The following is a 113,243-nucleotide window of genomic DNA, read 5'->3' on the forward strand; positions in this document are numbered from 1 at the left end:
GGCCTTCGCGGCGCTCGCCGTAGGCATCGGCCGCGGTGACGTCCACCTCGAAGGTGGCGCCGGCCTCTTTGTCCATCATGGCGTTTTCCAGGCCCGGGATGATGTTGCCGTGGCCGATCAGGATCGCCAGCGGATCACGGTCCTTCGAGCTTTCGATCGGCTCCTGGCCCTGTTCGGCGACGGTGTAGTGGAAACGGACGACGCTGTCTTTTTCGATCTTCATGCGCAACTCTGGCTGGTCGCTGCCGATGGCAGACGGGTGGGGCGGGTTGTCGCCCGCCGGATACGCCGCCATCATGACGGCCTTCTAAGGCCGCGCATTATCCGGACAACATGCACATGACGCCAGTTCTGCGCTCGACCCGCCTGTTCGCCCGCCTGGCCATGCTGGCGGTCATCGCCCTGTTGAGCGCCTGTGGCGGCGGCAAGACCCACCGCCCGGCCGCCCCGCCCGCCTCCTCCACCCAGGTCTGGCCGACGGTCGCCCCGAACGATCCCCAGGCTGCCAACGCGGTGCTGATGCGCGCCATCGGCCTGGTCGGCACGCCCTACCGGTATGGCGGCAACACCCCCGAATCGGGGTTCGACTGCAGCGGCCTGGTCGCCTATGTCTACCGCGAAATGCTCGACCTCAAGCTGCCGCGCACCTCGCGCGACCTGGCCGCCGTGCAGGGGCCGAAGATCGAACCCAAGCGTCTGGCCCCGGGTGACCTGGTGTTCTTCGGCAGCCGCGGCACGGTCTCCCACGTGGGCATCTACGTGGGCGAAGGCCGCTTCGTGCATGCCCCGAGCACCGGCGGCACGGTGCGCCTGGACTCGCTTGGCGGGCCCTACTGGAAAGACCATTACACCGGCGCGAAACGTGTCCTGCACTAAGGTGAACAGGGCTAAGGGTCTAATTTGTGACACTCATCACGTACATGTAAACGAAAAATTAACGAAATTTGTACCTAATCACGGCACTTACACGGCATGATCACCCATCGTTTTTATTCAGTGACCGCCGCGTGACGACAGCCGACCTGACTTGCCTAGGCCAGACCGCCGCCCCCCGGCGCAGCACCCGCCCCGTTTTCCTCGCCCTCGCGCTCTGCCTGGCCAGCCTTCCGGCTTGGGCCCAGACCGCACCGGCCACCGCTGTCGATGCCGCCGCTCCGGCCGGCGCCAGCACTCCCGAATCTTCCGCGGTGGCAAAGCCCAAGGCTGATGCCCCCGCCCGCAGCAAGGCCGACGCCGCTGCCAGCGCTACCCTCGCCGCCCTGCTTCCGCACCTCGCGGCCAACGACACCATCCCCTTGATGGACCGCTCGGCGATGTTCGCCGGCGACCTCAGCCGCCTGCTCGCCAACTACGACGCCAGCACCGGCGCCAATGGCGCGGTGGTCGGTGGCGCGGCCGACAACGGCAAGGTGCAGTCGCTGCTGCGCCGCGCGATGACCCTGCTGGGCACGCCGTACCGCTGGGGTGGTACCTCGCCGGACAGCGGTTTCGACTGCAGTGGGCTGGTCGGCTACGTGTTCAAGACCGCCCTGGGCATCGAACTGCCGCGCGTCTCCCGCGAAATGGCCCACGACGGCGATGCCGAGCTGATCAACGACCGTACCGCGCTGGCCGCCGGTGACTTGGTGTTCTTCGGCCGCAAGGGCCGGGTCGACCATGTCGGCATCTATGTCGGCGAAGGCCGCTTCCTGCACGCCCCCAGCACCGGCAAGGACGTTCGCGTCGACAGCCTGATGACCGGCTACTGGAGTGGCAAGTTCATGCAGGCCCGCCGCGTCGACCTCTGACGCCGGCTGCCCGCTTCCAGAAAAACCGCTGCCCTGCAGCGGTTTTTTTTTCTTCGCCTACCAACCGGAAAGGCAGAAGGGCGCTTCTGTCATCGGTTCCGAGGCTGGGCAGGGGTGGGTGGTGGCCTTGGGCAAAGCCAATCGCCAAGCGCACGGGCTTCTCCGACATCTTGGCCGCAAGCCGCAGCAGGTTTGCGAGACCGTCCACCGCATGGATGCGGCGGGGGAGCCTATTGCCTGCCCCTGCTTCTGCCCGCCATGGCCGGTGCCAGCAGCAACTCCCGTTATCCCTCGTATTGCTTCGGCAATTGCAGCAAACCCAGTGCCCGGCCGATGTTCCGGCGGGCCGCGGACCCGGACGTGGGGCGGCACGTCCAGGGCCACCGGACCAGCATCGAAGACCGCCCGTGATCCCAGTCGACAAGGTGACGCATGGCGGCAGTCCCCGAATTTCCATCACGGTGTGTGATCTGGTTTGGACACCCCCACCCGGCCGAGCGCATCGCCCTGGCCGCAGCAGGCTGGCAGGTCCGTGGCGTGGCCACCGACGACTGCATCGCCATCGGCATGCGCGGCAGCGACCAGGTGGTTGGCCTGCTGGACCTGCGCACCGCGCTGCCCGCCAACCTTGCCCGGCTACAGGCGTTGCTGGACGAGCATCGCCACATGACCCTGCTGGCGATCCTGCCGGCCGGATCGCCCTTGCTGCCGCCCGCCCTGCACCCCCTGCTCAGCGCCTGCCTGGAAACCTACACCGCGCCACTGGACCTGACGCAGATGCTGGCGCGGCTGCAACGGCTGGCCGGCGACGCCGGGCAACCGGTCGCGCACGGCCCGCAGCACCTGATCGGTGACAGCGCGGTGCTGCAGGTTGCGCGCGCCGCCCTCCGCAAATTCGCCCCGGTGGATCTCCCGGTCCTGATCACCGGCGAAACCGGCACCGGCAAGGAACTGGCCGCCCAGGCGCTGCACGCGTTGTCGCCGCGCCACGCGCGCCCCTTCCTCGCCGTGAACTGCGGCGCGATCCCGGCTGCACTGGTGCAGTCGGAACTGTTCGGCCATGAACGCGGTGCGTTCACCGGTGCAGCCAATCGTCGCCTGGGCCTGTTCGAGACGGCCAGCGGTGGCACCGTGTTCCTGGATGAAATCGGCGACCTGCCGCTGGATGCGCAGACCAACCTGCTGCGCGTGCTGCAGGAAGGCACCGTCGAACGGGTTGGCAGCAACCGTCCGCTGGCGGTGGATGTGCGCGTGCTCGCCGCCACCCACGTCGACCTGGAACAGGCGGTGGAGCGCGGGCAGTTCCGCCGCGATCTGTTCTACCGTCTGAACGTGCTGCGCCTGCCGCTGCCGCCGCTGCGCGATCGCGGCAGCGACATCCTGCTGCTGGCCAACCATTTCCTGGCCAGCTTCCGCGACCGCCACGCCACCCGTGCGCGCGGCTTCAGCAGCGACGCCATCCGTGCATTGGAGCGCTTCGGCTGGCCGGGCAACGTGCGCGAACTGCTCAACCGGGTGCAGCGCGCGGCGATCGTCAGCGAGGGCGAACTGATCGGCACCGAGGACCTGGAACTGGTCACGCTGCCGCTGGACATGCCGCAGAAGCTGCTGCAGGACGCGCGCCAAGCGGCCGAGCGCGACACCCTGCTGCGCGCCCTGCGCCAGAACGAATACAACATCACCGCCTGCGCACGCCACATGCAGGTCTCGCGGGTCACCGTGTACCGATTGTGCCGCAAGCATCAACTGGCCCTGTCCGAACTGCGCTGACCCGACCCCGGGGTCAGCTGCACTGCGCGGCCGTAGCTGCGCTGCGCGCTCACAGCATGTACGGCACCTTGAAGGCCAGGGTGAAGTCCGGCGCGTCCGGGGTCAGGCCGATGCCGAGCAGGCTGACCAGCGTGGTATTGCGGTTGAGCGCGTAGGTGATGCCCAGGTTGAGCGTACCGGCGTTGGCATCGCTGCCGATCACCTTCATCCACTGGCCATCCTTGAAACGCGTCTGCGCACGCGCGCTCAACTTGTCGCTGAAGGAAATGCTCAAACTGGTGCGTTCGTTGAAGGCAAAGGCCACACCGGCGCCAAAGTAGTACGACCCGCCCAGCTTCACCTCGCCCGGGTTGCGGGTGTCGGGATTGGAATCGAGGTCGTCGAAATCACGCGCGAGCGAATGGATGTAGCCGATGTTGGCGAACAGGATCGCCGGGTCGGCGGTCTTCACTGCAGACAGGCCGACGTTGGCCTGCCATACGCCATTGCCGGTGGGTTGCTGCTCGGGCACCGCGAAGCGGATGAAATCATCGTCGTCGCGCTCGAGCACCTTCCAGTCCAGCCCGTACGGCGCACGCCCGGTCGGCGCGGTCGCCCCTACCGTGAGCACGGTTTCCGGCCAGCGCCCATGTTCGCCGAACAGTTTGTAGTTGGCGCTCAGGCCGATATCGCCGATCCCGTTGCCATCGGTCTCTTCCTGCGCGATCGCGGCGGCCGAACCGCCCGCACCGCCCTTCTGGTACACCGTCTTGCGCGCCAGGTAAGGCACGTCCATGTTCAAGGTCAGGCGCGGGCTGACACCCCAGCGCGCGGCCAGGTTGTAGGTGAGCGTGTCCGACTCGACGTTCTCGATGGCGATGTTGCCCAGGAAGATCGCATCCAGCGCCAGGAACCCATTGAGGCTGATCTGTTTGCGGTCGTAGCGCGAGTAGGTGAGGCTGTTTTCAACCGTGAAGCGTCGGCTGAACAAGGCGGCCTGCTGCTGCTTGACGTCATCCACGCTGCGCCGCGAGGCCTGCTTGGCCTGCTGCGCTTCTTCGGCGCTGCTGGCATAACCGTCGGCACTGGGCGGTGCAGCCGGGGTCCCGGCCGGCATCGGTGGCGGTGGCGTGCCTGCGGCGGCCGCCAGTGGCGCAGCCTTGCCCGACAACCGCGCCTGCATCGCCTGCACCTGCATGTCCAGCTCGCGCAGGCGACGCACTTCCTGGGCGTAGTTGGCCTTGAGTGTCTCCAACTGCGCGATCAGCGCTTTGACGTCGGCCTCATCGGCCGGCGTGGCCGCTGCGGCCTGCGCATGCGCGCCGCCGGCGGCCATCAATGCCAGCGCCGCCAGCGCCAGCGGGGTAGCTCGTATCGAGGTGTGCATTGCCTTGGCCCACGTTGGTGTTGTCACTCCCCCTGCCCGGCCCGGGATTACTGGCCGGGCCCCATGCCGACACCGCGTACCAGCGTCATCGCCTGTGCCACGTTCTGGCTGAGCGGGACGTTGCTGGCCAGGGACTGCCGGACAAGATCGATCTGCATGCGGTTGCTGGCGGCCTGGCCATCGCTGCCGATGGCGATGCTCTGGCCGACGCTGCCATTGCGGATCCACTGCTGCACCGCGCCGACGCCCTCGATCTGCAGTTGCACCTTGGCGCTGTTGCCGTCCAGTTGCGCCACCGCGCTGACGCCGCCCTGCTGCACGCTGGCCAGGTTCTGGCCCTGCGCGGCGGCATCGGGCGCCTGCCCGTCGCGAACGCTGAGGTGGGTGGTATTGCTGGCCACGTTGCCGTCACCGGCCACCTGGATGCTCTGCGCCAAACCCGCCACGTTCTGCAGGCCGCTGGCATCGATGCTGCGGCCGGGCGTGGCCGGCAACGGCGCGTCGGCCTCGGTCACCGTGACCGAGGGGGTGAAGCTGATCCTCGGCGTGTTGCCGTGGCTGAAATCCATGCCCAGGGTCAACGCGCTGCGGGCCGCCTGTCCGCCGCTGTTCCACTGGGTGATCATGGTCACGCCGAACCACGCCACGCTGTTGCCGTTGACCGTATAGCGCCCGCGCATCAGGTTCAGCTCGGGATCGGGAATCTCGCTCAGGCCCTTGCCGGGCCGTCCTTCCTCGGCGTGCACCGGTGCGATCCCGAGCAGGGTCAGCAGCAGTACGCCGTGCGTCCACATTGCAATGTTCATGTCCAGTTGCCTCCTAGAACAGATCGGCATGGGTGAAACCGAAATCGACCAGCTCCGCGTCGGTGATCGGTCCCTGCCGGGCATACAGCGAACGCGCACTCGGCCGTTCACCGGGCAGCAGCAACACCGTGTTGCGATCGAAATCACTGCCGATCACGACAAACACGGCACGCGACGGCCACGCCTCGAGAAATTCACTGACTGGAATGCTGCGATTGCCCAGGATCGGGTCGGCCACGTCCACCAGCTCACCGCGGACCTGCTTGAGGACCACGAAATGGCGGAAGCCACGCACATCCATCAGCACCAGTCCGGGCACGCGCAGCGAGCGCAGACGCTCTTCGTTGACGCGGTAGCCACGTCCACGCATGCCCATCGATTCCACGTAACGCTTGATGTCCAGCAGCGAAAACCCCCGCTGATGGACCAGTTGCGGGTCCGAGACCCCCATCATCCCTTCGATTACCGTGCCTTCGTCGGCATCCAGGTGGTAGGCATAGCGCAGGATGGTCGCCAATGCCGCCGCGCCACAGCTGTAGTCGGTGTGCTGGCGGACCACGTTGCGGAATCGCCGTTCCTGCATGCTCTCCACGCGCTGGGTGAGCACCGCGCCATTGGGCAGCACGCCACTGAAACCGACCTCGCCGGCGCGTACCGCACCCACGGGCATCAGCAGCAGTATCAGCACCCACCCACACAGTGCTCGCATCAACATTGGCCTGGCTCCGGCTGAGGAAGGAGCCCCTGCCCCAAAGGGGGAGAATGGGACAGGGGCCCCCGGGAAGCCCGGCCATTGGCGGATGGCCGGGTTTGTTGCGCTCAACGCGTGTTGCTGGCGAAAACGGTCACCCTTACTCGCCGGTGCCACCGCCACCGCCGCCGGTGGACGGTTGCGCGACGGCCAGGGCCAGGCTGTTGGCCTGCAGGTTGCCGGTACCGGCGGCCACGTTCACCCCGATGTTGCCCGACGCGCTGGAGAACGCACTGCCGGACAATGCCGCGGTGTTGGTCGCATCCACGTTCACCCAACGGGTGGTGGAGACGGTGCCGCTTAGGCTGGCATACAGGTCGGCCACGCCCAGTTCGACGAACCGGCTGGTGCCGCTTTCATCGGTATCGAACGCGATACCGCCCACGCCCTCGCGGTTCGGGTTCATCGTGGCGTTCTGGATCTCGTTGTCCATGTCGATGTGGCCGGTTGCATTGCCACTCGGATGGTCGAGTTCACCATTCCAGGTATCCAGGTAGTAGTTGTCTTTCTGGTAGGCGTTGCCGCTGCCGGTGTAGGTGCCGGCGCCGACCGCCAGGGTAGCGCCGGCGACGCGACCACGCAGGCTCACGTTGACGGTGTCGGTCATCGAACGCAGGTAGCCGGCGTTGGCCACGGTGTTGCCGGTGGAGACCTGGTTGGAGCTGATGCTCGAGGTGGCATAGGCACTGGTGGCCACCGAGGCGGCGAGCGCGTTCTTCTGCTCGTTGTTGTTGCCCGAGGCGACGTTGGCGCCGATGTTGCCGGAGGCACCGCTGAAGGCATTGCCACCCAGGCCCGCGGCATTGGTCACGCCGGAGTTGAGGGTGGTGTTGCCCGCGCCGTACTGGTTGACGAAGACTTCGGCATCGGCCATGCCGAAGCTGAAGGACGCATCGGCCGCCGACAGCGAAGCGGCATTGTCCTGTGCGTTGTTGTCACCGGCGGCCACGTTGAAGCCCAGGTTGCCGGACGCATCGGAACCGACGTCATCGGCGATCGAGGCGCTGTTGGTCACCAGGCTGTTGGCGGCGTTGTTGTTGGTGATCGACTGGCGATTGTCGATGATCGCGATCGCCGCCGAGTCCAGGTCGATCGAGCCGGTGATTTCCGGATCGCCCGAGAAGCTGACGTCCGAACTCAGGCGCATGTCCTTTTCAAGGTTCACATCGACGCCGTGGTTGTTCTTTTCCTTGCGCTCGTCGGCCTGGATGTTGCTGTGCTCGTTCACCGTGACATTGCGGTTGCGGGTGATGTTGCTGTTGACGGTGGTATTGCTGGTGCTGTTGTTGTTGGTGGTGTTGTTGTGGGTCCGGTTCCAGGTACGGGTATCGGTATCCGTATCGGTGTTGGTGCGCGTTTCAGTCACGTTGTGCACGTGGTTGATGTTGGCACTGTGGTTCTGGTTGTCGCGGTCGTTGCCCCAGCCGTTGGCGCCGGCGGAAGCAGACGCGGCGGCGATGGCCAGCGCAAGTACGGTCCGTTTCATGTTGGTGTTCATGGTGCCCTCTCTCTCATCACAGACAATCGGGTGGATGTGACTACTCACGGGGTGGACTGCACCGAGATGCTCAGTTGGTTTGCGGTGGCGTTGCCGGATCCCGCGATCTGATTGAGTTGCAGGACGCCGTCGAAACCCTGCAGTGCGGTGTCTTCCACCGCCACGCTGCGGGTTCCGGCGGGCCTACCGCTGTTGGCGGTTCCCTGCCCCCCTGCTGACGCGAGCGCCCCCGACGCGGCCAAGGCCTCGTCGTTCGACTCGCGTATGCCCTGTTGCGCCAGCGTGGCGGTGACGACGTTGAGCGTCGCATTGCCGGTGCCGCTGGCCTGATTGATCATGGCGACGCCGCTGGCGCCATTCAGTGCGTGTCCGCCGATGCTGGCGCTGGCGTCCATGGCACCGTCGGCGAGCACGCGGTTATCGGCCTGGCGTTGTCGCGCATTGACGGCAATGTGTGCGTTCTGCCCGCTGGCGATGCCCAGCAGGTTGGCCTGCTGGTTGAGGTCGCCGGCGGCCATGTTGACGGTGATGGCACCGTCGGCGCCGGACAGCACGCGACCGTCGATGCGGCTATGGTTGAGGTAGGACAGCATCGCGGCATAGTCATCGGCCTGCTGCGCAGGCAGCGGCAGCGGCGCTACCGCGATGATGGCGATCAGCAGGACACCCGCCACCCGGTTCATTTGCCCGGCCCGCCTGCAGGCTGGCCCAGCGGGAACTGTGCGAGCGCACCGCGTACCTGGTCGGCGATGCCACGCGTGGCGCCGCTCACCGCGCCCATGGGGCCGCCGATGGCACCACTGAGCTGGTTGCCGGACAGGGCGCCGTTGTCGGTGGCCTTGCCGAGGGTGCTGGTCACTGTGGTGCCGGTGACGCGTTCAATGGTGGTGGGCATGTGGCCGTTGCCGGCGCCGGTGTTGGAGCCGAGCGCGGCATAGTCGTCGTCGCTGAGTTCGTCCATGCCGGTGGAAGTGCCCAGGGCCTGGCCAAGTTCGCGCTTGGGCGAGGGATCGGCGATCAGCGCCATGCCCGGCGGGGCGGGGCGATAGGCGACGCGCGCGGAAACATCGCGCAGCAGTACGATTTCGCCCGGCTGCGCCTTCACTCCCTGGCGTGCACCGGATGCATCGGCCGCCATCGGCAATGCCAACGACACGGCCAGCAGGCAGAGGCCGGTGGTGGTGGTGCGGTACTTGGCAACGCTGTCCATGGCGCCCTCCCGGAAACATGGGGGGAGGTAACGCAGCATTCGTGCCAAGTCTGCGGGCCCGGATTTCCGGGCTTTAGCGCGCCACGCGGTGGACGGCCGCAACAAGGTTGTTACAGATTCGTTGGGAAAAACCCCTGCTGAACACGCACCTCACCGGGGCTGCGGGCTTGGCGTTGCTGGGCCCCGCGCGGGTGTATCACCGCTGTTACACCGCTTGATACGGTGTTTACAGTGCGTGGTCAGGTGGGCACGGGTACGCCCAGAGCAGAGCGCGGCGGATCGTCTCTACAGGCCGGCAACCCGGGCGACGGCAGGGAGATCCACGCCGTTGCAGACAGCCCCGCTGATGCGGGCCTATGCCTAACAACGCCGCAGCACGCAATCACTCAGTGCGCCTTTTCCTCACCCTCATCCACCCCCAGATTGGTGGAGGGGTTGTCGTAGACCTCGCGATCCAGCAACCCGGTTTCCTTGGCCACCAGCACCGGCACCAGCATCTGCCCGGTCACGTTCGTCATCGTGCGCATCATGTCCAGGATCCGGTCGATCGCATATAGATAACCGATCGTCTCCAGCGGTAGATTGGCCGCACTCAACACCACCGTGGCCATCACCACCGCCGTGCCGGGCACGCCGGCCGTCCCGAAACTGCCCAGCACCGAGGCGATCAACACCACGATGTACTGCTCCGGCGTCAACGGCACCCCCGTGTACTGCGCAATGAACACCGCGCACAACGCCGGATAGATCGCCCCGCACCCGTCCATCTTGATGCTCGCCCCCAGCGGCACCGCGAACGACGCATAGTCCTTGTTCACGCCCAGGTTGTGCGTGATCGAGCGCATCGCCGCCGGCATCGCCGCAAAGCTCGACGAACTCACGAATGCCACCTGCATGCCCGGCGCCGCGCCCCGGAAGAACTTCAACGGATTCAACCCGTGCACCAACAACAGACTGCCGTAGACGAACACGATGTGCAGCGCACACGCCACATACAGCGCCAGCACGAAATTGCCCAACGGCAGCAGCTTCTCGAAACCGTAACTGCCCACCAGCCCCGCGATCAGCCCGAACGTGCCCAGCGGCGTGATCTCCAGCACGAAGCGCGTCACCTGGATCATGATGTCGCTCAGCTGCCCGGTCAGCTTGCGCGCCTCGGCCACCTTGTCGCCCAGCTTCACCATCGCAAAGCCCAGCAGGCCGGCGAAGAAGATTACCGGCAGGATCGAGCCACGCCCCGGCGCCAGCACCGTCTCGCCCGCCGCATTGAGCTTGGTGCCGATGCCGGTGAGCGCGTAGAACACGTTTGACGGCACTACATCCATCAGCACCTTGATCACGCTCGGCACTTCCCGCGGCGTATAGCCGTGGTCCATGCTCAGGCTCAGGTTGCCCGTGCCCGGCTGCATGATCGTCCCCACCGCCAAGCCCACGCACACCGCCAGCGCGGCGGTGATGATGAACCACAGGAACGTCCGCCCGCCCAACGCGGCCACCGACTTCTGCCCATGCAGCGAGGAGATCGCGTTGATCACCGCGAAGAACACCAGCGGCACCGCGATCATCTTGATCAACGTGACATACAGGTCACCCAGCGGGCCGAACCAGGTTTCCGCGGCCGGACCGAGCAGCCAGCCGGCCAGCGCGCCGAGCACGAAGCCACCGAGTACGCGTTGCCAGAAAGGAATCCGCAACCACGCAGAGACCAGCTTCATGAGCATTCCAGAGAGGATTTGACAGCTCGCCACCTTAGCCCAACCCGGCCCGCGGGACGAGGCGCACACGGAAAATCAGCGTGTCATCGGCGTGCCTTGCGGCATTCTGCATAATGAATGCCCGTTTCACATGTGAGATACGCGCGTCCATGTCCCGTTCCACGTCCCTCATGGCGGCCATCGCCAGCACCCTGCTGCTCGGCGCCTGCGCCAGCACCGGCCCGGTTTCCAGCGCCCCCGGCGCGGTTGCGGTCGACGTTCCCCCCGTGGCCCACCCGGCCGGCGAAACGCCCCAGTGGTGGTACCGCAGCGGCGCCGCCCGCGCCGCCGGCAGTGGCGCCATGGACGGTACCGCCAAGAACGTGATCCTGTTCCTCGGTGACGGCATGAGCCTCACCACCGTCGCCGCCGCGCGGATCTTCGAAGGCCAGCGCAACGGCAACCCCGGCGAAGAGAACCTGTTGTCCTGGGAACGTTTCCCGGCCACCGCATTCAGCAAGACCTACAACACCGACTCGCAGACCCCCGACTCGGCCGGCACCATGACCGCCATCACCACCGGCGTGAAAACCCACATGGGGGCCATCGGGGTCAGCGCCGGCAGCCGCAACGAGTGTGCCGACAGCCTCGACAAGGGCCTGCTGACCTGGCTGCAGCTGGCCGACAGCGCCCACATGGCCACCGGCATCGTCTCCACCGCCCGCCTCACCCACGCCACCCCGGCCGCCACCTACGCGCACTCGCCCGAGCGCAACTGGGAAAACGACACCGACCTGCCCGAAGCAGCCAGGGCGGCCGGCTGCAAGGACATCGCCCAGCAGCTGTTGTCCACCGCCCGTTTCGGGCGCGGCCCGCTGGTCGCCCTGGGCGGCGGCCGTGGTGAATTCACCACCGTCGAAGAACGCGACCCCGAATACGACGACAAGGTCGGCCAGCGCCTGGACGGGCGCAGCCTGGTCAGCGAATGGCAGCAGGCCCACCCGCAGGGCGCCTATGTCTGGAACGCCAAGCAGCTGCAGGCGGCCGCCAACGCCCCGGCCATCCTCGGCCTGTTCGAGCCGGACCACATGCGCTATGAAATCGAGCGCAAGGACGACCCGGCCGGCGAGCCCAGCCTGGCCGAGTTGACCAAGGCGGCCATCACCACCCTGTCCCGGCAGAAGGAAGGTTACGTGCTGATGGTCGAGGGCGCCCGCATCGACCACGCCAACCACAGCGGCAATGCCTACCGCGCCCTGAGCGATACCGTGGCCCTGTCCGATGCCGTGCGTGCCGCGGTGGAGGCAACGTCCGACCAGGACACCCTGATCATCGTCACCGCCGACCATTCGCACACCCTGAACTTCGTCGGCTACCCGGCGCGTGGCAACCCGATCCTGGGCAAGGTCAAGGACAAGGGCGGCGAAGACGGTGCCGGTGCGCTGGACGTGGCCCGCGACGGCCTCGGCCTGCCCTACACCACCCTCAGCTACGCCAACGGCCCCGGCTACACCGGCGTCAGCAACCAGCAGCCGGCCGGCCCCAAGACCTATCCGCACAACCCGAGCAGTTTCGAGGCCGCCAACGGCCGCCCCGACCTGAGCCACGTCGACACCGAGCATCCCGATTACATGCAGGAAGCTTTGGTACCGACCAAGAGCGAAACCCACGGCGGCGAAGACGTCGGCATCTGGGCGAGCGGCCCCGGCAGCAAGGCCATCCGCGGCACCATGGAGCAGAACGCGATCTACCACATGATCGTCCAGGCCACCCCGCGCCTGCGCCAGCGCCTGTGCGAGGCCGGTACCTGCGATGCCAAGGGCGTGCCGGTCGACCTGCCCAAGCCGACCGCGTTCGAGCGCAAGGCCGACACCCCCTGATGGCTGCCACGCTCCCGGGCGTGGGTTACCGGGGCCGCAGTGCGCGGCCCCGGCCGCTGCTGCGGGCCAGCCTGTGCTTCGGCCTGGTGGCTGCCGCCAGTGCACAGGCCGCCGGCCCGGCCTGCCAGCAGCTGACCGAGGAAGACGGCCTGCAGGCACTGCCCGGCTGCACCGTGGTGGATGGCAGGCCGCAACTGGACGCTGCGCTGCTGCGGCGCCTGGACTACGACACGCATGGATTGGCGACGCTGTATGTCGGCGACAGCTTCCACTACGTCACCGGCCAGGGCCGCACCCAGGCGGTGATCACCTGGGACAACGGTCCGGATTATCTCGAAGAAGGCCTGCTGCGCGGCCGCGTCGGCGATCGCGTCGGCTACTTCACGCCCGATCTGGCCGCCGCGTTCCCCGCCACGTTTGATTTTGCCTGGCCGTTCTCCGATGGCATCGCCCAGGTCTGCAATGGCTGCCACCGTGGCACGCCCGACAACCACGGGCACACGCCCATGCAAGGCGGCGAGTGGTTCCATATCGACCGCCGCGGCCAGCGCGTGCCCGATCCGGCAGGCCCATGAGCCTGCGCGCATGGCCGTCGGCGTCGCCAGCCTTGATACTGCCCGCCTGACCGAGCTGCCCACCCCGATGTCCACCTCCCTGCCTGCTGTCCCCGCATCGCCCGCACCGACCCTGGTCGGTTTCAGTGGTGGGCACGATTCCACCGTGCTGCTGCACTGGCTGGCGCAGTCGGCGGCGCAACGTGCGGCCGGGCTGCGGGCCATTCACGTACACCATGGCCTGCAACAGGATGCCAATGCCTGGGCCGACCACTGCCAGGCGCGCTGCGCGGCATGGCGGATCCCGCTGCAGGTGATCCATGTCGATGTCGCCCGCGACAGCGGCCAGGGCCTGGAAGCGGCGGCCCGCAATGCGCGTCGCGATGCCTTTGCCCGCGCCCTGCAGCCGGGGGAACAGCTGGCGCTGGCCCACCATCGCGATGACCAGGCCGAGACCTTCCTGCTGCGTGCGCTGCGCGGCTCCGGGGTGGACGGACTGGCCGCGATCAAAGCGCAGGCCGGTTTCGCCAGCGGCAGCGTATGGCGGCCGCTGTTGCAGGTACCACGCGCCACCTTGCGCGACTACGCGCTGGCCCACGGCCTGCACTGGATCGACGACCCCAGCAACGCCAGCGACACGGCCGACCGCAACTTCCTGCGCCTGCACGTGTTGCCGTTGCTGCAGCAACGCTGGCCGCATGCCGATGCGGCGTTCGCGCGCAGTGCCGCGCTGTGCGCGCAGGCGCAGGTGCTGCTGGACAGCGGCGATGAAGCCGCGCTGCGGCGCTGCACGCTGGCGCCAGGCGTGCTGGACAGCCTGCGCGTACTGCGGCAGCCGCCCGAACGGCGTGCGCGGCTGCTGCGCCAATGGGTACGCAACTGCGGCCTGCCGCCCTTGCCTGCCGCCGGCGTGGAGGCGATCGAACGCGAGCTGCTGCCCGCCGCGCATGACGCCGATGCGCAGTTCGCCTGGCAGGGCGCGCGGATCCGGCGCTGGCGCGGCGAGCTGCACCTGCTGTCGGCCACCCTGGCGTTGCCACCGCACTGGAGCGTGCATTGGGATGGCCGTGCTGCGCTGGCCCTGCCCGATGGCGGCCAGCTGGAACTGCTGGGCGTCCAGCGCTTCCAAACGCCGCTGCAGATCCGCGCACGACGCGGCGGCGAGCGCATCCGGTTGCCCGGGCGCACCCACTCCCATGCGCTCAAGGACCTGCTGCAGCAGGGCGACCTGCCGCCTTGGCAGCGCCGCCAGTTGCCATTGCTGTTCGATGACGCGGTGTTGATGGCGGCCGGCGACCGGGTCATTGCCGCGCCCCTGCAGCACTGGTTGGATGAACACGGCGCACGCCTGCGCTGGACGCCGGGCATCGCGTGAATTGACCCCGCCGGATTGGCGCATCACACTTGCCGCATGCCCAAGAAGTCCCCCAACGAAACCTCCCCGGTCGCCCACTTCGAGCAGTCGCTGGAAGAACTGGAACAGCTGGTGGAGAAGATGGAAGCCGGTGACCTGAGCCTGGAACAATCGCTCAGTGCCTACGAGCGCGGCGTCGGTCTGTATCGCCAATGCCAGCAGGCACTGGAACAGGCCGAACTGCGCGTGCGCCTGCTCAGCGACCCGGCCCGCCCCGACACTGCCGAACCCTTCGACCCGCCCAGCCATGACGGTTGAGGTGACGTTCGCGCGGTGGCGCGATCGCATCGAAAGCCAGCTCGACGCCAGCCTGCCCTCCCCCGATCATGCCCCGCAGCGTCTGCACCAGGCGATGCGGTATGCGGTGCTCGGGGGTGGCAAGCGCATGCGTCCGCTGCTGGTCTACGCCAGCGGCCAGGTGTTCGGTGCCGATGAGCACGCTCTGGATGCACCGGCGATGGCGGTGGAACTGATCCACGCCTATTCGCTGGTGCACGACGACCTGCCGGCGATGGACGACGATGCCTTGCGTCGCGGCCGGCCCACCACCCATATCGCCTTCGACGAAGCCACTGCGATCCTTGCCGGCGATGCGCTGCAGACCCGTGCGTTCGGCCTGCTGGCCGATGCGGCGCTGCCCGCACTGCTGCGGGTGCATTGCCTGCAGGCGCTGACCCAGGCCTCGGGCGCAGCCGGCATGTGCGGTGGCCAGGCGCTGGACATCGATGCCACCGGCCATGCGCAACCGCTTGAATCGCTGCAGCGCATGCATGCGCTGAAGACCGGCGCGCTGATCCGCGCGGCGGTGCGCATGGGTGCGTTGTGCGGGGAGGCGCCGCAGCATGAGCTGCTGCAGCTGGACGATTTCGCCGATGCGCTGGGCCTGGCGTTCCAGGTGCGCGATGACATCCTCGATGTCGAAGCAAGTTCCGAGCAACTGGGCAAGACCGCGGGCAAAGACGCGGCACAAGCCAAGTCGACCTTCCCTGCGCTGCTCGGCATGGACGGCGCCAAGGCAGCACTGGCCGCGCTCCGCCAGCGCATGCACGACAGCCTGGCCGGCTACGACGAGCGCGCCGATGCGTTGCGTGCGTTGGGGCGGTTGGCGGTGGAACGGAATCACTGACGCGCCTGTCGGCAGCCCTTGCGGGTGGATCTGCGGCCGCCTGCATTCTCGACACGCAGGCACCGACGCCTTGCGCTGTAGGTCACCACCGTTGGTGGTGACGCTGATCCCACCATCACCCGGGGCGTTGCGGCAAACCAGGAGCCTCGGCGCTCTGCCGGGGGTTCTTGGTGCGTGGTTGCTGCGGTGTCTTCGCCCGTACATCGCGCGAGCGTCCGGGCCCCTTGGCGACCTGCAGGCCCTTTCGCAAATGTCCCCCGACCGCCGCCTGCGGCGACGGCCTCCTCCTTTATTTTGCCAAGGGCCTGCAGGCCGCCAAGGGGCTCGGCTTGCGGTACGCGAACGGCGGTATCCGCGCATGGCGTGGATCTGCGGCCGTCGGCATTCTCGACACGCCGGGACCGATACCCCGGTAGGTCACCACCGTTGGTGGTGACGCTGATCCCACCATCACCCGGGGCGTTGCGGCAAACCAGAAGCTCGGCGCTCCGCCGGGGGATCTTGGTGCGTGATTGCTGCGGTGTCTTCGCCCGTACATCGCGCGAGCGTCCGGGCCCCTTGGCGACCTGCAGGCCCTTTCGCAAATGTCCCCCGGCCGCCGCCTGCGGCGACGGCCTCCTCCTTTATTTTGCCAAGGGCCTGCAGGCCGCCAAGGGGCTCGGCTTGCGGGACGCGAACGACTGTATCCGCGCATGGCGTGGATCTGCGGCCGTGGGTCACCACCGTTGGTGGTGGCGCTGATCTGTCTGCTGCCTTTGCCGGAAATGCGCGATGGACAAAAAAAAACGCCCGGGAATCCCGGGCGCTTCTGTTTGCCACACGCTGCGCGGATTACTTGATCAGGCGCAGGGTGAACGGGTAGCGGTAGGCTTCGCCGTTGTTGGCCTTCATGCCGGCCAGGATGCACAGCACCAGGTTGGCCACCCACACGGCCGCCAGCATCAGCGTGCCGATCAGCACGACTACCAGGATGCTCGAGATGATGTAGGCGATTGCCACGGTGATCTGGAAGTTCAGTGCTTCCTTGGCCTGGTCGTTGACGAAGGGCTTGTTGGTGTCGTCCTTGTTCACCAGCCAGATGATCAGGGCACCGATGAAGCCGGTGAAGATACCCAGCAGGTGCGCCACCAGCGCCATGGTGCGCTGGTCGGCCGGGGCTTCGCCTGCCGGTGCCGGCGGCGGGGCGGTGACGTTCTCGAAATCGCTCACGTGGAACTCCTTGTTCGATAGGTATCTGTGGGTGGTGCGCGGCAGGCTCCCCGCCTGCCAAGGGCAGCGCCCATAGAATACGTCAATCGTTGCCCGCAACGGTCATCCGGCCGACCAGGATCGACCCTACCTGCACGTGCGACCGGTGGTCCACATCGCTGCCCACCGCCTCGATGCTGGCGAACATGTCCTTGAGGTTGCCGGCGATGGTGATGCCGTCCACCGGGTAGCTGATTTCGCCGTTTTCCACGCGGAAGCCGCCCGCCCCGCGCGAGTAGTCGCCGGTGACGCCGTTGACCCCCTGGCCCATCAGTTCGGTGACCAGCAGGCCCTCGCCCATCTGGCGTGCGATCGAGGCCAGGTCGCCGGCGTTGGCAGCGACCTTGAGGTTGTGCACGCCGCCGGCATTGCCGGTGGTGACCAGGCCCAGCTTGCGCGCCGAGTAGCTGCCCAGGATGTAGCGCTGCAACACGCCATCGGTGATCAGCGCGGCATTGCGGGTGGCCACGCCATCGCCATCGAAGGCCGACGAGCGCAGCCCGCGGCGCAGCAACGGCAGTTCATCGATCTGGAACCAGTCGGGGAACAGGCGCGTGCCGACACTGTCAAGCAGGAAGCTGGCGCGCCGGTACAACGCGCCCCCGGAGACCGCGCCGAGCAGGCTGCCGATCAGCGAGCGCGCCACTTCCGGTGAATACAGCACCGGCATCTGCGCGGTGGCCATCGAGCGCGGCTGCAGCCGGGCGACGGTGCGCTCGGCGGCGCGGCGGCCGATCGCCTCGGGCGATTCCAGGTCTTCACGGGCCAGCGCGCTGCTGTACCAGCCGTCGCGCTGCATGCCATCGCCCTGCCCGGCAATCAGTGCACAGCCGATCGAATGGTGGCTGCTGCGCTCGCGGCCGATGAAACCGTGCGAGTTGGCATACACCGACAGGCTTTGCGCGGTCGCCGCCGAGGCGCCATCGGTATTGCTGATCCGCCGATCGGCCTGTCGCCCGGCCGCTTCGCAGGCCAGCGCCAGGTCCAGCGCCTGGTCGGCGCCCAGCGCCCAGGGGTGCCAGCCGTCCAGGTCGGGGAAGTGCTGGGCCATCAGGTCCGGATCGGCCAGGCCGGCCGCCGCGTCGTCCTCGGTATGCCGGGCGATCGCGCAGGCCTGGGCCACGGTCGACTCCAGGCTGGTGTCCTGCAGGTCGGCGGTGCTGGCGCTGCCCTTGCGCTGGCCGAAGTAGACGGTCACCGCGATGCCACGGTCGCGGGTCGATTCCACCGTTTCGACCTCGCCCAGGCGCACGTTCACATCCAGCCCGCGCTCGTCGCTGCAGCTGACCTCGGCCTGGCTGGCGCCCATGGCCCGGGCCCGCTCCAGCAGGCGTTGGGAAATATCGGCCAGCTGCTCCAGGCGCTGCAGGCTGTCGTCGGCCGGGGAGACTTCAGGGGAGATCACGTTCAATGCTTTATCCTGTACAGGTGAGTGCCTGGCGCAACGCGGGGCACAGTTTACGGATGTGGAAATAAGACGATGCGCGGACGCGACGAAGATACCGGTGAATTCCTAGACATCAGCCGTAGCCAGAACCGCCGGGACGCACTGGACGTGCTGGCCCTGGGCGAGAAGCTGGTGGGACTGACCGCCGCGCAGCTGGCCCGGGTGCCGGTGCCCGAAGACCTGCTGCCGCATATCGCCGAGGCCAAGCGGATCACCGCCCATATCGCCCACAAGCGCCAGCTGGCGTTCCTGGCCAAGCACATGCGCCGCGAAGACGACGCCACCCTGGATGCGATCCGCGACGCGCTGGATGCCAGCAGTGACACCGGCCGCCGCGAAGTGGCCATGCTGCACCGGGTGGAAGACTGGCGCGGGCGCCTGCTCAAGGACGGCGACAAGGCCCTGGCCACGCTGCTGGACGAATACCCGCAGGCCGACCGCCAGCAGCTGCGCACGCTGGTTCGCAATGCGCTGGCCGAGAAAGCCAAAAACAAACCGCCGCGCGCCTTCCGCGAGATCTACCAGGTGCTGCGCGTGCTGATGCTGCCGGGCGCGCTGGGCCTGGACGGCGCTGACGCCGAGCCGGACAGCGACGTGGCCGAGGACAGCGACAGCGACGGCGACGCCCAGGACTGAGCGGGGCTGCCCACGCAGCGGTGCCAGCCGGTGGCTGGCCCGCACATCGCCGAACACGGTAAGCGCGCGCATCGCCGGGCTCAGGCCTGGGTGCCGCCCACGGTGATGCCGTCGATCAACAGCGACGGCTGGCCCACGCCCACCGGCACGCTCTGCCCATCCTTGCCGCAGATGCCCACGCCCTCATCCAGGGCCAGGTCGTTGCCGATCATGCGCACCTTCTGCATGGTTTCCGGGCCGTTGCCGATCAGGGTGGCGCCCTTCACCGGCGCGGTCACCTTGCCGTCTTCGATCAGGTAGGCCTCGGTGGCCGAGAACACGTACTTGCCACTGGTGATGTCGACCTGGCCGCCGCCGAAGTTGACCGCATACAGGCCCTTCTTCACCGACCGGATCATTTCTTCGGGGTCGTGCTGGCCGGCGCGCATGTAGGTGTTGGTCATGCGCGGCATGGTCATGTGCGCGAACGACTCGCGGCGGCCGTTGCCGGTCGGGGCCACGCCCATCAGGCGGGCGTTGAGCGAATCCTGCATGTAGCCGACCAGGATGCCGTCCTCGATCAGCGTGGTGCACTGGGTCGGGTGGCCTTCGTCATCGATGTTGAGCGAGCCGCGACGCCCGTCCAGGGTGCCGTCATCGACGATGGTCACGCCCGGCGCGGCCACGCGCTCACCGACGCGACCGGCGTAGACGCTGGTGCCCTTGCGGTTGAAATCGCCTTCCAGGCCGTGGCCCACCGCCTCGTGCAGCAACACGCCCGGCCAGCCCGGGCCGAGCACCACGGTCATCACCCCGGCCGGGGCCGGAATCGCCTCCAGGTTGACCAGCGCCTGGCGCAGCGCTTCGCGGGCGAAGCGCTCGGGGCGATCGTCGGCGAACAGTTCGGCATAGCTGTAACGGCCACCGCCGCCGGCATAACCGGCCTCGCGGCGCCCCTGCTGCTCGACGATCACCTGCACGTTCAAGCGCACCAGCGGGCGGATGTCGGCGGCCAGCACGCCGTCGCTGCGCGCGATCAGCACCGTGTCCACGCCGCCGGACAGGCTGACCATCACCTGCTGCACGCGCGGGTCGGCCACGCGCAGGTAACGGTCCAGGCGCTTGAGCACCTCGACCTTGGCTTCGTTGCCGATGCTGTCGATCGGGTCCAGCGCCGGGTACAGCGCGCGCCCGCCGCCACTGACCAGTGACCGCGCCTGCTGCGCCCCGCCATCACGCGAGATCGCACGGGCCGACTGTGCCGCAGCCAGCAGCGCATCGCTGTGGATGTCATCGGAGTAGGCAAAGCCGGTCTTCTCACCGGCGATCGCGCGGACACCCACGCCCTGCTCGATCGAATGGGCACCGTCCTTGACGATGCCGTCTTCCACGCTCCAGCTTTCGCGCCGGGCATGCTGGAAATACAGATCGCCAAAATCGATGCCCGGCCCCAACAGGGTGCCGAAGGTACGTTCGAGGCGGCCGGCATCCAATCCGGCGGGCAGGAGCAGGCGTTCGTTGGCAAGGCGGAGAGCGTTATCGGTCATGGCATCTATCTGAGGGCGCAGGCTGCGTTCGCAACCCTTGCGTGGAAGGGGGTCAGCGCACCGGCGGCGGCACTGTGGCCGGTGCCGCGCGCGGGGGCGGTGCGTCGTCACGGTCAATCACTTCAACCTTGGGTTCGGCCCACGGCCCGGTAACGCGGTAGGTCTTGGCGCCGATTTCGCCCAGCGGCTTGCCCAGCACCGCGTTGGCGGCCGCACCCACCGCCGCGCCGACCGGGCCGCCAGCGACCGCGCCGACCACGGTCAGCAGGTTGCCCGCGCGCGGGTTGACGTCGATGGTCTGGTCGAACTGCTGCCGGCGCAGGTCGGTCTGCCCGCGGATACGGATGTTCGCCGCCGGCCCTTCGATCAGCACCTTGTCGGTGGTGGCCATGCCGTTGGCGAAGTCCAGCGTGCCCTCCACCTGGTTGAAGGCAAAGCCCTTGGAGAAGAAGTCGCGGAAGTCGAACATCAGCCGTCGCGGCAGCTGGGTCACGCTGAGCAGGCCCAGCACCCGCCCGGCGCCCGGCTCCAGCTCCAGCAGCTGGCCATTGCGGGCATGCACCTGCATCTGGCCCTGGAGGGCGCCCAGCTGGAAGTCCGAGGGGCCGCCCTGCCAGCCCGCCTCCAGCCGCAACTGGCCCTGGCCGCCGCGCAGCTGGCCACCGTAGTCGAGGTTCTGCATCAATCCCCCCAGGTCTTCGCTGTTCACCTGGACCGTGACCTGGGTACGCGCGGCCTCGCCCATGCCCAACCAGCGGCCCTGGATGTCGATGGCCTGCTTGGGCGTGCGGAACTGCAGCTGGTCCACGCTCAGGCCGTTGCCGAACGGGCGCGTCCGCAGCGTCGCCTGGCCGAGCTTGGCCTTGCCGAACTGCAGGTCGTCAACGTCCAGCGCCAGCGGTGGGATCTTCGCCGGGTTGGTATCGGTGGCGCTGGCCTGCACCCGGGCCGGCAGCGTGGCCTCGCTGGGCAGGGCGATCAGGCTGCCGTCGGCGGGGACCTTGGCCGGGGTCGGCAGCGACTGCCAATGCACGCGGCTGAGCTTGCCCACGATGGTGCCGCCCTCGGCGTTGGGCACGCTCAGCGTTCCGGCCAGCGACGGGCCGTCCAGGCGCACGTCAACGGCGGTGGGGCCGGGCCGCAGCTGCAACCGGGTCTGCGCGAACACGCCGCCGGCCAACAGCAGCTGGCCCACCTGCACGTCCACCTGGCGCAAGGGCATCGGGTCCTTGTCGTCGCCGCCATCGGGCGAACGCGCCAGGCCGATCCATTCCAGTGCATCGAGCGAGCCACTACGGCCGTTGACCACCAGGCCGCTGGCCGGCGGTTCGCGGTCCACGCGGTCGCTGCCCAGCGTCACCTGCACGCCGGTCTGGTTGTTGTGGGTCCGCGCGGCCAGGGCCAGGCGTTGGCCGAAGGCCACGTCCACGCGGCCGCTGCCCATCGGCAGCTGCGCGTTGACCGTGGTTGCCAGCGGCACGGCCGCCGCCTTGTCCAGCGGCGCGGGCAGGTCCAGGCGGGTGCCGACCAGGTCCGAGTGCAGGGTCAGCAGGGTCGGCGCTTCGGTCTTCGCGCCGGCCGCCACCTTGGGCAGGGTCACCCCGATCGTCCAGCGCGAGGTGCCCTGGATGTAGGGCTTGAGCCAGTTCAGTTCAGGCGCGCGGTCAAGCAGCTGGCCGGCGTCCAGCGCCGCACTCAGTTCCGATTCGAACCCCTGCCTCGGGTCGCGCACATACCCGCCCGCGCGCAGGCTGAGCAGCCCGTCCTGGCCCAGGTGGCGCACCGCCAGGCCCTCCGCGCCGAATCCGTCGCGACTGTAACGGGCCGGGCCGCGCATGGCGTCGAAGGCCAGGTCGAAACGTTTCTCCGTCAATGCCACCCCGTCCAGGTCCACCGTGCCCTGCAGGTGGCCGCCGCCCTGGTCGGGGTGCATTGGCTGCAACAGGTCGAAGCTGACCGCCGTCGGGCCCTTGGCGGTGAGATTGTCCAGGGTGTCGGCATAGGTCGCGCGCAGGGGGCTCTGCTTGAGCATCGCCAGCAGCGCGCCAGCCTCGGCGCGGGTGGTGGCCTTCACGTACAGCGGGGTCTGGCCGAAATCGACGATGCCGGCGTCGAAATGGTTCACCGCCACCCCGGCCAGGTCGCCACGCCCCTGCAGCGCGAAGCCCGGACCGATGAAGGCGATGTCGGCATCCACCTTGCCCATCGCCGGCCAATCGTGCTGGAAGCGGATGGTGCCGTTGCTGATATGGCCGGTGGCCTCGAAGCGGCCGTTGTTGCGGTCGAACGGCCAGTCGTCCAGGTCACCACTGACCAGGCCGATGCCGCCGCGCACCTGGCCGGAAACCAGCGCGGCATCCAGCCAGTCGGTGGCGCCCTTGCTCATTTTGGAGTGGATCCAGAAACGCTTGGCCGCGGTCATCGGTACGTCGTCGATATCCGCCGCCAGCTGCAGCCACGGGCGGCTGCCGTCGCCCTGGAACCAGACGCTGCCGCGTACGTCAGCCGCGTAGTCGGTACCCTGCACGCGCAGCGCCGGGGTGCCGAAACGCCAGCCACCGGCTTCGTCGCGCCAGCCCACCAGTTGCCCGGCCAGGCGCACGTCATGACGCTGCCCAAACCCGCTGGGCCAGTCGAAGTGCATCACCCGGGTGGGTTGCAGCTGCAGCTGGAAGCCGTTGGCATCGCCACTGACATGCCCCCCCACGCCGCTCAGGCCCGGCGCATGGCCTGCCGGCGCGAAACCGACCTCGGCCAGTTCGCCCTCGATGGACACCGGGCCGCCGCGTTCGGCGGCGATCCGCACCTGGGTCATGCGCGCACGTGGCGCGGCCTGCTGCAACCACTCGCGCAGGCCAGGCTCGATCCGGTCGCTCAGGGCCAGCCCGCGCAACAGCGCGGTGGCGTCGATGTTGTCGCCGGCCAGAGCCATGTGCTGGCCGCCGGCCAGCAGCAGGCCATCCAGGCGCTGCACCTCGCTGTCGCCGGCCATGCCGATGCGCAGGCGCGGCGCATCGGCGCGCCAGCCGCCTTCGATCCAGCGCCAGCGCGCGCGCAGCTGCAGGGTATCCAACTGCAACTGCGGCCGCTTGCCCGCGGCCAGCGGCGCGCCGCGCAACTGCAGGTCCTGCAGGTCGGCGTCGGCGGTGACCATGACCGCACGGTTATCGCGCAGGTCCACCCACGCATTGAGCTCGCCGGTGCCCTGCTGCAGCGATACCCCGCCGAACTGCAACAGCGGGGACCAGGCGCGGAAGTCGGCCGGGTCGGCCGACAACCAGGCCTGGCCATCACCGCGCCGGCGATCAAAATCCAGTACCGCCGTCAGCGGCAGGCCATCGGCATCGGCCCACGCCCGCGCGCCCACGCGCAGGCGCTCACCGTTCACGCGCAGGCGCAGGTCGATGCGCGGCAGCTCGGCGTGCAGGCCCAGCGACGGTGCTTCCACCCGCAAGCGGCCGCCGATCACCTGCAGTTCGCCCAACCGGCGCAACGCCTCCAACGGATCACCGGCGCCGCCCTGGGGCAGCCCACGCACCGACCAGCGGCCGTCATCGGCACGCTGCAGCACCAGCGCCAGGCCACGCAGGCGCAGCTCGGTGAGCGAGTGCCCGGGCAACAGGCCGGCATACATCGACACCAGCACCTCGGCCTCGCCGATGGCGATGCCCTGGCCTTCGCCGATGCGCAGGCCGGTCAGTTCCAGCAACGGGCCGCGCCGGGTCCAGGTGGTCTGCAGGTGATCGAAGCGCACCGGCTGCCCGGCACGCGCGCTCAGCCAGGCGGCCACCTTCTCAGGATGGCGCTCGACCAATGGCAACACTTGGCTGACGGTGCCCACCAGCACCGCCACACAGACCAGTACGATCGCCATGGCATACACAACATGGCGGCGAATCCTTCGCAGTCGCAGTCGCAGTGGCGTGCTCATCGCAACGCGACGGTGCCGGCGCGCTGGCGCGCCAGCGGGCGAAGGTCAAAGCAGTACGACATCGAACTGCTCCTGCAGGTACTGCTCGTCCGCCTGGAAGCGGATCGACTTGCCCAGGAATTCCTCCAGCTCGGCCACCGCCGCCGATTCCTCATCGGTGATCCGCGCCACCACCTTGGACGAGGCGATCACCAGCAGGCGTGCCGCATCGAACTGGCGCACCGCGCGGGTGATCTCACGGAAGATTTCGTAGGTGACCGTCTCGGCGGTCTTGATCGAACCGCGCCCGCTGCATTCCGGGCACGGCTCGGAAAGCTGCCGTTCCAGGCTTTCCACGGTGCGCTTGCGGGTCATTTCAACCAGCCCCAGCGGCGAGAAATCGTAGACGGTGGTCTTGGCGTGGTCGCGCGCCAGCGCCTTTTCCAGCGTGCGCAGCACCTGGCGGCGATGCTCGGCGTCGGTCATGTCGATGAAATCGATGATGATGATCCCGCCCAGGTTGCGCAGCCGCAACTGCCGCGCCACCGCCTGCGCCGCCTCCAGGTTGGTGCGGAACACCGTCTCTTCGAGGTTGCGCTGGCCCAGGAACGAGCCGGTGTTCACATCGATGGTGGTCATCGCCTCGGTCTGGTCGATCACCAGGTAACCGCCGGACTTGAGCGGGACCTGCTTCTCCAGCGCGCGGCCGATCTCGTCCTCGACCCCGAACATGTCGAAGATCGGGCGGTCGCCGCTGTACAGCTCGATTTTTTCGGCCAGCACCGGCATGTACTTGGCCACGAACGCCTGCAACTGGGTGAAGGTTTCCTTGGAGTCCACCTTGACCTTGTCCACGTCCTTGCGGATCAGGTCGCGCACCGAGCGCAGCGGCAGGCTCAGGTCTTCATAGATCACGCTGAGCGGGGCGGCATCGCGGCCACGGCGCTCGACCACGTTCCAGACCCGCGACAGGTAGGCCACGTCCTCGGCGATGGCCTCGGCCGGCTGGCCTTCGGCGTTGGTGCGCACGATGTAACCGTAGCCCCCGTGCTGGGCCGACAGTTCGGTCACCAGCGACTTCAGGCGGGCACGCTCGGTCTCGTCCTCGATCCGCGCCGACACGCCGACCACCTTGGACTGCGGCAGCAGCACCATGTAGCGCGAGGGAATGCTGATCTGGGTGGTCAGGCGCGCGCCCTTGGTCCCGATCGGGTCCTTGACCACCTGCACAACGATGTCCTGGCCGTCGCGCAGCAGTTCCACGATCGGCACCGAGGAGGGGGGCGGCAGCGTGGTGCCCTCGGTATCGGCACTGGCCACCGGGGCCGGGCGGATCACATCGTTGGCGTGCAGGAACGCCGCGCGCTCCAGCCCGACCTCGACAAAAGCCGCCTGCATGCCCGGCATCACCCGCTGCACCTTGCCCTTGTAGATGTTGCCCACCACCCCGCGGCGCCAGCCACGTTCGATGTGCAGTTCCTGCAGCATGCCGTTCTCGATGACGGCCACGCGGGTTTCGCGCGGGGTGACATTGACCAGGATTTCTTCAGACATGGGCGACTCCCTTCAGTTCAAACGTCCGCAGCAACTGCTCGGTCTGTTGCAGGGGCAAACCCATCACACCCGAATAGCTTCCCGCCAGGTGGCGGATGTAACGTTCGGCACCGCCCTGGATGGCGTACGCGCCGGCCTTGCCCATCGGCTCGCCGCTGGCCACGTAGGCTGCGATCGCGTGCGCGTCGATGTCGATGAAACTGACCTCCGAGACCACCAGCACGCCGGCCTGGCGACCGCGGGCGGCCACCGCCACGGCGGTCATCACCTGGTGGGTGCGCCCGGACAGGGCGCGCAACATCGCAGCGGCATCCTGCGCGTCGGCCGGTTTGCCGAACACCCGGCCGTCCAGCACCACTTCGGTATCCGAGCCGATCACCACCGCCCCGGCATCGTCCTGGACCAGCGCCAGCCCGGCCCGCGCCTTGTCGGCGGCAACCCGCTGGACGTAATCCAGGGCGGCTTCGTTGGCGGCACGGACTTCGGGCACCTCAAGGTCCAGCGCCTGGAACGGTCGATCCAGGCGGGTCAGCAATTGAGTGCGTCGGGGGGAGCGGGAGGCAAGATAAAGCATCGCGGAAGCATAACCTGCGGCCACTGTCTGAATCGCGAGCAACCACATCCAATCGTGATCGACCCCGCAAAAGCTCACGGGACGTTCATCGCCCCGACACCAACCTCAACGCCTTCACAAGGAGATGTACATGCGCCGCCCATCCCTGTCCCCGCTGCTGCTCGCCCTGTCCCTTGCCCTGGGAACCTCGATGACCGCCCATGCCCAGTCCCAGCCCGCCATCGCCGTACCGGCCGACGGCACCCTGCTCAACATTTCGGCCAATGCCGAAGCCAAACGCGTGCCCGACGTAGCCACCTTGTCGGCCGGCGTGGTCACCCAGGCCGTGGACGGCAACACCGCCATGCGCCAGAACGCCGAGCAGATGGTCAAGGTACTGGCCGCGATCAAGGCCGCCGGCATCGCCGAGCGTGACGTGCAGACCAGCGGCGTCAACCTGAGCCCGCAGTATCGCTATGCCGACAACGAAGCACCGAAGATCACCGGCTACCAGGCCAGCAACACGGTCAGCCTGAAGGTGCGCGACATCGCCAAGCTGGGCAAGGTGCTCGATGCCCTGGCCGCCCAGGGCGCCAACCAGATCAACGGGCCGCAGTTCGAGATCGACCAGCCCGAGCCGGTCTATGACGAAGCCCGCATCGCCGCGCTGAAGAAAGCCCAGACCCGCGCCGAGACCTACGCCAAGTCGCTGGGCCTGCGCGTGCGCCGCATCGTCAGCATCTCCGAGAGCGGCGGTGGCAACTTCCGTCCGGTGATGATGATGGCCAAGTCCGCCGGGATGGCCGCCGATGCTTCCACGCCGGTATCGCCGGGCGAGTCCTCGGTGTCGGTCAACCTGGAAGTGGTGTTCGACCTGGGCCGGTAACCGCCCCGGCGGCAGCGGACCCACGGTCCGCTCTACGGATTTGTGGTGACGGCGCCTGCGGGCGCCGTCGTCATGTCCGGCCGCCCATTCTGAGCGCCAGCCAACTACCCCTGCCGCCCCTGACTTCCGGGCCGCGCCCCGCTCCGGTATTGCTGTCATTGCGCGGCCCCGCCTTTCAGCCTCCTGCAACCCCGTCGGCCGCGCTGGCACGTTGATGTTCCTGCACATCTGACAAGGAGAGTGGCGCATGGTCCGTACGCATCCGGTAGTCCCCCTGCAACTCGACGTTTCCCGCGTGCTCGGCTGGAGCACCGCATTGGCGGTGCACCTCCTGGCACTGATGCTGCTGCTGATTCCCGCTGCCTATGTCGGCGCCCCGGCCAAGGCCGAACGCATGACCGCCCGCTGGGTAGTCGATCCGCCCAAGCCACCCGAACCGCCCCGACCCATCGAGCAGATGAAACCGGTGCAGCCGGCCCGACCGGTCGCCACTGTGCAGCACGTCGCGCCGCCCTTGCCGCTGCCCACCGCCACCACCGAGGACACCCTGGCGGCGACCGTGCTGCCGGCCAGCGACACCCCGGTGCCGGGCCTGGAAGTGGCCGTTCCCACCCCGGCAGGCGCCGGTGAAGGCGTGCAGCTGCAGTACCGCAGCGCGCCGCCGCCGGCCTACCCCATCGCCGCGCTGCGCAACCATGAGCAGGGCACCGTCCTGCTGCGGGTGCGGGTGGAAGCGGACGGTAAAGCCTCCAGCGTGGTGATCGAACGCAGCAGCGGTTCGCGCACCCTGGACGCGGCCGCCCGCCAACAGGTGCTGCGCCACTGGCGCTTCGTGCCGGCCAAGGTCGACGGCCAGGTAGTCCCGGCCGACGGGCTGGTGCCGGTCAGCTTCTCGCTGCCGGAATAGCCCGGCCACAACGCAATCGACCCGGGGAGCCGGCCACGGCTCCCCGCCCGATCATCGGCGACCCGCGGCGACCCGAATTAAGCAATTTTTCACGACTTCGTCACCTGTTGGAAACCTAGATTGTCGCCGTCGTCACCGATTTCGTGCCGGCCCTTCGTCATTGTAGGTTTTCCCAGTCAGGAGAGAAGCTGTGAAACACCCGATTCAACGGCTCAACAGCAGCCGCAATAGCCTCGCCCAGTCCATTTCCACCGTACTCGCCGGCGGCACCCTGCTGCTCGCCGGGGCGCTGGCATCCTCTTCTGCATTCGCCCAGGAGCAGGCTACCAACCTCGACCGGATCACGGTCACCGGGTCGAACATCCCCCGTACCAATACCGAAACCCCTTCGCCCGTCCAGGTAGTGACGCGCCAGGAAATCGACCGCACCGGCAAGACCACGGTGGCCGAGTACCTGCAGACGCTCACCGCCGACGGTTCCGGCTCGATCCCCAAGACCTTCGGCAATGGCTTCGCCGGCGGCGGTGCGGGCATCTCGCTGCGCGGCCTGGGTGCCGGCTCCACGCTGGTCCTGTTGAACGGCCGCCGCATGGCGACCTACGGCCTGGCCGATGACGGCCAGAAGGTCTTCACCGACCTGAGCACCATCCCGCTTGACGCGGTTGAGCGCATCGAAGTGCTCAAGGACGGCGCCTCGGCGATCTACGGTTCCGATGCCATCGCCGGCGTGGTCAACATCATCCTGCGCAGCGACTTCAACGGCGCCATCCTGCGCGGCTCCTACGGCACCTCCGGTGACGGTGACGGCAACGCCAGGAAGGCCACCCTGACTGCCGGTACCGGCGACCTGGCCACCGATGGCTGGAATGCCTTCTTCAGCCTGGACGTGGGCAAGACCGACGCGATCAAGATCAGCGACCGCAAGAACCGCAAGTGGATCGGCACCGGCGACATCCGCCCGTGGGGCTATGGCAACAACGCGCAGTTCCTTGGTGGGGCCTACCTCAATGGCCGTACCAGCGGCGGTGCCGGTCCGAACGGCTCGGTATTCGACGACCGTGCCGTAACGGCCACCACCCCCGCCTTCCTGGTGCCGCTGCCGGGCTGCCAGGGCCTGACCTCCATCCCGGGCCAGACCGATGCTTCGATCGCCCAGAATGGCTGCCTGTGGGACCCGAACCAGCAGTACCGTGACCTGACCCCGGAAGAGAAGTACGTCAACGTGTTCGGCCGGGCCAGCTTCGCCTTTGGCGAAGGCGGCGAGCTCTACACCGAAATCGGCTACTCCAAGAAGGAAACCACCTTCAGCAACACGCCGTCCGGCGTGTCCGGCAGCTGGGGCTACCCGGAAGGCCCGCGCAACGCCAGCAGCGGCCCCGGTGCAGTGGTGCTCAGCCCGACCCATCCGGACAATCCGATCCAGGGCCAGGCCTCGCGCCTGCGTTACTCGGCCTGGGACGTCGGCCCGCGCGTGACCAACAACACCAACGAGTTCAATCGCTTCCTGGTGGGCGTCAAGGGCAACTGGGGCGACTGGAGCTACGACACCGCCTACCTGCATTCGGGTACCGACCTGATCAACAAGCGCACCGGCTTCCTGCGCTACAGCGCCGTGCAATGCGCGCTGGGCGACCCGGCCTGCGCGGGTGGTGTGTGGCGCATCGGTGACAACGCCGGGCTGAACTCGCAGGCGCTGTACGACTACATCTCCCCGACCATCAGCGCACGAGCCAAGTCCAGCCTGGACATGTTCGACTTCACCGTGTCGCGCAGCCTGATGGACCTCAAGGGCGGCCCGCTCGGCCTGGCCCTGGGTACGGAATGGCGCAAGACCAGCAACAGCCTGACCCCGCAGACCTACACCGACCAGGGCGACATCATCGGCCTGGGCTATTCGGCCTACGACGGCACCCAGAACGTGTACGCCGGCTACGTCGAGCTGTCCGCGCCGGTGCTGGAGCAGTTGGAACTGTCCGGCGCGGTCCGCTACGACAAATATGAAAGCGGTGAAGGCAAGGCCACGCCCAAGCTGGGCGTGAAGTGGACCCCGGCCGACTGGATCGCGGTCCGAGGCAGCTACGCCGAAGGCTTCCGCGCCCCGAACCCGGCCGAAAACGGCGACGGTGGCCTGGCCGCCTTCTCCAATGCTCGCGATCCGGTGCGTTGCGCCGCCAGCCCGCCCGCCGATCTCGGCACCAACTGCTCGTCGCGTCCGGTGGCGATCATCACCCGCCCGAACAAGGACCTGAAGCCGGAGGAATCCAAGAGCTACTCGTTCGGTATCGTGCTGCAGCCCACCTCCAGCACCTCGCTGACCGTCGATGCGTGGCAGATCAAGCGCACCAACGAAATCGCCCAGGGCTCTACCGCCGACGCGATCGCCGCGGGCAACGTGCTGCGTGACATCGACCTGATCAACGGCGTCGCCGGCACCGGCAGCATCCTGGCCGTCAACACGGCCTACATCAACGCAGCCGCGACGCGGGTACGCGGTATCGATACCGACATCCGCCAGACCTTCGATATCGGTCCGGGCCAGTTGGAGATGGACCTGCAGTGGAGCCATGTGCTCAAGTTCGAGCGCACCGATGCTGACGTGACCGTGGACTACGCCGGTACCCACGGCAACTGCGACGTCACCAACTGCATCGGCACCCCGAAGGACCGCATCAACTTCGGCACCACCTGGAAGCAGGGTTCGTGGAGTGTCAGCGGCGTCGCCAACTACATCTCCAAGATGGACAACACCGACTTCCGTGGCCCGGATGGCTCGTACCAGTTCTCCTACGCCGACGGTACCGACGTCACCAAGATCTCCTCGTTCACCACCTTCGACCTCTCCGGCCGTTGGAACATCACCGAAGCCTTCGAGCTGAACGCCTCGATGCAGAACGCGTTTGATCGCATCGCCCCGCTGGATCCGACCACCTACGGTGGCGTGAACTACAACCCGCTGCACTTCAGCGGCGCGATCGGCCGTTACTTCACCGTGGGGGCCAAGTACACCTTCAACTGATGTAAACGCTCTTGGGGAACGAAGAGCCCGGGCATTGCCCGGGCTTTTTGTTGGTGGCTCGCCAACGCACGGACAAAAAAGGTTCTTCTCCCCTCTGTGGGAAAAGCACCAAGGCGCGTTTGGGTTCCTGCATCTGGCCACGCAGGGGACACGCGACAGATGGGTCGAGCGCTGGGCGGCGACCAGCGTCACCACCAACGGGGGTGACCTACCTCCGCAAGGGCATCGGTGCCCGCGTGTCGGGAATGCCGGCGGCCCACGACAAACATCGAAGTGTGCAATTGCGTTCCGCAAGCCGAGCCGCTTGGCGGCCCCGGACGCTAGCGCCATAGCCAAGCGAAGCCCCCGCAAGCTGCAGTCGCCCGGTGGGTGAACCAATCCCCTCACAGGGGAAAAGATCCAAAAAAAAAGCCTCACATCGCTGTGAGGCTTCTAAAACTTGGCGCCCGAAGTTGGACTCGAACCAACGACCCCCTGATTAACAGTCAAGTGCTCTAACCGGCTGAGCTATTCGGGCGGGGTGCGCATTGTAGCCCGTTTTTTGCGCGATGTAACCCGTTTCCCCGCAACAATTTCAGGCGCGATGGTACGGATGGTTGGCCAGCATCGCGGCCGCCCGGTACAGCTGCTCGGCCACCACCAGGCGTACCAGCATGTGCGGCAACGTCAACGGACCGATCGACCACTTCTCGTCGGCCAGCGCCGACACGTCTTCCGAATGACCTTCGGGCCCACCAATCAGGAAGGCCAGGTCCCTGCCCTGCCCACGCCAGTGCTCCAGCCGCTGCGCCAACTGCGCCGAGCTGAGCTGCCGGCCCGGTACGTCCAGTGCCACCACGTACGCATTCTTGGGCAGTGCGGCGATTACCCGCTTGCCCTCGTCATCGGTCGCGCGCCGCGCATCGCGGCCCTTGCCACGCAGTCCCGGCTCGATCTCCACCAGCTCGAACGGCAACCAGTGCGAGAGCCGTTTCTGGTACTCGGCAAACCCCTGCGCCACCCACGACGGGGCGCGCTCACCGGTGGCGATCAACCTGGCTTTCATGTCGTGCTCCTTTCCGGCATCGGCACCGATGCCCACAAACGGCAACGGCGCCATCGGGCGCCGTTGTAGACCACACGCGTGCTACAGCGTGCTTCCCTCGCAGCACCCAGGACCGGCCCTTCGGCCGTCCGGCACCCCGCAGGCGGGGTCAGCGCGCGCGGTAGTCGTCGTCGCTGTCGTCAGCGCCCACCTCGTCCAGGCCCGGCGGCTGGTCGCCGACGGTCCACAGGCGTTCCAGCGCATAGAACTCGCGCACGCGCGGCAGCATCACATGCACCACCACGTCACCCAGGTCGACCAGCACCCATTCCGCTTCGCGCTCGCCTTCAACGCCCAGCGGCATCATGCCCAGGGCCTTGGCGAACTTCACCACTTCATCGGCGATCGACTTCACATGGCGGCTGGAGGTGCCCGAGGCGATCACCATGTAATCGGCGACGCTGGACTTGCCGATCACATCGATTTCGACGAGATCCTTGGCCTTCAGTTCTTCGGTGGCCTTGCGCACGCACTCCAGCAGCTGCTGCACGGAGGGGGCCGGGTTCGGTATCTGGACCTTGATGGTCTGGGGCTGGGCTTGGTTGCTCAAAGCGGGTGAACTCGATAAATGTGGGGCCGATTATACGGCTCCGGGGCCCTGCGCGTGTTCACGCCGCTACGGCCCCGTACAGGCGGTGATCGGTGATAAAGCCGGCCACCGCCGCCGGCAACAGGGCCTGCCAGTCACCGCCGGCAGCAATCCGCTGGCGAACCGCACTGGCCGATTCCTCGCGCAGCGGCGCCTGCAGGCGCAGGATCCGCCCGGCGGGCGCACTGAACAGCTCGCGCTCGTGCCCGGCCCAGCGGCCCTCCAGCGCGACCGCCAGGGCGGCCGGCAGGTCCTGCTCCAACGGGCTGCCGGGACGATCGGCCACGATGAAATGGGCCAGCCCGAACAGCGCTTCCCAGGCGTGCCAGCTGGGCAACCCCAGCAGGCTGTCCGCCCCGACCAGCCAGGCCAGCGGCTGGTGCGGACCGAGCTCGGCACGCAGCTCACGCAGGGTATCCACGGTATAGGACGGCACCCCCGGCTGGCGCGTGGCGCGCTCCAGTTCACGGCGGTCCAGCAGCAGCCCCGGCTCGTCACCGATGGCCAGCGCCAGCATCCGCGCACGCTGCTCGGCATCGGCGCCGGGCGGAGCGCGGTGCGGCGGATCGGCGGCCGGCACCAACCGCACCGCCACCTGCATCTGGTCGCGCGCCGCGCGCGCGATCGCCAGATGTCCCAGGTGCACCGGATCGAAGGTGCCGCCGTAATGAATGCGCAGGCCCATGCGGCTCAGGCGCGGGCCAGCAGACGCACCGCGCGGGCCTCGGACACCGCGAGCAGCAGCCGCTCCAGGCCCAGCCACGGGTCGCCATCGGCGCGCCCCTTGGCCATGCGGTCGACCCGCCCGGCCTCGGCCACGAACCGGTCCCAGCGCTTGGGTTCGGCATGCCGCTGCAGCGCGCGCTTGAACGGTGCCTGGCGTGATTCCCAGATGCCGCGGCTCTTCATTTCCGCCGCCAGGTTGCCGCCGCGCGCCTGCACCCGGGCCAGGCCGGCGGTGGAGAGCATTTCACGGATGACCATCGGCATCAGGGCAGCGACAGCCTCGCCCTCCCCGCGCAGCCCGGCGAGCATGCGCAGCACGGCTGCCGGCTGCCCGGAGAACGTCGCTTCAAGCAGGCGGAACACGTCATAGCGGGCGGCGTCGGCCACCAGCGACTCCATGGTGTCCACATCCAGGGTCTGGCCTGCCGCGAGCAGCGCCAGTTTGTCGATTTCCTGCGCGGCCGCCAGCAGGTTGCCTTCGACCCGCTCGGCCAGGCGCTGCACCGCCGCCGGCTCGGCCCGCAGGCCCTTGCCGCGCAGGCGCCGTTCGATCCAGTCCGACAGTTCGTGCGGTTTGATCGCCCAGGCCACCGACAGCACGCCGACGCGGTTGACCGCGTCGGTCCACTTGGTCTGGTGGGCCTTGCTCCATTCATTGCAGGTGATCAGCAGGATCACATCCGGCGCCGGCGCAGCGCAGAACTGGCTGATGACCTCCGCACCGTCCTTGCCCGGCTTGCCGCTGGGCAGGCGCAGCTCCATCAACCGGCGTGGGCTGAACAGGCTGGGCGCGTTGAAACTGGCCTGGACCTGGTTCCAGTCGAAATCACGGCCATCGGCATCGAATACTTCGCGCTCGTCGATGCCATCGGCGCGGGCACGGGCACGCACCGCATCGGCCGCTTCCAGCACGCGCAGGGTTTCCGGGCCGGCAATCAGGTAGACCGGGGACAGCGCCTGGCTGGCTGGCTGGGTGGCAAGTTGTTCGGGGCGCAGTTCCATCCGGAGGGCCGGTCCGCAGGCGGACCGGTCAGTGACCCTGGACGGCGGGAACGGCCGGCTGCACCGGCGGCTCGATCGGCTCGGCCGGCACGCTGGGTGGGGCGGCCGGCCTGGCCGGCACGCGGCCTTCCATCTCGGCCCGCACCACGCTGTCGATGCGACGCATGATCGAGGCCGACATTTCACGGCGCAGTTCGTCGGCGAGGATTTCGCGCTCGGTGGTGGTACCGGTCGCGTCGGTGGGCGGGGACACGTAGTCGCGCGACAGCTCGATCACCTGCTGCGGCACCAGCTCGCTGCCATCCTCACGCAGGAACTTGAAGATCACCGCATAACGCAGGCTGTATTCCTGCGCGCGGCCCTGTGCATCAATGGCGATCGGCAGGTCGCCCCAGCGTTCGGACAGTACCTGCAGCTGCGCGGCCTTGCCGGTGACGTCCGAGTCGGCGATCTGCGCGCCCGATGCCTGCAGCCCGCGACGCAGCAGCTTGGCCAGTTCACTGTACGGCGCAGTGGAGACCACCTTCACCGCGGCGGTATCGGCCGGCAACATCAATTTGTTGCGCAGATGAAAGCCGCAGCCGGCAAGGGACGCGGTCAGGACGAGGGCAAGCAGGAATCGGGTCATGGGCACAGTCTGGGGGAGCCGGGCGGGCGCGGCAACAGGCAGAGACGATGCCCGATGCCGCGTGAACGTAGCACGTAGAGCGGGGCTCTGCCCCGCTTGAAGGCAGCCGGGCAGAGCCCGGCGCTACGCTCAGGCGGCCACGATGTTCACGATCTTGCCTGGCACGATGATGATCTTGCGCACCGCCAGGCCCTCCAGGAACTTGGCCGCGTTCGGTTCGGCCAGGCCCAGCGCTTCAATCTGCTCGCGCGCCGCATCGGCGGCCACCTCGATGGTGCCACGCAGCTTGCCGTTGACCTGTACCGCCAGCGTTACCGCATCGCGGACCAGGGCGCTGGCATCGGCCTGCGGGAACACCTGGTCTTCCAGCAGCGTCTCGCCGTTGCCCAGCACCTGCCACAGCGCGTGGCTGGCGTGCGGGGTGATCGGGTTGAGCAGCAGCACGGTGGCCTGCAGCGCCTCCTGGCGGACCGCGCGGCCCTGCGCACTGACATCGTCGAACTTGGCCAGCGCGTTCATCAGTTCCATCACCGCGGCGATGGCGGTGTTGAAGCTGTGGCGACGGCCGTAGTCGTCACTGACCTTGCCGATGGTCTCGTGGGTCTTGCGGCGCAGCACCTTCTGCTCGGTGCTCAGCCCGGCCACGTCCAGCGCCGGTGCCGGGCCTTCGGCGGCATGCTTCTGCACCTGTGCCCACAAACGACGCAGGAACCGCGCCATGCCGTCGACGCCGGCTTCGTTCCATTCCAGCGACTGTTCCGGCGGCGCGGCGAACATCGAGAACAGGCGCACGGTGTCGGCGCCGTACTTGCCCACCATCACCTGCGGGTCCACGCCGTTGTTCTTGGACTTGGACATTTTCTCGGTACCGCCGATCACCACCGGCTGGCCGTCGGCGATCAGGGTGGCGCCGGTGATGCGGCCGCGCTCGTCGCGCTGCACGTCCACGTCGGCCGGGTTGATCCAGTCCTTGGAGCCGTCCGGATTGGGACGGAAATAGGTTTCTGCGATCACCATGCCCTGGCACAGCAGGTTCTGCGCCGGTTCGTTGCTATCCACCATGCGCGCATCACGCAGCAGCTTGTGGAAGAAACGGAAGTACATCAGGTGCAGGATCGCGTGCTCGATGCCACCGATGTACTGGTCCACCGGCAGCCAGTAATTGCCGCGCTTGTCCACCGCATCGCGGGCACCGGGCGAGGTGTAGCGCGCGTAGTACCAACTCGATTCCATGAAGGTATCGAAGGTATCGGTTTCGCGTTCGGCCGCACCGCCGCAATCGGGGCAGGTGGTCTTGCGCCATTCCGGGTCGGCCTTGATCGGCGAACCGGTACCGACGAAATTGACGTTTTCCGGCAGTACCACCGGCAGTTGCTCTTCGGGCACCGGCAATGCACCGCACTTGGGGCAGTAGATCACCGGAATCGGGCAGCCCCAGTAGCGCTGGCGGCTGACGCCCCAGTCGCGCAGGCGGTAATTGACCCGGCGCTGGCCCTGGGCCTTGCGCTCGAAACGCTCGGCCAGCGCCTCGAAAGCGCCCTGGTAATCCAGGCCGTCGAATTCTTCTGAATTGACCAGCTCGGTCTCGCGGGCCTTGTCGCCGTACCAGTCCTGCCAGCGGGTGGCGTCGTACGCGCTTTCTTCCTTGCGCGGCGACTTCAGCGCGATGACCTGGCGGATCGGCAGGCCGTACTTGTTGGCAAACTCATTGTCGCGCTGGTCGTGGCCGGGCACGGCCATGACCGCACCGGTGCCATAGCCCATCAGTACGAAGTTGGCCACCCACACCGGCACCTGGGCACCGGTGACCGGATGCACGGCGCGCAGGCCGGTATCCATGCCGCGCTTTTCCTGGGTTTCCAGTTCCGCTTCGGACACACCACCCTGCTTCATCCCGGCCAGCAGCGCGGCCAACGCCGGGTTCGACTTCGCCGCGTGCTGGGCCAGCGGATGTTCGCCGGCGATGGACACGAAGGTCACGCCCATCACGGTGTCCGGACGGGTGGTGAACACGCGCAGCGGGTCCAGCGCGCTGCCGTCGGCATCGCGCACGTCGAACTGGATTTCCAGCCCTTCGGAGCGACCGATCCAGTTGCGCTGCATGGTCTTGACCGAATCGGGCCAGCCCGGCAGTTCGTCCAGGCCGTCCAGCAGTTCCTGGGCGTAGTCGGTGATGCGCAGGAACCACTGCGGGATCTCGCGCTTTTCAACCAGTGCGCCGGAACGCCAGCCGCGGCCGTCGATGACCTGCTCGTTGGCCAGCACGGTCTGGTCAACCGGGTCCCAGTTCACCACCGCGTTGCGGCGGTAGGCCAGGCCCTTGCGCATCAGCCGGGTGAACATGCGCTGTTCGTGCACGTAGTACTCGGGCGTGCAGGTGGCGAACTCGCGCGACCAGTCGATCGCATAGCCCATGGCCTTGAACTGGCCCCGCATGTGCTCGATGTTGGCGTAGGTCCACTTGGCCGGCGCGGTCTTGTTCTTGATCGCCGCATTTTCAGCCGGCAGGCCGAAGGCGTCCCAGCCCATCGGCTGCAGCACGTTGTAGCCGGTCATCCGCTTGTAGCGGCTGATCACATCGCCGATCGTGTAGTTGCGCACGTGGCCCATGTGCAGCGCGCCGGACGGGTACGGCAGCATCGAGAGGCAGTAGTACTTCGGCTTGTCCGACGACTCGCCGACCTCGAAGGCACGGGTGGCGTCCCAGAACTTCTGGGCGGACGATTCAACCTGCTGCGGATCGTAAACGTTGGGTTCGACGCTGGTCATGGAAACGCTAGTGCGGCGGCAAAGCGGAACAGGGTACCGCAGTGCGGCATGGGGCTCCAATCCAGCCGGCCTCCGCGCCCCGCCGGAATCGTCATCCCGTTGAATCACCACGGGTTTTCCACGAATCACCGCCTGCGGTCCGGCGCAGCCATCGCAGGCAACGCGCCGATCCCGACGTGCCGCCCGGGCTCAACGGCGGCGGTGGGCCAGCGGCAGCGCGGCCACCAGCCATACCGCCCAGCACGCAAACGCGAGCCGCTGGGCGATCGGCGCCGGCATCCAAGCCTGCAGCACGAACGCCGCCAGCAGCATCCCCACACCACAGCCCAGGTGCAGCAGCGCCTGCGCGCGCCAGCCCGGCAGCCGCAGTGCGCCCATCCCGTACATCAACGTGCCGGGGATGAAGGCCAGCACCCACACCATCCATGCGCTGGCGTGGAACTGGCTGGCCGGGCTTTCGATATCGCTGGCATCCAGTGGCAGCAGCCCCATCGCGGCGAACGCCAGCCCCGCCAGTGCCAGCAGCTGCACGCCCACCCGCAGCGGCCATGGCGCGGTACGCGGCACCCGCAGCAGCAGGCGCACGCCGACCCAGCCGGCCAAAAGCCCCGGCAGCACGAACCCCAGCCAACTGAACGCCTGCGCATGCGGCACGCCGAGTGCGCCCAGCAATGCCACCGGATGGGCCAGCGGGCGATACCCCGGCAGCGCCGCACCGAACCCCAGCACGGCGGCCACGAACACACTGGCGGCCAGCGCGCCGATGGCACGGTCGATACGTTGCAGGGTCTGCATGGGGAAGCTGCCAGGCGATGGGTCGAGCCCCGGCATTGTCACTGTTTTGCGCGGTTCCCGGGGGTCGGGGTTGCGTCCTGGAACCGGTGCACCCATAAACTGGAGACATCTTTATCGTTGATTCCAGACCATGAGCGAAATGCCACACGTCTTCGATGCCACCACCGCCACCTTTGAAACCGAGGTCCTGCAGAAGTCCCTGCAGACACCGGTGCTGGTTGATTTCTGGGCGCCCTGGTGCGAGCCCTGCAAGACCCTCGGGCCGATGCTGGAGAAGCTGGCCGGCGAATACCACGGCGCGTTCGAACTGGCCAAGGTGGACGTGGACCAGGAACAGCAGATCGCCGCGGCGTTCCAGATCCGCTCGGTGCCCACCGTGTTCCTGGTCAAGGACGGCCAGCTGGTCGACGGCTTCCCCGGCGCCATTCCCGAAGGCCAGCTGCGCGAGTTCCTGGCCCAGCACGGGGTCACCCCGGCCGAGCCGGCCGTGGAAACGCCCGCCGAACCTGCGCCGCTGGATCCACAGGCGCAGGTCGATGTGCTGCGCGCGGCCATCGCCGCCGAGCCGGACAAGGATGAGCTCAAGCTGGACCTGGCCGTGGCGCTGCTGCAGATCGGGGCCGGTGCCGAAGCCGGTGTGCTGATCGACGCACTGCCGGCCAACCTGGCCACCGATGACCGCGCGGTGCGGGCACGCGCGCGGCTGGATTTCGCCAATGCACTGCAGGACGCCCCGGCGGCCGAAGCGCTGGACGCGCGGATCGCCGCCAATGGCGATGACCTGCAGGCGCGCCGCCTGCGCGGCGTGCAGCTGCTGCTGGGCGGGCAGGACGAGGCGGCGCTGGAGCAGTTCCTGGAGATGCTGCGGCGCGACCGTGGCTTCGAGGACGGCCTGCCGCGCAAACTGCTGATCGATGCGTTCAAGGTGATCGACGACGAGGACCTGGTCGGACGCTACCGTCGACGCATGGCTTCGCTGCTGTTCTGATCATCACCGCGACGCGGCAGCCGGACAGCGTCCCGCCGCCGCGCGCGTTAACGGATCTCATGCCACCACTGTGTGACCTGGGTCACGTTCAGAAACCCTGCACGCCTCCCGGGCGATAATGACTGTGCGGCACGCTGGACGCCGCGGTCCATTCGGGGGGATGAGGTCTGGGCCATGGGGGCCGCAGGGCTGCGCCCCGGCCTGCAGAGTCATCATGATCGTGAGTTCGAGCCGTTTACCATATCTCTTCCAGTCCTGTACCCGCCTGCTGATGCTGGTGGTGCTGCTGCTGGTGGCATTGCCGTCGCTGGCCCAGGACTGGAACTACCGGGTCCGCCCCGGCGATACCTTGTGGGACCTGGGCGCGCGCTACCTCAAGCCGTCGATTCCGTGGGAGCAGTTGCAGTCGCACAACCGCGTGGCCGATCCCTATCGCCTGCCGCCGGGCAGCCAGCTGCGCTTCCCGGTGGCCTGGCTGGCCGTACAGCCAGCGCCGGCACGGGTGCTGGCCGCCCGCGGCCGGGTCCAGGCCGGCAGCCTTTCCCAGAGCGGCCTGCACGATGTAGCCGAAGGCGATCGGTTGACGATCGGCCAGTTCCTGGTGACCGGGGCCGATTCCAGCGCCACCGTCGCCTTTGCCGACGATTCCCGGCTGCAGCTGCGCGAGAACTCGCGCCTGCGCCTGGATCAGTTGAGCCGCTACGGCCACACCGGCATGGTCGACACCCGGCTGCGGCTGGAACAGGGCCGTGCCAGCAACCGGGTCACTCCGGCCAGGGGCCCGGCATCGCGTTACATCATCGATGCACCCACGGCCACCAGCAGCGTGCGCGGCACGGTCTTCCGGGTCAGCGCCGGCAGCGACGGCCACAGCGCGTCCACCGAAGTGATCCAGGGCAAGGTGCAAGTCGGCAACCGCCGCGGGCAGCGCCTGGTCACGCCGGGGCAAGCCACCCGCAGCCCGTCACTGGACGACCGCCCGAGCCCGCTGGAAGCCCTGCTTCCGGCCCCGGCGTGGGACCGCGCGCAGGTTCGCCTGGATCCGCTGCCGGCGATGCTGGCGTGGTTGCCGGTGACCGGGGCCGAACGCTACCGGGTGGAGGTGGTGCGTGCCGACCAGCCGGACATCCTGTTGTTCGCCGCCACCACCGATGCCACCACGCTGACCGTGCCCGACCTGCCCCCCGGCCATCTGCGGGTGCTGGTGCGCGCGATCAGCGACGACGGCGTGGAAGGGCTGGATGCCGAACAGGACTTCCTGGTGCGCGACCAACCCGTGCCGCCGTTGACGGTGCGCCCGGTCAACCAGGAAACCGTCAACAGCGCGCGACCTCGCTTTGAATGGAGCCAGGTCAGCGGTGCCAGCGCGAGCGTGCTGCAGATCGCGCGCGATCCACGTTTCCTGGAACCGGTGCTGGAACAGGAAGGCCGCAGCACCCATCTGCGCCCGCGCCAGGACCTGGCCCCGGGCAGCTATTTCTGGCGGGTGGCCTCGCGCGATGCCAACGGCAACCGCGGTCGCTTCGGCCAGCCGGTGGCACTGACCATCAGCAACGCGCCGGTCGACCCGGCGCTGCAACCGCCGCAGGCGGCCAAGGGCCAGCTCACGCTGCGCTGGCAGGCCGGCGAACCCGGTCAGCGCTACCGGGTGCAGTTGGACCGCAAGGGCGACTTTGCCCAGCCACTGCTGGACCGCGAGGTGGATCAGGCCGAGGTCACGTTGAAGCGTCCGTGGCACGGCACCCTGCACGTCCGCGTGCAGTACATCGAAGAAGACGGCTATGCCGGTCCGTTCTCGCCGGCACAGCAGGTCAAGCTGCCGTGTCGCAGCTGTTACGGCGCCGGTGGCGGCGCACTGCTGCTGTGGCTGCTGTTGTGAAACCCCTGGACCTGTCCTGGCCGCAGCGCCTCGCGCTGTCGGCAGTGGTCGGCGCACTGGCGGCGACGGCCAGCCACTGGCAGTGGTTCTGGCAGCAGGACGAAGCGGTATACGACGCCTACGTTGGCGCCTGGGACTACCAACCCGATCCGCGCCTGTTGATCGTGGCCATCGATGACAACAGCCTGCAGCAGATCGGCCAGTGGCCGTGGCCGCGTTCCACGCACGCGCGCATGCTCGACCGCCTGACCGAAGCGGGCACCACACGCGTGGTACTGGACCTGATGCTGTCCGAACCGGACCGCAAGGACAACGCGCAGGATGCCGAACTGGCCGCTGCGATCCGCCGCAACGGCCATGTGGTGCTGCCGGTGCTGGCGGCCCCGGCCAGCGGCCCGCGCATGGCCGAAGAGCTGCTGCCGATACCGCTGATCGCCGCCAACGCGGCCACCCTGGGCCACAGCGACATCGAAGTGGATGCCGACGGGGTGGCCCGCGGGATGTACCTCACCGCCGGAATCGGATCGCCCCATTGGCCGGCCCTGGGCCTGGCACTGGCCGACGTGGGCGGGCCGCTGCCGGGCCTGCGCGACCCCCAACCAGAGCAATCCTCCCCCTATCAATGGCGGCGCGACCACTACGTGCGCGTGCGCTACGCCGGCCCACCCGAGCGCTTCCCGCAGGTGTCCTACGTGGATGTGCTCAACGGCGACGTGGATCCGGCGCTGCTGCGCGACCGGCTGGTGCTGGTCGGCATGACCGCCAGCGGCATCGCGCCGCGGATATTGACCCCCACCACGCGCGAGCGCTGGATGAGCGGCAGCGAATACCAGGCCAACGTGGCCTCGATGCTGCTCGACGACAAGGTCATCAACCTGCCCCCGACACTCTGGCAGGACCTGCTCAGTGGCCTGCTGGTGGCGATGTGCTGCCTGGGCCTGAGTGTGCCGCGGGCCGCGTCCAGCGCACTGCTGGCGCTGCCGCTGACCCTGCTGCTGAGCCTGGTGCTGCTGCGTGCCGGCAACCTCTGGTTCGCTCCCGCCGCCACCCTGACCGGGATGCTGGCGGTGATTGCGGCCTGGGTGCTGTGGCGGATCAGCGCGTGGCGCCGCCAGGCCAACAGCGATGCACTCACCGGGCTGGGCAACCGCCTGCGTTTCGAACAGGTCCTGCAGCAGGAACATGATGCCGGCCGCCGCAGTGGCCGCCCGCTGACCCTGGTGCTGATCGACGTGGACCACTTCAAGCATCACAACGATGTCTATGGCCACCATGCCGGCGACAGCGTACTGCGCCAGATCGCCACCGAGATCGGTGCCCATGCGCGCCGCCCGCGCGACATGGCCGCCCGGTTCGGCGGCGACGAGTTCGCCCTGATCCTGCCCGACACTACCGCCGACGGCGCGGTGCTGGTGGTCGAAGACCTGCTGGCCCGGGCACGCACCCTGGAAATTGCCGCCAGCCACGGCAAGATCATCCACATCAGCCTGACCGTGGGCGTGTATACCCGTGTCCCGGCCGCGGGCAGCGAGCCGCGGCACTTTTTCGAGGGCGCCGATGCGGCGCTGTACCAGGCCAAGGCCGCCGGTCGCGATGGCTACGTGGCCGACGAAGGCCACTGAACCGCGCATTCGCCCAACCATACGCTTGCGAATGTTAGACTCGGGCAACCTTTCCCAACGCGATCGGATCCCATGAAGGCCAGCGTCTTCCGCCACGGCATGAACCTGTGGCCGCCGTTCCTGTTCACCGGCATCCACGTCACCGAGGTCAGCGCCGACTATCGGCACGTCCGCGTCGAACTGCGCATGCGCGCCTGGAACCGCAACTACGTGGGCACGCATTTCGGTGGCAGCCTGTTCGCCATGACCGACCCGTTCTGGATGCTCACCGTGATGCACAACCTGGGCCGCGACTACTACGTGTGGGACCGCGCCGGCGAGATCGAATTCCTCAAACCCGGGCGCGGCACCGTGGCCGCCGAGTTCCACCTCGACGATGCCCTGCTCGATCAACTGCGGGCCGCTACCGCCAGCGGCGAAAAATACCTGCACTGGTTCAGCAACGACATCGTCGATGCGAAGGGCGAGGTGATCGCGCGGGTCCGCAAGCAGGTTTACCTGCGGCTCAAGCCGGACGCCCGCAAGCCCGCCGCGCAGACGCCCTGACTACGCACGCGACGCGACGGGCGCACTTGCTATGCTCGCCCGCCTGGTCTTGTCACGGACGATCCATGCGCCTGCTGCTCGCTGCCCTGCCGCTGCTGTGCCTGCCCGTCGTGGCATGGGCATGGGATGTCCCGGTGGTGGACTATCCCACCCTGCCCGCCACCGCCAGCACCGCCGAAGGCTTCGTTCCCGACGGCTGGCGCATCGAGCAACGCCTGCTCGGCGACCTCAACGGCGACCACCGCGCCGACCTGGTGCTGGTACTGCGCCAGCACGATCCCCGCAACGTGATCGAACACGATGGCTTCGGCCCCAGCCCGCTGGACAGCAATCCGCGCCTGTTGGCGATCGCCTGGTCGATGCCGGACGGTCGCTATGCGTTGGCCGCGCAGAACCACGCGCTGATTCCGCGCCATGAATATCCCAACCAGTCCGATGTATTCGACGATGACGCCGGTGGCGTCACGCTGGTGCGCGGCACGCTGCAGGTAAGCCTGTACTTTTTTTCAAACGCCGGCAGCTGGTCCACCGGTTCGACCCGCTTCACGTTCCGCTGGCAGGACAACGCGTTCACGCTGATCGGCTACGACAGCGAATCGATGATGCGCAACTCCGGCCAGACCGAGTCGTTGAGCATCAACTACTCCACCGCGAAGGTACGCCGTGCAAGCGGCAGCATGGAAGCAGACGGCGAGCAGGTGGGCTGGGAGACCCTGGCCTCGAAAAAGCGCTGGACGCTGGACAGCATCGGCGACGGCGCGGCATTCGAGCCGCTGCCGTAGCCCTGCCGCTGTTCACTGCGGTCGCCACGCCGGCGGCAGAGGCGCGCTGATCGTGGCGGCGGTGCCGTTACGCGGTGCCGCGTACCGCCGCACCTGCAGCGCCTGCCTGTCGGCACTCCACTGCAACGGCCGCTGCGTGCTGCGCAGGCCGCTGGGCAGGTGCGCCAGGGTGGCCACTGCATCGCCGCCGGCTGCCGGCTGCGCACGCAGCCACAGCATCGCCGCGGCCAGGCGCAGGTGTGCGCCGGTATCCTGCGCGCGCAGCAGGTAGTCGTCGTAGGCCGGTCCGCTGATCTCCACCAGCCCACAGCCCACGGCATTGGCCACGCACGGCAGCGACCATCGCGATGGCAATGCGGGCAGCGTCACAGGCCGGTCCTGGCCGATCTGCGCACGCACCTGTGTCGTGCAACTGCGCGAGAGCAGCCAGGCATGGCGTGCCTGCGTCTTGTGCTTGTCGAAGAACCAACCGCCCTGCGCCTGCGCCACCTGCGCAAGGGCAGCGCGCTGGAACACGAACTCGCCACGCAACGGCAGGCACAGGTCCAGCTCGGCGACATCCGGCGGCAGCAGCGCCGCGCTGCAGATCGCCGGCACGTCCGCATCGGCCGGCAACTCGACCAGGATCTCGGTGAACAGCCGGGCGCTGCGCTCGGCCATCGCACCGCCGACCATCGCCACCAGCAGGCTGTCGCTGCCGCGCATCAGCATGCGGGCAGTCCCCAGGTCTTCGCAGATTCCCTGCAAGGCCTGCGTGCTGTCACCGCGCATCTGCATCAGGGCATGATGAGAGAGGCGTTCCATCGGTAGCTGGAACGACGGGAACGGCATGGCGACATCGGCCATGAACAGATTCTGGTAATGGTCCTGGCTGCCCAACGCGGCGATCCGCGCATGCAGTGCGTCATGGCCGCGGTGCGCCGCTTCCACCTGGTCGGCGGCCGCCCGCACCTGCTGCAGGCAGCTGGATGTGCCGGACCGGCACCACTGGCTGACCGGGCGCACCCGGTCGAAGCGGCCGTCGGCGACGCTGATCCCGGTTGCCGGCTGCTCCGGATTCTGCTGCCTGGCCCGGGCGAAGCGGCGGGTGTCTTCGGCGGTCACTGCACGCTGCTGGGCCGGACCGATACCGTCGTATGCCAGCAACCACAGCGCAACGAACGCATTGCGTTCGGGTGCAGCATCCGGCGGCCCCGCCTCGATCGCCGCCAGCGCCTGGCTCTCGGCTACCGGCACCGGCAGCCACCACGACGCCAACAGCACCACCAGCCCCGCCCCGACCAGCCCGAGCAGGCTCAGTCCCGTCCACTTCAATCCTTTCAACACAGCATTCCCCCAGCAGGCCGCTCCCTGCGACCGCAGGCAGGGTAATCCGGGCCACGGCCCCGCTACAATGCGGCATGTCGCCCGAAGCCCCCCACCTCGTTCCGCGCCCCTCCCTGCAGCGCCTGTTCCTGACCGGCCTGCTGACCCTGCTGCCAATCTGGCTGACGTGGGTGGTGGTCAAATTCGTGTTCGTGCTGTTGTCGGGCATTTCCAGCCCGGTGGTGGTGCCACTGTCGGAGCAGATCGCCGCTTCGTTCCCGCATTACCTGGGCTGGGTCAAGGTCGAGTGGATGCAGAACCTGATCGGCCTGGGCGCCACCCTGCTGGTCATCCTCAGCGTAGGCGTGCTCAGCCGCCGGGTGATCGGCCAACGCCTGCTGCGCTGGTTCGGCGCGGTGATCAAACGCATTCCGCTGGCCAGCACCATCTATGAAAGTGCCAAGAAATTGCTGGACATGCTGCAGACCGAGCCGGGTAGCACCCAGCGCGTGGTGCTGATCGACTTCCCGCACCGCGAGATGAAATCGGTGGGCCTGGTGACACGGGTGATGCGCGAGCAGGGCACCGGCCGCGAACTGGCCGCCGTGTACGTACCGACCACGCCGAACCCGACCTCCGGCTACCTGGAGATCGTCCCGGTGGAACTGCTCACGCCGACCGACTGGACCGTGGACCAGGCGATGAGCTTCATCATTTCCGGTGGCGCGGTCGCGCCGGAAACCATGCCGTTCACCCGCGCCGGCGAGCGCTGAGGTGAGTCAGCGCCCGCTGCAGGACCGCGCGGTCCTGCTGTTCATTGCGCTGGCCGCATTCTTCTGCGCCAACGCGGTGCTGGCCGAACTGATCGGGGTCAAGATCTTCGCGCTGGAAGACACCCTGGGCATAGCCCCGTTCAACTGGAACCTGTTCGGCCAGACCGGCTCACTCAGCTTCACCGCCGGTACGCTGCTGTGGCCGGTGGTGTTCATCATGACCGACACCATCAACGAGTTCTTCGGCCGGCGCGGGGTCAAGTTCATCTCGTGGCTGGCGGTGGTGCTGATCAGCTACGGGTTCCTGTTCGCGTTCGCGGCGATCTCGCTGGTCCCGGCCAGCTGGTGGGTGACCTCGATGAGCGCGCACGGCGTACCGGATTACCAGGCCGCGTTTGCCGCGGTGTTCGGCCAGGGCATGTGGACCATCGCCGGGTCACTGGTGGCCTTCCTGCTCGGGCAGTTGATCGACGTGTCGATCTTCCACCGCATCCGCCGCGCCACCGGCGAGCGCCATGTCTGGCTGCGCGCGACCGGCTCCACCGCCGTGTCCCAGCTGGTCGACAGTTTCGTGGTGATCTGGATCGCCTTCGTGCTGGGGCCACAACACTGGCCCACCTCGCTGTTCCTGGCCGTGAGCAGCGTCAACTACGTCTACAAGATGGGCTTCGCAATCGCCTTGATCCCGTTGCTGTACCTGATGCGACGTGCGATCACCGGTTATCTGGGTGAACAACGCGCCGCCCAGCTGCGGGCCGATGCAGCAGCTGACTGAGGCCGATACGGCCCGGCGCTGACTGCGCTCCGGCGCTGGCCGTATAGGCGAGGATCGGGCAAGCTCCCGGGTCTGTGTAGGTTTTACGGAAACAGCCGATGCCCCATCCCGCCCGCGCCCTGGCGCTTGCCATTGCTGCCCTGCTGGTATTCAGCGCCGCCGCACCGGCCGAAGCCGCCAAGAAAAAGGCCGCCCGGCCGGCCGCCGCGCATACCCGGCCGGCCGCCAAACCCAAGGCCAAGCCGCGCGCACGCCCTGCCGCCGCGCCGACCCGGCAGCCCTTGGTACGCCAACAGACCAAGGCCGCCCAGCTCGACCGGATCTACGATGAATACTGGGATGCCTCGATGCGGCTCAACCCGCTGCAGGCCACCTTCCAGGGCGATGCCCGCCACAACGACCAGTTGCCCAACATCCTCTCGGCCGCCTATCGCCAGCAGTCGCACGATTTCACCGTGGAATGGCTGGGCAAGGTCGAGAAGATCGGTGCCGACGGCCTGGCCGGGCAAGACCTGCTGAGTTATGAAATCTTCGTGCGCGATGCGCGCATGTCGCTGGCCGCCGAGCAGTACCCCAGCTGGATGCTGCCAGTAAGCCAGTACTACAACCTCGGCAGCATCATGGCGATCCTGGGCTCCGGCTCAGGCGCGCAGCCGTTCAATACGGTGCAGGATTACGACACCTGGTCCAGGCGCTCGCTGGGCATCGGCCCGCTGTTCGACCAGGCCATGGCCAACATGCGCCAAGGCATGGCCGCCGGCGTGGTGCAGCCGCGCGACCTGATGGAAAAAGTGCTGCCGCAGCTGGATGCGGTGCTCAAGCCAAGCGCCGAGGAAAGCATCTTCTGGGCGCCGGTGCGCAACATGCCGGAGGATTTCCCGGCCGCCGACAAAGCGCGCATCAGCGCCGAATACAAGCGCATGATCGAGTACCGGATCATGCCGGCCTACCGCGCCCTGCGCGGTTTCATCGCCACCGAATACCTGCCGGCCACGCGCAGCAGCGATGGCCTCGGGGCGCTGCCCAACGGCCAGGCGTGGTACGCGCAGAACATCGAGCAGAGCACCGCCTCGACCCTGTCGCCGGCGCAGATCCATGCCCTGGGCGAGCAACGGGTGGGTGCGCTGCAGGCGCAGATCGCCGGCATCCTCAAGGACAACCGCATCCGGGGGTCGCAGCAAAAGGTACTGCGCAACATGCGCACCGACCGGAGCTTCCAGTACGGCAACGCCGAGGCGGTGCTGACCCGTTACAAGCAACTGCAGGCGCAAGTGGGCAGCCGCCTGCCGGCGTTGCTGGGCACCGTGCCCAAGGCCCCGATGGAGATCCGCGCGGTGGAGCCCGAGCGCGCCGCCAGTGCCGCCGCGGTGAGCTACCAGCCGCCGCTGCAGGATGGCATGCGCCCGGGCATCCTTTACGTCAACACCGCCAACCTGCCCACTCGACGTCGCTGGTCGGCGCCGGTGCAGTTCCTGCATGAAGGCATTCCCGGCCATCACGTGCAGCTGGGCCTGCAGCAGGAGCTGGACAAGCTGCCACGCTTCCGTCGCCTCGGCGGCGACATTGCGTTCATCGAAGGCTGGGGCCTGTATGCCGAATCGCTGGGCGATCAGCTCGGCGTTTACCAGGATCCCTACGAGAAGATCGGTTACCTGCAGGCGGCCCTGACCCGCACCGCGCGCATGGTGGCCGATACCGGCGTGCATGCGCAGGGCTGGAGCAAGCGCCAGGCGGTGGACTACCTGGTCAAGACCGCCGACATGCCCGCCGACGATGCCGCCGCCGAAGTGGAGCGGTTCATGGCCCTGCCCGGCCAGAGCCTGCCCAATGCGCTGGGCGAGCTGAAGATGATCGAGCTGCGCGACAAGGCCAAGGCCGTGCTTGGGCCGCGCTTCGACCTGCGGCGTTTCCACGAGGAAGTCCTGCGCGACGGCTCGATGCCGCTGGACATCCTGGACGCCAAGATCACCCGCTGGACCGCCAGCGAAACCGGTGCGGCCGCTGCCGTCCCCACGCCCTGATCGAAACTGGAGCTGTCCATGCACATCGCCCGTCGTCCACTGCAATGGATCACCGTGATGTGCGGCGGCCTGCTCGGGCTGGGCACGGCCTTGGCCGCACCGGTGCTGTCGCCCCCCGACCCGGGCATCGATGCGCTGCTGGCCGCCTATGACGGCCAGGTGCCCGGCGCCGCCGTGCTGGTGCTGCACGATGGCAAGCCGGTGTTCCGTCGCGGCTACGGCCTGGCCGTGCTCGAAGACGGCACGGCGGTGACCGCGCAGAGCAACTTCCGCCTGGCGTCGGTGACCAAGCAGTTCACTGCGGCAGCGATCCTGCTGCTGGCCGAGGACGGCGCGCTGTCGCTGGATGACCCGCTCAAACGCTGGCTGCCCACGCTACCGGCCGCCGCCGACGCGATTACCCTGCGCCAGCTGCTCAGCCACACCAGTGGCCTGCTCGATTACGAAGACCTGATGGCCGCCGATGCGCGCGCGCAGGTGCATGACATCGACGTGCTGCACCTGCTGGAAACACAGGACCGCACGCTGTTCGCACCCGGTAGTCGCTATCGCTACAGCAACAGTGGTTACGCGCTGCTGGCACTGGTGGTAGGCAAGGCCTCCGGCCAGGATTTCGCCGGTTTCCTGCACGCACGCATCTTCCAGCCGCTCGGCATGGCCGCCACGGTCGCCCACCAGCAGGGCGTGGACGAGGTGGCCCACCGCGCCTACGGCTACAGCCAGATCGACGACCGTTGGCAGCGCACCGACCAGAGCCCGACCAGTGCGGTGCTCGGCGACGGCGGCATCTACTCCTCCCTGGACGACCTGGCCAAATGGGATGCGGCGTTGTACGACGCGCGGCTGCTCAGGGCATCCTCGCTGAAGCAGGCGTTCACGCCGGCCACGCCCACCGATGAACCCGACGTGCCGTTTTACGGTTTCGGCTGGCGCCTCAATGGCCTGGCACAATGGCACAGCGGCGAGAGCATCGGCTTCCGCAACGTGATCCTGCGGTACCCGCAACAGCATCTGACGGTCATCCTGCTGAGCAACCGCGACGGCCCCGAACCCTATCCGCTGGCGCTGCAGATCGCCCGGCGCTGGCTGGACACCCTGCAATGAACGCAACCGACGCCACGCCGCTGCTCGGCATCCATCACGTGGCGCTGATCGCCTCGGACTATGCCCGCTCCAAACACTTCTACACCGTGCTGCTGGGCCTGCGGGTGCTGGATGAGAATTACCGTATCGCCCGCGACTCGTGGAAACTGGACCTGGCCCTGCCCGACGGCAGCCAGCTGGAGGTGTTCTCCTTCCCCGCCGCGCCACCGCGCCCCAGCCGCCCCGAAGCCCAGGGATTGCGCCACCTGGCCTTCCGGGTCGCCACGCTGGAGCCGATGATCGCCCGGCTGGCGGCCGCCGGCGTGGCCTGCGAGCCGATCCGCACCGACGAGTACACCGGCCGCCGCTTCACCTTCTTCGCCGACCCCGACGGATTGCCGCTGGAGCTGTACGAAATCCCGGCCGACGCCGGCTGACCGATGCGTTCCGTACCGGAGCGAATGGGTATACAGTCGGCCTGTACCGGCACTGCGCCGGCATTCTCGGACATCCCTGGGAGGGGAACATGCGCAAGACCTTCAAGACCCTGTTGCTGGCGCTGCCGCTGATGATGGCCGCGATGTCGGCCAGCGCCGCCGACGGTGCCGTTGGCCGCTGGAAGACCATCGACGACAAGACCGGCAAGGTGAAGTCGATCGTGGAGATCACCCAGGCCGGCAACGGCACGCTGACCGGCAAGGTCGTGGACATCCTGCATTCGGACAAGGGCCCCAACCCGGTCTGCGACGGCTGCGAGGGTGCCAACAAGAACAAGCCGGTCAAAGGCATGACGATCCTGTGGAACCTCAAGGCCGACGGCACCAACGCCTGGTCGGGCGGCACGATCCTGGATCCGGGCAACGGCAAGACCTACAAATCCAAGGCAAAGCTGCAGACCGGCGGTGCCAAGCTGGACGTGTCCGGCTGCGTCGCCTTCATCTGCCGCGCCCAGACATGGGTCCGGGAGTAAGGTTCGGCGCTGTTTCAGCTAGTCATTGTCGTGGCGTGGTCGAGGCGGGTTGAACCCCACCGGGACACGCCGTGAACCCCTCTCCGCGGTCCGGCCCAGCCGCTGGCGGCTGTGCGTTCGAGCGCATGCGAGGCAGTGCCTCGCAAGCAATGCGCTCTCACCCATGGGGGCTCGTGTACGGCATCCATGCCGTACACGGTCCCGGTGGGGTTCAACCCGCCTCGCCCTCCAGGCATTTGCATCGCCGGGTGGGAGAGAAGAAGGCCGGAGCGGCTACGCCGCTTCGGCCTTTTGCATTTCCACTTCCCCCAACACCCCGAACCAAACCGCTCTAATGCCAGCTCCGGCAACCCTTGGCACGGCAGGCAACGGGACAGCACCCGGCTCCACCTGCGCTATGGCTATGGCTATGGCTGTGGCCCTGAGCTTGCCCCTGCACACCGACCCACTGTCGAAGGGCTGGGGTGGGTGAGGTTGCGGGGCCCTGAGCCGCATGGATGCGGCGACGGAGCTTACAAGGACGTACTTGCAGCGTGCCCCGCGGCCTCACCCACCCCAGCCCTCCCCCAGCAGACCGGTCTACAGGCTTCGGCTCTGCTGTGGCTGTGGCTGTGGCTGTGGCTGTGGCTGTGGCTGTGGCCTTGGCTCCGGCTTCGAAAAAAAAGCCCGCCGCAGGCGCCCACCCCCACCATGCGATAATCCCCGGTCCCCAAAGCAACAACGCAGACCATGACCCGCACCGCTCTAGTCACCACCGCCCTGCCCTACGCCAACGGCCCGCTCCACCTGGGCCACCTGGTCGGCTACATCCAGGCTGACATCTGGGTACGCGCGCGACGAATGAGCGGCGGCAAGACCTGGTTCGTGTGCGCCGATGACACCCATGGCACCCCCATCATGCTCGCTGCTGAAAAGGCCGGCGTTACCCCCGAAGCCTTCATCGCCAACATCCAGGCCAGCCACGAGCGCGACTTCGCTGCCTTTGGCGTCCACTTCGACCATTACGATTCCACCAACTCGGCCGGCAACAAGGCCCTGACCGAAACCTTCTACCTCACGCTGGAGGCGCAAGGCCACATCGCGCGCCGCTCCGTGGCCCAGTTCTATGACCCGGCCAAGGGCATGTTCCTGCCCGACCGCTACATCAAAGGCATCTGCCCGGTCTGCAGCAGCCCGGACCAGTACGGCGACAACTGCGAAGTGTGCGGCGCCACCTATACCCCCACCGAACTGAAAGACCCGCGCTCGGTGATCTCCGGTGCCACCCCGGAAATGCGCGACTCCGAACACTTCTTCTTCGAAGTCGGCCGCTTTGAAAGCTTCCTGCGCGAGTGGCTGGCCGGCGATGTCGCCCTGCCCGGCGTCAAGGCCAAACTCGGCGAATGGCTCAACGCCGACGGCGGCCTGCGCGCCTGGGACATCTCCCGCGACGCGCCCTATTTCGGTTTTGAAATCCCCGGCCAGCCCGGCAAGTATTTCTACGTCTGGCTCGATGCCCCCATCGGCTACCTGTCCAGCTTCCAGGCCCTGTGCGCGGAGAACGGCGAAGACTTCGACGCCCACCTGCGCGCCGGCACCAGCACCGAACTGCACCATTTCATCGGCAAGGACATCGTCAATTTCCACGGCCTGTTCTGGCCGGCGGTGCTGCACGGTACCGGCCACCGCGCGCCGACCCGCCTGCACGTCAACGGCTACCTGATGGTCGATGGCGCCAAGATGTCCAAGTCGCGCGGCACCTTCATCATGGCCCGTACCTATCTTGACGTCGGCCTTGAAGCCGAAGCCCTGCGCTACTACTTTGCGGCCAAATCCGGCGGTGGCGTCGAAGACCTCGACCTCAACCTGGGCGACTTCATCGCACGCGTCAACGCCGACCTGGTCGGCAAGTTCGTCAACCTCGCCAGCCGCTGCGCCGGCTTCATCAGCAAGCGCTTCGACGGCCGCCTCGCCGATGCCCTGCCCGATGCCGCCCAGTACGACCGCTTCGTCGCCGCCCTCGCCCCGATCCGCGAGGCCTACGAGCGCAACGATCCGGCCGCTGCCGTGCGCCTGACCATGGCCCTGGCCGATGAAGCCAACCGCTACATCGACGACCAGAAGCCCTGGGTGATCGCCAAGCAGGAGGGCGCCGACGCCCAGCTGCAGGCCGTGTGCACCCAGGGTCTCAACCTGTTCCGCGTACTGGTCACCGCGCTCAAGCCGGTGCTGCCGGCCACCGCCGCCCAGGCCGAAACCTTCCTGGCCGCGCCCGTCCAGGACTGGATCGACATCGCCCGCCCGCTTACCGCCCACACCATCGCCGTGTACAGCCCGCTGTTCACCCGAATCGACCCGAAACTGATCGACGCCATGACCGACGCCTCCAAAGACACCCTCGCCGCCGCAGCCCCCGCCGCCCCGGTAAAGCCCGCCAAGCCCGCCGCGGCTCCGGCAGCGCCGGCGACGGCGGTTGCCGCCGCCCCCGGCGAAGGCCCGGCCTACATCGGCATCGACGACTTCGCCAAACTCGACCTGCGCATCGGCAAGGTGCTGGCCTGTGGGTTTGTGGAAGGGTCGGACAAGCTGCTGCGCTTTGAACTGGATGCCGGCGATCTTGGCACCCGCCAGATTTTCTCCGGCATCCGCGCCAGCTACGCTGAACCGGACAAGCTGGTCGGCCGCAGCGTGGTGTTCATCGCCAACCTGGCGCCGCGCAAGATGCGCTTCGGCCTGAGCGAAGGCATGATCCTGTCGGCCGGTTTCGACGGCGGCGACCTTGCCCTGCTCGACGCCGACAGCAGCGCCCAGCCCGGCATGCCGGTGCGCTGAGCGCCCTGCCCGGGCGGCAGCAACGCCGTCCGGTCGCGCCATCTGCAGGCACGGAGGTACAGGTTTGGAACTGGCGCTGTTCGACTTCGACCACACGGTCACCACCTGCGATACCTACGGCCGCTTCCTGCGCCGCGTCGCCACCCCCGAGCAGCTTGCCCAGGCCTGGTGGAAAGTGGGGCCGTGGCTGCTGGCGTACCGCCTCAAGCTGATCTCAGCCGAACGCATCCGCGCACGCGTCACCGACCTGACCTTCAGCAACCGCCATGCCGACGACATCGCCACCCAGGCCACCGGCTACGCCCGCGATGAGCTGCCCGGGGTGGTGCGCCCGCAGATGCTTGAACAGATCCGCTGGCACCTGCAGCACAAGCACACTGTCGTGGTGGTGTCCGGTTCGCTGGACCTGTACCTGCGGCCGTGGTGCGATGCGCTTGGCCTGGGCCTGATCTGCAACCGCCTGGAAAGCCACGACGGTCGCTTGACCGGACGCTACGCCGACGGTGACTGCGGCCCGCGCAAGGTCGAACACATCCGCCGCCAGTACGATCTGTCACGCTACCAGCGCATCCACGCTTACGGCGACAGCAGCGAAGACCGGCCGATGCTGGCCCTCGCCCACGACCGCTGGTATCGCGGCAAACCCTTGAAATGACTTTCCCGCGCAGCCGACGCCACGCATGCCCACCGCCTTCCCCCTGCTGACCGAACGCCTCGACCGCCTGCTGCCGCAGACCCAATGCGGTCAATGCGGTTACGACGGCTGCCGCCCCTATGCCGAAGCGATGGCACGTGGCGATGCCGGCGTTGACCACTGCCCGCCCGGTGGCGATGACGGCGCACGCGCCCTGGCGCATGTGCTGGGCGTGCCCGCCCTGCCGTTCGACCGACGCCGGGGCGAGCACAAGGCCGAACAGGTCGCGGTGATCGTCGAAGCGGACTGCATCGGCTGCACCAAGTGCATCCAGACCTGCCCGGTGGATGCCATCGTCGGCGGTGCCAAGTACATGCATACCGTCATCGCCGACCTGTGCACCGGCTGCGAGCTGTGCATTCCACCGTGCCCGGTGGATTGCATCGAATTGATCGCAGCACCCGTCTTGTAGCGCCGGGCTCTGCCCGGCTGCTGTTGAACTGCATGGCCGACGAGTAGCCGGGCGGCTGGGCAGCCGGGCAGAGCCCGGCTCTACCGCAGCCCGTTACGGCAACGCCGCGGTAATCACGATCTCCACCTTCCAGCTGGGATCGGCCAGCTTGGCTTCCACCGTGGCACGCGCCGGGGTCATGCCCGCCACCACCCACTCATCCCACGCCGCGTTCATGCCGGCGAAATCCTGGATGTCGGCGAGGAAAACTTCCGCGCGCAGGATGTGCTGCTTGTCGCTGGCCACCAGCGCCAGCAGCTTGTCGATCTCTTCCAGCACCTGCCGGGTCTGCCCGGTGATGTCCTGGCTGGTGTCTTCGGGAATCTGCCCGGACAGGTAGGCGACCTTGTTGTGCACGGTCATCTCGGACATGCGCGGACCAACGTCGAAACGTTCCAACATGGCGATTGCTCCTCTGGGTGATGGCCCATTGTCACCGATGCGGCGTGCGCCTGTCCTTGCCTGCGGTCCCTCCCGCCATGGCGGGCACAGCCGCCACCCTTGGCAAGCGCAGGCATCGGGCGCACGATGCGCCCGCACCCCCGCATTGACTGCCTTGACCCTTTCATCGCCTGACCCGGAGCACGCTGTACCGATGACCGAAACAACCCCTGCTCCCCGCCCCGCCCGCGCTGCCTGGCGCCGCGCGGCCACTGTCGCCTTCAGCCTGGCCATCCTGGCGCTGGCCCTGCGCGGCCTGGCCGGCGAATTCGATGAGCACGGCTACCGCGCCATCCGCGATGCGTTCCGGCATCTCGGCGCCGGCCAGATCGCGCTGACCGTGGTACTCGGCCTGGCCAGCTACGCCTGCCTGATCGGGTTCGATGCGATCGGCCTGCGACGCAGTGGAAAACGCCTGCACCCGGCGCGCGTGGGCATCACCGCCTTCCTTGCGCACACGCTTGGCCAGACCCTGGGGTTTGCCGCGCTCACCGGCGGCGCGGTGCGCCTGCGCGGTTACGGCGGCGCCGGGCTGAGCCTGGGCGAGATCGGCCAGGTGGTGCTGATGAGCACGCTGGGCTTCATCTTCGGCGCGTGGCTGCTGCTCGCGCTGGCGTTCGTGCTGGAGCCGGGCGCGGCCGCGCTGGCACTGCCCGTGTCGGTGGCGGCGGTCCGTGCGATCGGCATCATCGGCCTGCTCGGGTATGCCGGGACGTTGCTGCTGGTCGGCCGCGATGGCCGTGGTTTCCAGATCCGCGGACACGCCCTGTGGCTGCCCGACCGCCGCACCATGCTCGGGGTCACCGCATTGAGCGTGGTCGAACTGGTGCTGGCCAGCGCGGCGTTCTACGTGCTGCTGCCGATGGACACCCCCACCGGCCTGCCCGGCTTTGTCGGCCTGTACCTGGTCGCGGTGCTGGCCGGGTTGATCTCCAGCGTGCCGGCCGGGCTGGGCGTGTTCGAGTGGAGCCTGCTCAAGCTGCTGCCGCAGGTGTCCCCGGCGGCGGTACTGGCCGCCGCGTTGATCTACCGCGTCACCTACTACGTGCTGCCGCTGCTGCTGGCCACGCTGCTGGCGCTGGGCCCGGCGCTGCGCAAGCCGCTGCGGGTCGGCGCCGGTGCCACCCGCGCCGGCTGGACCGCGCTGCGGCCGTGGTTGCCGCAGATCATCGCGCTGGCGGTGTTCAGCGTCGGCGCGGCGCTGGTGATCGACGGCACCCTGCCCACCCCACGCCGGCACCTGCTCAACGCCTCGTTGCCGATCCTGGAAACCTCGCACCTGCTCGGCAGCCTGGCCGGCGTGGTGCTGCTGTTGATCGGCCAGGGCCTGCAACGGCGCAGCCATGGCGCATGGATGTTGGCGCTGGGTATCTGCGTGATCGCCCCGCTGCCTATCTGGCTGCGCGGCGGCCAGGTGCTGATCGCATTGTCGGCGCTGTTGGTGGCGATGGCGCTGTGGGCCTCGCGCCGCGAGTTCTATCGCCAGGGAGCGCTGCTGGATGAAGCGTGGTCGTGGCCGTGGATCCGCAACCTGGGGTTGGTGCTGGTGGCGGTCATCTGGCTGCTGTTCTTCGTCTACAGCCACGTCGAATACCAGAACGAACTGTGGTGGCAGTTCGCCCTGCAGGGCAATGCGCCGCGCGCACTGCGTGCGCTGCTGGTCGTGGCCATCGCACTGACCATCTTTGGACTGGCGCGGTTGCTGCACAGCACGCGCAGCCCGCTGCCGGCAGCCGATACCGCCACGCTGGAGGCACTGGCGCCGATCCTGGCGTCCGCCGAAGACACCCAGGCCTGCCTGGTGCTGACCGCCGACAAGGCGGTGCTGCGCGACAAGGAACAGCGCGGCTTTGTGATGATGCAGCGCTACGGCGGTTCATTGATCGCCATGGGCGACCCGGTCGGCCCCGCCGAGGTCGCCCGCGAACTGATCTGGCGGTTCCGCGAAGAAGCCGACCGCCTTGGCTTGCGGCCGGTGTTCTACCAGGTCGGCGAAGCGTACTGGCAGACCTACCTGGACCTGGGCCTGACCCTGGTCAAGCTGGGCGAAGAAGCGATGGTGCCGCTGCAGGACTTCGGCCTGGACGGGCGTGAGCGTGCCGACCTGCGCCAGGCCTGGAACCGCGGCAAGCGGGGCGGCCTGAGCTTTCGCGTGGCCGCGCCGCACGAGGTGCCGGCGCTGCTGCCCCTGCTGGCGGCGATCTCGCAGGAATGGCTGGACGACAAGGCCGGCGATGAAAAGGGCTTCTCGCTGGGCAGCTTCGATGCCCACTACCTGGCACGCTTCCCGGTGGCACTGGTGGAGGCGGAAGGTCGCATCGTGGCCTTCGCCAACCTGTGGCAGGCCCCGGCCGGCAATGAACTGTCGGTGGACCTGATGCGGCATATCAACGATGCCCCGAAGGGCACCATGGATTTCCTGTTCATCGAATTGTTCCTGTGGGGGCGCGCCAACGGGTTCCATCGCTTCTCGCTGGGCATGGCGCCGCTGTCCGGACTGGCCCAGCACCGGTTGGCCGGGCGCTGGAACCGCTTCGCCAACCTGGTCGCGCGGCATGGCGAACGCTTCTACGGCTTCAGCGGCCTGCGTCGCTTCAAGTCCAAGTTCGCCCCGCTCTGGCGCGCCCGCTACCTGGTCGCCCCGGGCGGCGTACACCTGCCCGCCGCGCTGCTCGATGCCACCCGCCTGATTTCACTGGATCCACGCCGCGACGATTGAGCACACGCCGTGCGCGGGCGCGCGCATGTCATCGCGCCGGCAGATGGGTCAGCAGCGTCTGCGCCAGGCGATCGTAATCTCCCTTGAAATGGTGATCGCCCGGCAGCGCGATCACCTGCGCATTGCCGGCTGGCAACGACGGGCACAACGCATCGTCGTCATCTTCGCCATACAGGCACAGGGTTTTGCCCACCGGCAGCTTGGCGATCTCCGGCGCGATCGGCAGCCCGCCACCGCCACCGCCCAGCCAGTTGCTGACGTGGAACTCGTAATCGGCATTCTTGCCCACCGACATCAGCCCGATCATCGCCACCTGCTCGCGCGTGGCCGGCGACAGTTGGTTGATCGCCGCCGGCAGCACATCGGCGCCCTGCGAAAACCCCACCAGCAACACCCGCTTGCGCTGCCATTGCTGGCTGTAAAGGGCGACGATGCGCTCCAGATCATGGGCGAAACCGGCCGGGGTGCGCGCCGTCCAGAAGTAGCGCAGCGAATCCACCCCGACCACCGGCACCCCCGCCTCGGCCAAGGCGCCGGCCACTTCCTTGTCCAGCCCGGCCCAACCGCCGTCGCCGGACACGAATATCGCAAACGTATCGCCCGGCGTGCTGGAAGGGACCTCCACCACCGGCAAACCCTTGAGCGCGTCCGGGGGCGGCGCAAGCGTGATGCCCTTCTGCGCGCCGATCACCTTGGCCGCCGCCAGCAGGCCCGGCAGGTCATCGCCGCCGTCGGTGCGCTGGAATTCGCGCGCCATCGCAACCTTGCGCACGAACGCCGACGCATTGCCGGCCGTGCAATGCGCATCGCCGGCCGCGTTCAACCACGGGAAGCTCAACTCGGCCGGTACCAACCGCCCATGGCTGCTGCCCGACCCGCACACCTCGTGCTCGCGCGCATGGTCAGGGCAGAAGCCGGCAGTCAGCAGCCCGGCAAACACCTGGGTGTCGGCCTGCGCGGCCACCGCATACGCCAGCTCGGCGCCCTCGCCGTCACCGCCGATCAACGGCAGGTGGTAGCCCGGTACATGCAGGTAGGCCTGGAACCAGCGCGAGAAGTTCTCCACGTCGCCTGCGCCAAACGCACAGCTGCCGCCGCCCTCTTTGGCCAGCACCTTGCGCAACCGGGCCACGTCGACCTGCGCCACCAATGCACCGTCGGCGCGCAGTGCATCGATGCGCGGATCGCTGCGTCCACGCTTGCCGTCGCCGTCGAACCAGATCACCACGCGCTGCGCACGGCCGTCGGGCAGATGCATCGGCACCTCCTGGAAACGTCCATGGCTGACCGGCTGCGGGGTTCCGGCCAGCGCCATCGACGCCCACCCACCGATCATCAGACCCAGCACACTCCCCCACCCGGCTCGCCGCATGTTCACGCATCCCTGAATAGTCCAGCCCACGATACGCCGGTCCCCCGCCAACGGCATGTACACAGGCTGGCTGCATCCGCCGGCGGGCATCACCCCTGCCTGGCCGCGTCCTGCACGACAGGCTCAGCGGCGGGCCTGCCGCCATTGCTGCAGCGCCACGGCCAGCAACCACAACACCACTGCGGCGATCACCAGTTTCTGCCCGGCCCCGCGCGGCGGGCCGCGCCACAGGACGTGCAGCCACAGCAGCACGAAACACAGCCAGGCCCAGCCCCAGGCCAGCCCGGCCCAGCGCGCACACTGCGGGTCGGCGCGCAGGTACCAGCTCTGCAACAGCATCGCCACGCTCGCGCACAGGAACGCGGTGTTGGCCGCGATCCCATGCAGCAGCGGCGCCAGCAACGGCGCGCGTTCGGGCAACCAGCTGTCGCCGACCGCCACCGCCATCAGGCCCAGCCCGGCCACGCAGAACAGCGCAGGGGCCGCGCTGCTGCGGCGGGGCGAGCGGCTGCTCGCATACAGCGACCACGCCAGCAGCATCATCGCCAGCGCCAGCGCGCAATAGGCCGTGCGCAGCGCCAGCCCCCAGGGCCCGTGCAGGTACAGGCTCAGCGTGGCCTGCACCCAGTCCAGGTCCTGGCGCGCCCATTGGGTCCACAACGCAGTACAGATGAACACCAGCAGCGCGCACGCGGCGGTGAGTGCCATTGCGCCCTGCCGGCGCGAAGATGATCCCGAAAGGGTTACCGCGTGCATCGGTAAAAGGCTCCCATGTCAGTCGGTCGCGTCGGGATGGCGCAGCGTCCACGCCGCCAGCGCGGCGCGGTAGCGCTGCAGCTCGTCGCTGTACAGGTCCAGCACGCACAACGGGCAGCCGCTGCCGCAGCACTCGTTGGGGCCGGGCTCTTCCGGCGGCTGCGGGCGGGGGTCGGGATCGGGAAGCGCTACAAGGTCGGACATGGCGATGACATCGTGAAAGGAAACCGGACAGCTGCCGCGACAGGCATCCTGCTGCATTATCCAGTGCGTCGGCGCAGGTTTGCGCGCGCGGCTTCATCCAGCCGCTGATGGAAGAAGTCGCTGAGGAAAATACGCGGCTTGAGCAGCAGCTGTTTCAGGAAGCGCCGCCGGTTGAGCCGGAACAGGAAACCCGGCACGTGCCCGGCGTACTCCACCGCGATGCCGCGGTCATACGCGTCGAACACGTCTGCTGGTGCGCCAAGGATGGCCATGTCGCAATCCAGGAACAGCGCCGCCTCGGCATCGATGTCGGCGGCGGCCAGCGCGCCGTGTCGTGCGGTCAACTCGATCAGCTGCACCACCCTTGCCACGTCGATGCCGGCGTCGGGTAGCCAGCGCGTGATCGCCTCGCGCGCCAGCAGCGCCGAACGCGCTTCGTTGTCGCTGCGCCCGGCGTCGTAGATGGCATCGTGATAAAGCGCGGCCAGCTGGACTTCGCGCGGCTGCTGCCAGCCCGGGCCTTCGGCGACGACCTGGCAGTGCTGCAGCACGGCCCGGACGTGGGAGAAATTATGGTAAGCGCGCGGTGGTGCCGCATACGCCGCTTCAAGGTCGGCCTGCATCGACGCGGGCAAGGGGATCGGTTCAAAGCACATGGGCCCACAGTGGCGGCCCCGCGCCCGGCTGGCAAGGGGCCGCCACTGGCGGTTTTTTGACCAGCCGTCGCACAGGCTTGGTACGCGGCGCGGCGGCGCGCTTATCCACAGGTTTACCCGGCGCTGGTCCACACCCGCTGTGGATGGACGATCCAGCCGACAAACGGCGTGCCAGCTGCCCGGCGCGGGCCTAGACTGGGGTCGCGAACGACGGTGCCCTGTGAGGTGAGCGACATGTCCGCCTGGAAAGTCCTGCTTGTCCTGGCCCTGCTCGGGGCCCTGCTCGGGGCCCTGCCGGCGGCTGCGGCCGAGTCGATCAGCGCGCCGGCTGCCGCCGCAGCCGCGCCGGCGCCGGCGTCGGATCCGGTTCCGGCTCTACCGGTCCCTACGCCCGAGCAGATCCTGGCCATCCCGCCCGCGCTGCAGGACGCGCTGCAGCAACGGGTGATCGCACCGGGTTTCTCGCGCGAACAACGCCTGCAGCGCCTGGTCCACCTGATCTTCGACGAGGACGGCATGCACCTGTCCTACGATCCCTACGCCACCCAGACCGTCAGCGAAACCTGGCAGAACCGGCGCGCCAACTGCCTGTCCTTCACCCTGTTGTTCGTCACCCTGGCCCGTGCGGCGGGCATCGATGCGCGGGTGCAGGAAGTGGCCCAGGTGGTGACCTGGCACGAAGAGGAGGGGGTGATCTACAGCGTGGGCCACGTCAACGCCGGGGTGAACGTCAATGGCCGCATCGCCGTGGTCGACCTGGACCGCAACGTGCTCTATGACCGCTATGGGCCGCAACCGATCGACCAGCCGCGCGCGCTGGCCCACTTCTACAACAACCGCGGCGCGATGATGATGGCCGATGGCGATGTCGTGCAGGCACGGTCCTACCTGATGGCAGCGCTGGCGCTGGAGCCGGCCTTCGTCGCCGGCTGGAACAACCTCGGCGTGCTGGACGCGCGCACCGGCAACCTGGCCCAGGCCGAGCACGATTACCGTACCGCGCTGCAGCTCAAGCCGCGCAATGCGGCCGGCCTGACCAATGCAAGTGCGCTGTACCGACGGCTCGGCGACACCCGGCAGGCCGCGCAGCTGGCCAAACGCCTGGCACAGGTACAGCGCAGCGATCCGTTCGTGCAGTTCCGGCTGGGCAACCAGGCCGAGCAACGCCATGACTACGCCACCGCAATCCACTACTACCGGCGCGCGATCAGCCTGTATCCCACCGCGCACCAGTTCCACTTCGGGCTGGCGCGCAGCTACTTCCTGGCCGGCGACAACCGCCGGGCGTCCCGGGAAATGGCCCAGGCACGCGACCTGGCCGGCGACAACGCCGATGCGCTCAAGGCGCAGTACCAGGCCAAGCTGGAAAGCCTGCAGCGCTGGCGCCAGCGTGCCGCGGCAGTGAACTGAGGCCCGCTCAGGCCTTCTTGAGGAAGCAGGTTTTCAGCACCAGGCCCTTGATCTTGTCCGAGTTGCCTTCGATGTGCTCGGCATCGTCTTCGACCAGGCGGATGTTGCGGATCACCGTGCCCTGCTTGAGCGGGATCGACGAGCCCTTGACCTTCAGGTCCTTGATCACCGTGACCGTGTCGCCACTGACCAGCACGTTGCCGTTGCTGTCGCGCACCACCAGGGCCGCGCCACCGGTATCGCCGGCCGCCCACTCATGGCCACAGTCGGCGCAGATCCACAGCGCGCCGTCGGCATAGGTGTTTTCCAGGGTGCACTGTGGGCAGGCGGGGGCGAGGGACATGGCGAAGCCTTCAGAATCGGAACAGCGCCCATTGTAACCGCCCCTTCCTTCGGCCCTTGCACCTCCCGCCCGCTTGCCGCACAGTGCGCGCCCCCTCACCATCGGCCCGGCCTGCATGAAAATCGGCATCGACTTTGGCACCAGCAACTCCGCCGCCGCCGCGGTGGTGGACGGCAAAGTGGTGCCGATCCAGTTCGGCCAGGCCGAGCAGTTCCGCACCACGGTGTATTTCCCCGAAGTGATGCGCGACCCCAACGACTTCGAACTGACCCCGGCGCTGGAGCACGAACTGGCGCGATTGATCGATGCGGCCGGCCGTGATGCCCGTGCCGCCGGCCAGGACCGCGCCCCCGATGCGCTGCGCCGCGAGGCCCTGCGCGTGGTGCGGCGGCAGTGGATGGAAGAGCAGATGCGCGCCCCGCTCACCTCCACCAAGCTGCTGCAGAACGCGGTCTACGGCGATGACGCGCTGGAGGCCTACTTTGAAGAGAACGAAGGCAACCTGGTGCAGAGCCCGAAATCGATGCTGGGCTACAACCTGCATCCGCGCGCGCGCCAGACCATCACCGGCATCGCCACGCACATTCTGGAGCACATCCGCCTGACCGCCTCGCGGCAGCTTGACCAGGCAGTGCGCACGGCCACGCTGGGCCGGCCGGTGCAGTTCCGCAGTTCGATCGGTGCGGCCGGCAACGACCAGGCCCTGGACATCCTGCATACCGCGGCGATCGCCGCCGGCTTCGACAGCGTCGATTTCCTCGAAGAACCGGCGGCGGCGGCCATGCATTACCACGCCGAAAGCAGCCAGGAGCACGAGGCGATCGTGGTCGACATCGGGGGCGGTACCACCGATATCGCCCACGCACGCGTCGGTGGCCCGCAGGCGCCGAAGATCCACCGCGCCTGGGGCGTCCCGCGCGGCGGTACCGACATCGACCTGGCGCTCAGCCTGGGGGCCTACATGCCGCTGTTCGGCCGCAGCATCAGCCGCGTGCCGGCGCACCATTACGTGGAAGCGGCGATGGTGCAGGACATGACCCGCCAGCGCGATTTCCGCCAACACGACTATCGCGATGCCGAGGCCCCCTGGGGCAAGCGCCTGCAGGCGCTGCAGGACACCGGCAACACCGCGCGCCTGTACCGCGAAGTGGAACACTGCAAGATCGCGCTGAGCAGCCAGGCACGGCACGACAGCCCCCTGGATTTCATCGAACGCGACCTCACCGTAGCGGTCGATCGCTCCCGGCTGGAAACGGCGGCGGGCAACTATTTGGGCGAACTGACCGCGTTGCTGGAGCAGGTCCGTGCGGACATCGGCCATGAGCCGACGGCGGTGTTCATGACCGGCGGGATGTCGCGTGCGGGCTATCTGCAGGACGCGGTGGCGGCAGCGTTTCCGGCCGCGACGCTGGTCCGCGGCAATCCCTCGTTCGGGGTGGTGCACGGGTTGGCCTGGGCGGCGGCTTCGTAGCGCGGGACCAACGGCGGGGCCGGCGGGCGCGCTGCACTCCGCCCAGCCGCACACGGGCCAGGGCTTGGGCTTGGTTTTCCGCCCTTCCACCCCCATCAAAGGGGAGCTGGGCGAGCCGAAGAACCAAGCGCCACAAGGCTTTTGCCCCACTGAACGGCCAGTATTAACAAAACGTTACGACAAAAGCGCTATCATCTTTGGGCTTGGATGCGCAATGCGCATGTTGGCCCGGGCCTGACACAGGCCACCGTCCTTTCCGATGCTGCCGCCCATGGATCCGTCCCGGGCGCCGGGATTGTTTTCACGCTGTGATCCGGCTCGTTCACAGCGCGTAGTGCCCCGAGCCGCCAAGAGACATTCGATTGGGCGAGCGCCTGGTTGTACCAGCCCCAGCTTCCGTTGCCGAGACCGCCCCCATCGACTGCCGCCGTTGTGACGCCGTCTGTTGCCGGCTCTCGGTGACCGTCATGCCGACCGATCCGGTACCCCGCCACCTGCTGGATACCGAAAACGGGCGCACCGTCATGGCCCGCAATGACGAAGGCTGGTGCGCCGCCATCGACCCCTATCACCTGCGCTGCACGATCTATTCGCAGCGTCCCGCCATCTGCCGCCAGTTTGACATGGGTGGCGATGACTGCCGCCTCGTGCGGCAGGACTACCGTCGACAACAGCACGACCTGTCGACGTCTTTTTCCACGTTCCAACCATGACAGGAGCATCCATGGCCCGTACGCCAAAGACCTCCCCCAAGGCAGGCAACACCGTTCGCGTCGACCGCAAGCAAGGGTCCAGCACTGCCCTCAGCAGTGCCAGCATCGCAGCCGACCTGGCCGCGTTCCGCAAGAGCGGCGGCAAAATCGAAGTGCTGGGCAACACCCTCGCACTGAAGAAAGCCAGCTGACCTGCAGCCGTCCGCACCGGCCTTGCGCCGGTGCGGTGGCCGCACTCAGCGGCCGCCCAGCGTCACCCGCACCGTACCGGAGTGCGCATTGATCGCGATGTCCCCATCGCCCCCGCCCAGCGTCGCATCCAGGCTGCGGCCCGGCCCATAACGCGGCCTTTCCACCGTTCCCGCATCGGACTGGATATCACCGCTGAAGGTCTTCACCCGCAGCTGCGCCGACACCGAACGCGGCAACTGCAGCCCGATCGACCCGCTTACTGTCTGCAACGTTACCTTGCCGCCCGGTGCCAGGCCTGTCGCGGCGACATTCACGCTGCCCGACACCGCCTCCGCGCCCAGCCGCTGCACCCGGCCCGCATCCATCTTGATGCTGCCCGATACCGTCTCAGCCGACACCTCTCCCGAGCCGCCGCCGGCCTGGATCGAGCCACTGACCGCGCGCAGCTCCAGGCGCGGCGTCTGTACCTGCGAACGAATGCTGCCGCTGACCGACGTCAATGCCGCCTCGCCGCTGCGCCCGGCCGCGGAGATGTCGCCACTCACCGCATTGGCCTGCAGCCGCCGCACGTCCACCTCGCGCACATCGATGTCCGCACTGACCGTGCCGATCTGCACCTCCACCGCACGCGGCACCCGCAGCTCCAGCGTTGCCCCGCCGTTGTTGCTCTGGCGCGGATAGACCACCTCCCAACGCACCCGGTTGGCGCTGCGATCCTGCTTGAGCGTCAGCCCATCGGCCATCGAACCGGTCAGTGCCACTTCGTTGCGGTCCCACCCGCGCACCGTGACCTGCCCGGCGATATTGCTCAGTTCCACCCGCCCCCCGGTGCCCAGCGCGGCGCGTTCATCCACCCGCGTGGCCGCGTGCCCCGCCAGCGGCAGCAACAGGCCCAGGGCCGCGATCAGACGCAATGAATTGTGCATGGTGTATCTCCTTCAGGATGGCAGGCCAGCGGCGGCCATGACCGCCTGCTGGGTGAGTTCAAGGCGCAACGCATAAGTACGCTGCAGCTGCCCGAGCAGAACGCGCGAGCGTGGGTTTTCGGCGATGGCCGCACGGATGTGGTCCGCACTGGAATCCAGCTCATGCAGCGCCGGCTGCCAATCGCCGCCGACCTGCGCGGCCGGTAGCGTCGCCATCGCCTGCTGGTATTCGCTTGCCATCGCATCGGCCTGGCGCTGCACCCATGACGGCGGCGAGCTCTGGGGTACCGGCGCGGGCATGACCATCAGCAGCCCCAACGCCGCTGCCAGGCCCAGTCCGATCCGCAGGGGCCAGCGACGATGCAGCACCGTCACCGACGCCCCGGGCACAGGCGCCACCGCTGCCGGCATCGGCGGCAATTGCGTCGCAATGCCCTGCCACACCCGCGCCGGTGGCAAACGTTCCGACGGCAGCGCGCGCAATCGTGCCTGCAAGCCATCGCCGGCGTCGTCGTGGTCGTGGTCGTGGTCGATTTCAATCGTCATGCGGTTTCTCCCAGGCGTGCGCGCAACAGACCGCGCGCACGATGCAACTGTGCCTTGGAACTGCCCACAGCCATCTGCAGCTGTTCGGCAATTTCCTGATGTTTCCAGCCTTCGATATCGTGCAACACCAACACCGCACGTGCGCGTGGCGGCAAGGTTTCCAATGCCCGCTCCAGGTCCAGCGTGGTGCCGGCGCACCGGTCCACCGATGCCAGCATCGCCACGCTGTCCCAGCCCTCCTGGCCTGCGTCGTGGGCCATTTCGGCAGCGCTGGAGCGCAGCTCCATCAACGCCGCGTTCACCCCCAGCCGATGCAGCCAGGTGCCCAGGCTGCTGTCGAAACGAAATGCCGGCAGTGCCTTCCAGGCCTGCAGGAAGGCCTCCTGCAACGCATCCTCGGCGCGGGCCGCCTGGCCGCCGCACAACCGCCACAGCACCGCATACAGCCGCGGCGAATGGCGCCGGTAGATGCGCTCGTAGGCACGCACGTCACCGGCTACCGCTGCACGGACCAGGGTGTGGTCATCGGCGGCGTCGGCCTCGGTCGGGGTGCGGGAGGGGGGCATGGTGGCGTCGAGCATATCCCTTGGATGCCGGGTGCATCGAAAAGGTTTAAACGCCCCAGGCGGTTTCCGGGTGCTTCGCCGAACGGCGGAAAAGGCCTCTAAACCTTTTTGCCGCCCACTGCATCCAATCCTGCGTACCCCGGGCCATCGCCAAGGAATCGACCATGTCCTCCAGTTGCCTCGCTCTGCTGTTATCGCTGGTCAGCACCTGCACCCTCCCCTGGAGCCCGCTGAGCATCCACGTCTCGATCCCGCCGCATCCGGAGCTGTGCGTGCAGTACGCCGAGCAGACGCCACTGTGCCTGACCGCATTGATCGCACAGCTGGAATCCCGGCACCTGCTCTGAACGCCAGCGACCAATCCCGCGCCGCAGCCGCATTAAGATAGGCGTTCACCGCGCTATCGCTGCAAGGAATCCCCCTCTTCATGAAAGACCATCTGCCCGCCTGGGCCCATCCGTGGCTGGAGTACGGGATACCCGCCCTGCAGATCCTGCTGACCCTGCTGGTCGCCTGGCTGCTGCGCCTGATCGCACGGCGCCTGATCCGCCGTATCGGCGAGCACTACACGCTGCCCCCGGAAATGATCATGGGCGCGCGCCGGTTGTTCTCCTTCGTGGTGTACTTCACCGTGCTGCTGGTGGTGCTCAAGATCTTCGGGGTGTCGGCCACGGTGCTGTGGACGGCGTTCACCGGCTTTGCCGCCGTCGGTGCGGTGGCCTTCTTCGCCGCGTGGAGCGTGCTGTCCAACATCTTCTGCACGCTGCTGATCTTCACCACCCGCCCGTTCCGGCTGCACGATTACATCGAGCTGCTGGAAAACGGCGAGAAGCCCGGGCTCAAGGGCCGGGTGATCGACGTCAACCTGATCTACACCACGCTGCAGGAAACCGACGGCCACCACGAAGGCACCGTGCTGCAGATTCCCAACAACATGTTCTTCCAGCGCACCGTGCGCCGCTGGCGCGATCCGTCACAGGCCCCCGGCGGTATCCAGGGCGACGGGTAGGCATCTGCCCGGCAATCAGCGCAGCTGGCTGTCCTTGCTGCCGCGTCGGTTGTAGCTGCCGGCGTCGTGCTGGGCGGCGTCCTCGTCCTGCTGGCAGCGCACGCACGAGCGCACGCCCGGCACGGCCTTGCGCCGTGCCTCGGGAATGGGGGCGTCGCAATGTTCGCAGTGGGTCAGCCCGGGGCCCTGCCCGAGCTGGGCGCGGGCACGCTGGATGGCCTCCGCGACGGTCGCGTCGATCTGGTCCTGGACGGCGCCGTCGCCTGCCCAACCTGTCGCCATGATCTGCCTCTCCTGCCGGTGTCAGGGCACCAGCATAAACCTGGCCAGATCACCGCGGCCGACGTATGGCTGAACGCGCTGCCACACGCGTGAACCCTTCAGCCAGCGCTACCAGACCAGGTCGTCGGGCACCTGGAACTGGGCGTAGTAGGCGTCATCGTCGGCGTTGCCGGTGCTCGGCTCGCCGGCGGGCTGGCCGTTGTCGAGCACGATCACGCTGGCGTCGCGCTCGCGCACCTTCTCGGCGGCGGCACGCGGCAACAGTTCAAAGCCGTCGCCATGCCGGGCGATCACCAGCGCACCGGAAGCCAGTTGTTTGCGCAGGAGCGCGTTGACCAGCAACGTGCGGATCAGGGTGCCATCGTTGAAGCGGTACTCGCTTTCGCCGTCACGCTTGACCTTGTTGCTGTCGATGATCTGCCGCACCTGGGCCTGCAGCTCCTGCGCACGGGCCTTTTCCTTGCGCTCGGTTTCCAGCACGCGGTCGCGCTCGGCCTTTTCGGCGCGGACGCGCTCGGCCTCGCGCTGGCTTTCGCTCGGCGCAACGGGGGCTTTGCCGTGACGGGCCTTGACCTGTTCACGGGCGGCCTGGGAGACCTGGGACTTCTTGACCAGCCCGGCCTTGAGCAGTTGTTCCTGCAGGGGATTTGCCTTCGCCATACGCTTGCATCTGTTGTTGCCCGATTCCGGAGACCATCATACTGGTCCACCCGCCCAGCCCCAACCGTCGCCCATGACCGCCCTGAAGTATCTCGCCGGTTACCCCGAGGCCCTGCAGCAGCAGGTCCGCGAGCTGATCGCGGGCGATCGTCTTGGGCCATGGCTGCAGCGTCGCTATGCGGACCTGCACACCGTGCGCAACGACCGCCAGCTGTACGACTACACCCAGGGGCTCAAGGAGCGCTACCTGCGCCAGTCCGCGCCATTGTCCAAGGTGATCTACGACAGCAGGCTGCAGGTGCTCAAGCATGCGCTGGGCACGCACACCACGGTATCGCGGGTGCAGGGCAGCCGGCTCAAGGCCAGCCGCGAAATCCGCATTGCCAGCGTATTCCGCGAGGCCCCGGCCCCGTTCCTGAAGATGATCGTGGTGCACGAACTGGCCCACCTGAAGGAATCGGACCACAACAAGGCCTTCTACCAGCTGTGCACGCACATGGAGGCCGACTACCATCAGCTGGAATTCGACCTGCGCCTGTACCTGACCCACCTGGAACGCAGCACCGGCTGACGCGCGGCAGTGCCGGTGCAACTGCACCCTGCCTAACGGTTTGCTGAGGGTGGGCGGGGGCGTATGGGGTCACGGGGCACGCTGCAAGTACATCCCTGTAAGCTCCGCCACCGCATCCATGCGGTGGAGGGCCCCGCGACCCCATACGCCCCCGCCCCAGACAAACGGCAGGTGGCCTGGGAACAGCCAAAACCAAAGGCATGCGCGGAGCCAGATCCAATCCCAACCTCCCCATCCCCACATTCAAATTAGATCCACAGCCAAAACCAACAGCGAAGCCAACACCATAAAGAGCCGATGACCGTCAGGTCCGGCGGGTGCCGGTGGCCGTTGCCTTTCCACCGGCCACCGGCCACCGGCCAACTGTCGGGGCCTGGCGTGGGTGGGTTGGCCGGACCGTTGGGCGCCATGGATGGCGCCCACGAGCCCCCAGGGGTGAGAGCGGATTGCTTGCGAGGCACTGCCTCGCATGCGCTCGAACGCACAGCCGCCAGCGGCTGGGCCGGACCGCGGAGCGGGGTTTACGGCGTGTCCGGCCAGCCCACCCGCGCCAGGCCAAGCCAGGGCATCGCGGCCAACTGGCTCTGGCTCTGGCTTTCCGCCTTTAGCACACCCCCACCTCCCCACCCAGTACACTCCCCGCCCGTATCCCGCTATTCGTTGCCCGCCTGATGACCGACCCGATCCGACTCGACAAACGCCTGGCCGCCCAGATCGGCTGCTCCCGAGGCGATGCCCAGCGCTACATCGAAGGCGGCTGGGTCACCGTGGATGGCAACGTAGTGGAACAGCCCCAGGCCATGGTCAGCGACGAAACCATCGTCCTGCGCGACAACGCCGAAGCGACCCGCACCGAAACCGTGAGCATGCTGCTGCACAAACCTGCCGGCATGCGCGCCGACGAACTGTGCGCGCGCGTTACCCCCGACACCCGCAGCGAACTGGACGGCACCGGCGTCACCCTCCTGCAGCGCCACTTCCAGGCCCTGCAGCTGGCCATGCCGCTCGCCGATGAAGACAGCGGAATGGTCGTGGTCAGCCAGGACGGCCGCATCTTGTCGCACCTGAAGGACCGCGGCGCCACTCTGGAGCAGGAGTACCTGGTGGAAGTGAGCGGCGAACTGGTGCCCTATGGCATGAAGCGCCTCGCCCACGGCCTCAGCTTCGGCAACTGGCCACTGCCGCCGTGCAAGGTCAGCTGGCAGAACGAAACCCGCCTGCGCTTTGCCATCAAGCCGGTGCAGCCCGGCCAGCTGCGCGACATGTGCGCCCAGGTCGGGCTGGAGGTGGTCAGCATCCGCCGCCTGCGCATCGGCCGGGTTGCGATGGGCAAGCTGGTCCCCGGCACCTGGCGCTACCTGGCGCCCGACGAACGCTTCTGAGCCAACGCGCGCCCCCGTTGTTCTCGCACTGCAACGGCGTGCCGCTTAGGATCGGCACATGACTGCAAAAAAACCGCTCTGGCGCCGGATGCTGCGCTGGCTTGGGATCGGGGTGGCGGTACTGGTACTGCTGGTGCTCAGCGGCCTGCTGCTGGCCGACCACCTCACCCCCAAGGCGCTGGGCATTCCCAGCAGCGTGCTGCCACCGCAGCCGGCGCACACCGTGATCGACCGCGAGCTGGCCCCGCTGCTGGCCGCACACGCCGGCCAATCGGGCGTGGCGTTCCTCTCCGATGGGCTGGACGCCTTTGCCGCCCGCACCGCCATCACCGGCCATGCCGGGCGCAGCCTGGACCTGCAGTACTACCTCTGGCACGACGACCTGATCGGCCACCTGATGGTGCGGGAGCTGAATCAAGCCGCCGAACGTGGCGTGCGCGTACGCATCCTGCTCGATGACATGAACGCTCACGACAAGGATGCCTTGATGATGGCGCTCGACCAGCACCCCAACATCGAGATCCGCCTGTACAACCCGTTCCGCAACCGGGCCGGGGTGTGGCGGCTGGTGGAGATGGTGCAACGCTTCTTCAGCATCAACCACCGCATGCACAACAAGGCATGGATCGCCGACGGACAGGTGGCCATCGTCGGCGGGCGCAACATTGGCGAGGAGTACTTCAGCGCGCGCCCGGACGTGAATTTCCGCGACCTGGACCTGCTGGTCGCCGGCAAGGCCGTGACCCAGGCCAACCGCATTTTCGACGACTTCTGGAACAGCCCGACGGCAGTGCCGATTTCGGCACTGGCTTTCCACACGCCCGCGCAGCTGCGCCTGCTGGTACGCGAGTCCGAACACGAAGCCACCCGGGATGCGGCACAGCCCTACCTGCAGCGTGTGCAGCAATCGCCGTCGGCCGGGGCGTACTACCGTGAGGCGGTCGACCTGCACTGGAGCGGCGATGTCGAGATTGTTTCCGACCCGGCAATGAAGCACCGCCGCGACGACCCGGCCAGCTGGCTGGTCACCCGGCTGGTCGCCGAACTGCAGGCGACCCGGCACAAGGCGCTGTTGATTTCACCGTACTTCGTGCCCGGCGACGAAGGCACCGAGGGCATGGTGGCGCTGGTCCAGCGCGGCGCGATGGTCGCGGTGGTGACCAACTCGCTGGCCGCCAACGACGTGGCCGCCGTGCACAGCGGCTACATGCACTACCGCGCCCCCCTGCTGCGCGGGGGTGTCCACCTGTACGAACTGAAATCACGTGGCCAGGGCGATGCCGGCGGCCTGTTCGGCAGCAGCGGCGCCAGCCTGCATACCAAGGCGTTCGTGCTGGACGACGCACGCGGCTTTGTCGGCTCATTCAACCTGGACCCGCGCTCGGCCTACCTCAATACCGAGATGGGCGTGCTGTTCAACGACCCGGTGCTGGCCGCGCAGCTGCGCGCAGAGTACCTGCGGCTGGCCGATCCGACGCAGAGTTACTGGGTCACCCTGGATGCACAGGGCCAGGTGCGCTGGCTGGACCGCGACGCGCAGCCCCCGCACCTGCTCGACCACGAACCAGACACCTCGTTCTGGCTGCGCGCCAGCGCGCGGGCGATCAGCTGGCTGCCGTTGGAATCGCAGCTGTAACCCGGCGCCGCATCGTTCACCCGGCCCAGCACCGCGCCGCCTGGACACCGTTGGCAGCGCAGGCGACCGGACTAGGCCTCGACCGGCTCGTCGGCGTCCAGGGTCTCCACCGCGCGCCCGTGCAGGCGCCGCCAGATCCACTGCAGGGCGTGCGCGGGCGTAGCGTGCTGTTGTTCCAGCAGGGCCAGCGCCTGGGCCTGGCTGATCCGTCCATGCCGGCACAGCAAACTGGCGGCCGCGGCAGCCCGCGCAAAGCGCAGGCTCGCCGACAACCCGGCCTGGGCGTGCTCCCCTCCGCGCGCCAGGGCCTCATGCACCGGCGGCGGCAACTCCCATGCCGCCGCAATGCGGCTTGCCACCGGCAGCGTCCACGCATCCAGCAACTCGGTGGCCAAGGCCCGCGACGGCACCGCGCCCGGGTGCTCGGCCGTGGCATCCAGCAGGTGCCGCATCACCAGCGCCGCGCCCAGGCCCTGGGTCAAGCCCAGCCACTGTGCGGCGAATGCGTCTTCCTGGGTCACCAGGCGCGCGTGGTCGGCGGCCGCGCGTGAGGCCAGCAGGGCGTGCTCCCAGATCACCGTGCCAAACCGCGGAAAGGCATCGCAGTGCAGCTGCATCACCGGCTGCACCAGCACCGCACTGATGATCTGGCGGATGCCTTCGGTCCCCACCAGCGTCACGGCGCGCTGCAGGGTATCCACGGGTTTGGCCTGCAGCCGGTACACCGGGCTGTTGGCGATCCGCAGCAGGTTGCCGGTCAACACCGGGTCCTGGCCGATGATGGCGGCCATCGCGCGGGCCGACGCATCGCTGTCATTGACGGTCTGGATCAGCTGCGGCAGCAGCTGCGGCCGGCGCGGCAGGTGCCGGGCCGACCAGTCGCGCCGCTCCAGCGCGGCCTCCACCGCCTCCCGCAGGGTGGTGTCGCGCGCGAGGTCCTGCACGTCCCGCCCGTCGCCGCTCGACGCCAGCGCCACGGCATGCAGGCCAGACTGCAACACCTCGGCGGCCAGGCCCTCTGCGCCCGGCAAGGCGCGCCCCGATGCGGCCAGCGCCGGTTCGCGCCGGCGCATCCTGCCGGCATCCGGCGGCGGCGCACGGCCGCCGCGCCAGGCGGCAATGCCCAGCCCCGCCACGCCGACGCCCAGCAGCCCCGCTGCCACCATCAAGATCACCGCCATCAGCGCCGCCGTCCTGGCCGGCATCGCCCTTGTGTTGTCGCCCCTGCACCCACGTCGTCCGTCCTGGCATTGCCGGTACCGCGCACCGTTGCCACGGCATCGGCGCCATCTTCAGCAACTTTAATGGCCGCCGCTTCCTCGCCGGCAACCGGAATGGCCGATGCGATCGGGCAGAACCCTGACAACACCCTCCGGCGGAATGCACTAGAATGGCGCCGCGCGACCCGTCACCCGATCCGACAACGTCGCTTTTTTTGTTTTACAACCCACCTTTTGCTGGTTCGTTCGCCGCTGTTCGCCACCGTTCGCACCATCGGAGTCGCCATGTTATTTGAAACCCTCGAAACCTCCGGTCACGAACAAGTGGTGTTCTGCCACAACCGCGATGCCGGCCTGAGGGCGATCATCGCCATCCACAACACCACCCTGGGCCCGGCCCTGGGCGGCGTGCGCATGCGCCCCTACGCCAGTACCGACGAGGCCCTGGCCGACGCACTGCGCCTGAGCCGCACCATGACCTACAAGAACGCCCTGGCCGGGTTGAACGTAGGCGGCGGCAAGGCGGTGATCATCGGCGACCCCAGGCAGGACAAGAGCGAAGTGCTGTTCCGCGCGTTTGGCCGCTACGTCGATTCGCTGGGCGGCCGTTACATCACCGCCGAAGACGTGGGCACCGATGTCAACGACATGGAAAACATCTACCTGGAAAGCGAGTACGTCACCGGCGTGCACCAGGTCCATGGCGGCTCGGGCGATCCGGCACCGTTCACCGCCTATGGCGCGCTGCAGGCGCTGATGGCCTCGATGCAGCACAAGCTGGGGCACGAGGAAGTGGGCAAGGCCAGCATCGCCGTGCAGGGCCTGGGCCACATCGGCATGGAACTGGTGAAGCTGCTGCGCGACCGCGGCGCCAAGCTGTTCGTCACCGACCTGGACAGCACCCGGGTCGACCGCGCGGTCACCGAGTACGGTGCCGAAGCGGTCAAGCCCGATGACATCTACAACGTCAACGCCGACGTGTTCGCGCCGTGCGCGCTGGAAGGCGCGATCAATCCGCAGACCCTGCCGCGCCTGAAGTGCAAAATTGTCTGTGGCACCGCCAACAACCAGCTCTCCAGCCTGGAGGTGGGTGACGAGCTGCAGGCACGCGGCATCCTCTATGCACCCGATTACGCGGTCAACGCAGGCGGCGTGATGAACGTATCGCTGGAGATCGACGGCTACAACCGCGAGCGCGCGATGCGCCTGATCCGCAGCATCTACCACAACCTCGGCAGGATCTTCGCGCTGTCCGAAAAAGACGGCGTCGCCCCCCAACGCGCGGCCGACCAGATCGCCGAAACACGCATCCATGCGATCGGCAAGTTGAAGATGCCGCTGGGCCGCGCCACGCCGCGCCTGGGCACCCTGCGCGGCAACTGACCGCCGCCGTTCCCGGCAGTAAAAAAGAAGGGCGCGACAGGATCGCGCCCTTCTTCATTTCAGCCGGCCACCCGGGCCGGCCGCCGCGTGCTCAGAACGCGGCCGCGTAACGCAGCGCGAACTGGCTCAGGTCGCCACGCGGCCCGAAGCGCTGGTCATAGCCGAACGACACCCGCGTCGTGCCGTTCAACCACGACTCCACCGACACCCCGACCAGCCCGCCCGAGCGTGCCGGCTGCAGGCCCGCCAGCGGTGCCCAGCTGTCGACCGCGACGAAACTGGCGTCCGGGCTCAGCCCCGAACGGGACAGCAACTGCTGCCACTCGGCATAGCCGCGCAGCGACCAGCTTCCCCAGCGACGCTCGCCGCGCACGCCGGCCAGCGCCTGGCTGCGCGTTGCCACGCTGTCCCGCACGCGCAGGCCGAAGCCCATCCCGCCCTGTTCGCTGAAGCCGTCATTGGCCACCCGGGCGTACTCGGCGCCCAGGTAAGGCGTGAGCGATGCCGAAGCGCTGCCCAGGCGATACCCCGACTCCACGCTGGCGGTGCTGAAGCTGCCACCGTAGCGGGCGTTGACCCCGTACTGCGCTGCGCCCAGCAGCAGCTGACGATCGATTTCGCGGGTGAACTGCCCCGTACCGAGCTGGCCCAGTGCGTAACCACGGCCCAGGCTCCAGCCGGCGTACAGCTGCGCCTGCGACTGGCGGTCGTGTCCACGTTCGCCGCCCCACGCGCGGCTGCTGTTGCTGCGGGTTTCACCGAAGGCCACGCCCATCATGCCGTGGCTGCCCAGCGCGAGGTCCTGCCCCATCATCCAGCCACGGGTGTCGCCGGCACTCCCGGCGAAGCTGCCTTGGCCGACCTCGCCCAGCGGGCTCTGCCAGGCACCGCGCAGCCGCGGTGCGGCCTGCACCTGATCGAAGCGTGAGGACAAGGCGCGACGCTGCATGTCGATGCTGTCGAAGGTCATGCTGGAGGCCAGCACATGGGCCTTGCCCGACAGGCTGTCCAGGCTGGCCTGCAATGCGCCTGCGCCCTGTACGCGCTGCAGATCGCCGGCCGCATCGGCAAACCCGGCCTGTACGTTGTCGGTACCTGCATCCAGCACTTCGAACGCCGATTCAACCCGTGCCGCCGCGCCCAGCGACGCGGCCCGCAGCCCGGCCGCCGACGAGGCCGCGACCACGTTGACGCGGTCGGTGGTGAGGGTGACATCATTTGCCGCATGGGTCAGCGTGGCCTCGAGCAGCGAGCCGGTCGGCAGGCTGTTGGACACCCCGGCGAACTGGCCGGTAATGCCACCGTCGGCATGCAGCACGCCCTGGGTGCGGCCGTTCTGCGGCACATAGCCGCTGATCACGCTGTTGACGTTGACGGTGCCGCCCTGCAGCGTTGCCGTGCCGGTGACGTTCAGTGCAGTGGCACCGAGCGCAATCATCAACTGGGCCCCGTCACGATGCAGGTAATTGCCTTCGATGGTGGCGCTCATGTTGGCATCGCGCACGATCACGGTGCCGCCGTTGTCGACGTTGCCCTTGACCCGCGTAGTGCCGGTCAGGAACTGCAGCGCGGCCAGGTTCGGATTGGCCGCCTGCTGCACCACCACCACGTTGGAGGTGATCGATGCCCCGTCGTGCAGGACCAGCGTGCCGCGTTCGATCCGGGTGTCCCCGGTATAGGTATTGGCAGCGGACAATCCAAGCGCGCCCACCCCTTGCTTGGTCAACCCGCCGCTGCCGGCGATGGCGTTGCTCCAGACCGAGTTGAGCCCGGTCTGGGTGATGTTGACGGTGGTGATGCCCCAGTCGAACCGACCCGGGCCGTTGATGGCCTTGGCGATGTTGAGCAGCCCGTAACCGAAGGTGGCGTCCACCCCGGGCGCACCCAGGTCGGTGGCGGTGCCGAGCAGCGTCTGCCGGACCAGGTCATTGCTGAAATAGGGATACTTCTGCCACACCAGGGCCGCGGCGCCGGAGACCAGTGGCGCCGCGAACGAGGTGCCGTAGTTCCACAGATAGCCCGGCGTACCGCTGCTGTAGGACGGGTCGACATATACCGCCGCGCCCGGCGCGGCCAGGCAGTAGCGCGCGGCCACGCCACAGGCATTGGCATAGGACGCCAGCTTGCCGGGATCGCTCGAGTCCACGGCGGTCACGCTCAGCCAGCCGCGCTCCAGGTCGGCCGCCGGCAGGCTGCCGCCCGCACCGGGCTGGCTGGGCAGCGCGGCCATGCTGGAGGGATTGGGCTTGCTTTCGTTGCCGGTGGCGAACACCACCAGGCCATTGTTGCTGATGATGAACGGGCGGTACTCCTGGGCGATCGGCGCCGTTGCGCCGGTGTTGGTCCAGTACAGGCCACCCCAGGAGTTGTTCATGATCTTCACGCCCTGCGCGATCAGATCCTGATGCACGTCGGCCATGCCCAGCGCGCCAGTCACTTCGTTGCCATTGCCGCTGCCATCATCGGTGGGCGACTTGTCGGCGATGATGCGCGCCGAGACGATCTGCGCGCCGGGCGCGATGCCTCCCGGCCAGGCCCCGACCGCTTGGCCGGCGGCCAGCTCGGCCACGGCGGTGCCGTGGCCGACCACATCATCCACGTTGAGGTTGTTGACCGCCGGATTGACGTAGCTGTAATTGGCCAGCACCCGCCCGGCCAACGTTGGATGATTGCGCATCACGCCCGAATCGACGATGCCGATGCGCACGCCGGTCCCGTCCAGGTTGGCGCTGCGCGCGGCTGCGGCCTGGGTGATGGTCAGATGGGCGTCGAAGGCCGGCTGCGTGGGCGTGGTGGTGGGCGGCGGCGTCACCGGCGGTGGCGGTGGGGTGGTCGGCGGCGGATCCACCCGCACGTTGCCCCCGCCCCCGCCGCCGCCGCAAGCGCTCAATACCATCGCCAATGCACCGGCCAGGACCGTCCTGCTATGTGCTGTCTGCTTCATCCCTGCTCCCCAACGTGAATGGAATCACTGCCGGCATCCTGCCTTCCCGGTGAACACCGGCGATCAATCTCGACCATACTGGGCCACCCCACGCAGTCTGCCGGGAAACGCGTCAGCTTCCAATGACCGTGTTCCTATTTCGTATATCGCTCACGCACCAACGAGATTGCCATGTCCAACATCGTCATCGTCGCCGCCAAACGCACCGCCATCGGCTCCTTCCTGGGCCAGTTCACCGGCGTGCCCACCCCCACCCTCGGTGCCACTGCCATCGCCGCGGCGCTGCAGCAATCGGGGGTACCGGCTGCGGATGTTTCCGAAGTGATCATGGGCTGCGTGCTGCCGGCCAACCTCGGCCAGGCGCCGGCCCGCCAGGCCGCGATCGCCGCCGGGCTGCCGCTGTCCACCGGCGCCACCACGCTGAACAAGGTGTGCGGCTCGGGAATGAAGGCGATCATGCTCGGCCACGACCTGATCAAGGCCGGTTCGGCCAGCATCGTCGTCGCCGGCGGCATGGAGTCGATGTCCAACGCCCCGCACATGCTGCCCAACTCGCGCACCGGCAACCGCTTCGGCAATTTCCAGGCGGTGGACCACATGGCCCACGATGGCCTGGTGAATGCGTATGACGGCAAGGCCATGGGCGAATTCGCCGAGTGTGCGGTGGACAAGTACCAGGTCACCCGCGAGGAACAGGATGCGTTCGCGATCGAGTCGGTGCGGCGCGCGCAGGCGGCGCAGGCCAACGGCGCGTTCGACGCGGAGATCGTCGCGGTGAAGGTTGCCACCCGCAAGGGCGAGGTCGAATTCAGCCAGGACGAACAGCCCGGCCGGTCGGACATCGCCAAGATCCCGACCCTGCGCCCGGCGTTCAAGAAGGACGGCACGGTCACCGCCGCCAGTTCGTCGAGCATTTCCGACGGCGCCGCCGCCGTGGTGCTGATGAGCGAAGACGATGCCCTCGCCCGTGGTCTGCAGCCGCTGGCCCGGATCGTGGCCCATGCCACCCACTCGCAGGCCCCGGAGTGGTTCACCACCGCCCCGATCGGCGCGCTGCACACCCTGCTGGAAAAGACCGGCTGGTCGCTGGACCAGGTCGACCTGTTCGAGATCAACGAAGCCTTCGCGGTGGTGGCGATGGCGCCGATCCGTGAGCTGGGCATCCCGCACGACAAGGTCAACGTCAACGGCGGGGCCTGCGCACTGGGGCATCCGATCGGCGCTTCGGGCGCACGCCTGGTGGTGACGCTGGTGAACGCATTGCGCACCCGGGGCGGAAAGCGCGGCATCGCTACCCTGTGCATCGGGGGTGGCGAAGCTACCGCCATCGCCATCGAATTGATTTGATTGGACTTAACGCGCATTTCGCAAAAATGAATGCGCGATCGCTTGACAGCCAAACGTGGCTTGTCATCATGTTGCCGGGCGCGCAATAGCGCGTTGCCTAATCTAACGACGAGGATTCACACTAATGAGCATCAACAAGCTGCTGATCGCGATGGCCCTGGGCCTGGCTCTGACCGCCTGCTCCAAGCAGGAACAGGCTGCTGACGCTGCTGCTTCGGCCAACGAAGCTGCCGCTGACGCCCAGGTCGCTGCCGACCAGGCCGCTGCTGCTGGCGCCCAGACCGCCGACGCTGCCCAGGCTGCCGCCGACACCGCCACCACCGCTGCTGACGCTTCGGCTGACGCTGCTGCCCAGGCTGGCGCTGCTACCACCGACGCTGCTGCCGGCGCTGCTGCCGACGCTGCCAAGGCCGGTGAAGCCACCGCCGACCAGGCCAAGGACGCTGCTGAAGAAGCCAAGAAGTAATAACTTCTTTCTTCAAGCAAGTTCTGAAGAAGCCGCTGGTTCGCCAGCGGCTTTTTCTTTGCGCGGGCGTACCGACCAACGGTCGGTACCTACCTGGCCTTCACGGGGGCATGAATAGGCTGGCCTGCCACGATCACCGTGTTGGAGACCGCCATGAACATTCGTCCGCTGACCACCTCCCTGCTGGCTGCCTCCCTGCTGCTCGGCCTGGCCGCGTGCAAGGGCCCGGAAGCCGAACAGGCCCGCCAGGATGCGGCGCAGGCTGCCGATAGCGCCAATGCCGCCGCGCGCGACGCGGTGGACAAGGCCGCTGACGCCACCCGCAACGCCGCCGATGACGCCGCCGCGGCCTCCGAGCGCGCTGCGGCCGATACCCAGCAGGCCCTGGACCGCGCCGCCGCGGCCACCTCCGATGCGGCAGGCGATGCGAAGGTCGCCGCCAAGGATGCCGCCGCGCATGCCAGCGGCGCTACCGCCGATGCAGCGCAGAAGGTGGCCGACAAGGCGCATGACGTCGCCGCCGATGCCAAGAAGAACGCGGACGACGCCAAGCACTGAGCCAGGCGTAAGCACGCCCCGCGCCCCTTCCCCGGAAGGGGCGTTTTTTCGGTTCTTCTCCCATCTGAGGGGAGCGTCTTGTTGCAAGGGCCGTCACAGAGTGAGCACGACGCTACGCCGCTGGCCAGGTGTGCAGGCGCCATTTGGATTGACTGGCGTCTCCGATCGGGCCGGGCGCGAGCGTGAGGGCCCCGTAGCAGCCGGTAGGCCCCTGGCGCAAATGTCCCCCGGCCGCGGGCGGCCTCCTCCTTGATTTTGCCCAGGGGCCTACCGGCTGCTACGGGGCTCGGCTTGCGGTGGGCAAGTGGACGCCACGCTTTTTTGACGGTGGTCGTTGGGTCGGGCGCTGGGCCCCCATGCCCTTGGAGGCGAAATAAAGGGTTCATCGCGGAATACCGGGGAACGCTGCACGGATTTTCAGGAAGAAGTACTCCTGATCCCGATAGCCGTAGGCCCGGCGTTTGATGACCTTGATGGTGTTGTTGATGCCTTCGACGATGCTGGTATTGAGGCGGTGTCGGCAACGCGACACGATCCCATGCAGATAGGCTTTGAGCCGTTGTGCAAACAGCGCCAAGGCGGCGATTCCGCTGCGCTGGGCCTGCTCCAGCCACTGGTTCCAAGCCTTCCTGGCCCATCCGGGATGGCGGTAAAACCACAGTCGCTTGAGCTCATCACGCATCAGATAGGTGGTGAGGAGCGGTTGATTTGCTTCCAGCAGCTCATCCAGCCGCACCGTCTGATGCCGGTCCAGGTTGCTGCGATTGCGCAGTAGCAGCCATCGGCTGGATTTGATGACACGGCGCGCAGGCTTGTCGTGCCGGAGCTTGTTGGCCTGGTCCACGCGAACCCGGTCGATCACTTCGCGACCGTACTTGGCCACCACATGGAACAAGTCGAAGACGATCTCGGCATTGGGACAGTTGGCCCGGATCTCCACTTCATAGGCCGTCGTCATGTCGATCGCCACGGCGCGCAATTGCTCGGAAACGCCCGGGGGAAGCTGCTCAAAAAAGGCACGCGCCGTATCGCGGGAGCGCCCGTTGCCCAGCCAAAGTACCTGGCGACTGATCGGATCCACCACGACCGTTGCATAGCGGTGACCCTTGTGCAGCGCAAATTCGTCCATCGCCAGGTAGTGGATCTGGCTCCAGTCCGGGGCTTGGACAGACTCACGCAACAAGGCTTTATCCAGTGCCTTGACCGTATGCCAGCCCAACTGGAAAAAGCGTGCCACGGCCAGGATATTGCTGGATACCAGCAACTGGCTGACCGCTTCGGCCAGCCGGTCAGTGACCCGCTGGTAGCGGCCAAGCCAGCTCAACTTCTCCAGGCGCGGCCCAGCGCACTGGGGGCACCAGACGCGCCGTCGCGGCACCACCAGCGCAACGCGCAATGCCATCAGGGGCAGATCGCGTACCCGGCGCACCGTCGTCTCGTGCACTTGCCGGCATCGGCTCCCGCAGTGCTCGCAATGCATCGTGCGGGCCGTGGGTTTGAGGTAGATAGTGACGGTCCGGCTGTCGCCTTCCGGCCAGGCGATCCGCTCCACCCGGTAGCCTTCCCAGCCACCCAGCCTCTCAATCGTCTTCCGATCCAGCATGACCTGACCCCTGAGGCCCTGATTTCAGGCTTCAAGGGTAACGGGAGCCGGCAAAAGCTCCACGCTATTCCGCGATGAACCAAATAAAGGGGGAGGGGGCGGCCGCAGGCCGACGCCGGAGGACATTCGCCGGAAAGGGCATGGGGGCCCAGCGCCCGACCCAACGACGGCTGCGCCTGGTAAGCGCCAAGGCACGTTTCTGTTTGCCCCGCAGATGGGCGAAGAACCGTTTTTTCTGCGTGTCCTCCGTAGCGGAGGGGCCAATCAAGGCAGCGCCCGTGCCAGCACCGCACCGAAGTCGAGGTCGGCCGGCAACGTGCCGAACGCGGCGCCATGCTCGCCGCCCAGTCGCGAGCGCAGAAAGGCACCGGCAACCGGGCTGCCCGCGCGCAACAGCATCGCCGCCTGCAGCAGCAACGCCAGCTGTTCGGTAACCTGGCGTGCCTGGGCTTCGCCGGGCGTTGCCGCCAGCTGCACGCGCAATGCCTGGCAGGCCGTATCGTAGATCGCGTGCTGGCCCGCCACCGTGGCCAGCTCGGCCTCCAGCGCCGGCAGCACCGCCGGTTCGCGTGCCAGCGCACGCAGCACGTCCAGGCACTGGACATTGCCGCTGCCTTCCCAGATCGAGTTCAACGGCGCCTGCCGATACAGTCGCGGCAACATCGATTCCTCCACGTAGCCGGCACCGCCCAGGCATTCCTGCGCTTCGTTGACGAACACCGCCGCGCGTTTGCACACCCAATACTTGCCGATGGCCGTTGCAATACGCGCAAACGCCGCCTGCTGCGGATCGTGCGCGGCCTGGTCCACCGCGTGTGCCACGCGCATCGCAAACACCGTGGCCGCTTCGGACTCGATCGCCAGGTCGGCCAGCACGTTGGCCATCAGCGGGTGCTCGCACAGCCGGCTGCCAAACGTGCTGCGATGGCGGGTGTGGTGCAGCGCCTGGACCAGCGCCATGCGCATTTCCGCCGCCGAGCCCAGCATGCAGTCCAGCCGGGTCATCATCACCATGCCGATGATGGTCGCCACACCACGGCCCTCCTCGCCTACCCGGCGCGCCCAGGCACCGCACAGCTCCACTTCGCTGGAGGCGTTGGACCAGTCACCCAGTTTGTCCTTCAGGCGCATCAAGCGGAATGCATTGCGGTTGCCATCGGCCAGCCGCCGCGGCATCAGGAAGCAGCTCAGCCCACCCGGCGCCTGCGCCAGCACCAGGAACCCATCGGACATCGGCGCGGAGAAGAACCATTTATGCCCCACCAGGCGATAGCTGCCATCGACCTGCGGCTCGGCAAGCGTGGTGTTGCTGCGTACATCCGAGCCCCCCTGCTTCTCGGTCATGCCCATGCCCACGGTGATGCCGGCTTTATCGGCAATCGGCACATCGCGCGGGTCATAGTGCGGCGCGGCGGCCTTGTCGGCCCACTCAGCCAGGGCCGGATCCTGGCGCAGTACCGCCACCGCCGCATGGGTCATGGTCAGCGGGCAGCTGGTGCCCGCCTCGGCCTGGTGGTGCAGGAAACTCAACGCCGCGCGTGCGACGTGCGCGCCGATGCTGCCATCGTGCCAGGACAACCCGGCCACGCCCTGCGCCTTGGCCACGTCCATGAGCTGGTGGTAGGCCGGATGGAACTCCACCGTGTCGATGCGGTGCCCTTGCGCGTCATGCGTGCGCAGCCGCGGGCGGTCGCGGTTGGCATCCATGCCGAGCCGGTAGAGCAGATCCCCTGCCAGCTCACCGTAGTGGGCCAGGTGCGTGTTGAATGCCGCACCACCTTCGCGCTGCACCGCCTCCACCAGGGCGATGTCGTCCGCCCACAGGTTGCGGCCAGCAAACGGCGGCGGTTGGTTGAACACCGCATGGGTTTCGAACGCGGGCACTGCTGACGTCATCACGCTGGCCTCCTGTTACTGGATGCGTCCGATTCTGCGCCATCCTCCTGCAGGCCGCCGTTCAGGCGGATTCTCACCTCCTGCACGAACGCGGCGGCACAGTGGCGACATGAGCCCGAGCCGCGCAAACAACGACCTGGTGGTACTGCGCCCGGAGGGGCTGTACTGCCCGGCCGGCGACTTCCACATCGACCCCTGGCGGCCGGTGCCGCGCGCGGTGATCACCCACGGCCACGGCGACCACGCGCGCGTCGGCATGGGCTTCTACCACTGCAGTACCGCCAGCGTGCCGATCCTGCGCTGGCGGCTGGGTGATGTGCCGCTGCAGCCGCACGACTATGGCCGTCCATTCCGGCTCGGCAATGTGGAGGTCTCGCTGCATTCGGCTGGCCACGTGCTCGGTTCAGCGCAGGTGCGCATCGACGACGGTGAGCAGGTCTGGGTGGCCTCGGGCGACTACAAGCGCCAGCCCGATCCCACCTGCGCACCGTTCGAGGTGGTGCCCTGCGATGTGTTCATTACCGAGGCCACCTTCGCGCTGCCCATCTATCGCTGGCAGGACACCGCCGAGGTGGCCGCGGACATCGTGGCGTGGCGGCGCGAATGCGGCGCGCGCGGCGAAGCGGCCATCCTGCTGTGCTATGCGCTGGGCAAGGCGCAACGGGTGCTGGCCGAACTGCTGCCGCTGGACGACCAGCCCGCATGGCTGCACGGTGCCATCGCCAATGGGGTGGCGGTGTACCGTCAGGCCGGCATTGCGATGCTGGAAACCCATGCCGTGGCCGAACAGGGCCGCCAGCCGGAGGCGGCCGGCAAACTGATCCTGGCGCCGCCGTCGGCAGCGGGCACGCCGTGGCTGCGCCGCTTCGGCAAGCATCAACTGGGCTTTGCCTCGGGCTGGATGCGGCTGCGCGGCAACCGCCGTCGACGCAACTACGATCGCGGCTTCGTGGTGTCCGACCATGCCGACTGGCCCGCGCTGCTGCAGACCATCGAACAGACCGGCGCACGCCGGGTGATCGCCACCCACGGCAACACCGATGCGCTGATTCCCTTCCTGCGCGAACGCGGTGTCGCCGCCGAAGCGTTCGAGACCGGTTTCGGAGACGGGCAATGAGGGCCTTCGCCGCCCTGTACCAGCGCCTGGATCGCAGCACGGCGACCTTGGACAAGCGCGCGGCACTGGTCGCGTATTTCGGCACGGCACGGCCACACGATGCGGCGTGGGCGCTATACCTGCTGAGCGGCGGCAAGGTGGGCGGTGCACGCCGCAAGATCGCCGCCAGTGGCGAACTGCGCGCCTGGGTGGCGGCCGAGTCGGGGCTGCCGGCCTGGCTGGTGGAGGACAGCTACGCGCAGGTCGGCGACCTGGCCGAAACCCTGACCCTGCTGCTCGATGATCCCCCGCTGCACGGCCCGGACCGACCGCTGGCCGAATGGATCGAAATCCATCTGCTGGGCGTGGCCAACCAGCCCGAGCCGGTCCGCCGGGCGGCCGTGCTGGAGGGCTGGCGGCAATTGCCGGCCGACCAGCGCCTGGTGTTCAACAAGCTGCTGACCGGCGCGCTGCGGGTGGGTGTGTCGCAGCGGGTGGTGCAGCAGGCGCTGGCCGAGTTGTCCGGGATCGATATCGCGCGCATCGCCCAGCGCATGCTCGGTGAGTGGGTGCCCTCGCCCAGCCTGCTGGGGATGCTGCTGTCGCCCGGGGAACTGCCGCTGGATCGGCAGCAGCCCTATCCGTTCTTCCTGGCCTCGCCACTGGAAGCCGAGGCCGGGCGCCTGGGGCCGATCGCGCAGTGGGTACTGGAATGGAAGTGGGATGGCATCCGCCTGCAGCTGCTGCGTCGCAAGGGCGAAGTGGCATTGTGGTCGCGCGGCGAAGAGCGGCTGGATGGCCGGTTCCCGGAGATCGAGGCCGCCGCGATGGCAATGCCCGACGGCTGCGTGATCGATGGCGAACTGGTGGCGTGGGCCGACGGGCAACCGCACCCGTTGCCGTTCACCGCGTTGCAGACGCGCATCCAGCGCCGCAAGCCGGGCCCCAAGACCCTGCGCGACACGCCGGTGCGGGTGCTCGCCTACGACCTGCTGGAACAGCACGGTGACGACCTGCGCGGGTTGCCGCTGCACCAGCGCCGCGCGCGCCTGGCCACCGTGCTGGAAGCACTGGACGATCCGCGCATCGTGCTCTCGCCCACGCTGGCGCCCACGGACTGGGCGGCCGCCGCCCTGCTGCGCGCTTCGGCGCGCGAACACGGCGTGGAAGGGTTGATGCTCAAGCGGGCCGAATCGACATACCAGAGCGGGCGCCGCCGCGGCGACTGGTGGAAGTGGAAGATCGACCCGCTCACTGTCGACGCGGTGATGATCTATGCCCAGGCCGGGCACGGTCGGCGCAGCACGCTGTATACCGACTACACCTTCGGCGTGTGGGACGGCGACACGCTGGTACCGGTGGCCAAGGCGTACTCGGGGCTGGACGACAAGGAGATCCTGGCGCTGGACCGTTGGATCCGCGCCAATACCGTCGAGCGCTTCGGCCCGGTGCGCAGCGTGCGCGGCGAACAGGTGTTCGAGCTGGGCTTTGAAGCGGTCAACCGCAGCAGCCGGCACAAGTCCGGGATCGCGGTGCGTTTCCCACGCATCCTGCGCTGGCGGCACGACAAGCCCGCTGCCGAGGCCGATACCCTGGCCCACCTGCAGGCCTTGGCGCGGTGACCCGGCGCGAGGCGATGGCGCGGCTGGGCGCATGGTTCGCCAGCCGTGGCTGGGCGCCGTTGCCATTCCAGAAGGCGATGTGGCGGCACTATCTGTCCGGTGCCTCCGGGCTGCTGCACACGCCCACCGGCAGCGGCAAGACGATGGCGATGTTCGGCGGGCCGCTGCTGCAGGCCCTGGCCGACCCCTTGCCACCCACGCTCAGCGGCCGCGCGCGCAAACCGGTGCCGGTCGTACAGGTGCTGTGGATCACCCCGCTGCGCGCATTGGCCAACGACACCGCACGCGCCCTGCGCGAACCGCTGGCTGCGCTGGGCCTGGACTGGCAGGTGGGGCTGCGCACCGGCGACGCCAGTGCACGCGACAAGCGGCTGGCCCGCGAAGGCCGTGTCGATGTGCTGGTGACCACGCCCGAATCGCTGGCGCTGCTGTTGAGCTACCCCGATGGCATGGCCAGGATGGGCCAGCTGCGCTGCGTGGTGGTCGATGAGTGGCACGAACTGCTGGGCAACAAGCGCGGGGTGCTGCTGCAGTTGACCCTGCGCCGCCTGCGCGACGCCATCCCGGCACTGCAGGTGTGGGGACTATCGGCAACCCTGGGCAACCTGCAGCAAGCGCGTGAGGTGCTGCTGCCCGACCTGCCCGATGCGCCGCTGGTGGCTGGCGCGCGACCGCGCCCGGTCAGCCTGGAAACCCTGCTGCCTGCGCATGGCGAGCGCTTCCCGTGGGCCGGCCACCTTGGCTTGTCGCAGCTGCAGCGGGTACTGGAGAAACTGCTGTCGGTCGGCACCAGCCTGTTGTTCACCAATACCCGCGCGCAGGCCGAGTTGTGGCACCAGGCGTTGTCGGCGGTGTGGCCGCTGGATCCAGCCTTGCTGGCCCTGCACCACGGCTCGCTGGACCCGGCACTGCGCCGGGAGGCCGAACAGGGCCTGCGCGAGGGCCGGCTGCGCTGCGTGGTGGCCACCTCCAGCCTGGACCTGGGCGTGGACTTCCCGGCGGTCGACCAGGTGCTGCAGATCGGCAGTCCCAAGGGCATCGCCCGCCTGCTGCAACGCGCCGGCCGCGCGCGCCACCGCCCGGGGCAGTCCGGGCATGTGGTCTGCGTGCCCTCGCACGCGCTGGAGATGGTCGAGTACGCCGCGGCACGACAGGCGCTGGCAGCCGGCGTGATCGAAGCGCGCCGCCCCCTGCGGCTGTCGCTGGACGTGCTGGCCCAGCACTGCGTGAGTTGCGCGCTGGGCGGTGGCTTCCAGGCCGATGCGTTGTTCGCGCAGGTGCGTCGTACCCACGCGTTCGCGGCACTGAGCCCCGCGCAGTGGCAGGGCGTGCTCGACTTCATCGTGCAGGGTGGCCGCGCGTTGTCGCAGTACCCGGACTTCCACAAAGTGGTGCGCGACGACGATGGCATCCATCGCGTGCACGACCGCCGCGTCGCGCTGCGCCACCGGCTGTCGATCGGCACCATCACCAGCGACGGCAGCGTCGGGGTGCAGTTCCTGCGCGGGGGCCGGCTGGGTGCGGTCGAAGAACAGTTCCTGGGCCGGCTGCGCCCCGGCGATCGTTTCCAGTTCGCCGGCCGTCTGCTGGAACTGGTGCGGCTGGAAAATCTCACTGCCTACGTGCGCCTGGCCAAGGGCGGCGATGGCGTGGTACCGCGCTGGCAAGGCGGCCGCCTGCCGCTGTCCGGAGCGCTCGGGCGGGAAATGGAAACGGTGTTCGCCGCGCCACCGCAGTCGCCGGAAATGCACTGGCTGGCGCCGCTGCTGGCGCTGCAGTCACAGCTATCCGCGCTGCCCTCGCCGGCCACGCTGCTGGTGGAATGCGTGCGTCGGCGCGACGGCCAGTTCGTGTTCGTCTATCCATTTGCCGGCCGCCAGCGCAACGAAGGCGTCGCCGCGTTGATGGCCATGCGCCTGGCCCGGTTGCAGGCCAATACATTTGCCTACGCCGCCAACGACTACGGCCTGGTATTGGCACCGGCGCGACCGATCGAGCTGGATGCGGTGCAGCTACATGCGTTGCTGCGGCCGGAAGGACTGGTCGAGGATCTGCGCGCCAGCCTCAACCTGGGCGAACTGGCGCGCCGCCAGTTCCGCGATATCGCCCGGGTCTCGGGCATGCTGGTGCCGGCGCTGCCCGGGCGCACGCCGCGCAGCCTGCGCCAGCTGCAGGCCTCCAGCGGGCTGCTGTACGACGTACTGCGCCAGCACGATCCGGGGCATATCCTGCTGGAACAGGCCGAGCGCGAAGTGCTGGACGCGCAGCTCGACCTGGACGGGCTGACCGCGACGTTGCGGCGCTGCCAGGCGCGTACGCTGAACCTGCAGGCACCGCGCAGCCTCGGCCCGCTGTCATTCCCGCTGTGGGCCGAGCGCGTGCGTGGGCAACTCAGCAACGAAGACTGGAAAACCCGCGTGCAGCGCGCTGCACGACAACTGGAGACACGCCATGGCCCCTGAGCTGCCGATGATGATCGCCGGCGAACCGATGCAGCTGCTCGGTGCCCGCGCGTTGTACTGGCCGGCCCGCCAGGCGTTGTTGATCGCCGACCTGCACCTGGGCAAGGCCGACGTGTTCCGGCGTGCGGGCATCGGCCTGCCCAGCGGCGGTACCGACGATGACCTGCAGCGGCTGTCCACGCTGTTCCAGCAGCACGACGTGCGCACGCTGTGGATCCTCGGCGATGTCCTGCATGGCAGCGTGCATCGCAGCGCGTGGTATCGACAGTGGCAAGGCTGGCGCGAACGGCATGCGGCGGTGCGCATCGGCGCGTTGGCCGGCAATCACGACCGTGCGCTGCCCAAGGCCGACCTCGGGATCGAACTACTGGGCGAACGCCTGCAGGAAGGACCGTTCCTGCTGCGCCATGATCCAGTGCCCCATCCTTCGCTGCACGTGCTGTGCGGCCACCTGCATCCGCTGGCGCGACTGCCGGGCATGCAGCGACGCTGGCCGGCATTCTGGCTGCGCGAACGCTTGACGGTACTGCCGGCCTGGTCGCGCTTCACCGCCGGCATCGCGCCGGTACTTGCGCCCGGTGAGCAGCTGGTGGCCTGCGTGGAGGATCAGGCAATAGCATTGCCCACCCGGTAGGTACCGACCGTTGGTCGGTACATGCATCTCAGGCCGCAGGCACCAGCACGTCCGGCATCAAGCGGATGTCCGGCAGCTGCGGCTGGGGCCGCACCGGTTGGCGCAGGATCTCGGCCATCATCTCGCGGGCCGCCGCGCGGATGCGCGGGTGCTGCTCCGGTGCAGCATGGGTAATGAGGCTGGTGACATGGAACTCGAACACATCGTCCATCACATCAGGCTGATCCTCGTGCAGCATCTGCAGTAGACCGCGAAGCTTGCAGATTTCAGCATCCAGGACTTCGGCCGCGAACAGCATGTCTTTCTCCTTGGAGAGTTGCGATCGGCCCATCAGGGGCCGGGGCGCAGCGCAGCAGGCCACCCAGCGGCGGCAAGGCGAGCTCCAGGGCATCCGGTCAGGACGTCGTTTGTCCACGGTAGTGCGAGGTAAGCAGCGACGGTGGGTGGAGCACACGCGTGCTGCGTCTGCCTACCTGTTGTCGCAGGTTGTCGGTGAGTTTGTCGTCAATAGTTGTTAAATGCGCCTTCACCTGCGCCGATATTTCCCCTACCGGCGGCTATGAACTGATTCCTTCGGCTTCGCGCGGCGCGGCCATGGCCTCGATGAAACCCGGCGACAGCGCCAGCCGGCCCAGCCAGCCACGCTGGGTGCCGCTGAGCACGCGCAGCATATGCCCGCGTCCGCCCGGCAGCTGTCCCATCGGCTTGAACAGCACATCGCGGGCACGCGCCACGGCATCGCGCTCGGACTGGAACAGCGGGGTCAGCCAGCGGCTCCAGAAGTGGTAGACCCGCACGTGCGCGCGGCGCGTTGCCGCATACGCGTGCAACGCCGCATCACGCCCGGGATGCGCGCGCAGCGCATCGCGCAGCGCCAGTGCATCCATCAGGGCCATGTTCACCCCCTGGCCCAACTGCGGGCTCATGGCATGCGCGGCATCGCCGGCCAGCACCAGGCGCTCGCGGCTCCAGCGCGACATCACCGCATCGCGGTAACCGGCGCGGGCCAGTTGTGCACCGTCAACGACGCCCTCCAGGCGGGCATGCGCCTGCGGCCAGAGTGCCGCGATTTCATCCCGCCAGCGCTGCATGCCATCGCGCTCCCACTGCGCGAACTGATCACGTGGCAGGCTCCAGAAGAAGCTCAGCCGCGCCACCTCATCCCCCGGCCGCGTACCCACCGGCAACAACCCGATCATTTTGCGTGCGGCCACGTAACGCTGGCGCAGTTCATCGGGATACGCCCAGTCGCCACGCGGCAACAGGCACCACAACGCGCCCCACGGGTACTCGCGGTCCAACTGCGTGGCCTGCACCTGTGTGCGCAGCGAAGAGGCTGCGCCATCGGCGGCGATCACCAGATCGTAGGGGCCATGCCATCGGCCACGCGCGTCGCGCAGCCGCCCCTGCGTAGCATCGACCTCGACGATGGTCGTGTCCGCCTGCAGGTTCTGCGGCTGCGTCCACGCCTGCGCCAGCAACGAGAACAGCGCGCCACGCTGCATGCCGACACCGTGCAGGCGCGCATCCAGGTCGGCGTAGCCCATCTCCATCACCGTCCGCCCGCACGGCGTATCACCGTAGAGACGACGCACGGCTGCACCGTGCTGCAGCACCTGCGGCAACAGCCCCATCTGCCACAGCACGTCCAGTCCACTGGGCTGGAGCAGGAACCCGGCCCCGACCGGCCCGGGCTCGGCCGCGCGCTCGAAGACGTGGACCTGGTGATGGTCACGTGAAAGCAGCACGGCCAGGCTTTGCCCGGCGGTGCCGTAGCCGACGATGGCGATGGTCCGAGGTTGCGACATGGATGTCCTATAACGTGATTCGCGTCACACGAAACGCCAGCCGCCCGTTAAAAAAAACCCCGCCGAAGCGGGGTTTTCAATGCGCAGCCACCGTAATTACTCAGCCGGCACGATGTTGGAAGCTTGGGCGCCCTTCGGGCCCTCGGTCACGGTGTAGGTGACCTTCTGGCCTTCCTGCAGACTGCGGAAGCCCTTGGAGTCGATCGCGGAGAAGTGCGCGAAGACGTCGGCGCTGCCGTCCTCCGGCGAAATAAAGCCAAATCCCTTGGCGTCGTTGAACCACTTGACGGTACCGTTCGGCATGGTGATGCGAGACCTTCTTCAATGAATGGGTGGTGTACGCTCAACCAGCGCACTGGCGGAGTATGCAAAGCTTGCTCCGCAATGACAATCACCCCCGCGCCATTTCGCCAATCAATTCCGGCAAACCGGCCGACGCCGCATCGACGTTGGCCAGCACCTCGGCCATCGTGATTTCATCGCCATCGCCACAGCCGGCGGCCCAGTTGGCCACAATTGCCAGGCACGCATAGTCCAGCCCGAGCTCACGCGCCAGGCCAGCTTCGGGCATGCCGGTCATGCCGACCAGATCGCAGCCGTCACGGCGCATCCGCGCAATTTCCGCGTTGGTCTCCAGTCGCGGCCCCTGCGTGGCGCCATAGCAGCCCCCGTCCTGCAGGCGCACGCCGGTGACCTTGGCGGCCGCCAGCACCTTGCTGCGCAGCAGCGGCGTATAGGGATGACCGAAGTCAACGTGCAGCACGTCACTGCCAGGCTCTTCGCTCAACGTGGAGATCCGGCCCCAGGTGTAGTCGATCAGCTGGTCCGGGCAAGCCAGTACGCGCGGGCCGAAGTGTTCGGTGATGCCGCCGACGGTGTTGAGTGCCAGCACGCGCGTGGCACCAATCTGCTGCAGCGCGGCAAGATTGGCGCGGTAGTTGATCTTGTGCGGCGGCAGCGAATGGCCTTCGCCGTGCCGGGCCAGGAACGCCACCCGCTGGCCGAGCAGCGTGCCCACCCGGATCGGGCCGGACGGCGTGCCGTAGCGGGTGTCGACCTGGTGGCTGCTGACATCGTCGAGCTGGGCCAGCTTGTAGACGCCGGTGCCGCCGATGACGGCCAGTGCGATGTGTTCCATCATTCCTTCATCGCGTAGATGGCCGGCACGCAGCGCAGCGTCTCGTTGACGTCCATGCCGAAACCGAACACGTAGCGGTCGGGCAGGTCGATACCGGCGTAATCGGCCTTGACGTCCGGCAGTGCGCGGTCGTGCTGCTTGACCGTCAACGCAGCGATGCGCACATCGGTGGCGCCCTGTTCCAGGCACCAGGTGCGCACGCCCTGCAGGGTGAAGCCTTCGTCGAGGATGTCATCGACCAGCAGCACGCGGCGGCCGAACAGCGCGGTGGCCGGCTTGTGCTTCCAGACCAGTTCGCCACCGGTGGTTTCACCGCGGTAGCGGGTGGCGTGCAGGTAATCGAACTGCACATCCTGGCCGCGTGCGCCCAGTTCCAGCGCGAGCTGGCCGGCGAACGGCAGCGCGCCGTGCATGATCGACAGGAACAGCGGCACTTCGCCCTTGTAATCGCGCGCGATGGCGTCGGCGATGCCGGCGATGGCGGTGTCGATGGTGGGACGGTCGACCAGCAGGTCGGCCTGGGCCAGGGCCTGGGAAATGGTGAGGTTGGGCATCAGACGGTTCTTCCAAGGGTGTCAAGCAAACGGGATTGGGTATCGGCATGGCGGCTATCGGCCAGCAGGCCGTCCCAGCCAAGCGCGCCGCGGCCGATCAGGCCGAGCAGCGCAGCGGTATTCAAGGAGCGGCCCTGCACGGCGCGCAGCGATTCATCGACCAGCTCGGGATGGCAGACCAGCACCACGTCGCAGCCGGCGTCCAGGTGCGCATCGACGCGCGCCTTGATCCCACCGGCACTGAACGAGGCGGCCATGCCGATGTCATCGGAGAACACCACGCCGCGGAAGCCCATCTCGCCACGCAGGATCTGCTGGATCCAGCGCGGCGAGTAGCCGGCCGGTTCCGGCGCGACCTGCGGGTAGACCACGTGCGCCATCATCACCGCGTCGGCACCGGCATCGATGCCGGCAGCGAACGGGATCAGATCCAGCGCACGCAGTTCGTCCAGCGAGCGCGGATCGCTGGCATCACTGACATGGGTGTCTTCCAGCACCGTGCCGTGGCCGGGGAAATGCTTGAGCGTGGCGGCCATGCCGACGCTGTGCATGCCCCCCACGTAGGCGGCGGTGAAGGCGGCCACCACCTGCGGATCGGCGCTGAAGGCACGGTCGCCGATGGCCAGGTTGCCGCGGCCCAGATCGACCACCGGGGCAAAGCTCAGGTCCACGCCGCTGGCGCGCACTTCACTGGCCATCAGCCAGGCGTGCTGCTGGGCCAGTGCCAGCGCGGCGTCGCGGTCGGTGGCATACAGGGCATCAAAACCCTGCAGCGGCGGCAACGCGCTGTAGCCGTCGCGGAATCGCTGCACGCGGCCGCCTTCCTGGTCCACGCAGATCAACTGCGGGCGCGGCGCGGCGGCGTGGATCGCCGCCGACAGCTCGGCCACCTGCTGGCGCGAGGCGAAATTGCGCTTGAACAGGATCACCCCGGCCACGGCGTCGTGCTGCAGCCAATCGCGTTCCTGGGCGGTGAGTTCGGTCCCGGCAACGCCGATCACGAGCATGGTCGATCTCCAATACGGGGCGCCGCATGGCGCACCGCCGCATTGTCGCAGAACCCGCGCACGCTGGGCCACGACCGTGGGTCGTGGCCGCTACTGCCTACGCGCAGCCCTGCGGGCCGCAGGCCTGTCCCTGTTCTGGCGCCGCGGCGGGCGAATCGGGCATTTCCGCGGCAATCTGGCGCAATGCCTGGGCGAACGCCTCCGGCGGCTGGGCGCCCTGGAGGGCGTAGCGGTCGTTGATCACAAAGGTGGGTACCGACTGAATGCCCAGCGCCTGGGCCTGGGCCAGCTGGGCCTGGATCTCCTCCAGCCCCTCCTCGCCGGCCAGCAGTGCGGTCACCCGATCGGCACCGATCCCACCGGCGGCAGCGGCATCGATCAGGGTCTGCGGGTCGGCCAGGTTGCGGCCGTCAACGAAGTGGGCGCGGAACAGCGCCTCACCTACCGCCGCCTGCACGCCTTCACGCCCGGCCAGCCAGATCAACCGGTGTGCCGGCAGCGTGGTGACCCGCACCTGGCCCTGCTCGAAGTCCATCGGCAGGCCCTCGGCGCGCGCGGTAGCCTGGGTCTGGGACAGGATCTGCTCGGTGCGCTCGACGCTGCCGAACTTGGCCACGTAGGCCTCGCGCAGCGGCACCGGCGTGGATCCGGCATCGGGGTCGAGCAGGAACGGATGCCAGTGCACCTCGACCGCCGGCGCATCCTCGCCCAGCAGGGCCAGGCCCTGCTCGAAGCGATGCTTGCCGATCCAGCACCAGGGGCAGACCACGTCAGACCAGATATCGATTTTCATCCGCTATCGGTATGGGCGGTGCCGCGGGAAAACAACCGTCGCGCGCCGCTCGCTCAGCCGCCGGCGTGCTGTCGCTCGGCCGCCGACCACTGCGACCACGGCCGCGCGGCCAGGGCGAGGTTGTAGTAGCGGACCTCGTCGGTCACCTCGGTCCCGGCCCAGTCCGGCAGGTCGATGGGCTGATCGGCGTGCTCCAGCTCGACCTCGGCCACCACCAGCCCGGCGTTGTCGCCCAGGAATTCGTCCACTTCCCAGACCAGCCCGGCATGCCGCACCAGGTGCCGGCGCTTGTCGATCAGCCCGCCCACGCACAGCGCCAGCAGCGCACGCGCCTCGTCAACGGGAATGGGGTAATCGAACTCCTGGCGGGTGTGCCCGATCTCGCGCGACTTCAGGTTGAGGAAGGCCTGCCCGCCCTGGATGCGCACGCGCACCGAGGCCTTCTGCGCGCCACTGTCCAGCGATGCGCTGTCGTTGAGATAGCCCTGCGCCATCGGGATCACCGCGTGCGCAGCCGCGCGCCAGCCATCGCCGGTGACCCGGTATTTGCGTTCGATTTCAATGCCCATGCGCACAGTATGCGGTGCGCGCATGCGTCCGGCCATGTGGGACAGCTTCTATACTGTGCGGCTGCCCTGCAAGGACGTTCGATGACGATGCCTCCCCCCGCTACGCTGTGCCGCGCGCTGCTGCTGTTGCCGCTGTCGGCGCTGCCGATGCTGGCCTGCGCCGCCCCGGCACCGAGCCACGCGCAGATCGAGGCGGCGGTGATGGCCTTGGTGGCGACCGAGACGCCCGCTGAGCCGACCGATCAGCAGCGGGTGCTGCAGACGATGTTCACCCCGCGTGGTTTCGAGCACGGACCGTGCTTTGCCAGCACTACGACGGCCGGCGCTTATGAGTGCCTGGTCGGGCTGGAGATCGGGCTCAAGACCCGCTACCGGATGCTGCGCTTCCTGCCGCAGGGCACCGACTGGACGCTGCAGAAGGCCGACGTCGATGCCCCGGTACCCTCGCCCGAGCGGGTGCGGGCGCTGGCCGTCGAGCAGTTCCAGGCCGAGATCGCCGCCACCGCCGATGCGACGCATCGCGAGGCGCTGCGCACGTTCCAGTCGCGCTTCCAGGTGCTGGCGGTCGCAGACTGCGAGCTGCGCCGCAGCCGGGCCGCGGAAATCAGCTGCGAGGTCACCCTGGGCGACGATCAGGATCGCGGCACCCGCATGCAGACCTATGTGTTCGACGCGCAGGGCCAATGGCAGAACGCGGTGGCCGCCAGCGCCGACGAAGACCGCTAGCGCCACGCCACGCAGGGCCGCATCGGCCGGGGCGTGCGCACGCGCCCCGGCCCTGGGCAATCAACGCTTCTCGAACACCGCGATGCTTTCCACGTGTGCGGTATGCGGGAACATGTCCATCGCACCGGCGCTGACCAGGGTGAAGCCCTGTTCGTTGACCAGATAACCGGCATCTCGCGCCAGCGAACCGGGATGGCAGCTGACGTAGACGATGCGCTTGAACTGCTTCAGCGGCAGCTGCTGCAGCACTTCGATCGCACCCGACCGCGGCGGGTCCAGCAGCAGCTTGTCGAAGCCCTGGCGCATCCACGGCGTCTGCCGCTGGTCCTGGGTGAGGTCGGCGGCGTAGAACTGTGCATTGACCAAGCCATTGCGCTCGGCGTTTTCCTTCGCACGTGCCACCAGGCCCGCCTCGCCTTCCACGCCGACCACTTCGCGCACGGTACGCGCCAGCGGCAGGGTGAAGTTGCCCAGGCCGCAGAACAGGTCCAGCACACGCTCGTCCGGACCGGCGTCGAGCAGGTCCAGCGCCAACGCGATCATCTTGACGTTGAGCGTGGCATTGACCTGAATGAAGTCCAGCGGGCGGAACGCCAGCTCGACATCCCACGGTGCCAGCCTGAACGACAGCGGCACCTGCGCCGGCCACAGCGGATGCACCGACTCCACGCCGCCGGGCTGCAACGAAATGGCAAAGCCATGCGCCTGCCCGAAGGCGGTCCAGGCAGCGCGGTCGGCCTCGCTCAGCGGCTGCATGTGACGGATGGTCAGCATCACCGCGTCATCGCCGGCGATGAACTCGATCTGCGGGATATCGCGCTTGCCATCCAGCGTTTCGATGAACTCGGCCATCACCCCGACCTTGCTGCCGATCTCCGGAATCACCGTCAGGCATTGCGATAGATCGGCGACAAAACGCGGGTCCTGCTCGCGGAAGCCGACCAGGGTCTTGTCCTTCTTCTCGACCCGGCGCACCGAGAAGCGGCCCTTGCGCCGGTAGCCCCAACTCTCGCCGACCAGCGGCGGCAGCACCGTTTCCGGGCTGACGTGGCCGATCCGGGTCAGGTTGTCCGTCAGCACGCGCTGCTTGGCCACGATCTGCTGCGACTCGTCCAGGTGCTGCAGCACGCAGCCGGCGCAGACGCCGAAATGCGGGCAGCGCGGAGTCACCCGCTGCGGCGACGGCTGCAGCACCTCCAGGGTGCGGGCCTCGTCGAAATGGCGGTTGCGGGCGGTCGGCTCGGCGCTGACCACTTCGCCGGGCAGCGCCCCGGTGATGAAGGTGACCTTGCCGCCCTCGCCTTCGCGGCGGGCAACGCCACGGCCGTCGTGGCTGAGATCGAGGATGCCGGTCTGGAACGGCGTACGGTCGAGGCGGGAGCGGGAGCGGGTTCGGGCCACGTGGCAACAGGCTGCGGGCAAAAAGGGTGCGTATTGTCGCAGATACGCAGCTCCACCTGCCGTTGCCTGAACCTGATGGGCTGGAAACGCTTGCAGCGGGCGTCGGCATGTTTAATATGGCAGCAGCTGACAAGGAGGCAGCCCCCATGCAGATGACCCCTCGGGAACCCATGCCCCGATTCCTGCTCGTCGAGGACGACACCATCAGTCGCGGCTTCTTCAAGGCCGCGCTGGAATCCCTGCCCGCGCAGGTGGACACCGCCGACTCTCTGGCCACCGCCGTGGACCGCGGCTGCAGTGGCCGTCATGACCTGTGGCTGATCGACGTCAACCTGCCCGATGGCAACGGCACCCAACTGCTGCAGCAGCTGCGCCGCTCGCGCCCGGACACCCCGGCGCTGGCGCACACCGCCGATGGCGACACCAGCATCCACGCGCGGCTGCGCGATGCCGGCTTCAGCGAAACCCTGGTCAAACCGCTCACCGGCGAACAACTGCTCAAGGCCGTCCGCCGCGCGCTGGTCAACAGCCCCGGCAGCGCGCCAGCCGCGCAGGGCGCGAGTGCGGACGCCGAGCGCGAAGACTGGGATGAAATCACCGCACTGGCCGCCTTGAACGGCCAGCGCCATCACCTCATCGCCCTGCGCGAGCTGTTCCTGGCCGAACTTCCCGTGGTCCGCGATGCGGTTGCCCAGGCATTGCTGCAACAGGACCTGCGCGCGCTGCAGGGGCAGTTGCACCGGCTGCAGGCCAGTTGCGGCTTCGTGGGTGCGGCGCGGCTGGCACGGGCGGTACGGCAACTGCATCAAATGCCCGATTCCAGTGGTGCCCATACCCAGTTCCGGGCGGCGGTGGAATCGCTGCTGCATTGAGGCGCCGGTAACCGCATGGCGCCGGGCACCGGGCGCCTACCGGCGGCGGGCGAGGTCTTCGAGCATCTCCCAGGACTTCAGCCCGCGTCCGGCCAGATGGTGCAGCAACACCGCACGCATGCCCCGGCGCAGGCTGGCCAGGTCATCGGCACCCGGGGCGCGATCATCGGCCAGCGCCAACAGCGCAGTGCCAGTGGCCGTCCCCCGCCGTGCATCCGCGCCGCGCTCACTGAGCAGGCGGCGCGGCCCTTGCTGGGGATCCAGTTCATAGCGCGCGGCCGGATCGATCGGCTGGCCCTCGCTGTCATGGGCCAGGTCGAAACCGACCCCCAGCGTTTCCAGCAGATCGCGCTCGAAGCGCCGCAGGGTCCACGCCAACGGCTCGGCGTCACGCAGGCGCTGCCGGACCCGGCCGTAGTACGCGTACAGCTCGGGCATCGGGTCATCGCGTGGCGCCAGCCGCATCAGCAATTCATTGATGTAGAACCCGGCCAACATCGTCTCACCGCCCAGTCGGGGGGCGGCATCGAGGGCCTCGGCGCTGCGAAGCTGGGCCAGTTCACCACGCTGTACGGCGCTGATGCGAATCCACTGCAAGGGTTGCAGCGCCGCGCGCAGCGCCTGGCTGCGCGGGCTGCTCACCCCCCGCGCCAGCAGCCCGATGCGCCCGTACTGCTCGGTCAGCACGTCCACCAGCAGGCTGGTCTCCCGCCAGGGGCGGGCATGCAGCACGAACGCCGGTTCGTCGTCGATGCGCATTGCTCAACAGCCCGTGGCGGCGGAGAAGTTACTCGTAACCGAAGGCCTTCAGCGCGGCCTCGTCGTCGGACCAGCCTTCACGCACGCGCACCCAGGTTTCCAGGAACACCTTGGCGCCGAACAGCCGCTCCATCTGCAGGCGCGACTTGGCGCCGATGTCCTTCAGGCGCACGCCGCCCTTGCCGATCACGATCGCCTTCTGGCCTTCGCGCTCGACCCAGATCACCGCGCCGATACGCAGCAGGTTGCCGTCTTCGACGAAACGCTCGATCTCCACCGTGGTGGCATACGGCAGCTCTTCGCCCAACTGGCGCATCAGCTGCTCGCGGACCAGTTCGCCGGCGAGGAAACGCTGGCTGCGGTCGGTGATTTCATCTTCGCCGAACATCGGCGGGGCGACCGGCATCAGCTTGAGCAGGTCGCGCACCAGCGCTTCCAGGCCATTGCGCTTCTGCGCCGAGATCGGGTGCACGGCGGCGAACGTACGGCCCTCAGTGACCTGCTGCAGGAACGGCAGCAGCGCCGCCTTTTCCTTCATCCGGTCGACCTTGTTGACCACCAGCACCACCGGAACCCCGGAGTCGCTGAGCACGTTGAAGGCCAGCGTGTCCTCCTCATCCCAGCGACCGGCCTCGATCACCAGCATGCCCGCGTCCACGCCTTCCAGCGAGCCGCGCGCGGCCCGGTTCATGACCCGGTTCATGGCCCGCTTCTGCGCCCGGTGCAGGCCAGGGGTATCCACCAGCACCAGCTGGCCTTCGGGATAGCTGGCAATGCCCAGCAGCCGGTGCCGCGTGGTCTGCGGGCGGTTGGATACGATGCTGACCTTGGCGCCCACCAGGGCGTTGGTCAGGGTGGATTTGCCGACGTTGGGGCGGCCGATGACGGCCACGCTGCCGCAATGATGGGAAATGGTATCGCTCACTTGGAATCCAGTTGCTCGAGGGCGGCCGCAGCGGCCTGTTGTTCGGCCAGCCGTCGCGAGGCACCTTCGCCTTCGGTGCTGACGGCGGGATCGGCTACGCAGCAGCGTACCCGGAAGGTCTTGGCGTGATCGTCACCCGATTCTGACACCAGTTCGTAGTTCGGCAGGGTCTTCTGCCGGGCCTGCAGCCATTCCTGCAGGCGGGTCTTGGGGTCTTTCTCGGGCTTGCCGGTGGCCGGCAAGGCGTCCATGGAGGCGCTGAACCAGGGCAGGACCACCTCCCGGCATGCTTCGAAACCGGCATCCAGGTAGATCGCGGCGACCACCGCTTCAAGCGCGTCGGCCAGGATCGAGTCGCGGCGGTGGCCGCCGGTCTTCATCTCGCCCGGGCCCAGGGTCAGGCGGTCGCCCAGCTCCAGGGTGCGCCCGATCACCGCCAGCGCACCTTCGCGCACCAGTTCGGCGCGGCCACGGGTGAGTGCGCCTTCATCGGCCTTGGGCCAGCGCTGGTACAGCGCCTGGGCCACCATCATGTTGACGATGCTGTCACCGAGGAACTCCAGCCGCTCGTTATTGGGCGTGCCGGCACTGCGATGCGTCAGGGCCTGCTGAAGCAGGTCCGGATCCTGGAAAGTGTGACCGATGCGGTCACCGCGTTGAAAAGTCTTAGTCGACACCGGCGAGAGTCAGTTCCTGGTTCATGTCAAATTTGCCCACCACGTCCAGGTTGCCGATCAATTCGCGGCGCACCTCATAGTTGACCTTCATGTTCCAGCCGCCGTCGATGCGCTCGAACTTCACATCGGCCGGCTTCACGTTTTCCGAGTAGCTGATGTACAACCGCTTGAAGAACAGGTCCTGCACCCGGCCCGGCTCCATGTTGCCCACGCCGGGCTCCTTGGCCAGGCTCTTGAGCGCCGAGCGCACCGCATAGGACTCCTGGTACATCGGGAACAGCTTCATGCCGATATACAGGCCGAAGGCGACCACGATCAATACCGCCAGGAACGAGGTCAAGGTCATGCCACGCTGCGTGTTCATCGTCTTCATTGCGTTCTCCCCAGATACGCCGTTGCCATGGATCAATGGATGCCCGAGCCGATCCGCGACGGCTCGAAACCGTCCTTGCAGAACCAGCCCGAACAGTTCAGCCAGATCAGGAAAGCCTTGCCGCGCAGGTTTTCCTCCGGCAGCAGGCCCCAGAAGCGGCCGTCGTCACTGTTGTCGCGATTATCGCCCATCACCAGGTACTTGCCGGCCGGCACGGTCCACTGGCCTTCGCCACGCGGGTAATCGGTCTCCAGCACGGTATGGGTGCGGCCCGGCAGGTGCTCCACCAGCAGCGAGCTGCCCTCGCCCTGGCCACGGTGGCCGGCGTACAGGCCCTTGTTGTCGTAGGTCAGCGGCGTGCCGTTGAGGGTCAGGCCGTTGCCCTGGAACACGATCTGGTCGCCCGGGATGCCGATCACGCGCTTGATGAAATTCTCGCCCTTGGCCGGATCGGTGTCCGAATGGCCCGGGAAATGGAACACCACCACGTCGCCGCGCTTGGGTTCCCCCAGCGGCACGATCTTGGCGTTGTTCAGCGGCAGACGCAGGCCATAGGCGAACTTGTTGACCAGGATGAAATCGCCGATCAGCAGGTTGGGCATCATCGAGCTGGACGGGATCTTGTACGGCTCGGCGATGAAGCTGCGCACCACCAGCACGATGGCCAGCACCGGGAAGAACGCCCGCGCGTAGTCCACCAGGACCGGCTCGGAATCCAGCAGCCCGGCACGCGCGGCGCGGCGCTTGGCGAAATACAGCCTGTCGGCGAGCAGGACCAGGCCCGAGCCCAGCGTCAGTACGACCAGGAGGATCTCAAACAATTTCATGCGGTGTCCTTGGGAACGGGTGCAGCGGTGCGGGTACGGGTACGGCGGCCCCCGGGGGAGCCGCGCGGTGCCGGGTACGACCGTCCGGCATTACTTGTCCATCTGCAGCACGGCCAGGAAGGCTTCCTGCGGGATTTCCACGCGGCCCACCTGCTTCATGCGCTTCTTGCCTTCCTTCTGCTTCTCCAGCAACTTCTTCTTGCGCGAAACGTCGCCACCATAGCACTTGGCCAGCACGTTCTTGCGCATCGCCTTGACCGTGCTGCGGGAGATGATCTGCGAGCCGACGGCGGCCTGGATGGCCACGTCGAACATCTGCCGGGGGATCAGTTCGCGCATCTTCTCGCACAGCTCGCGACCGCGGCGATCGGCATGGCTGCGGTGCACGATCAGCGACAGGGCGTCGACCTTGTCACCGTTGATCAGCACGTCCACGCGTACGAACGGACCGGCCTCGAAACGCACGAAGTGGTAGTCCAGCGAAGCGTAGCCGCGGCTGACCGACTTGAGCTTGTCGAAGAAGTCCAGCACCACTTCGGCCATCGGCAGCTCGTAGCTGATCTGCACCTGGCTGCCCAGGTAGTTGATGCCGATCTGGCTGCCGCGCTTTTCTTCGCAGAGCTTGATGATGCTGCCGATGTACTCCTCGGGGGTGAGCACGTTGGCGCGGATGATCGGCTCGCGGATTTCCTGGACCAGGTTCAACGGCGGCAACTTGGCCGGGTTGTCCATGTCGATGACCGTGCCGTCGTTCTTGAGCACTTCATAGACCACGGTCGGCGCGGTGCTGATCAGGTCCAGGTTGTACTCGCGCTCCAGGCGCTCCTGCACGATTTCCATGTGCAGCATGCCCAGGAAGCCGCAGCGGAAGCCGAAGCCCATCGCCTCGGAGCTTTCCGGCTCGAAACGCAGCGCGGCGTCGTTCAGGCGCAGCTTGTCCAGCGCTTCGCGCAGGTCCGGGTAATCCTCGGCATCGACCGGGAACAGGCCGGCGAACACGCGCGGCTGCATCTCCTGGAAACCGGGCAGCGCGTGCGGCGCCGGGTCGGACGCCTGGGTCAGGGTGTCGCCCACCGGCGCACCGTGCACATCCTTGATGCTGGCCGTCACCCAGCCCACTTCGCCGGCGCGCAGCACCGGCAGCACTTTGCGCTTGGGGGTGAACACGCCGACGTTGTCGACCTGGTGGTTGCGCCCGGTGGTCATCACCTGCAGCTTGTCACCGGCCTTGATCTGGCCCTGCATCACCCGCACCAGCGAGACCACGCCCAGGTAGTTGTCGAACCACGAGTCGATGATCAGCGCCTGCAGCTTGTCGGTATCGCGCGGCACCGGCGGCGGAATGCGATGCACGATTGCTTCCAGCACGTCCACCACGTTCAGGCCGGTCTTGGCACTGACCGCCACCGCGTCGGTGGCATCGATGCCGATCACCGTTTCGATTTCGGCCTTGGCGCGATCGATGTCGGCGGTGGGCAGGTCGATCTTGTTGATCACCGGCACCACTTCCAGCCCCTGCTCCACGGCGGTGTAGCAGTTGGCCACCGATTGCGCTTCCACGCCCTGGGCCGCATCGACCACCAGCAGCGCACCTTCACAGGCGGCCAGCGAGCGGCTGACTTCATAGGAGAAGTCGACATGCCCGGGGGTGTCGATGAAGTTCAGGTGGTAGGTCTGGCCGTCTTTGGCCACGTACGGCAGCGACACCGACTGGGCCTTGATGGTGATGCCGCGCTCGCGCTCGATCGGGTTCGAGTCGAGCACCTGCGCCTCCATTTCGCGGGCCTGGAGGCCGCCGCAAAGCTGGATGATGCGATCGGCCAGCGTGGACTTGCCGTGGTCGACGTGGGCGATGATGGAGAAATTGCGGATGAACCGCATCGAATCAGAGGACATAGGTGGCGGCGGCGCGTCGCGTCGTCAGGATGACTGCACATTATCGCATGGCCGGCCCGGTCCCGCGTGGCCGGCCCTGCGATTGAGCCGATCGCCCCCGGAAACAACCGGGCCCGCCGAAGCGGGCCCGGAAACGTAGACAGGGCGGGCTTTACTGCCCGGCCTTGACCGCCACGAAGGCGCTGTTGCCGTTGGCACGGACCAGCAGCATGACCACATCGCCCTTCTTGTACCCGGCCAGCGCCTTGTCCAGCGCGGCCACGCTGCCGACGGCGGTGCGCCCGACCTGGAGCACCACCATGCCCGGGGACAGGCCGGCGTCGCGCGCGGACGCACCATTGACGCGGGTGACCCGCACGCCCTCGCCCGACGCCAGCCCCAACTGCTGGCGCTGCGGCGCGGTCAAATCGGCCATTTCCAGCCCCAGCAGGGCGTTCGAGCCGGTCTGCGGCGCGGCCGCGGCGGCGGCTGGGCGTGTCGTACCGCGCTCGGCGTCGTCGGCCAGTTCGGTCAAGGTCGCCGTGATCTCGCGCTCCTTGCCGTCCCGGATCACGCCCAGGCGGACCTTGCTGCCCGGCGCCAGGGCACCGATCATCGGCGGCAGATCGCTGAAGGTATTGATCGGGCTGCCGTTGACCGAGCGGATCACATCCCCCGGCTCCACCCCGGCCTTCAGCGCGGCACTGCCTGGCACCACTTCATTGACCAGTGCGCCGCGGCTGTCGGACAACCCCAGGCCCTGCGCCTTGAGCCCGTCGATCGGACCAACCGCCGCACCCAGCTGGCCGCGGGTGACCCGGCCGGACTTCTTGATCTGCTCGACTGCCCCCATCGCCAGGTCGATCGGGATGGCGAAGCTGATGCCCATGTAGCCACCGGAGGCGGAGAAGATCTGCGAGTTGATGCCGACCACCTCCCCGCGGGTATTGAGCAGCGGACCGCCCGAATTGCCCTGGTTGATCGCCACGTCGGTCTGGATGAACGGGACGTAGCGCTGATCGGGGCCGCCGGTGCTGCGGCCGATGGCGCTGACCACCCCGGCGGTGACCGAATGGTCCAGGCCGAACGGTGAGCCGATCGCCACCACCCACTGGCCTGGCTTGAGCGTGTTGGAGTCGCCGACGCGGACGGTCGGCAGGTTGTTGGCCTCGATCTTGAGCAGGGCCACGTCGTACTGCTGGTCGCTGCCGACCACCTTGGCGGTGAACTCACGACGATCACCCAGCTTGACCTTCACCTCGCTGGCATCGGCCACCACGTGGTAGTTGGTGAGCACGTAGCCATCGGCGGAGATGATGAAACCCGAGCCCATGCCGCGGCCCTGGATACGGGGCGCGTCATCCTGCCCGCCCTGCCCCTGGCCCTGCCCGGGGATCTGGAAGTCCGGGCCGAAGAAGCGGCGGAAGAACTCGGGCATCTCGTCATCGCCCGGGCCCATGCTGCGGGCCTGGCGGTTGCTGCGCACGATGGTGGTTTCGACGTTGACCACGCCGGGGCCCACCTGTTCGACGAGGTTGGTGAAGTCGGGCAGGCCACTGACCAGTTGCGGTGCCGGTGCGCGTGGCGCGGCGGCCGGGGCGGCAGTGGCAGGCGGGGTGGGTGCCGGCGCCTGGGCGCAGGCCATCAACGGCAGGGTCAGGGCCAGCAGGGTCATGGCCTGTGTACGCATGCGGGGGGTCATCGGACTCGAACCTCCGGGTCAGGGGAAAAGGGAAAGGGATCGCGATCCGGCCGGGAGCCGGATGCGGTGGACAGCGGCAGGGCCGACCGCAGCGCGTTTCAGTCGCGGTGCCTGCGTGGCGCCTGCTCGGCCTGCTCGGCCGGTTCGGCCTCCTGCAGGCGCGGCTCGAACGGATAGAACGCGGCCTGCGGCTCCTGCGCGGAGAAGTTGGCATTGAGCGCACCGCCGGCCACCGGGGCCAAGCTGGAGCGCGGCCACGGCTTGGCCTGCAGGCTGCCAACATCCCCGAAGGGCAACTGGCGGACCGACGCGGACGGCAGCGCCGGCGCCAGCGGTGCCTGGCTGGCGACGGCGCGCTGCGGCTCGGCACTGCGCTCGGCGGCGCTGCGCGCGGCCTGTTGGTTGCGGGTCGCACTGGCACGGCGTGCGGCGGCCACCTCCTGGCGGCGGCCGGCCGCAGCGACGGCGACCGCGGGAACCGCAGCCACCGCCACCGCCGCGTCGACCGATGCGGCGGTGCGGGCCGGCGGCGCCGGCGGCAACTGCGCCTGGCTGGCAATGATGGTGGTGGGCCGGTCCAGCGGCGTCTCGCTGGGCAGCTGCTCGCCGGTCATGAACATGGCCACCGCGGCGACCGAGGCCGCCAGCGCGGCGCCACCGCCCCAGCGGCGCCAGCCGGCGCGGCGCTCACGGCGCTGTTCAGCCGTGGCGGGCGGCGCGGTTGACGCCTGCGGGCCCGGTTCGAGGGCCACCGCGTTGCGCACGCGCCCGGCAAAGTCCAGCGGGGCCGGTGCACAGGCCTTCCCGCGCAGCACATCGCCCAGCATCTGCCAGCGTTCGTTGCAGCTCGACAACGCCTCATCGTGTTCCAGCCGGCGCAGCATGAAGCGCGCCTCGTCGGCAGACAGCTCGCCGTCGATCAGCGAGGACAACTGCTGCCGGTTGTGCGCATCGAGTTTGTCCGGCGACGCGCCGGTCGATCCGGGCGTATTCAGGGTGTGGTTCATATGCGGCTCTTCTCGCGGGTTGCGCTGCCGATATCCAGCAGCGGCCGAAGTTCAGTGTCGATCGCCTCGCGGGCACGGAAGATCCGCGACCGCACGGTGCCGATCGGGCACCCCATCTTCTGCGCGATGTCGTCGTAGCTCAGCCCATCCACCTCGCGCAGGGTGATTGCCGATCGCAGTTCTTCGGGCAACGCCGAGACGGCCTTCATCACCGTCTGCTCAAGCTCCTGGCGCATCAATTCACGCTCGGGCGTGTCGGTGTCGCGCAGACGGGTGCCGCTGTCGTACTGCTCGGCGTCCCCGATGTCGATGTCATCGGTGGGCGGGCGGCGGTTGTGGGCGGCAAGCTGGTTTTTGGCGGTATTCACGGCGATCCTGTGCAGCCAGGTATAGAACTGGGCATCCCCGCGGAAACTCCCGATCGCGCGATAGGCGCGGACGAAAGTGTCCTGGGCGACGTCCTGACATTCACTCCAGTCGGCGATGTAGCGCCCGATCAGTGCCACGATCCGATGCTGGTACTTGCGCACCAGGACATCGAATGCCGCACTTTCGCCGCGCTGCACACGCCGGACCAGCTCCAGGTCCAGCTCCTGTGGTGTTTCAACCTCGGCCATGTGGGGCCGCACTCCTGTCAGCCCGACCAACGTCGAGCAATGAGACTGCCAATCCCGGGAAAAGTTCAGCGAACGATCACACGACGCCGCACCAGCTTTTAACCACCGTTCCGTTAAGGTTCCTGCTCACGGCAATGAACCGGGCGCCCCATCCCCCAGCTATTGGGATTTGACGGGGAGGAAACAACCTCTGGATCATAGCCCCCTTCTCCATACACAACCGGATGGAACGTCCATGCTTTCAGGCTTCGATGGGCTGCGCTTTGCACATTGGCACCCGCAGATCCGTGATGATGGTGTCGTGGTGCTCAGCCTCGACCGCCAGGACAGCAGCGTCAACGCGATGTCCCAGGACGTGCTGCTGGAACTGGGCGACCTGATCGAACGGATCGCGATGGACCCGCCCAAGGCGGTGGTGATCCAGTCGATCAAGTCGGCCGGGTTCATTGCCGGTGCGGACCTGAAGGAGTTCCAGGAATTCGATCGTCGCGGCACCGTCAACGACGCCATCCGCCGCGGCCAGACCACCTACCAGAAGCTGGCCGAGCTGCCCTGCCCCACGGTGGCGGCCATCCATGGCCATTGCCTGGGCGGCGGTACCGAGCTGGCGCTGGCCTGCCGCTACCGCGTGGCGTCCAATGACGCCAGCACCCGGATCGGCCTGCCGGAAACCCAGCTGGGCATCTTCCCCGGCTGGGGCGGCAGTTCGCGCCTGCCGCAGCTGGTGGGCGCACCGGCGGCGATGGACATGATGCTGACCGGCCGCACGCTGTCTGCGTCGGCGGCGCGCAGCATCGGCCTGGTCGACAAGGTCGTGGCGCCGGCCGTGCTGCTCGATACCGCCGTGGCGCTCGGGTTGACCGGCACCACCCGCCCGTTCAAGCAGCGCGCCACCGCCTGGGCCAGCAACACCTGGCTGGCGCGCAAGCTGCTGGCACCGCAGATGACCAAGCAGGTCGCGCGCAAGGCCAGAAAAGAGCACTACCCGGCACCGTACGCGCTGATCAACACCTGGGCGCGTACCGGCGGCAGCCCCATCCAGACCCGCCTGGACGCCGAGCGCCGTGCGGTGGTCAAGCTGGCCGGCACCCCGACCGCGCGCAACCTGATCCGCATCTTCTTCCTGACCGAACGCCTCAAGGCGCTGGGCGGCAAGGACCATGGCATCAGCCACGTGCACGTGGTCGGCGCCGGCGTGATGGGCGGTGATATTGCGGCGTGGGCGGCCTACAAGGGCTTCAACGTGACCCTGCAGGATCGCGAACAACGCTTCATCGACCCGGCGATGGAACGCGCGCAGGCGCTGTTTTCCAAGAAGGTGAAAGACCAGAACAAGCGCCCGGCGGTGGCCGCGCGGCTGAAGGCCGACCTGGCTGGCGAGGGCGTGGCGCTGGCCGACCTGGTGATCGAGGCGATCATCGAAGACGCCGACGCCAAGCGCGGGTTGTACCAGACGCTGGAACCGAAGATGAAGGCCGGCGCGCTGTTGACCACCAACACCTCCTCGATTCCGCTGATCGAACTGCGCGACCACATCGAGCACCCGGCGCAGTTCGCCGGCCTGCACTACTTCAACCCGGTGGCGCAGATGCCGCTGGTGGAAATCATCCACCACGACGGCATGGCCCCGGAAACCGAGCGTCGCCTGGCCGCGTTCTGCAAGGCGCTGGGCAAGTTCCCGGTACCGGTGGCCGGCACCCCCGGGTTCCTGGTCAACCGCGTGCTGTTCCCGTACATGCTCGAAGCAGCGACGGCGTACGCCGAAGGCATTCCAGGCCCGGTGATCGACAAGGCCGCGGTGAAGTTCGGCATGCCGATGGGGCCGATCGAACTGCTCGATACCGTCGGCCTGGACGTCGCCGCCGGCGTCGGCAAGGAACTGGCGCCGTTCCTGGGCCTGCAGATTCCTGCCGCCTTGCAGACCGTCGAGCAGGGCAAGCGCGGCAAGAAAGATGGCCAGGGTATCTACAAGTGGGAGAACGGGCGCGCGCAGAAGCCGGACGTCCCGGCCAACTACGCGGTGCCCGCCGACCTGGAAGACCGCCTGATCCTGCCGCTGCTCAATGAAGCAGTCGCCTGCCTGCACGAAGGGGTGGTGACCGATGCCGACCTGCTCGATGCCGGGGTGATCTTCGGCACCGGTTTCGCACCCTTCCGTGGCGGCCCGATCCAGTACATCCGCGCCACCGGCGCCGATGCCCTGATGGAGCGGCTGAAGGTGCTGCAGCAGCGCCACGGCGATCGATTCGCGCCGCGGCCAGGATGGGACGATGCGGTGCTGCGCGAACCGGTGATCTGAGTGCTCTGACGCAATCGAACGACGCCACCGCAAGGTGGCGTTGTCGTTTCGCGTTTGCATCCGCCCGCCACCAGCGCGACCCGAACAAGACGCCGGCTCACGCGCCACGCCCTGAAACAACCTGTTGCCCAAACAGGTCATCCCCTCTCCACACCCGCATGCCATCCTGCACGCCTGTCCCCGCCAGCGAGAAAGCCCGCATGACCACCATCATTGCTCCGCGCATCCATGACATCGGTGGCCTGCAGGTGCGCCGCGCCGTCCCTACCCTGCAGGCGCGCAGCGTGGGCCCGTTCGTATTCGTCGACCAGATGGGTCCGGCGGTGCTCGCTCCGGGTACCGGCATCGATGTGCGCCCGCATCCGCATATCGGCCTGGCTACCGTGACCTTCCTCTGGTCTGGTGCCATCGGCCACCGCGATACGCTGGGCTCGGACCAGGTGATCCGCCCCGGCGACGTCAACTGGATGACCGCCGGCCGCGGCATCGCCCACTCCGAACGTACCCCGCCGCCGGAACGCGAACACGACCACCCGCTGCATGGCATGCAGACCTGGCTGGCGTTGCCGAAAAACCACGAAGAAACCGATCCGGCGTTCTATCACCATGCGGCCGCCACCCTGCCCCAGCAGCGTCGCAACGGCGCCTGGCTGCGCGTGATTGCCGGCCGTGCCTATGGCGAAGAGTCCCCGGTGAAGGTGTTTGCCGATACGCTCAATGTCGCCATCGACCTGGATGCCGGCGCCGAGATCGACCTCGATACCGGCCACGTCGAACGCTCCCTGTACGTACTGGAAGGCGAAGCGCAGCTGGATGGCGTGGATATCCCGGCACAGCATCTGATCATCCCCGAGCACAACGCGCGCGGCCGCCTGCGGGCCAAGACCCCGCTCAAGGCGATGCTGATGGGCGGCGAGCCGCTCGATGCCCCCCGGCACCTGTGGTGGAACTTCGTGTCCAGTTCCAAAGAGCGCATCGAACAGGCCAAGCACGACTGGGAATCCGGACACTTCGGCACCATTCCCGGCGACGACAAAGAGTTCATTCCGCTGCCCGAGCACTGAACACGCGCACCGCGTTGACATCAACATCACGTCGATTTCACTGAAATGCGAAACTGTTCACATTAGTCGCCCAATCTGGGCCTAGACAGGGAGCACCGTGATGAGTATGGGAAGACGTTTGTCCGCCGAGTTTCTCGGCACGTTCTGGTTGGTGCTGGGTGGCTGCGGCAGTGCCGTGCTGGCCGCCAAGTTCGGCGGTGATGGCAACCCGCTGGGGATCGGCTTCGTCGGTGTCGCGCTGGCCTTCGGCCTTACCGTACTGACCGGCGCGTACGCCTTCGGCCATATCTCCGGTGCGCACTTCAATCCGGCGGTCAGCATCGGCCTGTGGGCCGGCGGCCGCTTCCCCGCGCGCGACCTGCTGCCCTACATCGTCGCCCAGGTGCTGGGCGGCCTGCTGGCCGGCTTCATCCTGCTGCAGATCGCCTCCGGCGCCCCCGGCTTCGCCATCGATGGCAGCCAGGCCGGTGCGTTCGCCAGCAACGGCTATGGCGCGCTGTCACCGGGCGGCTACAGCATCGCCGCCGCCTTCCTGTGTGAAGTGGTGCTCACCGCGATGTTCCTGATCGTGATCATGGGCGCCACCCATGGCAAGGCGCCGGCCGGCTTCGCCCCGATCGCGATCGGCCTGGCCCTGACCCTGATCCACCTGATCAGCATTCCGGTCACCAATACGTCGGTGAACCCGGCCCGCTCCACTGCCGTGGCGGTGTTTGCCGGCAGCGGCGCGCTCGGCCAGCTGTGGCTGTTCTGGCTGGCCCCCCTGCTGGGTGGCCTGATCGGCGGCATCGCCTACAAGTGGATCGGCGCCACGCCGCGCTGACCGGCACAGGCCGGGATCCGCCACGGGTCCCGGCCTGGCCAGCGCACATGGAAAGATTCATCTGACACCATTATTTGTAGATCCAGTCACATTCCGTTAAGGTCAAAATCACCACGTCGTCATCTGATCGGCGAGGCGTTCGGGACGCGCATGGGGATATGCGCACTGTCGGCCGGGGTTGTCTGCGGCCACCGACCCTCCTGCCAGGTAGACGCGGCCATTCCGACCTTGGGGAAGCCATGAACATCCTGCGCGCTGCCGTGTGCCTGAGCCTGTTGCTGTCTGCTGGGGCCGTGTCGGCCCAGTCGCTGAAAGAATGTCCCTCGCTGCCTGCCGACAGCGGCCTGCAATGGCAGCAACTGGCACAAGCAGATTTCATCGTGTGCAAGGCCAGCACCGCCGACGGACGTGAAGTCCTCAGCCTGATGCTCAGCGCGCGCGACCCGAACCTGCCGCTGACCCGCGCGCTGCGCCAGGAAAAGGGCCTGTTCGCCGGGGAATCGTTGTAC

General features: G+C 67.8%; 105 protein-coding genes and 1 tRNA gene (2 of these 106 cut by a window edge). 50 read left to right on the forward strand and 56 right to left on the reverse strand.

Annotated features, from left to right (window positions below):
* On the reverse strand, positions 1-223 hold the 5' end (the start) of the coding sequence (locus AC3IR9_RS14855; RefSeq protein WP_489291603.1) for an FKBP-type peptidyl-prolyl cis-trans isomerase. It extends 257 nt beyond the left edge of the window; the window shows 223 of its 480 coding nt (coding positions 1-223); its start codon is at positions 221-223; the stop codon falls past the left edge of the window.
* 110 nt (positions 224-333) lie between these two features.
* Between AC3IR9_RS14855 and AC3IR9_RS14860 the strand changes: the two genes are divergently transcribed.
* The 3 genes from AC3IR9_RS14860 (at position 334) to AC3IR9_RS14870 (ending at position 3,557) form a co-directional block, all read left to right on the forward strand.
* Positions 334-876, forward strand: coding sequence for a C40 family peptidase (locus AC3IR9_RS14860; RefSeq protein WP_489291604.1), 543 nt, complete (start codon positions 334-336; stop codon positions 874-876).
* A gap of 131 nt (positions 877-1,007) precedes the next feature.
* Complete coding sequence (locus AC3IR9_RS14865; protein WP_489291605.1) at positions 1,008-1,787, forward strand: C40 family peptidase; 780 nt, start codon at positions 1,008-1,010, stop codon at positions 1,785-1,787.
* A gap of 432 nt (positions 1,788-2,219) precedes the next feature.
* Positions 2,220-3,557 (forward strand): sigma-54 interaction domain-containing protein, encoded by a 1,338-nt coding sequence (locus AC3IR9_RS14870; RefSeq protein ID WP_489291606.1) that lies wholly within the window; start codon positions 2,220-2,222, stop codon positions 3,555-3,557.
* 49 nt (positions 3,558-3,606) lie between these two features.
* Here AC3IR9_RS14870 and AC3IR9_RS14875 read toward each other — a convergent pair whose 3' ends face one another.
* The 7 genes from AC3IR9_RS14875 to AC3IR9_RS14905 all read right to left on the reverse strand — a co-directional run bounded on the left by AC3IR9_RS14875 (position 3,607) and on the right by AC3IR9_RS14905 (position 10,903).
* A complete protein-coding gene (locus AC3IR9_RS14875) occupies positions 3,607-4,923 on the reverse strand; it encodes a hypothetical protein (RefSeq protein WP_489291607.1) in 1,317 nt (438 codons plus the stop codon).
* Positions 4,924-4,970: 47 nt separating this feature from the next.
* Positions 4,971-5,729: a hypothetical protein gene (locus tag AC3IR9_RS14880; RefSeq protein ID WP_489291609.1), complete on the reverse strand. Its 759-nt coding sequence runs from the start codon at positions 5,727-5,729 to the stop codon at positions 4,971-4,973.
* Between the two features lie 13 nt (positions 5,730-5,742).
* Positions 5,743-6,438, reverse strand: a complete 696-nt coding sequence (locus AC3IR9_RS14885) for a C39 family peptidase (RefSeq protein WP_489295847.1) — start codon at positions 6,436-6,438, stop codon at positions 5,743-5,745.
* Between the two features lie 142 nt (positions 6,439-6,580).
* Positions 6,581-7,978 carry an adhesin gene (locus AC3IR9_RS14890; RefSeq protein WP_489291610.1) on the reverse strand — a complete coding sequence of 466 codons (1,398 nt, stop codon included), beginning with the start codon at positions 7,976-7,978 and terminating at the stop codon, positions 6,581-6,583.
* A 44-nt stretch (positions 7,979-8,022) separates the two neighbouring features.
* A complete protein-coding gene (locus AC3IR9_RS14895) occupies positions 8,023-8,661 on the reverse strand; it encodes a hypothetical protein (RefSeq protein ID WP_489291611.1) in 639 nt (212 codons plus the stop codon).
* A complete protein-coding gene (locus tag AC3IR9_RS14900) occupies positions 8,658-9,188 on the reverse strand; it encodes a hypothetical protein (protein ID WP_489291613.1) in 531 nt (176 codons plus the stop codon). Before AC3IR9_RS14900 ends, AC3IR9_RS14895 begins: the two co-directional genes overlap by 4 nt.
* Positions 9,189-9,574: 386 nt before the next feature.
* Positions 9,575-10,903, reverse strand: a complete 1,329-nt coding sequence (locus AC3IR9_RS14905) for a dicarboxylate/amino acid:cation symporter (protein ID WP_489291615.1) — start codon at positions 10,901-10,903, stop codon at positions 9,575-9,577.
* Positions 10,904-11,052: 149 nt separating this feature from the next.
* Here AC3IR9_RS14905 and AC3IR9_RS14910 point away from each other — a divergent pair, with 149 nt between their 5' ends.
* The 5 genes from AC3IR9_RS14910 to AC3IR9_RS14930 all read left to right on the forward strand — a co-directional run bounded on the left by AC3IR9_RS14910 (position 11,053) and on the right by AC3IR9_RS14930 (position 15,856).
* Positions 11,053-12,762, forward strand: a complete 1,710-nt coding sequence (locus AC3IR9_RS14910; protein ID WP_489291617.1) for an alkaline phosphatase — start codon at positions 11,053-11,055, stop codon at positions 12,760-12,762.
* A complete protein-coding gene (locus AC3IR9_RS14915) occupies positions 12,762-13,337 on the forward strand; it encodes a WG repeat-containing protein (RefSeq protein WP_489291619.1) in 576 nt (191 codons plus the stop codon). Before AC3IR9_RS14910 ends, AC3IR9_RS14915 begins: the two co-directional genes overlap by 1 nt.
* Before the next feature lie 67 nt (positions 13,338-13,404).
* Positions 13,405-14,691: a tRNA lysidine(34) synthetase TilS gene (gene tilS / locus AC3IR9_RS14920; protein WP_489295849.1), complete on the forward strand. Its 1,287-nt coding sequence runs from the start codon at positions 13,405-13,407 to the stop codon at positions 14,689-14,691.
* 36 nt (positions 14,692-14,727) lie between these two features.
* On the forward strand, positions 14,728-14,988 hold the full coding sequence (locus AC3IR9_RS14925) for an exodeoxyribonuclease VII small subunit (RefSeq protein WP_489291621.1): 261 nt from the start codon (positions 14,728-14,730) through the stop codon (positions 14,986-14,988).
* Positions 14,978-15,856: a polyprenyl synthetase family protein gene (locus tag AC3IR9_RS14930; protein ID WP_489291623.1), complete on the forward strand. Its 879-nt coding sequence runs from the start codon at positions 14,978-14,980 to the stop codon at positions 15,854-15,856. The genes AC3IR9_RS14925 and AC3IR9_RS14930 overlap by 11 nt, the downstream gene beginning before the upstream one ends.
* 831 nt (positions 15,857-16,687) lie before the next feature.
* On the opposite strand, the gene AC3IR9_RS14935 is transcribed toward AC3IR9_RS14930, so the two are convergent.
* Together AC3IR9_RS14935 and pmbA are read right to left on the reverse strand one after the other, a co-directional pair.
* Entirely contained in the window at positions 16,688-17,065 is a 378-nt protein-coding gene (locus tag AC3IR9_RS14935) for a DUF4870 domain-containing protein (RefSeq protein ID WP_489291625.1), read from the reverse strand.
* 82 nt (positions 17,066-17,147) lie between these two features.
* Entirely contained in the window at positions 17,148-18,515 is a 1,368-nt protein-coding gene (gene pmbA / locus AC3IR9_RS14940) for a metalloprotease PmbA (RefSeq protein WP_489291627.1), read from the reverse strand.
* Between the two features lie 69 nt (positions 18,516-18,584).
* Between pmbA and yjgA the strand changes: the two genes are divergently transcribed.
* Positions 18,585-19,187, forward strand: a complete 603-nt coding sequence (gene yjgA / locus AC3IR9_RS14945; RefSeq protein ID WP_489291629.1) for a ribosome biogenesis factor YjgA — start codon at positions 18,585-18,587, stop codon at positions 19,185-19,187.
* 80 nt (positions 19,188-19,267) lie between these two features.
* On the opposite strand, the gene tldD is transcribed toward yjgA, so the two are convergent.
* From tldD to AC3IR9_RS14965, 4 genes are read right to left on the reverse strand one after another with little or no spacing between them, the layout of a single operon-like run.
* On the reverse strand, positions 19,268-20,713 hold the full coding sequence (tldD, locus tag AC3IR9_RS14950; protein ID WP_489291631.1) for a metalloprotease TldD: 1,446 nt from the start codon (positions 20,711-20,713) through the stop codon (positions 19,268-19,270).
* A 52-nt stretch (positions 20,714-20,765) separates the two neighbouring features.
* A complete protein-coding gene (locus AC3IR9_RS14955) occupies positions 20,766-24,644 on the reverse strand; it encodes a YhdP family protein (RefSeq protein ID WP_489291633.1) in 3,879 nt (1,292 codons plus the stop codon).
* A gap of 45 nt (positions 24,645-24,689) precedes the next feature.
* Positions 24,690-26,177, reverse strand: coding sequence for a ribonuclease G (rng, locus tag AC3IR9_RS14960; RefSeq protein ID WP_489291635.1), 1,488 nt, complete (start codon positions 26,175-26,177; stop codon positions 24,690-24,692).
* Positions 26,170-26,751 (reverse strand): Maf-like protein, encoded by a 582-nt coding sequence (locus tag AC3IR9_RS14965; protein WP_489291637.1) that lies wholly within the window; start codon positions 26,749-26,751, stop codon positions 26,170-26,172. Before AC3IR9_RS14965 ends, rng begins: the two co-directional genes overlap by 8 nt.
* A gap of 130 nt (positions 26,752-26,881) precedes the next feature.
* Between AC3IR9_RS14965 and AC3IR9_RS14970 the strand changes: the two genes are divergently transcribed.
* From AC3IR9_RS14970 to AC3IR9_RS14980, 3 genes are all read left to right on the forward strand, one after another.
* Positions 26,882-27,616: an SIMPL domain-containing protein gene (locus AC3IR9_RS14970; protein ID WP_489291639.1), complete on the forward strand. Its 735-nt coding sequence runs from the start codon at positions 26,882-26,884 to the stop codon at positions 27,614-27,616.
* 247 nt (positions 27,617-27,863) lie between these two features.
* Entirely contained in the window at positions 27,864-28,523 is a 660-nt protein-coding gene (locus AC3IR9_RS14975; protein ID WP_489291641.1) for an energy transducer TonB, read from the forward strand.
* A gap of 190 nt (positions 28,524-28,713) precedes the next feature.
* A complete protein-coding gene (locus AC3IR9_RS14980; protein WP_489291643.1) occupies positions 28,714-31,539 on the forward strand; it encodes a TonB-dependent receptor in 2,826 nt (941 codons plus the stop codon).
* Between the two features lie 440 nt (positions 31,540-31,979).
* Here AC3IR9_RS14980 and AC3IR9_RS14985 read toward each other — a convergent pair.
* The 8 genes from AC3IR9_RS14985 to AC3IR9_RS15020 all read right to left on the reverse strand — a co-directional run bounded on the left by AC3IR9_RS14985 (position 31,980) and on the right by AC3IR9_RS15020 (position 39,132).
* Positions 31,980-32,056 (reverse strand) — tRNA-Asn (locus AC3IR9_RS14985).
* A 57-nt stretch (positions 32,057-32,113) separates the two neighbouring features.
* Positions 32,114-32,584 carry a 23S rRNA (pseudouridine(1915)-N(3))-methyltransferase RlmH gene (gene rlmH, locus AC3IR9_RS14990; RefSeq protein WP_489291645.1) on the reverse strand — a complete coding sequence of 157 codons (471 nt, stop codon included), beginning with the start codon at positions 32,582-32,584 and terminating at the stop codon, positions 32,114-32,116.
* Positions 32,585-32,732: 148 nt separating this feature from the next.
* Positions 32,733-33,173, reverse strand: coding sequence for a ribosome silencing factor (rsfS, locus tag AC3IR9_RS14995; RefSeq protein ID WP_489291647.1), 441 nt, complete (start codon positions 33,171-33,173; stop codon positions 32,733-32,735).
* Positions 33,174-33,231: 58 nt separating this feature from the next.
* Complete coding sequence (gene nadD, locus AC3IR9_RS15000) at positions 33,232-33,897, reverse strand: nicotinate-nucleotide adenylyltransferase (protein WP_489291649.1); 666 nt, start codon at positions 33,895-33,897, stop codon at positions 33,232-33,234.
* A 5-nt stretch (positions 33,898-33,902) separates the two neighbouring features.
* Positions 33,903-34,940: a DNA polymerase III subunit delta gene (gene holA, locus AC3IR9_RS15005; RefSeq protein WP_489291651.1), complete on the reverse strand. Its 1,038-nt coding sequence runs from the start codon at positions 34,938-34,940 to the stop codon at positions 33,903-33,905.
* Between the two features lie 28 nt (positions 34,941-34,968).
* The gene (locus tag AC3IR9_RS15010) at positions 34,969-35,568 is read right to left on the reverse strand and encodes an LPS-assembly lipoprotein LptE (protein WP_489291653.1); all 600 of its coding nucleotides are present in this window, start codon (positions 35,566-35,568) and stop codon (positions 34,969-34,971) included.
* 129 nt (positions 35,569-35,697) lie between these two features.
* A complete protein-coding gene (gene leuS, locus AC3IR9_RS15015) occupies positions 35,698-38,337 on the reverse strand; it encodes a leucine--tRNA ligase (RefSeq protein ID WP_489291655.1) in 2,640 nt (879 codons plus the stop codon).
* 189 nt (positions 38,338-38,526) lie between these two features.
* Complete coding sequence (locus tag AC3IR9_RS15020; RefSeq protein ID WP_489291657.1) at positions 38,527-39,132, reverse strand: DUF998 domain-containing protein; 606 nt, start codon at positions 39,130-39,132, stop codon at positions 38,527-38,529.
* A 130-nt stretch (positions 39,133-39,262) separates the two neighbouring features.
* On the opposite strand from AC3IR9_RS15020, the gene trxA reads away from it, so the two are divergent.
* The 5 genes from trxA (at position 39,263) to AC3IR9_RS15045 (ending at position 44,949) form a co-directional block, all read left to right on the forward strand.
* Complete coding sequence (trxA, locus tag AC3IR9_RS15025; protein WP_489291659.1) at positions 39,263-40,120, forward strand: thioredoxin; 858 nt, start codon at positions 39,263-39,265, stop codon at positions 40,118-40,120.
* A 214-nt stretch (positions 40,121-40,334) separates the two neighbouring features.
* Positions 40,335-41,999: a FecR family protein gene (locus AC3IR9_RS15030; RefSeq protein ID WP_489291661.1), complete on the forward strand. Its 1,665-nt coding sequence runs from the start codon at positions 40,335-40,337 to the stop codon at positions 41,997-41,999.
* A complete protein-coding gene (locus AC3IR9_RS15035; RefSeq protein WP_489291663.1) occupies positions 41,996-43,621 on the forward strand; it encodes a CHASE2 domain-containing protein in 1,626 nt (541 codons plus the stop codon). The genes AC3IR9_RS15030 and AC3IR9_RS15035 overlap by 4 nt, the downstream gene beginning before the upstream one ends.
* A gap of 72 nt (positions 43,622-43,693) precedes the next feature.
* The gene (locus AC3IR9_RS15040) at positions 43,694-44,167 is read left to right on the forward strand and encodes a DUF4442 domain-containing protein (RefSeq protein WP_489291665.1); all 474 of its coding nucleotides are present in this window, start codon (positions 43,694-43,696) and stop codon (positions 44,165-44,167) included.
* A 65-nt stretch (positions 44,168-44,232) separates the two neighbouring features.
* The gene (locus tag AC3IR9_RS15045) at positions 44,233-44,949 is read left to right on the forward strand and encodes a hypothetical protein (RefSeq protein WP_489291667.1); all 717 of its coding nucleotides are present in this window, start codon (positions 44,233-44,235) and stop codon (positions 44,947-44,949) included.
* 12 nt (positions 44,950-44,961) lie between these two features.
* Here the strand turns inward: AC3IR9_RS15045 and AC3IR9_RS15050 are convergent, their stop codons facing one another.
* Entirely contained in the window at positions 44,962-46,272 is a 1,311-nt protein-coding gene (locus AC3IR9_RS15050) for a hypothetical protein (RefSeq protein ID WP_489291669.1), read from the reverse strand.
* Positions 46,273-46,349: 77 nt separating this feature from the next.
* Between AC3IR9_RS15050 and AC3IR9_RS15055 the strand changes: the two genes are divergently transcribed.
* The 9 genes from AC3IR9_RS15055 to rnfB all read left to right on the forward strand — a co-directional run bounded on the left by AC3IR9_RS15055 (position 46,350) and on the right by rnfB (position 55,793).
* On the forward strand, positions 46,350-47,027 hold the full coding sequence (locus tag AC3IR9_RS15055; RefSeq protein WP_489291671.1) for a DUF502 domain-containing protein: 678 nt from the start codon (positions 46,350-46,352) through the stop codon (positions 47,025-47,027).
* A gap of 1 nt (position 47,028) precedes the next feature.
* Positions 47,029-47,802 carry a queuosine precursor transporter gene (locus AC3IR9_RS15060; protein WP_489291673.1) on the forward strand — a complete coding sequence of 258 codons (774 nt, stop codon included), beginning with the start codon at positions 47,029-47,031 and terminating at the stop codon, positions 47,800-47,802.
* Between the two features lie 98 nt (positions 47,803-47,900).
* A complete protein-coding gene (locus AC3IR9_RS15065; protein ID WP_489291675.1) occupies positions 47,901-49,823 on the forward strand; it encodes a DUF885 domain-containing protein in 1,923 nt (640 codons plus the stop codon).
* A gap of 18 nt (positions 49,824-49,841) precedes the next feature.
* A complete protein-coding gene (locus tag AC3IR9_RS15070; protein WP_489291676.1) occupies positions 49,842-50,927 on the forward strand; it encodes a serine hydrolase domain-containing protein in 1,086 nt (361 codons plus the stop codon).
* A complete protein-coding gene (gloA2, locus tag AC3IR9_RS15075; RefSeq protein ID WP_489291677.1) occupies positions 50,924-51,343 on the forward strand; it encodes an SMU1112c/YaeR family gloxylase I-like metalloprotein in 420 nt (139 codons plus the stop codon). Before AC3IR9_RS15070 ends, gloA2 begins: the two co-directional genes overlap by 4 nt.
* Positions 51,344-51,432: 89 nt before the next feature.
* Entirely contained in the window at positions 51,433-51,876 is a 444-nt protein-coding gene (locus tag AC3IR9_RS15080; protein WP_489291678.1) for a DUF2147 domain-containing protein, read from the forward strand.
* A 729-nt stretch (positions 51,877-52,605) separates the two neighbouring features.
* Positions 52,606-54,687, forward strand: coding sequence for a methionine--tRNA ligase (gene metG, locus AC3IR9_RS15085; RefSeq protein ID WP_489291679.1), 2,082 nt, complete (start codon positions 52,606-52,608; stop codon positions 54,685-54,687).
* 64 nt (positions 54,688-54,751) lie between these two features.
* Positions 54,752-55,342, forward strand: coding sequence for an HAD family hydrolase (locus tag AC3IR9_RS15090; protein ID WP_489291680.1), 591 nt, complete (start codon positions 54,752-54,754; stop codon positions 55,340-55,342).
* 25 nt (positions 55,343-55,367) lie between these two features.
* Positions 55,368-55,793 carry an Rnf electron transport complex subunit RnfB gene (rnfB, locus tag AC3IR9_RS15095; protein ID WP_489291681.1) on the forward strand — a complete coding sequence of 142 codons (426 nt, stop codon included), beginning with the start codon at positions 55,368-55,370 and terminating at the stop codon, positions 55,791-55,793.
* A 93-nt stretch (positions 55,794-55,886) separates the two neighbouring features.
* On the opposite strand, the gene AC3IR9_RS15100 is transcribed toward rnfB, so the two are convergent.
* Entirely contained in the window at positions 55,887-56,234 is a 348-nt protein-coding gene (locus tag AC3IR9_RS15100; RefSeq protein ID WP_489291682.1) for a RidA family protein, read from the reverse strand.
* A gap of 193 nt (positions 56,235-56,427) precedes the next feature.
* Between AC3IR9_RS15100 and mprF the strand changes: the two genes are divergently transcribed.
* Positions 56,428-58,992, forward strand: coding sequence for a bifunctional lysylphosphatidylglycerol flippase/synthetase MprF (gene mprF / locus AC3IR9_RS15105; RefSeq protein ID WP_489291683.1), 2,565 nt, complete (start codon positions 56,428-56,430; stop codon positions 58,990-58,992).
* 28 nt (positions 58,993-59,020) lie between these two features.
* On the opposite strand, the gene AC3IR9_RS15110 is transcribed toward mprF, so the two are convergent.
* The 4 genes from AC3IR9_RS15110 to AC3IR9_RS15125 all read right to left on the reverse strand — a co-directional run bounded on the left by AC3IR9_RS15110 (position 59,021) and on the right by AC3IR9_RS15125 (position 61,980).
* Positions 59,021-60,364 carry a virulence factor family protein gene (locus tag AC3IR9_RS15110; RefSeq protein ID WP_489291684.1) on the reverse strand — a complete coding sequence of 448 codons (1,344 nt, stop codon included), beginning with the start codon at positions 60,362-60,364 and terminating at the stop codon, positions 59,021-59,023.
* Positions 60,365-60,487: 123 nt separating this feature from the next.
* On the reverse strand, positions 60,488-61,072 hold the full coding sequence (locus AC3IR9_RS15115) for a DUF998 domain-containing protein (protein ID WP_489291685.1): 585 nt from the start codon (positions 61,070-61,072) through the stop codon (positions 60,488-60,490).
* Between the two features lie 66 nt (positions 61,073-61,138).
* Positions 61,139-61,324, reverse strand: a complete 186-nt coding sequence (locus AC3IR9_RS15120) for an oxidoreductase-like domain-containing protein (RefSeq protein ID WP_489291686.1) — start codon at positions 61,322-61,324, stop codon at positions 61,139-61,141.
* A gap of 56 nt (positions 61,325-61,380) precedes the next feature.
* Complete coding sequence (locus AC3IR9_RS15125; RefSeq protein ID WP_489291687.1) at positions 61,381-61,980, reverse strand: HD domain-containing protein; 600 nt, start codon at positions 61,978-61,980, stop codon at positions 61,381-61,383.
* Between the two features lie 234 nt (positions 61,981-62,214).
* On the opposite strand from AC3IR9_RS15125, the gene AC3IR9_RS15130 reads away from it, so the two are divergent.
* Positions 62,215-63,390 carry a tetratricopeptide repeat protein gene (locus tag AC3IR9_RS15130; protein ID WP_489291688.1) on the forward strand — a complete coding sequence of 392 codons (1,176 nt, stop codon included), beginning with the start codon at positions 62,215-62,217 and terminating at the stop codon, positions 63,388-63,390.
* A gap of 7 nt (positions 63,391-63,397) precedes the next feature.
* On the opposite strand, the gene AC3IR9_RS15135 is transcribed toward AC3IR9_RS15130, so the two are convergent.
* Positions 63,398-63,733 carry a zinc ribbon domain-containing protein YjdM gene (locus AC3IR9_RS15135; protein ID WP_489291689.1) on the reverse strand — a complete coding sequence of 112 codons (336 nt, stop codon included), beginning with the start codon at positions 63,731-63,733 and terminating at the stop codon, positions 63,398-63,400.
* Between the two features lie 115 nt (positions 63,734-63,848).
* Here AC3IR9_RS15135 and AC3IR9_RS15140 point away from each other — a divergent pair, with 115 nt between their 5' ends.
* The 3 genes from AC3IR9_RS15140 to AC3IR9_RS15150 all read left to right on the forward strand — a co-directional run bounded on the left by AC3IR9_RS15140 (position 63,849) and on the right by AC3IR9_RS15150 (position 66,108).
* Complete coding sequence (locus AC3IR9_RS15140) at positions 63,849-65,204, forward strand: Hsp70 family protein (protein ID WP_489291690.1); 1,356 nt, start codon at positions 63,849-63,851, stop codon at positions 65,202-65,204.
* 416 nt (positions 65,205-65,620) lie between these two features.
* The gene (locus tag AC3IR9_RS15145) at positions 65,621-65,917 is read left to right on the forward strand and encodes a YkgJ family cysteine cluster protein (protein WP_489295851.1); all 297 of its coding nucleotides are present in this window, start codon (positions 65,621-65,623) and stop codon (positions 65,915-65,917) included.
* 11 nt (positions 65,918-65,928) lie between these two features.
* A complete protein-coding gene (locus AC3IR9_RS15150; protein WP_489291691.1) occupies positions 65,929-66,108 on the forward strand; it encodes a hypothetical protein in 180 nt (59 codons plus the stop codon).
* A 45-nt stretch (positions 66,109-66,153) separates the two neighbouring features.
* On the opposite strand, the gene AC3IR9_RS15155 is transcribed toward AC3IR9_RS15150, so the two are convergent.
* The 3 genes from AC3IR9_RS15155 to AC3IR9_RS15165 are packed head-to-tail and all read right to left on the reverse strand — an operon-like array spanning position 66,154 to position 68,162.
* Entirely contained in the window at positions 66,154-67,035 is an 882-nt protein-coding gene (locus AC3IR9_RS15155; protein WP_489291692.1) for a DUF4097 family beta strand repeat-containing protein, read from the reverse strand.
* 12 nt (positions 67,036-67,047) lie between these two features.
* A complete protein-coding gene (locus AC3IR9_RS15160; protein ID WP_489291693.1) occupies positions 67,048-67,581 on the reverse strand; it encodes a hypothetical protein in 534 nt (177 codons plus the stop codon).
* A complete protein-coding gene (locus AC3IR9_RS15165) occupies positions 67,578-68,162 on the reverse strand; it encodes an RNA polymerase sigma factor (RefSeq protein WP_489291695.1) in 585 nt (194 codons plus the stop codon). The genes AC3IR9_RS15160 and AC3IR9_RS15165 overlap by 4 nt, the downstream gene beginning before the upstream one ends.
* A gap of 149 nt (positions 68,163-68,311) precedes the next feature.
* Between AC3IR9_RS15165 and AC3IR9_RS15170 the strand changes: the two genes are divergently transcribed.
* Both AC3IR9_RS15170 and AC3IR9_RS15175 read left to right on the forward strand, forming a co-directional pair.
* Complete coding sequence (locus AC3IR9_RS15170; protein ID WP_489291696.1) at positions 68,312-68,494, forward strand: hypothetical protein; 183 nt, start codon at positions 68,312-68,314, stop codon at positions 68,492-68,494.
* Positions 68,495-68,574: 80 nt separating this feature from the next.
* A complete protein-coding gene (locus AC3IR9_RS15175; RefSeq protein WP_489291697.1) occupies positions 68,575-69,156 on the forward strand; it encodes a mechanosensitive ion channel domain-containing protein in 582 nt (193 codons plus the stop codon).
* 15 nt (positions 69,157-69,171) lie between these two features.
* Here AC3IR9_RS15175 and AC3IR9_RS15180 read toward each other — a convergent pair whose 3' ends face one another.
* A complete protein-coding gene (locus AC3IR9_RS15180; RefSeq protein ID WP_489291698.1) occupies positions 69,172-69,438 on the reverse strand; it encodes a DksA/TraR family C4-type zinc finger protein in 267 nt (88 codons plus the stop codon).
* 108 nt (positions 69,439-69,546) lie between these two features.
* Positions 69,547-70,098 (reverse strand): DUF2058 domain-containing protein, encoded by a 552-nt coding sequence (locus AC3IR9_RS15185; RefSeq protein ID WP_489291699.1) that lies wholly within the window; start codon positions 70,096-70,098, stop codon positions 69,547-69,549.
* 73 nt (positions 70,099-70,171) lie between these two features.
* Between AC3IR9_RS15185 and AC3IR9_RS15190 the strand changes: the two genes are divergently transcribed.
* The 3 genes from AC3IR9_RS15190 (at position 70,172) to AC3IR9_RS15200 (ending at position 73,687) form a co-directional block, all read left to right on the forward strand.
* Positions 70,172-70,669: a YgjP-like metallopeptidase domain-containing protein gene (locus tag AC3IR9_RS15190; RefSeq protein ID WP_489291701.1), complete on the forward strand. Its 498-nt coding sequence runs from the start codon at positions 70,172-70,174 to the stop codon at positions 70,667-70,669.
* A gap of 671 nt (positions 70,670-71,340) precedes the next feature.
* Entirely contained in the window at positions 71,341-72,051 is a 711-nt protein-coding gene (locus tag AC3IR9_RS15195; protein ID WP_489291703.1) for an rRNA pseudouridine synthase, read from the forward strand.
* A gap of 58 nt (positions 72,052-72,109) precedes the next feature.
* Complete coding sequence (locus AC3IR9_RS15200) at positions 72,110-73,687, forward strand: phospholipase D family protein (RefSeq protein ID WP_489291704.1); 1,578 nt, start codon at positions 72,110-72,112, stop codon at positions 73,685-73,687.
* Positions 73,688-73,758: 71 nt separating this feature from the next.
* On the opposite strand, the gene AC3IR9_RS15205 is transcribed toward AC3IR9_RS15200, so the two are convergent.
* On the reverse strand, positions 73,759-74,868 hold the full coding sequence (locus AC3IR9_RS15205; protein ID WP_489291705.1) for an HDOD domain-containing protein: 1,110 nt from the start codon (positions 74,866-74,868) through the stop codon (positions 73,759-73,761).
* Positions 74,869-75,192: 324 nt separating this feature from the next.
* Between AC3IR9_RS15205 and AC3IR9_RS15210 the strand changes: the two genes are divergently transcribed.
* Positions 75,193-76,290, forward strand: coding sequence for a Glu/Leu/Phe/Val dehydrogenase dimerization domain-containing protein (locus tag AC3IR9_RS15210; protein ID WP_489291707.1), 1,098 nt, complete (start codon positions 75,193-75,195; stop codon positions 76,288-76,290).
* Between the two features lie 91 nt (positions 76,291-76,381).
* On the opposite strand, the gene AC3IR9_RS15215 is transcribed toward AC3IR9_RS15210, so the two are convergent.
* Positions 76,382-79,234, reverse strand: a complete 2,853-nt coding sequence (locus AC3IR9_RS15215; protein WP_489291708.1) for a S8 family serine peptidase — start codon at positions 79,232-79,234, stop codon at positions 76,382-76,384.
* A gap of 171 nt (positions 79,235-79,405) precedes the next feature.
* Here AC3IR9_RS15215 and AC3IR9_RS15220 point away from each other — a divergent pair, with 171 nt between their 5' ends.
* From AC3IR9_RS15220 to AC3IR9_RS15230, 3 genes are all read left to right on the forward strand, one after another.
* Positions 79,406-80,581: a thiolase family protein gene (locus AC3IR9_RS15220; protein WP_489291710.1), complete on the forward strand. Its 1,176-nt coding sequence runs from the start codon at positions 79,406-79,408 to the stop codon at positions 80,579-80,581.
* Between the two features lie 124 nt (positions 80,582-80,705).
* Positions 80,706-81,047, forward strand: a complete 342-nt coding sequence (locus tag AC3IR9_RS15225) for a hypothetical protein (protein WP_489291711.1) — start codon at positions 80,706-80,708, stop codon at positions 81,045-81,047.
* Between the two features lie 153 nt (positions 81,048-81,200).
* Positions 81,201-81,605, forward strand: coding sequence for a hypothetical protein (locus AC3IR9_RS15230; RefSeq protein ID WP_489291712.1), 405 nt, complete (start codon positions 81,201-81,203; stop codon positions 81,603-81,605).
* Between the two features lie 382 nt (positions 81,606-81,987).
* Here the strand turns inward: AC3IR9_RS15230 and AC3IR9_RS15235 are convergent, their stop codons facing one another.
* A complete protein-coding gene (locus AC3IR9_RS15235; RefSeq protein ID WP_489291085.1) occupies positions 81,988-83,208 on the reverse strand; it encodes an ISL3 family transposase in 1,221 nt (406 codons plus the stop codon).
* Positions 83,209-83,472: 264 nt separating this feature from the next.
* Positions 83,473-85,104 carry an isovaleryl-CoA dehydrogenase gene (locus AC3IR9_RS15240; RefSeq protein ID WP_489295853.1) on the reverse strand — a complete coding sequence of 544 codons (1,632 nt, stop codon included), beginning with the start codon at positions 85,102-85,104 and terminating at the stop codon, positions 83,473-83,475.
* Positions 85,105-85,213: 109 nt separating this feature from the next.
* Here AC3IR9_RS15240 and AC3IR9_RS15245 point away from each other — a divergent pair, with 109 nt between their 5' ends.
* The 4 genes from AC3IR9_RS15245 to pdeM are packed head-to-tail and all read left to right on the forward strand — an operon-like array spanning position 85,214 to position 90,918.
* Positions 85,214-86,221, forward strand: a complete 1,008-nt coding sequence (locus tag AC3IR9_RS15245) for a ligase-associated DNA damage response exonuclease (protein ID WP_489291714.1) — start codon at positions 85,214-85,216, stop codon at positions 86,219-86,221.
* On the forward strand, positions 86,218-87,822 hold the full coding sequence (locus AC3IR9_RS15250; RefSeq protein WP_489291715.1) for an ATP-dependent DNA ligase: 1,605 nt from the start codon (positions 86,218-86,220) through the stop codon (positions 87,820-87,822). Before AC3IR9_RS15245 ends, AC3IR9_RS15250 begins: the two co-directional genes overlap by 4 nt.
* A 14-nt stretch (positions 87,823-87,836) precedes the next feature.
* Positions 87,837-90,284: a ligase-associated DNA damage response DEXH box helicase gene (locus tag AC3IR9_RS15255; RefSeq protein ID WP_489295855.1), complete on the forward strand. Its 2,448-nt coding sequence runs from the start codon at positions 87,837-87,839 to the stop codon at positions 90,282-90,284.
* Positions 90,274-90,918, forward strand: coding sequence for a ligase-associated DNA damage response endonuclease PdeM (pdeM, locus tag AC3IR9_RS15260; RefSeq protein WP_489291716.1), 645 nt, complete (start codon positions 90,274-90,276; stop codon positions 90,916-90,918). Before AC3IR9_RS15255 ends, pdeM begins: the two co-directional genes overlap by 11 nt.
* 28 nt (positions 90,919-90,946) lie before the next feature.
* Here pdeM and AC3IR9_RS15265 read toward each other — a convergent pair whose 3' ends face one another.
* From AC3IR9_RS15265 to AC3IR9_RS15300, 8 genes are all read right to left on the reverse strand, one after another.
* Entirely contained in the window at positions 90,947-91,216 is a 270-nt protein-coding gene (locus AC3IR9_RS15265; protein ID WP_489291717.1) for a hypothetical protein, read from the reverse strand.
* Positions 91,217-91,475: 259 nt separating this feature from the next.
* The gene (locus AC3IR9_RS15270) at positions 91,476-92,726 is read right to left on the reverse strand and encodes an FAD-dependent oxidoreductase (RefSeq protein ID WP_489291719.1); all 1,251 of its coding nucleotides are present in this window, start codon (positions 92,724-92,726) and stop codon (positions 91,476-91,478) included.
* A 96-nt stretch (positions 92,727-92,822) separates the two neighbouring features.
* Positions 92,823-93,029, reverse strand: a complete 207-nt coding sequence (locus AC3IR9_RS15275; RefSeq protein WP_489291721.1) for a cold-shock protein — start codon at positions 93,027-93,029, stop codon at positions 92,823-92,825.
* Positions 93,030-93,117: 88 nt separating this feature from the next.
* A complete protein-coding gene (locus AC3IR9_RS15280; RefSeq protein ID WP_489291723.1) occupies positions 93,118-93,864 on the reverse strand; it encodes an S-methyl-5'-thioinosine phosphorylase in 747 nt (248 codons plus the stop codon).
* The gene (locus AC3IR9_RS15285) at positions 93,864-94,418 is read right to left on the reverse strand and encodes a hypoxanthine-guanine phosphoribosyltransferase (RefSeq protein ID WP_489291724.1); all 555 of its coding nucleotides are present in this window, start codon (positions 94,416-94,418) and stop codon (positions 93,864-93,866) included. Before AC3IR9_RS15285 ends, AC3IR9_RS15280 begins: the two co-directional genes overlap by 1 nt.
* On the reverse strand, positions 94,418-95,425 hold the full coding sequence (gene nagZ / locus AC3IR9_RS15290; protein WP_489291725.1) for a beta-N-acetylhexosaminidase: 1,008 nt from the start codon (positions 95,423-95,425) through the stop codon (positions 94,418-94,420). The genes AC3IR9_RS15285 and nagZ overlap by 1 nt, the downstream gene beginning before the upstream one ends.
* Before the next feature lie 97 nt (positions 95,426-95,522).
* Positions 95,523-96,218, reverse strand: a complete 696-nt coding sequence (locus AC3IR9_RS15295; RefSeq protein ID WP_489291727.1) for a DsbA family oxidoreductase — start codon at positions 96,216-96,218, stop codon at positions 95,523-95,525.
* 53 nt (positions 96,219-96,271) lie between these two features.
* Positions 96,272-96,787, reverse strand: a complete 516-nt coding sequence (locus AC3IR9_RS15300) for a CYTH domain-containing protein (RefSeq protein ID WP_489291729.1) — start codon at positions 96,785-96,787, stop codon at positions 96,272-96,274.
* 81 nt (positions 96,788-96,868) lie between these two features.
* On the opposite strand from AC3IR9_RS15300, the gene AC3IR9_RS15305 reads away from it, so the two are divergent.
* Positions 96,869-97,513: a hypothetical protein gene (locus AC3IR9_RS15305; protein WP_489291731.1), complete on the forward strand. Its 645-nt coding sequence runs from the start codon at positions 96,869-96,871 to the stop codon at positions 97,511-97,513.
* Between the two features lie 60 nt (positions 97,514-97,573).
* On the opposite strand, the gene rlmD is transcribed toward AC3IR9_RS15305, so the two are convergent.
* Positions 97,574-98,914 (reverse strand): 23S rRNA (uracil(1939)-C(5))-methyltransferase RlmD, encoded by a 1,341-nt coding sequence (rlmD, locus tag AC3IR9_RS15310; protein ID WP_489291732.1) that lies wholly within the window; start codon positions 98,912-98,914, stop codon positions 97,574-97,576.
* A gap of 146 nt (positions 98,915-99,060) precedes the next feature.
* Here rlmD and AC3IR9_RS15315 point away from each other — a divergent pair, with 146 nt between their 5' ends.
* Positions 99,061-99,786, forward strand: a complete 726-nt coding sequence (locus tag AC3IR9_RS15315) for a response regulator (protein WP_489291734.1) — start codon at positions 99,061-99,063, stop codon at positions 99,784-99,786.
* Positions 99,787-99,822: 36 nt separating this feature from the next.
* Here AC3IR9_RS15315 and recO read toward each other — a convergent pair whose 3' ends face one another.
* From recO to rpoE, 9 genes are all read right to left on the reverse strand, one after another.
* Positions 99,823-100,545, reverse strand: a complete 723-nt coding sequence (recO, locus tag AC3IR9_RS15320; protein ID WP_489291735.1) for a DNA repair protein RecO — start codon at positions 100,543-100,545, stop codon at positions 99,823-99,825.
* A gap of 28 nt (positions 100,546-100,573) precedes the next feature.
* Positions 100,574-101,470, reverse strand: a complete 897-nt coding sequence (gene era / locus AC3IR9_RS15325) for a GTPase Era (RefSeq protein WP_489291736.1) — start codon at positions 101,468-101,470, stop codon at positions 100,574-100,576.
* Positions 101,467-102,147, reverse strand: a complete 681-nt coding sequence (gene rnc, locus AC3IR9_RS15330) for a ribonuclease III (RefSeq protein WP_489291737.1) — start codon at positions 102,145-102,147, stop codon at positions 101,467-101,469. Before rnc ends, era begins: the two co-directional genes overlap by 4 nt.
* Entirely contained in the window at positions 102,137-102,520 is a 384-nt protein-coding gene (locus AC3IR9_RS15335; protein ID WP_489291739.1) for a DUF4845 domain-containing protein, read from the reverse strand. Before AC3IR9_RS15335 ends, rnc begins: the two co-directional genes overlap by 11 nt.
* Before the next feature lie 32 nt (positions 102,521-102,552).
* On the reverse strand, positions 102,553-103,347 hold the full coding sequence (lepB, locus tag AC3IR9_RS15340) for a signal peptidase I (RefSeq protein ID WP_489291741.1): 795 nt from the start codon (positions 103,345-103,347) through the stop codon (positions 102,553-102,555).
* A gap of 90 nt (positions 103,348-103,437) precedes the next feature.
* A complete protein-coding gene (gene lepA / locus AC3IR9_RS15345; RefSeq protein ID WP_489295857.1) occupies positions 103,438-105,228 on the reverse strand; it encodes a translation elongation factor 4 in 1,791 nt (596 codons plus the stop codon).
* Positions 105,229-105,394: 166 nt separating this feature from the next.
* Complete coding sequence (locus AC3IR9_RS15350) at positions 105,395-106,924, reverse strand: DegQ family serine endoprotease (RefSeq protein ID WP_489291743.1); 1,530 nt, start codon at positions 106,922-106,924, stop codon at positions 105,395-105,397.
* A 98-nt stretch (positions 106,925-107,022) separates the two neighbouring features.
* Positions 107,023-107,931 (reverse strand): sigma-E factor negative regulatory protein, encoded by a 909-nt coding sequence (locus tag AC3IR9_RS15355; RefSeq protein ID WP_489291745.1) that lies wholly within the window; start codon positions 107,929-107,931, stop codon positions 107,023-107,025.
* Positions 107,928-108,548, reverse strand: a complete 621-nt coding sequence (gene rpoE, locus AC3IR9_RS15360) for an RNA polymerase sigma factor RpoE (protein WP_489291746.1) — start codon at positions 108,546-108,548, stop codon at positions 107,928-107,930. Before rpoE ends, AC3IR9_RS15355 begins: the two co-directional genes overlap by 4 nt.
* 235 nt (positions 108,549-108,783) lie before the next feature.
* Between rpoE and AC3IR9_RS15365 the strand changes: the two genes are divergently transcribed.
* The 4 genes from AC3IR9_RS15365 to AC3IR9_RS15380 form a co-directional block, all read left to right on the forward strand.
* Complete coding sequence (locus AC3IR9_RS15365; protein ID WP_489291747.1) at positions 108,784-110,847, forward strand: 3-hydroxyacyl-CoA dehydrogenase NAD-binding domain-containing protein; 2,064 nt, start codon at positions 108,784-108,786, stop codon at positions 110,845-110,847.
* 200 nt (positions 110,848-111,047) lie between these two features.
* Positions 111,048-111,911: a pirin family protein gene (locus tag AC3IR9_RS15370; RefSeq protein ID WP_489291749.1), complete on the forward strand. Its 864-nt coding sequence runs from the start codon at positions 111,048-111,050 to the stop codon at positions 111,909-111,911.
* 100 nt (positions 111,912-112,011) lie between these two features.
* Complete coding sequence (aqpZ, locus tag AC3IR9_RS15375) at positions 112,012-112,734, forward strand: aquaporin Z (protein WP_489291751.1); 723 nt, start codon at positions 112,012-112,014, stop codon at positions 112,732-112,734.
* 239 nt (positions 112,735-112,973) lie between these two features.
* Positions 112,974-113,243, forward strand: the 5' portion of a protein-coding gene (locus AC3IR9_RS15380; RefSeq protein ID WP_489291752.1) for a hypothetical protein. 192 nt of this gene lie beyond the right edge of the window; only the first 270 of its 462 coding nucleotides appear in the window; its start codon is at positions 112,974-112,976; its stop codon lies off the right edge, out of view.

This window comes from Stenotrophomonas sp. GL_101 (genome assembly GCF_057835675.1).

Bases quoted from the DNA above. Each gene is read 5' to 3' on its own strand.
- AC3IR9_RS14860 (WP_489291604.1), top strand. From the start codon at position 334: ATGCACATGACGCCAGTTCTGCGCTCGACCCGCCTGTTCGCCCGCCTG.
- AC3IR9_RS14870 (WP_489291606.1), top strand. From the start codon at position 2,220: ATGGCGGCAGTCCCCGAATTTCCATCACGGTGTGTGATCTGGTTTGGA.
- AC3IR9_RS14875 (WP_489291607.1), bottom strand. From the start codon at position 4,923: ATGCACACCTCGATACGAGCTACCCCGCTGGCGCTGGCGGCGCTGGCA.
- AC3IR9_RS14880 (WP_489291609.1), bottom strand. From the start codon at position 5,729: ATGAACATTGCAATGTGGACGCACGGCGTACTGCTGCTGACCCTGCTC.
- AC3IR9_RS14885 (WP_489295847.1), bottom strand. From the start codon at position 6,438: ATGCGAGCACTGTGTGGGTGGGTGCTGATACTGCTGCTGATGCCCGTG.
- AC3IR9_RS14890 (WP_489291610.1), bottom strand. From the start codon at position 7,978: ATGAACACCAACATGAAACGGACCGTACTTGCGCTGGCCATCGCCGCC.
- AC3IR9_RS14895 (WP_489291611.1), bottom strand. From the start codon at position 8,661: ATGAACCGGGTGGCGGGTGTCCTGCTGATCGCCATCATCGCGGTAGCG.
- AC3IR9_RS14900 (WP_489291613.1), bottom strand. From the start codon at position 9,188: ATGGACAGCGTTGCCAAGTACCGCACCACCACCACCGGCCTCTGCCTG.
- AC3IR9_RS14905 (WP_489291615.1), bottom strand. From the start codon at position 10,903: ATGAAGCTGGTCTCTGCGTGGTTGCGGATTCCTTTCTGGCAACGCGTA.
- AC3IR9_RS14910 (WP_489291617.1), top strand. From the start codon at position 11,053: ATGTCCCGTTCCACGTCCCTCATGGCGGCCATCGCCAGCACCCTGCTG.
- AC3IR9_RS14915 (WP_489291619.1), top strand. From the start codon at position 12,762: ATGGCTGCCACGCTCCCGGGCGTGGGTTACCGGGGCCGCAGTGCGCGG.
- tilS (WP_489295849.1), top strand. From the start codon at position 13,405: ATGTCCACCTCCCTGCCTGCTGTCCCCGCATCGCCCGCACCGACCCTG.
- AC3IR9_RS14925 (WP_489291621.1), top strand. From the start codon at position 14,728: ATGCCCAAGAAGTCCCCCAACGAAACCTCCCCGGTCGCCCACTTCGAG.
- AC3IR9_RS14930 (WP_489291623.1), top strand. From the start codon at position 14,978: ATGACGGTTGAGGTGACGTTCGCGCGGTGGCGCGATCGCATCGAAAGC.
- yjgA (WP_489291629.1), top strand. From the start codon at position 18,585: ATGCGCGGACGCGACGAAGATACCGGTGAATTCCTAGACATCAGCCGT.
- tldD (WP_489291631.1), bottom strand. From the start codon at position 20,713: ATGACCGATAACGCTCTCCGCCTTGCCAACGAACGCCTGCTCCTGCCC.
- AC3IR9_RS14955 (WP_489291633.1), bottom strand. From the start codon at position 24,644: ATGAGCACGCCACTGCGACTGCGACTGCGAAGGATTCGCCGCCATGTT.
- rng (WP_489291635.1), bottom strand. From the start codon at position 26,177: ATGTCTGAAGAAATCCTGGTCAATGTCACCCCGCGCGAAACCCGCGTG.
- AC3IR9_RS14965 (WP_489291637.1), bottom strand. From the start codon at position 26,751: ATGCTTTATCTTGCCTCCCGCTCCCCCCGACGCACTCAATTGCTGACC.
- AC3IR9_RS14970 (WP_489291639.1), top strand. From the start codon at position 26,882: ATGCGCCGCCCATCCCTGTCCCCGCTGCTGCTCGCCCTGTCCCTTGCC.
- AC3IR9_RS14975 (WP_489291641.1), top strand. From the start codon at position 27,864: ATGGTCCGTACGCATCCGGTAGTCCCCCTGCAACTCGACGTTTCCCGC.
- rlmH (WP_489291645.1), bottom strand. From the start codon at position 32,584: ATGAAAGCCAGGTTGATCGCCACCGGTGAGCGCGCCCCGTCGTGGGTG.
- nadD (WP_489291649.1), bottom strand. From the start codon at position 33,897: ATGGGCCTGCGCATTCATTACGGCGGCACCTTCGATCCGGTGCACCTG.
- holA (WP_489291651.1), bottom strand. From the start codon at position 34,940: ATGGAACTGCGCCCCGAACAACTTGCCACCCAGCCAGCCAGCCAGGCG.
- AC3IR9_RS15010 (WP_489291653.1), bottom strand. From the start codon at position 35,568: ATGACCCGATTCCTGCTTGCCCTCGTCCTGACCGCGTCCCTTGCCGGC.
- leuS (WP_489291655.1), bottom strand. From the start codon at position 38,337: ATGACCAGCGTCGAACCCAACGTTTACGATCCGCAGCAGGTTGAATCG.
- AC3IR9_RS15020 (WP_489291657.1), bottom strand. From the start codon at position 39,132: ATGCAGACCCTGCAACGTATCGACCGTGCCATCGGCGCGCTGGCCGCC.
- trxA (WP_489291659.1), top strand. From the start codon at position 39,263: ATGAGCGAAATGCCACACGTCTTCGATGCCACCACCGCCACCTTTGAA.
- AC3IR9_RS15030 (WP_489291661.1), top strand. From the start codon at position 40,335: ATGATCGTGAGTTCGAGCCGTTTACCATATCTCTTCCAGTCCTGTACC.
- AC3IR9_RS15040 (WP_489291665.1), top strand. From the start codon at position 43,694: ATGAAGGCCAGCGTCTTCCGCCACGGCATGAACCTGTGGCCGCCGTTC.
- AC3IR9_RS15045 (WP_489291667.1), top strand. From the start codon at position 44,233: ATGCGCCTGCTGCTCGCTGCCCTGCCGCTGCTGTGCCTGCCCGTCGTG.
- AC3IR9_RS15055 (WP_489291671.1), top strand. From the start codon at position 46,350: ATGTCGCCCGAAGCCCCCCACCTCGTTCCGCGCCCCTCCCTGCAGCGC.
- AC3IR9_RS15065 (WP_489291675.1), top strand. From the start codon at position 47,901: ATGCCCCATCCCGCCCGCGCCCTGGCGCTTGCCATTGCTGCCCTGCTG.
- AC3IR9_RS15070 (WP_489291676.1), top strand. From the start codon at position 49,842: ATGCACATCGCCCGTCGTCCACTGCAATGGATCACCGTGATGTGCGGC.
- gloA2 (WP_489291677.1), top strand. From the start codon at position 50,924: ATGAACGCAACCGACGCCACGCCGCTGCTCGGCATCCATCACGTGGCG.
- AC3IR9_RS15080 (WP_489291678.1), top strand. From the start codon at position 51,433: ATGCGCAAGACCTTCAAGACCCTGTTGCTGGCGCTGCCGCTGATGATG.
- metG (WP_489291679.1), top strand. From the start codon at position 52,606: ATGACCCGCACCGCTCTAGTCACCACCGCCCTGCCCTACGCCAACGGC.
- rnfB (WP_489291681.1), top strand. From the start codon at position 55,368: ATGCCCACCGCCTTCCCCCTGCTGACCGAACGCCTCGACCGCCTGCTG.
- AC3IR9_RS15100 (WP_489291682.1), bottom strand. From the start codon at position 56,234: ATGTTGGAACGTTTCGACGTTGGTCCGCGCATGTCCGAGATGACCGTG.
- mprF (WP_489291683.1), top strand. From the start codon at position 56,428: ATGACCGAAACAACCCCTGCTCCCCGCCCCGCCCGCGCTGCCTGGCGC.
- AC3IR9_RS15110 (WP_489291684.1), bottom strand. From the start codon at position 60,364: ATGCGGCGAGCCGGGTGGGGGAGTGTGCTGGGTCTGATGATCGGTGGG.
- AC3IR9_RS15115 (WP_489291685.1), bottom strand. From the start codon at position 61,072: ATGGCACTCACCGCCGCGTGCGCGCTGCTGGTGTTCATCTGTACTGCG.
- AC3IR9_RS15120 (WP_489291686.1), bottom strand. From the start codon at position 61,324: ATGTCCGACCTTGTAGCGCTTCCCGATCCCGACCCCCGCCCGCAGCCG.
- AC3IR9_RS15125 (WP_489291687.1), bottom strand. From the start codon at position 61,980: ATGTGCTTTGAACCGATCCCCTTGCCCGCGTCGATGCAGGCCGACCTT.
- AC3IR9_RS15130 (WP_489291688.1), top strand. From the start codon at position 62,215: ATGTCCGCCTGGAAAGTCCTGCTTGTCCTGGCCCTGCTCGGGGCCCTG.
- AC3IR9_RS15135 (WP_489291689.1), bottom strand. From the start codon at position 63,733: ATGTCCCTCGCCCCCGCCTGCCCACAGTGCACCCTGGAAAACACCTAT.
- AC3IR9_RS15140 (WP_489291690.1), top strand. From the start codon at position 63,849: ATGAAAATCGGCATCGACTTTGGCACCAGCAACTCCGCCGCCGCCGCG.
- AC3IR9_RS15150 (WP_489291691.1), top strand. From the start codon at position 65,929: ATGGCCCGTACGCCAAAGACCTCCCCCAAGGCAGGCAACACCGTTCGC.
- AC3IR9_RS15155 (WP_489291692.1), bottom strand. From the start codon at position 67,035: ATGCACAATTCATTGCGTCTGATCGCGGCCCTGGGCCTGTTGCTGCCG.
- AC3IR9_RS15160 (WP_489291693.1), bottom strand. From the start codon at position 67,581: ATGACGATTGAAATCGACCACGACCACGACCACGACGACGCCGGCGAT.
- AC3IR9_RS15165 (WP_489291695.1), bottom strand. From the start codon at position 68,162: ATGCTCGACGCCACCATGCCCCCCTCCCGCACCCCGACCGAGGCCGAC.
- AC3IR9_RS15170 (WP_489291696.1), top strand. From the start codon at position 68,312: ATGTCCTCCAGTTGCCTCGCTCTGCTGTTATCGCTGGTCAGCACCTGC.
- AC3IR9_RS15175 (WP_489291697.1), top strand. From the start codon at position 68,575: ATGAAAGACCATCTGCCCGCCTGGGCCCATCCGTGGCTGGAGTACGGG.
- AC3IR9_RS15180 (WP_489291698.1), bottom strand. From the start codon at position 69,438: ATGGCGACAGGTTGGGCAGGCGACGGCGCCGTCCAGGACCAGATCGAC.
- AC3IR9_RS15185 (WP_489291699.1), bottom strand. From the start codon at position 70,098: ATGGCGAAGGCAAATCCCCTGCAGGAACAACTGCTCAAGGCCGGGCTG.
- AC3IR9_RS15190 (WP_489291701.1), top strand. From the start codon at position 70,172: ATGACCGCCCTGAAGTATCTCGCCGGTTACCCCGAGGCCCTGCAGCAG.
- AC3IR9_RS15195 (WP_489291703.1), top strand. From the start codon at position 71,341: ATGACCGACCCGATCCGACTCGACAAACGCCTGGCCGCCCAGATCGGC.
- AC3IR9_RS15200 (WP_489291704.1), top strand. From the start codon at position 72,110: ATGACTGCAAAAAAACCGCTCTGGCGCCGGATGCTGCGCTGGCTTGGG.
- AC3IR9_RS15205 (WP_489291705.1), bottom strand. From the start codon at position 74,868: ATGGCGGTGATCTTGATGGTGGCAGCGGGGCTGCTGGGCGTCGGCGTG.
- AC3IR9_RS15210 (WP_489291707.1), top strand. From the start codon at position 75,193: ATGTTATTTGAAACCCTCGAAACCTCCGGTCACGAACAAGTGGTGTTC.
- AC3IR9_RS15215 (WP_489291708.1), bottom strand. From the start codon at position 79,234: ATGAAGCAGACAGCACATAGCAGGACGGTCCTGGCCGGTGCATTGGCG.
- AC3IR9_RS15220 (WP_489291710.1), top strand. From the start codon at position 79,406: ATGTCCAACATCGTCATCGTCGCCGCCAAACGCACCGCCATCGGCTCC.
- AC3IR9_RS15225 (WP_489291711.1), top strand. From the start codon at position 80,706: ATGAGCATCAACAAGCTGCTGATCGCGATGGCCCTGGGCCTGGCTCTG.
- AC3IR9_RS15230 (WP_489291712.1), top strand. From the start codon at position 81,201: ATGAACATTCGTCCGCTGACCACCTCCCTGCTGGCTGCCTCCCTGCTG.
- AC3IR9_RS15235 (WP_489291085.1), bottom strand. From the start codon at position 83,208: ATGCTGGATCGGAAGACGATTGAGAGGCTGGGTGGCTGGGAAGGCTAC.
- AC3IR9_RS15240 (WP_489295853.1), bottom strand. From the start codon at position 85,104: ATGACGTCAGCAGTGCCCGCGTTCGAAACCCATGCGGTGTTCAACCAA.
- AC3IR9_RS15245 (WP_489291714.1), top strand. From the start codon at position 85,214: ATGAGCCCGAGCCGCGCAAACAACGACCTGGTGGTACTGCGCCCGGAG.
- AC3IR9_RS15250 (WP_489291715.1), top strand. From the start codon at position 86,218: ATGAGGGCCTTCGCCGCCCTGTACCAGCGCCTGGATCGCAGCACGGCG.
- AC3IR9_RS15255 (WP_489295855.1), top strand. From the start codon at position 87,837: ATGGCGCGGCTGGGCGCATGGTTCGCCAGCCGTGGCTGGGCGCCGTTG.
- pdeM (WP_489291716.1), top strand. From the start codon at position 90,274: ATGGCCCCTGAGCTGCCGATGATGATCGCCGGCGAACCGATGCAGCTG.
- AC3IR9_RS15265 (WP_489291717.1), bottom strand. From the start codon at position 91,216: ATGCTGTTCGCGGCCGAAGTCCTGGATGCTGAAATCTGCAAGCTTCGC.
- AC3IR9_RS15270 (WP_489291719.1), bottom strand. From the start codon at position 92,726: ATGTCGCAACCTCGGACCATCGCCATCGTCGGCTACGGCACCGCCGGG.
- AC3IR9_RS15275 (WP_489291721.1), bottom strand. From the start codon at position 93,029: ATGCCGAACGGTACCGTCAAGTGGTTCAACGACGCCAAGGGATTTGGC.
- AC3IR9_RS15280 (WP_489291723.1), bottom strand. From the start codon at position 93,864: ATGGAACACATCGCACTGGCCGTCATCGGCGGCACCGGCGTCTACAAG.
- AC3IR9_RS15285 (WP_489291724.1), bottom strand. From the start codon at position 94,418: ATGCCCAACCTCACCATTTCCCAGGCCCTGGCCCAGGCCGACCTGCTG.
- nagZ (WP_489291725.1), bottom strand. From the start codon at position 95,425: ATGCTCGTGATCGGCGTTGCCGGGACCGAACTCACCGCCCAGGAACGC.
- AC3IR9_RS15295 (WP_489291727.1), bottom strand. From the start codon at position 96,218: ATGAAAATCGATATCTGGTCTGACGTGGTCTGCCCCTGGTGCTGGATC.
- AC3IR9_RS15300 (WP_489291729.1), bottom strand. From the start codon at position 96,787: ATGGGCATTGAAATCGAACGCAAATACCGGGTCACCGGCGATGGCTGG.
- AC3IR9_RS15305 (WP_489291731.1), top strand. From the start codon at position 96,869: ATGACGATGCCTCCCCCCGCTACGCTGTGCCGCGCGCTGCTGCTGTTG.
- AC3IR9_RS15315 (WP_489291734.1), top strand. From the start codon at position 99,061: ATGCAGATGACCCCTCGGGAACCCATGCCCCGATTCCTGCTCGTCGAG.
- recO (WP_489291735.1), bottom strand. From the start codon at position 100,545: ATGCGCATCGACGACGAACCGGCGTTCGTGCTGCATGCCCGCCCCTGG.
- AC3IR9_RS15335 (WP_489291739.1), bottom strand. From the start codon at position 102,520: ATGAAGACGATGAACACGCAGCGTGGCATGACCTTGACCTCGTTCCTG.
- lepB (WP_489291741.1), bottom strand. From the start codon at position 103,347: ATGAAATTGTTTGAGATCCTCCTGGTCGTACTGACGCTGGGCTCGGGC.
- lepA (WP_489295857.1), bottom strand. From the start codon at position 105,228: ATGCGGTTCATCCGCAATTTCTCCATCATCGCCCACGTCGACCACGGC.
- AC3IR9_RS15350 (WP_489291743.1), bottom strand. From the start codon at position 106,924: ATGACCCCCCGCATGCGTACACAGGCCATGACCCTGCTGGCCCTGACC.
- AC3IR9_RS15355 (WP_489291745.1), bottom strand. From the start codon at position 107,931: ATGAACCACACCCTGAATACGCCCGGATCGACCGGCGCGTCGCCGGAC.
- rpoE (WP_489291746.1), bottom strand. From the start codon at position 108,548: ATGGCCGAGGTTGAAACACCACAGGAGCTGGACCTGGAGCTGGTCCGG.
- AC3IR9_RS15365 (WP_489291747.1), top strand. From the start codon at position 108,784: ATGCTTTCAGGCTTCGATGGGCTGCGCTTTGCACATTGGCACCCGCAG.
- AC3IR9_RS15370 (WP_489291749.1), top strand. From the start codon at position 111,048: ATGACCACCATCATTGCTCCGCGCATCCATGACATCGGTGGCCTGCAG.
- aqpZ (WP_489291751.1), top strand. From the start codon at position 112,012: ATGAGTATGGGAAGACGTTTGTCCGCCGAGTTTCTCGGCACGTTCTGG.